This is a genomic window from Streptomyces sp. NPDC104096, assembly GCF_055584385.1.
In genome coordinates this window covers 1-114,059 of record NZ_JBVJMD010000015.1, presented here as the reverse complement: position 1 = coordinate 114,059, position 114,059 = coordinate 1, and the positions used below count along the sequence as shown (strand labels likewise).

The window sequence follows — 114,059 nt, the reverse complement described above, 5'->3', positions numbered from 1 at the left end:
CCTGGTCGTCGGTGGTCACCATCGCCTTCCAGGCCCGGCTCTTGTGGCGGTACTGGAGCATCGACATGGCGGCCTCGTGGCGCAGGAAGTCCGCGTCCCGGAAGGGCTTTCCGTTCCATGCCGCGTTGAGGGACCGTGCCAGCGAGATCGCGGAGGCCAGGCCGCTGTTGAGTCCCCGGCCCGGCCAGAAGTGGATGGCGTTGGCGGCGTCACCCAGCAGGAATCCGTACGTACCCGGAGTGTTGGCCGTGGGCGGCAGCAACTCGGCGGTGAAGCGAGGTCGTTGCACCATGTCCAGGCGGAACGAGGTGACCGCGCTCAGGTCTTCGGGCTCCACGCCGAACAGTCGCAGCCCTTCGCCCACCCGCTTCCACAGGGCCGAGCCCCTGATGAGCGCCGGGAGGAACAGGGTGCTGTGCGTGGAGCACTGGAAGTCGCCGTGCTCGTCGCGTGCCATCAGGCAGGGGCGGGAGGCGATGCACTCCTCGAAGACACGGCGGACCGGATCGATGCCGACGACCTCCGCGACCTCCGCGTCCGTCAGACGCATGTTGAGGAAGCCCTCGCCGCGCAGGGAGTTCAGCAGGAACCGGTTCTGCCCGACGGTCAGCAGTACCGCCATGGGGTCGTCCAGGCCCGACTTCACGCGCAGGCCGAGGACCACGTCCTGGAGATGCCGGCCGTCCAGCGAGTAGATGGACTCGTCGGCCTTGCCGAACTTGGCGGCGAAGTGCTCCCGGGTGTGCGACCGGCCGCCGTCGCAGATCGCCAGTACGTGCTGGCCGGCCAGCTCGTCCTGCTGTTCGTCGATGCTGAACCGGGCGGGTACGAGCCGTATGCGGCCCCGCTTCTCGTTCGCCACTTCCAGGAGCCGGTCCTCGATGTAGGCGATCCGCATGTTGCGCGGGTGGTGATCGCCGATCGAGTCGGGGCCGGACGGCCACATCTCGGTGTAGTGGTCCGGTTCGAAGAGCCGGGCCTGGGTCTCCTCGGGCAGGCTGAGGTACTGGCGGCTCTGCACGGTCACCACCTGCTGGCGCCGCACATTGCCCTGGCTCGCGTCCTTCCAGACGATCTTGCGCCCCTGCTTGCGCCACCGGCCGTCGTAGACGGTGATGCTGACCTGGGCGCCGAGGAGACGCTCCAGCAACAGCGCCAGGGACAGGCCGACGGGCCCTCCGCCCGCGATGGTGACCCGCAGCACGGGCCCGTGTTCGATCTCCTCGTCGCCGTGGGTCAAGGACCTCGGCAGGGAGAGCGCCGTGATGGTCTCCATGGCGTCGGCGACCTCGAAGCGGAACGCCTGGTCGCCGATGGTGATGTCGTCACCGGGCCTGAGCAGTCGGGAGGCGATCTCCTCGCCGTTGACCAGGGTTCCGTTGCTGCTGCCGCAGTCGCGCAGCACATAGCCCTGGGTGTCGTCGAGGATGAGTTCCGCGTGGAAGCGCGAGACGCTCAAACTGGAGATGACCACGGTGTTCTCGGAGTTGCGTCCGAAGGTGACCCGGGTGCCGATCACCGGTATGCGTTCTCCGGCCAGCAGTCCTTCGTGCCCAACAAGCACCGGCGCCACAGCACTTCCTTCCAAGGTTCGACCGCATTGCCGCTGCCGCGGTGCCACCGGAACGCACCGCCGCGCGGGCAGGACCGGGCAGCGTGTGACGGGTAGGGCGGAGGAACTTCCGCTCGACGTAATTGAATTGTGAATGGTTCGGTTCTGGCGACAGAGTAGCGCCGCCTGACCGGTACAGATGACTCATCATGCCCGATTCCGAAGCCGTTCGGGAGAGGCCTTCCGACGACCGCGGAGTGGACCTCACCTGGGGTGAGTTGGCCATCCTGCACCTCATGCGTCACTCCCGGACACGCGGTCGAGCGTGTCGCGGCGGATAATGACGAACAATGGCGGATTAATTACCTTTTCAGGCAGACCTACGGCTCGATTCCGACCGCACGACCTCCGGAGGATCGGCCAGGTCCACGCGACCGCCGGTCGACTCCGACCGCAGCGGCCGTCGACTCCGGCGAGGGCTCCGACAGCGGGGGCAGACACGGTCGAATGGATGTACGTTTGAACGTACTGGCTGCGTGACCGCCCGCGACGGCCGGGCCCGGGCGCCCGGTCCACCGTCGGCGTACCGGAAGGGGCTCCGTATGACGTCGCAGCAGGCACCTTCGCACGGCCCGCGGACCAAGCGGGCGCACTGGCCCGTCCCCCTGCTGACGCTCTCGCTGGCGGCCACGGGCCTGGGCGGCGCCGGCGTCGCGCACGCCGCGGCCGTACCGGAGGGTCCCGCCGCGGCTGCCGCGAGCGCGACCTGCGCGGACAAGGTCTTCGCCGCGATGTCGGAACCGCAACGGATCGGTCAGCTCTTCATGGGGGGCGTCAACGCGGCCAAGCCGGACCAGAAGCGGATCCAGGTGCTGCGCGAATACCACGTCGGGTCGGTGTTCCTGGCCGGGCGGAGCAGCGCCGGCACCAAGGCGGTCAAGTCCCTCACCGACAGCCTTCAGGCGAAGGCCGACACCGTCTCGGGGCACCGCGTGGGGCTGCTGGTCTCCACCGATCAGGAGGGCGGCAAGGTACAGGTGCTGTCCGGCCCCGGCTTCTCGACCATACCGAGCGCGCTGGTGCAGGGAGGCTGGTCCACAGCGGCACTGCGCAGCGCGGCCGCCGGGTGGGCGAAGCAGCTCAAGTCGGCCGGTGTCAACCAGAACCTCGCGCCCGTCGCGGACGTCGTCCCGGCCAGCCTGGGGACGGACAACGCGCCGATCGGCCGGTACGGCCGCGAGTACGGCCACACCGCCGCGACCGTGACCTCCCACAGTCTCGCCTTCGCCGCGGGCTTCACCCAGTCCAAGGTGCTGACCACCTTCAAGCACTTCCCGGGACTGGGCTACGTCCGCGGCAACACCGACACCACGGCGAACGTGGTGGACTCGGTGACGACGAGCAAGAGCGCGAGCCTCGCTCCGTTCAGCGCGGGCATCAAGGCGGGCGCGCCCTTCGTCATGGTCTCGTTGGCCAAGTACAGCAGGATCGACGCCAAGCACCAGGCCGTGTTCTCCCCCACCGTGATCAATGGGCTGCTCCGCAGGACCCTGGGCTTCAAGGGCGTGGTGATCTCGGACGACCTCGGGAACGCGGTGGCCGTGAAGTCCGTGGCCGTGGGCAACCGCGCCGTGGACTTCCTGTTCGCGGGCGGGGACATGGTCCTGACCGTCGAACCGAACCTGGTCCCGACCATGGCCAAGGCCGTGCAGACCCGGATGGCACAGAGTTCGATCTTCCGCACCCAGGTGGACCAGAGCGTCCACCGCGTCCTGGCCGCCAAGCAGCAGGCGGGCCTGCTGTACTGCGGTTGACCCCGACGGCAGGACCGTCCGCCGGGCCCGAACCCGAAACACGCCCTAGTCGATCAGCACCGCCAGTCCCGCGATCAGTCCCAGGACCAGGAGGTTGACCAGCACCGCGTACAGGATGCACAGCCAGCCCACGACGATGGCCGCCAGTGACAGCCAACGGCCTTCCAGTCCACGCCTCTTGGCGCGACGACGTCCCAAGTGCCCGGAGACGATGGCGACAAGTGCGCAGACGATCAACAGGCCCAGGATCGGCGCCGAGTACGTCACGGTGAGCCAGCCGCCCATGACGGAACCGCTCGCATAGATCACGGCGGCGACGGCGGCGTAGACGCTGACGACGGCGGGCTTGTTGCGGGTCCGGTCGGCCGACTGGGGCGGGGCGCTCATGATCGGAACGATACCGACACGGCGGAGGCGTCCGTGACGCCGCCGCCTCGCCCGTCACCCCTCGCCCCTCGCCCCTCGCCCCTCGCCCCTCGCCCCTGGGCAATTTCCGGCCGACCCGTCCGGAAGACGGCTTGCCAGTCGATCACTTCACGGGAGACACTTCTACAGGACTGTAGATCGTGCGGGGAAAGGCGGACCTGATGTTCGGCTTGAGTGAGCTGGCGGTGATTCTCGTCGTGGTCGTCGCGGTCCTGGGAATCAAGAAGCTGCCCGAGCTGACGCGGTCGGCGGGCAAGGCCGCCCGGATCTTCAAGAGCGAGGCCAAGGCGTTCAAGGAGCAGGACGCTCCGGACGGGGTGCCCGGGTCCGGCCGTGTGATCTCCGGCGACGTCGTCGACCGGGACCGAGCTCCGGGCTCCTGAAGGCACGGCCCGGTGTCCGGCAGCCGGACACCGGGGTGCGGAGTCGGGTCAGGTCGCGCCGATGAGCCCGATGGCCCGGCGCAGGCTCTCGGCGACGGCGTGCGGGATGTCGTCGACCGGGAACAGCACCTGCCGTACGACGCGTTCGGCGTCGACGACCAGGATCAGCCGCTTGTGGCACAGGCGGCCGGCGGCACGGAAGGTGGGCAGTCGTAGCGCCGCCGTCAGTTGATGGGCGGCATCCGAGTGAAGGCCGTAGGGGATGTCCTCCGTCCGGGCGAACTCCAGCTGTTCGCGCACGGGTTGGGTGCTGACCCCACGCACGTCCACCCCCGCCTTCCGGAAGTCGGCCCAGGCGTCGCGGAATTGCCTGGCCTCCTGCACACAGCCGACGGCGTCGGGAATCTCCCCGCCCCACTCCACCCCCGCGCCGGGGTAGGTGAACAGCACGGTCGCCACGGCGTCCGGGGAGACGAGCGGCAGGTCGGCACCGTGCGTGCCGGGCAGTACCGGGCCGTCGGGCAGCCGGGTGCCGACCAGGGCGTGGACACGGGCGTGTTCGGCGCCGCCCGCCCGCCCGGTCGCGGCGGGACTCCCGTCGCCCAGCACCCATCGGTCGCCCCAGTCCTGCATCGCCACGAGCAGCGGCAGCAGGGCCACGCCCGCGTCGGTGAGCAGGTACTCGTAGCGCACGGGGCGCCGTTGGTACAGGCTGCGGCGCAGGACGCCGTGGGCGACGAGACGGCCCAGACGCTCCGTCAGGACCTTGCGCGACAGGCCGATCTCGGCGGCCAGCGCGTCGAAACGGACGTGCCCGCCGGCGACTTCGCGCAGCACGAGCACGTTCCACCAGTCCCCCAGGACCAGGGCGGCCTGCGCGATGCCACAGTTCTCGTCCGCGTTGTGCATCCTCATGCGCCCATAGTAAGTTCCTTTTCGGGACTCACTTTGTTTCTGGAGAAAACTTTCCGCCCGCGTCAGGCGGGCCCAGCATGAGGAGTTGCACCGTGACCGCCATCAGCCGGGTCGTCGCACGGGAGATCATCGACAGCCGGGGCAATCCGACCGTCGAGGTCGACGTGGAACTCAAGGACGGGTCACGCGGCCGCGCGGCCGTCCCGTCGGGCGCCTCCACCGGCGCCCGCGAGGCGGTCGAACTGCGGGACGGGGATCCTGCGCGGTTCCACGGCAAGGGCGTACAGCGCGCGGTGGACGCCGTGACCGAGAGCATCGCGGACGCCGTGATCGGACTCGACGCCGACGATCAGGCGACCGTCGACCGCACCATGATCGAACTGGACGGCACCGACACCAAGGCGCGGCTCGGCGCCAACGCCCTGCTCGGCGTCTCCCTGGCCACCGCCAAGGCCGCCGCGGCCTCGCACCACCTGCCGCTGTACCGCTACGTCGGCGGGGTCGACGCCCGCCTGCTGCCGGTGCCGATGATGAACATCGTCAACGGCGGTGCCCACGCGGACAATCCGCTGGACTTCCAGGAGTTCATGATCGCCCCCATCGGCGCGGCGACCTTCGCCGAGGCCGTCCGGATGGGCTCGGAGGTCTTCCACACCCTGCGCGGCAACCTCGTCGCCGCCGGCCACAGCGTGAACGTCGGCGACGAGGGCGGCTTCGCCCCCGACCTGCGCACGGCCGAGGAGGCCCTGGACTTCGTCGTACGGGCCATCGAACAGACCGGCTACAAGCCCGGCACCGACATCACCCTCGTCATGGACCCGGCCACCTCGGAGTTCTTCCGCGACGGCGTCTACGACTACCAGGGCGAAGGCGTCCGCCGTACGCCCGCCGAGCACGCCGACTACCTCGCCGGTCTCGTGGACCGCTATCCCGTGGCGTCCATCGAGGACCCGATGGCCGAGGACGACCACGACGGCTGGCGCGACCTGACCACCCGGCTCGGCGGCCGTTGCCAGCTCACCGGCGACGACGTCTTCTGCACCAACGAGACCCTGCTGCGCGCCGGGATCCGGGACGGTGTCGCCAACTCCGTCCTGGTGAAGGTCAATCAGATCGGCACCCTCACCGAGACGCTGGCCACCGTCTCCACCGCCCACCGCGCCGGGTACACGGTCGTGATGTCCCACCGCTCCGGCGAGACCGAGGACACCACCATCGCCGACCTCGCCGTGGCCACGGGCTGCGGTCAGATCAAGACCGGCTCGCTGTCCCGCTCCGACCGCACCGCCAAGTACAACCGACTCCTGCGTATCGAGGAGGAGTTGGGGACCAAGGCGCGTTACGCCGGCCGGGAGTTCCTGGGCCTGCGCCGATAGCCGCCCCCTACCGCCGCACACCTCGGCCCGCCGGACACCCGGCGGGCCGAACTGTTGCCGCGGCGGGCTGCGGACCCGACGCGACGCGTGGACGGCGGCGTCGACGCCGACACCGACAATTTTTCTTTTCTTGACAACTGATCCTGTCGGACGCATGCTGGAACGGCAGCCGGACAACACCGTGAACCGGACATCACCGGGAAACCGAGGGACTCTCATGCGCACCTTGATCAGCACGGCCTTCGTCTCGCTCGACGGCGTGGTGGAGGCACCCGGCGGCGAAGCCGGGTACCGGAACTCCGGCTGGACCTTCAAAGACATCGAGTTCCTCCCCGAGGCGTTCGACATCAAGGGCCGCGAGCAGAAGGACGCCACGGCGATGCTGATGGGCCGGACCAGCTACGAGGCGTTCAGCCCGGTGTGGCCGGACATGGCGGACTTCGCCGACTACAACGCGATGCCGAAGTACGTCGTCTCCACTACCCTCACCGAGGACAGGCTCGTCTCCGGCTGGGGCGAGACCACCGTCCTGCGCTCACTCGACGAGGTCGCCGCCCTCAAGGAGACCCACGGCGGCCCGATCATCGTCCACGGCAGCGCCTCCCTGAACCACGGCCTCTCGGACGCGGGCCTGATCGACCGCTACCACCTGCTGGTCTTCCCGCTGCTGCTCGGTGCGGGCAAGCGCCTGTTCAGCACGACGGACAAGGACACCCAGAAGCTGAAGCTGGTCGAGCACGAGGTCTACGCCAACGGTCTGCAGAAGCAGGTCTTCGACGTGGTCCGCTGACGGCACCGCGTGGCCGTCACCACGCGCCCGTCAGTCCGTCGCGGCGGGAAGGTGCCGGGCCGCCACGAGCCTGGCCAGCGCCGCGAGTCCGGTGAAGTAGGAGGCACAGTAATCCTCGTCGATCAGCGGAACGACCTTGTCGAGGTCGGCGATGCACGCCCAGAGCACGGCGATCCAGTGGCCGTCGAGTGCGCCGTCCAGTTCCCCCATGACGAGACCTGCGACGTCCGCGTCCAGCAGGACCAGGTCCACGCCGTCGATGTCCACGCCGCGGAAGCCGTCGGGGAAAGGCGCACGAAGGTGCGCCTCCCAGAGCACGGCGAGCCGGTCCTCGTGCAGCGCCCCGCCCAGGTCGCCGGTCGTCGGCCCCTCCGTGGCACCGGCGACCAGGCCGTGCATGTCCGAGCCGTCGGGCACGACGTCGCGGGAGCGCGGGTCCGGCCGCGGTGAAGGCAAGGGGCCGGACGTCGGCGGAGGGGTGTTCACGTGCGCGATCTTGCCGTCAACGCGGGCTGTTGTCACCGGAATTGGTGCGCGACGCGACGTGGGCCGGCTGGAGGCCGGCCGGCTGCCTGCCGCCCCGGACGTTCCGCGATGCCGTGCTCGCCTTCGATCCGCGGCAGGCCGCCGCCACCTCGTACCCCTGGATCAGCTTTCCCCGGATTCCCGACGGCGCAGAACTCCACGACGCCGGAGTCGGGTGACGGCGGCTGCGTGTGGGGTGCCGTGCCGCTACCTCACCCGGAGGGTGTACGGGCCGGTCGCCTGGGCGGTCAGGCGCCAGCCACCGGGCTGCGCCGAGAGCTGGACGCCGGTGAGACCGCGGACCGTGGTCGTCGGGCGGCTCGCGCCGGGGAGCCACACGTCCAGGACGCCCTTCCCGGTACCCGACAGCCGCAGGTCCCGGTCGGTGGCGGAGGACTCGAGGGAGGTCAGACGGCCGGGAGCGCTGCGCGGGTACGCCTGGGACAGCGCCGTGGTCTCGAAGGCCGGGCTCGGCAGCGGCTTGCCGTCGGGGCAGGTGTACAGCACGACGCCGCCGCCCGAGGTGGTGGCCGCGGGGTCGTTCTGCGGATCACCGCAGGCCTTCTTCCAGACCCAGATCGCCGAGCCGAGCATGTCGGCGTTCTGCCGTTCCAGGAACCGGTTGAAACGCGAGCGGAAGTCCTCGGGTTCCCCGAACCATCCCCACTCGCCCGACCACAGCGGCGCCCCGTACGCCCGGGCGGTGCGCTCGGCGGTGGTGTAGCCCTGCTCGATCGAGGTCAGGGTGACGCCCAGTCCCTGGTCCATGGTGATCGACTCGCTGTAGAGGTGCGGCGAGAAGACGAGCAGCGGGTCGTCGGCGAACCCGGCCGGCGGGGTGGTGTCGAAGCCCAGGCCCGACCAGAGGATCGAGGGTTCGAAGAACACCAGGTGGTGGAAGCCGCCGCGGGTGTTCGCCTCCGCGGCCCGGATCGAGGTGATCGCCTGCTGGTACAGGCGGCCGAGCAGGAGCGAGGAGGTGACGCCCGGGGCGTTGCCGGGGCCGGGCTCGTTGAGGAGGTCGTAGCCGGCGACGGCGGGCTCGTCGGCGAAGGTCTCGGCGAGGCGGCCCCAGGCGCGGGCGAACTCGGTGCCGATGCCGTCGGTGTCGTCGTAGAGGTTGGTGAACGCCTGCTGCACATTGGGCGCGAGGTCGCGGCCGAGGAAGCCACAGGCCTGGGCGCCGTCGGTGCGGGTCGCCCACTCGGGTGCGCCGTCGTTGCCGAACTCCGGTGACGCGTTGGCGCGGCACCGCGTGCCCGGCGCGGCGGTGACGTACTTCGAGAAGGTGTCCTGGTGGATGTCGAGGACGGTGTGGATCCCGTGGGCGGCGGCCTGGTCGACCGCGCTGCGCACCCGCGCGAGGTACGCCTCGTCGAAGACGCCTCGCTTCGGCTCCAGGGCCGACCAGGACAGGGCCAGCCGCTGGACGTCGAACCCGTACCGGGCCATCAGCGCGTAGTCGGAGTCCTCCAGGGGCCACACCGTGGGCTTGGCCGGGTCGGGCTGTCCGTAGTCGATGAGCTGGTTGACGTTCACGCCGCGGAGCAGCACCTGCCGGCCCGCGCTGTCGCCGATCACCGGGGGCTGTCCGTCCCGGCGCAGCACGGTCAGCGGAAGCAGTCTGTTCGGGTCGCGGCCCGCGGCCTGTGTCCGCGCGTCGACGAGGGCCACCGGTGCGTCCGGCGTGCCCGACGGCAGGGAGCCGGTGGCGAGCGCCAGCACGGCGGCGACCGCGACGGGCGGCGCCCACCGGGCCGCATGGCCGAGACGGCCGCGCTCGGCCGAGGGCTGCGTCCGGCGCCGCCAGGCCAGCTCCGCGACCCAGGGGACGCACACGACGCCGGCGCACGCGCCCGCGGTCACCCCCTCCGCGACCCGCACGAGCACGGACGCGACCGGGAACAGCGCCCCGCCGAAACCGTTCAGACCCCCGTCGAGGACCCACAGGGGCACGAACCCGAGAACGCCCGCCGCGGTGAGCGTCGTCGCGAGCGACCACAGCGTCACCCCGGTACGGGCCTGGGGCAGCCCGGGCGACACCACCCGGCGCCAGAGCACGACACCGGCGAGCACCGCCACGCCCCCGGCGACCAGCGTCGCCACCGCCACGCCACCGGGTACCGGGCCGGCGGCCCAGGCGAACACACCGGTACCCGCCTGGAGCGCCACGGCGACACCGGCGGGCAGCCAGGCGCACCCGGCGATCTGGTTGATGTCGACGCCGCCCGCATGCCCTGCGGCGCGCTCACCGCCCTCGACGCCCTGGTCGTCGCCCCCGACGGCCTTGCGGCGCAGGCGCCACACGCCGATCCGGTACGCCGACGCCGCCGGGCCCGCGACCAGCGGCCCGAACGCGGCGTACTTCGCCCCGGTCAGACCGCACTCGGCCAGCAGCGACCCGACCGTCGGAAACAGGTGCAGCCCGTCCGTGCCGGCGATCGCGAGCAGCAGCACGCTGTAGACCAGCTTGGCCAGGAACGCCACCAGGATCAGACTCGACCAGACCGCGCCGAAGACCCAGCGCGCCCTCGCGCGGGGAGCGACGGCGCGCACCACCCGGTGGACGGCCACCGCGCCGCCACCGATCAGCAGGGGCAGGAACACCACCGTGGCCCAGGCGGGGCTGGTGGCGTTGCCGGGTACGAATCCCGCGTCCGGCCAGTTCTCCGGGGCGAACAGTCCGGTGCCGTCGACATGGCCGAGGGCAGCACAGAGCACCGCGAGTACGACCGCGGTGGTGAGGGACGCGATGCGGGCAAGCCGACGGCCGCCGCGCTGATCATCGAGCATGGATGGAGAAGATAGAGCAGCCCGAAGGCCTGCGGAAGGCCTGTGAGCAGGGAATTCCTCCCGGCACACGCGTCCCGGCAGGTCTGGACGACATGGTAGCCGCGGACCGCTTCCGGCTTCGGCGGGAGGCCCGTCCGGCGCAGGCTCAGTGGGCCGCGTGTAGCGTCCGGGCCATGTCGGACACCTTCGATGTGGCGGTGGCGCTGAGCGGCGGGGTGCGCGGCCCCTCGGGTGCGTGGGACTTCGTACGCCGGTTCGCGACGGAGTGGACAGGCGTCCCGCTGCGGCCGCAGGACGGCTTCTCCAGCGAGGAACTGGACGCTGTTGAAGCCGAGTTGGGCTTCGCGCTGCCCCAGGTGCTGCGCCAGGGCTACCGGTTGTTCGGGCGCCGGACCGATCTGACCGCCGAGCAGGACCCGTTGGTGGCGCCGGGCGGCCTCTTCGTGGCCGACGGCCCCGAGGGGATCCTGGTCTTCCGTCGTGAGAACCAGGACTGTGCCGCGTGGGGGATCCCCCTCGACCTGATCGAACAGGAGGACCCTCCGGTCCTGGTGGAGTCCCACGACGGGTGGATCCCGTTCCTGGACCGCATGTCGACGGCCTGGGTGGAGCTGGTGCTCAGCGAGTCCTTGCTGGGGGCCGGAACGTTCTACGACGCCTGCGAACTGCCCGAGGCGCTCCTGGCGAACCTGTACGACCGTTACACCAGGGTGCCGCTGCCCGACCATCCGATGTGGGTGGGCCCGCAGGAATCGCCCCTGCGCTGGTACTCCGCGCCCGGCCGTCTGATCCGCCGCGACGGGGACCTCGACCTGTGCTGGGTCCACGCGCGCGGTCGTACGGCCGACGACCTGGAGACGCTGCGCGGGGACCTGCCGGCCTCGTGGGTGTGCTGACGTACCCACCGCTGTCCGGCCTGGTGATCTACGGGGCGAGCAAATCCGTTGGAGGCGTCGTACGGGACCGTGGCAGCATGGCCCGTATGACGACGACCCGAAAGGTCCATGCCGCGTAGCCGGCCAGGACAGCTCCGGACCGCCCTTCCGCCGCGGAGCCGGACAGCAGGTGCGAGACCGGTCATCGACGGTCTGTCCCGGCGGGCGCTCTCCGAGATCGCCTGCCTCGAGCGCACGAGGAACTATCTGGACCCCGGAGGCGTCGGCGCGGCCATGCGCCTGTGGAAGGAGTATGTCCAGCGCCCCGAGCGTCAGTTGTGGCATGACGTCGAGTGGGACGACACGCATTGGTACTGCTGCGGCGATCCGCTGGAGGCCCGCGCACTCCTCGACGTCGTGCTCCAGGCCATGTCCGCGCGAAGCGCCCGCGAACTGCGGGCGGTCGTCGCCAGGTACGACGCCGTCTGGAACACGCCCGTCACGCCGTACGGCGCCGACTGATCAACCGGGTCAGCGCAGTACGGCCGCCGGCAGGTCGGCGCCCAGGGCCGTCAGATCGGGCAGCTTGAGGGCGTAGCGTACGTAGCGGCCGTGCCGTCGGGTCCTGAGCAGGCCCGCGCGGCGCAGGACGGCGAGGTGGCGGGAGACCTCGGGCGGCGAAAGCTCCCAGGTGTGGGCCAACTCGCCGGTGGTGTGCGGGCCGCGGGCCAGGGTGCGCAGCAGCCGTACCGGACGGGCGAGTGCCTCCAGCCACAGGGTGACCGTCTCCGGCGACACCGGCTCCGCCGGACCCGGATCGGCCACCGGGTACTGCACCACCGGCTGCCGGCCGGGCGCGTGGACCACGGCCAGGTGCGGGCGGCCAAAAACTCCGGGGATGAGGGTGACCCCGGCGCCTCGGGCGGTGGTCGCCTTGTCCTGGGGTTTGTCCACGCGGCCGCCTCCCTGGGAGCCGGCTGGGGTGCGCCCGCCGTCGCGGCGGTGTCCGTGGTCTGCACCCTCGGTGAGATCATCTACGCCGGCAGTGCCACCGCGCTGGTCACGGCGCTCGCCCCGGCCCGGGCGGCGGGGCGCGCCCCGGCCCGCTTCGAGCTCTCCACGGGCTTCGGTCCCGCCGTCTCCCCCACGGTCATCACCGCTCTCGCGCCGCGCGGTCCGGCCGTCCTGTGGGGCGGCCCGGCCGCCGCGACGCTGCTGTCCGCCTCCGCCGTCGCCACCGGTACGGATGTCGCCGACGACGGTTCGAAGCGGCCGCGGATCCCGTAAGTGCTCCGGACAGGAGTGGGTCCGCCGTCGCCGACCGGCCGGTGCGCCTCGGACCGGTCGGTGACGGGAGCTCCGACTCACAGGACCCGGCGCCGACGCCCCAGCCAGGTCTGCGCGACGACCACCACGGCCAGGAAGGCCCCGCTGACGACCTGCTGGTAGGCCGAGTCCAGCGAGCCGATCTGGTTGATGACGTTCTGGATGACCTTCAGCAGCAGCACACCCACGAGGGAGCCGCTGATGAAGCCGAAGCCGCCGCTGAGCAGGGTGCCGCCGATGACCACGGCGGAGATCGCCTCCAGTTCCATCCCGGTGCCGAGGATGGTCACGCCCGACACCAGCCAGGCCGCGTTGAGCGCGCCCGCGAGTCCGGCGCACAGCCCGGAGAGGGTGTAGACCGCGACCTTCGTACCGGCCACCGGCACGCCCATCAGGGCTCCGGCGTCCTCGTTGCCGCCGACCGCGTACACGTACTGCCCGAATCTGCTGCGCCGCAGCACCACCGCGCCGAGCACGAACAGGGCCACGGTGATCCACACGGGTACGCCGATGCCGAGCAGCGAGCCCTGGCCGAGGGAGGCGAAGAAGGAGTGCTTGTCGACCAGATACGTCGTCGAGCCCTCGTCGGTGATCGCCAGGAGCAGGCCGCGGGCGCCCAGCATCGCGGCCAGGGTGACGATGAACGGGGCGAGCCGGACCCGTGCGATGAGCAGCCCGTTCACGAGCCCGATCAGCCCGCACACGGCGAGCGGGAGCAGCAGGGCCACCGCGCTCCCGTACCGCGAACCCCAGGCCGCGAGCACACCGCCCAGGGCGAACAGCGAGCCCACCGACAGGTCGATCCCGCCCGTGACGATCACGAAGGTCATACCGAGGGCGACCACGGCGAGGAACGCCGAGGACAGCGCCATGTTCTCCAGGTTGTCGCCGGTCAGGAACGTGTCGAAGCTCAGGGACGCCACGACCATGGCGATCACCAGGGTCACCAGCGCGCCGTGCTGCTGGGCGAAGGCGCCGAGCCGGTCGGAGCGGCTCGCGCGCGGGGGTCCGTCCCCGGCGGGGTCGTCGGTCGTGACCGGCACGCCGGCCTCCTCGGTGTGGGCGGTCATCGCCTGCCTCGTTCCCGGGCCGCGTAGACGGCGAGGACGATCACCACGGCCTGGGCGATCTGGGTCCACGACGGCGGAAGGTCGTGCTTGATGAGGGTGGTGGTGAGGAGCTGGATGAGTACGGCGCCCGCGACGGTACCGCCGATGCGTACCCGTCCGCCGCTGAGCGGGGTGCCGCCGACGACCACGGCGGTGATGGCGGACAGCTCCATCAGGGTGCCGAGGGAGGTGGGGTCGCTCGCGGTCAGGCGGGCGGTGGCGAGGATGCCCGCGACGGCGGCGAGGGCTCCGGAGCAGACGTAGACCACCACGAGCACCCTGTTGACCGGCAGTCCGGCGAGCCGGGCCGCGGGGCGGCTGTCGCCGATGGCCAGGACCTGGCGTCCGAAGGTGGTGCGGCGCACCACGAACGCGACCAGGAACGCCAGCGCCGCGGCGATCAGGACCAGGTAGGGCACGCCCAGCACGTCCCCGGAGCCGAGCGCCGCCATGCCGGGATCGCGTACGTCCTTGAGCTGCGGGAGCAGCACCAGGGCCAGTCCGCGTCCGGCGACCATGAGGGCGAGGGTGGCGACGATGGGCTGGACGCCGACGAAGGCGACGAGCGCGCCGTTGGCCATGCCCACCACGATGCCGCCGAGCACCGCGATCAGTGCGGCGATCCAGGGCCCGTAGCCGAGGTAGAGGGAGAGCAGCGAGGTGGACAGGGCCATCACCGAGCCCACCGACAGGTCGACGCCCTCGGTGCCGATCGCCAGCGCCATGCCGAGCGCGACGACGAGGACGGGGGCGACCTGGACGGCCTGGGTGCGGAAGTTCTCCGTGGACAGGAAGTACGGGGTGAAGGCGAAGTTGAACAGCAGCAGCACCGCGACGCCCGCGTAGACGCCGTACTCCTGGAGCAGGTGCAGCAGCCGGGCGCGGTCCAGGGTGCCGCGCGCGAGTGCGAGGTCAGCCATCCTGTCCTCCCGCGGGTGCGGATGCGAGGGCGCGCATCAGGCCGTCCTCGGTGACGTCGTCGCCGGTCAGTTCGCGCACCACCACGCCTTCCTTGAGGACGATCACGCGGTCGCTGCCCTCGATGAGTTCCTCGGTGTCGGAGGAGATCAGCAGGACGGCCAGTCCGTCGTCGGCGAGTTCGTCGATGAGTGCCTGCACTTCGGCCTTGGCGCCGACGTCGATGCCGCGGGTGGGCTCGTCGAGCAGCAGCACCTTGGGGTGCAGGGCGAGCCAGCGGGCCAGCAGTACCTTCTGCTGGTTGCCGCCGGAGAGTTCGCCGACCTTCTGGTGCGGACCCGCCGCCTTGATGCGCAGCCGTTCCATGAAGGTCTCGACGATCCGGTCGATGCGGGAGTCGTCGACGAGGCCGAAACGGGAGAGCGCGGGCAGCGCGGCGAGCGCGATGTTCTCGCGTACGGAGAGTCCCGGCACGATGCCCTCGGCCTTGCGGTCCTCCGGCAGGAGGCTGATGCCGGCGCGGATCGCGGCGGCGGTGGAGCCGGTGCGTACCGGGGTTCCGGCGACGCTCACCCGGCCCGCGTCGGTGGGCAGCGCTCCGGCGATGGCCTTGGCGGTCTCGCTGCGGCCGGAGCCGAGCAGCCCGCCGAGTCCCACCACCTCGCCCGGCCGCAGCGCGAGCGACACGTCACGCACACGATGACGTACCGTCAAATTCTCCGCGCGCAGGACGGGTTCGGCGGTGGCGGTGTGCGAGCCGGAGAACTTGGTCAGGCCCTCCGTGCGTACCTCGCCGATCTCCCGGCCGAGCATCATGGACACCAGCCGCAGCCGGTCGAGGCCGGCCAGCGGGCCGGTGTGCACCACGCGTCCGTCGCGCAGGACGGTGACCGCGTCGCAGATCTCGTACAGCTCGTCCATGCGGTGGCTGACGTAGATCACCGCGACGCCGCGCTCGCGCAGCATGCGGATCACCCCGAACAGGGTCGCCACCTCGCGTGGTTCGAGCGACGAGGTCGGCTCGTCCATGATGACGACGCGGGCGTCGACGGCCACGGCCCGCGCGAGGGCGACCATCTGCTGGGCGCCGACGCCGAGTTCGCGCAGCGGGCGGCGTACGTCGACCCGGATGCCGAGCCTGCGCAGGGCCTCGTCGGCCTCGCGGTGCAGGCGTCCGAAGTCGATCAGGCCGAGTCGGCCGCGCGGTTCGCGGCCGAGGAAGAGGTTGCGGGCCACGCTCATCAGCGGGACGAGGTTGACCTCCTGGTAGATGGTGGAGATGCCCGCCTGCTGGGCCTGCAGGGGGGTGGCGAAGCGCACCGGGGCGCCGTCGTACGACACCTCGCCCGCGTCGGGCCGGTACACCCCGGTGAGCACCTTGATGAGCGTCGACTTGCCCGCGCCGTTCTCGCCGACGAGCGCGTGCACCTGCCCGGCGTGCGCGGTGAAGTCCACGTCGGACAGCGCGCGCACGCCGGGGAAGGTCTTGGACAGGTTGGTGACCGAGAGCACGTCAGTAGGCCTTGCCGAGGTCCGTCTGGGCGTTGCCCTTGGCGTAGGAGCTGTCCTGGATGACGATGTCCTGGCCGACCTTCTGGCCCTGGGTGAAGGTGTCGAGGGTCTGGAAGGCCAGCGGGCCGAAGCGCGGGTTGGACTCGATGACGCCGTAGATCCAGCCGTCCACGATGGCCTGGACGGCGTTGCGGGTGCCGTCGATGGTGACGATCTTGACGTCGCCCGGCTTCTTCCCCGCGCCCTTGAGGGCGTTGACGGCGCCGAGGCCCATCTCGTCGTTCTCGGCGTAGACACCGGTGATGCCGGGCTTGGACTGGATGAGGTTCTCGGTGACCGACTGGCCCTTCTCACGGGCGAATTCACCGGTCTGCCGGAACACGATCTTCAGGCCGGGGGCCTTCTCCTTGATGCGGTCCTCGAAGCCCTTGGTGCGTTCGGTGGTGACGTTGTTGCCGGCCGCGCCGAGCAGGATGGCGATCTCGCCCTTGCCGCCGGTCGCCTCGATCATCTGGTCGGCGGCCCGCTGCCCCTGCTGGACGAAGTCGGAGCCGATGAAGCTCACGTAGTCCTTGCAGGCGGTGGCGTTGATCTTGCGGTCGATGGTCACGATCGGGATGTGCTTGGCGGCCGCGGCGCGCAGCACCGGCTCCCAGCCGTCGGAGTTCAGCGGTGCGATGACCAGCAGGTTCGCACCCTTGGCGATGAGGTCCTGGACGTCGCTGATCTGCTTGGAGAACTGCGACTGCGCGTTGGCGGTGAGCAGTTTGATGCCGCGCTTCTGCGCCTCGGCCTTGATGGAGGCGGTCTCCGCGATCCGGAAGGGATTGGCCTCCTTCTCGGACTGGGAGAAGCCGACGGTGGCGCCCTTGAGGTCGAGCTTGCTGCCGCCGTAGGCGTCGATGGCGCAGGTGGGTCCGGAGTCGGTGCTCGGTGAGGCGACCTGCTGCCCGGCGTCGTCCTGCGTGGCGCTGGAGGTGTTCTTGCCCGAGTCGTCCTCGGACTTGGTGCATGCGGTCACGAGCGCCAGGCTCGTCACGAGGCCTGCTGCGAGGAGGTGGCGTGCGAAGGCGGGACGGGCAACTGCGGTGGTCTTCATGGGAGTCCCCCAAACGGCGCGGCCCCGGGGCGTGAGAGCGCTCTCGGGGAGGCTGGCTCTTGCGGTCAACTCGGCGTGCTCGTCGTTCCGGTGAGGTTTTTACATCGTTGGAAGGAGGCTGTAAACCCCCTCCGTTCGAAATCCCGTCAGCGTCGCCCCAGCGTGCTCTCCCGCTCAACCAGCCTGAATTCCGCGGTCAGTTCACGCCCACCGGGCACTTCCCGCCCGGACAGGCTGCGCAGCAGCGAGGCGACGGCCATCCGGGCGATGGCCTGCTTGTCCGGTGAGACCGTGGTCAGGGTGACCGCCCCGAAACGGCCCTCGGCGAGGTCGTCGAAGCCCACCACCGCCACGTCCCACGGCACCCGCAGCCCCCGCTCGTGCAGCACCCGCATCGCCCCGATCGCGATCAGATCGTTGTACGCGAAGACGGCGTCCGGACGCACGCCCGAGTCGAGCAGCTGGGCCATCGCCCGCGCCCCGTCGTCCCGGTCCCAGCCGCCGACCGGCACCACCAGGCTGTCCGGGGCCGGTACCCCGGCGGCGCCCAGCTCCTCGCGCCAGCCGGCCAGCCGCAGGTGGGCGGGCCGGTTCGCGGAGTCGGTGCGCGCGCCCAGGTAGGCGATCCGGGTCCGGCCGCGGCCCAGCAGATGACGGACCGCGCACCGGGCGGCGGCCACGTTGTCGATCGCGATGTGGTCGTAGGGCAGGTCGTACACGCGCTCGCCGAGCAGCACCAGCGGCACGTCGTCGGACCGGCCCTGGAGGTCCTCGGCCTCCAGCTCCAGCGGGCTGAGGATGAGCCCGTCGATCACCCGGGCCGGAAGGCCCTGGCTGACCAGGATCTCCTGCTCACGGTCGCCGCGCGTGTGGTCGAGCAGGACGGTGAACTCGTGCTCGGCGGCCGCGTCGATCACGGCCCCGGCCAGCTCCGCGAAGTACGGGTTGCCGAGCTCGGGAACGGCCAGCGCGATGATCCCCGTACGCCCCTTGCGCAAGTGCCGCGCGGTCAGGTTGGGCCGGTAGCCGAGCTCGTCGATGGCCGACTGCACCCGGGCCCGCATCGCCGGGGTGACGTGCGGATAGTTGTTCACCACGTTGGACACCGTCTTGATCGAAACGCCCGCGCGTTCCGCCACGTCCTTCAGGCTGACCCGCAAGGGATCTCCTCAGCGTCGATGGGCGCCGCGTCCTCGGAGCCTGTGCTCTGCCCCTGGACAGCGGCCGGGAGCCGTGCTCTCATGCCAACTGCCGTTCCTTCCAACGTTGTACAGACTGAAGCAACGAGCCGCCACCCTTCCTCAGCCAAGGAGGATCAGTGCGCACCAAACCCCTCAGGCAACGCCTCGCCCTGCTGCTCGCCGCAGCGCTGGGCGCCGCGGGACTCGCCGCGACACCCGTCGCGCACGCGGCCGACGACCCCGTCGAGGTCCATGGCCTCAAGGGCGAGTACTACACCCAGTCGGCCCCCGGCGCCTTCGACTTCCACCAGCTCAAGGCCACCGGACTGGACCCGAACCTCGACTTCGACACCCTGGAGCCGCGCCTGTCCTTCGCCACCGGGCAGTCGGACGACGTCAGCGTCCGCTGGACCGGCCGGATCGTGCCGGAGAAGACCGGCCCCACCACCTTCTCGATCATCGGCGACAACGGCTTCCGCCTCTGGGTCGGCGACACCCTGGTCATCGACCACTGGGTCGACGACTGGGACCGCGAACAGACCGGCGCACCAGTCGAGTTGACCGCGGGCAAGGCCTACGACATCAAGGTCGAGTACTTCGAGCACTACGGAGGCTCCAACCTCCATCTGCGCTGGACCCCGCCCGGCGGCACCAAGACCGCCGTCCCGTCGTCCGCGCTCCGGCTGCCCGCCGGCTACGACTACGACGGCGCCACCGCCACGGCCGTCCGCGCGGACGGCCGCACGCTGCGGCTCGACTTCGCGCAGCCCCTCGCCACTCCCCCGGCGGACCTCACCGACCACATCGACGCCGTGATCGGCGGCGCGACCTGGCCGCTCGGCGCGGCCCGGCTCGACCCCGCCGACCCCAGATCGCTCCTGGTCACGCTGGAACAGCCCGTCGTCGGCAACAAGGACGGCACCGCCTCCGGCCTCGCCGACGTCCGCTACGACGGCGCGGGCGGCCTGACCGGGAAGGACGGCAACGTTGTCAAGTCCTTCTGGAGCAGCGGCGCCAACCGGTCCACGTACGAACTGCGCACGAAGTGGGCCGACGAGGTCTCCTCGCGCAACGCCCACCCCGAGTACCCGCGGCCGCAGTTGACCCGCGGCGCCTGGCAGAACCTCAACGGCTCCTGGCAGTTCGCCGCCGCCCGGGCCGGCGAGCAGCCGCCGGTCGGCAGGAACCTCGGCGAGAAGATCCTCGTCCCCTACCCCGTCGAGTCACAGCTGTCCGGCCTCGAACGGCACGAGGACCGCATGTGGTACCGGCGCACCTTCACCGTCCCGGCCGGCTGGAAGATCGGCTCCGGCAAGCGTCTCCAGCTGAACTTCGGCGCGGTCGACTGGCAGGCCGAGGTGTACGTCAACGGCCACAAGGTCGCCGAACACCAGGGCGGCTACGACAAGTTCAGCGCCGACATCACCGACGCACTCAAGCCCGGCCGCACCCAGGAGCTGATCGTCGGCGTCTACGACCCGACGGACGCGGCCGGCGGCGAGAACCCGCCGGTGGGCAAGCAGCGCCTGGACCCGAGCGGCATCTGGTACACCCCGTCCTCCGGCATCTGGCAGACCGTGTGGCTGGAGCCGGTCGCCGCCGACCACGTCGACACGCTCAAGCTCACCCCGGACGTGGCCGCGGGCACCCTGACGATCGAACCGCAGGGCGTGCGCGCCGGACTGCCGGTCACCGCCACCGCGTACGCCGGGAAGCGCCGCGTCGCCAGCGTCACCGGCCGCAGCGGCAAGGCGCTCACCCTGCGGATCCCGAAGGCCCACCTGTGGTCACCGGACGACCCCTTCCTGTACGACCTGGAGGTGACCGTCGGGCACGACCGCGTCGGCAGCTACTTCGGGATGCGCTCGATCACGGTGGAGAAGGTGAACGGCGTACCGCGCACCGTGCTCAACGGCCAGCCGGTCTTCATGATGGCCACGCTCGACCAGGGCTTCTGGCCGGACGGTCTGTACACCGCGCCGACCGACAGCGCGCTCGCCTACGACCTGAAGATGCACAAGAAGATGGGCTTCAACTCCGTACGCAAGCACATCAAGGTGGAACCCGACCGCTGGTTCTACTGGGCCGACCGGCTGGGCCTGATGGTGTGGCAGGACATGCCCGCGATGACGGCCGGGGTGAACCCGTCGACCGCCGCCCGTGCCGAGTACGAGCGTGAGATGAAGCAGATGATCGACGAGCACATCAGCAGCCCGTCGGTCGTCATGTGGGTCACCTTCAACGAGGGATGGGGCCAGTACGACATGGCCCGCATCGCCGACCAGGCCAAGGCCTGGGACCCGACGCGGCTGGTCAACAGCATGTCGGGCATCAACCTCGGGGCGGACGGAGGAACCGGCGACATCATCGACGAGCACGGCTATCCCAGTCCCGCGCTGCCGCCCCACCCGGACGGGCGACGCGCCCTGGTCAGCGGCGAGTACGGCGGTCTGGGGCTCGCGGTCCCCGGTCACGCCTGGTCGGTCCAGCAGTCGTACGTCGACGTCGACCCCTCGACCTACACGGACGACTACCTCCAGAAGCTGGCCGAGGTGCACGCGCTGGCCTGCCGGGGCGGCAACGGCGCCGTCTACACGCAGATCTCGGACGTCGAGGGCGAGCTCAACGGCCTGCTGACGTACGACCGCAAGGTGGTCAAGCCCGATGTCGAGCGGCTCGGCGCGGCCCAGCGGGCGCTGATCGCCGACGCCTCGCGGGCGACGCCCGCCGGCTGCGCCTGACCCGGTGACGGCTCTCGGCGGACGCCTCCCCGCGCCCCGCCGAGAGCCGTGCCGATCCCCGCACGGGTGCGGTCCGCCCGCCGCTCACGGGCGGTGGGCGGGCCGCGCCACCGCCTGGGCCGACGGTCAGGCGGTCTCGCGGCCCGGCAGGCCGGCGGTCCGGGAGGCGGCCTCAGCCGACTCCCCCGTTCACCCCTCACCCCCTCACCCCCTCACCCCCCACCCCCCAAACCCCCCACTCCCGACTGGAGAAGCCGTATGGCCATCGCCCGGCGACAGTTATTGCAGACCGGAGGCCTCACCGTCGGCGCCCTGGCCGTCGGCGCCCTGCTCCCGGCGGCGCCCGCGGCCGCGGCGGCCGGCCTCGCCCCCGACGCCTTCACCCGGCTGCCGCCCGGCAGCATCACCGCCCGCGGCTGGCTCGCCGGCCAACTGCGGATGCAACTGGCCGGACTGTGCGGCCGCTACGCCGAACGCTCCCACTTCCTCGACCTGTCGACCAGCGGCTGGGCCCACCCCGAACGCGACGGCTGGGAGGAACTCCCCTACTGGCTGCGCGGATACGTCCCCCTCGCCATCGCCACCCGCGACTCCACCGCCCTCGCCACGGCCCGCCGTTGGATCGACGCCGTCCTCGTCACCCAGCAGAGCGACGGGTTCTTCGGCCCGCGCGCCCTGCGCACCGCGTTGAACGGCGGCCCGGACTTCTGGCCCTTCCTTCCCCTGCTCCAGGCGCTGCGCACCTACGAGGAGTACGCGCACGACACCCGGATCGTGCCCTTCGTCGGCCGGTTCCTGCGCTTCATGAACGCCCAGGGATCCGGCGCGTTCGACTCGAGCTGGGTGTCCCTGCGCTGGGGCGACGGGATGGACATCGCGCTGTGGCTGTACCGCCGCACCGGCGAGTCCTATCTCCTCGACCTCGTCGACAAGATGCACGCCTGGGGCGCCGACTGGACCGGCCCCCTGCCCAGCGCGCACAACGTCAACATCGCCCAGGGTTTCCGGGAGCCGGCCCAGTACGCCCAGCGCTCCGGCTCCACCGACCTGACCCGGGCCGCGTACCGCACGTACGACCAAGTCCTGGGTGGCTACGGGCAGTTCCCCGGCGGCGGGATCGCGGGCGACGAGAACATCAGGCCGGGCTTCGGCGACCCGCGGCAGGGCTTCGAGACCTGCGGCATCGTCGAGTTCATGGCCAGCCACGAGCTGCTGACGCGGATCACCGGCGACCCGGTGTGGGCGGACCGCTGCGAGGAGCTGGCGTTCAACCTGCTGCCCGCCTCCCTCGACCCCGACGGCAAGGCGGTGCACTACATCACCAGCGCCAACTGCGTGGACCTGGACGACGTCCGCAAGACCGAGGGCCAGTTCCAGAACGGCTTCGCCATGCAGTCGTACCAGCCGGGCGTCGACCAGTACCGCTGCTGTCCGCACAACTACGGCATGGGCTGGCCCTACTTCGGCGAGGAACTGTGGCTGGCGACCCCGGACGGCGGGCTGGCGGCCGCGATGTACGCGCCCAGCAGCGTGACGGCGACCGTCGCGGGCACGACGGTCACCGTCACCGAGGACACGGACTACCCGTTCGACGAGACCGTCACCCTGACCCTGTCCACCCCGCGCGCGGTCGCGTTCCCGCTGCTGCTGCGGGTGCCGGGCTGGTGCACGACACCCGTGCTGAGGGTCAACGGCACGGCCGTCGCCGCCCAGGCCGGGCCCGCGTTCGTACGCGTCCGGCGCACCTGGCGCAACGGCGACCGCGTCACCCTGACCCTGCCGCAGCGCACCACGATCCGTACCTGGTCCGCCGACCGCGGCGCGGTGAGCGTCGCGCACGGCCCGCTGGCCTACGCGCTGAGGATCGGGGAGCGGTACGACCGGTACGCCGGCGACGACACCTTCCCCGAGTACGCGGTCCACGCCACGACGCCCTGGAACTACGGTCTGGTGCCCGGCACTTCACCGGTGCTGCACCGGGCGTCCGGCCCGCTCGCGGCCAACCCGTTCACCCAGGGCACCACTCCGCTCACGCTCACCGCCGAGGCCCGCCGGGTTCCCGAGTGGGTCGCCGACGACGAGCACGTGGTCGCCCCGCTGCAACAGAGTCCGGCCCGGGCCACGGGAGCCGTGGAACAGGTGACGCTCGTCCCGATGGGCGCGGCCAGGCTGCGGATCTCCTCGTTCCCGACGGCCGCCCCGGACGGCACGCCCTGGGTGCCGGAGCCGCCGTACCGGCGCATCCTCAACAAGCACAGCGGGAAGGTGCTCGGGGTCGACGGGATGTCCACGGCGAACAGCGCGCGGGTCGTGCAGTTCGACGACAACGGCACCGGGGACCACGCCTGGCAGTTGATCGACAAGGGCGAGGGCTGGTTCCTGGTGCGCAACGGCCAGAGCGGCAAGGTGCTCGGCGTCGACGGCATGTCGACCCAGAACAGCGCCCAGGTCGTGCAGTACGAGGACAACGGCACCGACGACCACCTGTGGACCCTGGTGGACCGCGGCGACGGCTGGTTCCTGGTGCGCAACCGGCACAGCGGCAAGGTCCTGGGCGTCGACGGCATGTCGACCCAGAACAGCGCCCAGGTCGTGCAGTTCGACGACAACGGCACCGACGACCACCTGTGGCGCCTGCTCTGAGCGGGACACGGCACAACGGACGGCGCCCCCTCTTCCTCCGGCCGGAGGAAGAGGGGGCGCCGTCGCCCGGTGGAGCTCAGCCGGCCAGGAACACCCGGCAGGTGCTCGAGCGTTCGAAGACCGCCCCGGTGACCTTGGGGAGTTTCGATCCCTTCGCCCGGACGTAGGCCGGACCGGAATCCGGCGTGAAGCCAGCGTCGATGACGTCCGTCAGCACCTCGTCGGGGGTCATCTTCCCGGCGGAGGCGAGCCGGTTGTCCCGGACGAACGCCGGAACAGCGTCGCACGGCACCGAGAACTGGACGTTGAACGGGTACCCGTCCAAGGCCTTGAGGGCACCGTAGGCGATGTCCTCGGCCCCCTTGGGCAGGCGGACGCCGTAATCGGACAGGGCCTGGTCGAGGCTGACGTCGGCGGCGTCCGACGGGGACTCGTGCGGGAACGGCCCCGCGTGCTCGGCGGAGTGCAGGCCGTCAGGATCACAGGCGGCCAGCCCTCCGACGAGCAACACACCCACGAACAACGCCGGCATCCGGGTCAGGCGGTCGAACACGATGTCTCCTAGCCGATGTTGAACGTCTGGTGACCGACGACATCGAAGTCGCGAGCCAGCCCGACCGAGTTCAGGTGGGCCATGTCGTTCTGCCGCAGCGGCTTGAAGGGGCCCACACCGAGATCGCCTCGGAGCTTGCCGCCGCCGATGTTCCCCCAGTTGTACCTCTTGTACACGTCGACGGTGACCGTACCCGTGACCTGGCCGCGCTTCATGACCGTGTCTCCCCGCACCCGGTACTGGTACCCGTTGAGCGCGAAGTAGTAGTCGTCGGCGTCGGCACCCTTGTTCATGCCGTGCTCACGCCCTCGGGCGACGCTGCTGCCACGCCAGCCGCTGTCGAAATGACCCAGCTTGATCTGCTGACCGACCTGCTTGCGCATGAAGGAGAGGCTGTTCATCATGTCCGCGACGTTGAGCTCGACCGTCGCGCCGTCGTTCTCCATCCAGTGCTCCATGAGGTTGAAGCCGCGCTGCCAGCCTCTCATCGCTACGTATGACAGGGCCATGGAGCCGGCCATGAAGAAGACGGTCTTGTCGTGCGGGGTCGTCTTCAGCGTGCCCCACCCGGGACGGTTGGCGTCCTCCGCCTGGACCGGGGGGTATTCGTAGGCCGGGCCGCCGGCCGGCATCTTCCTCGGGTCGAAGCCGGAGCAGTTGTTCGGGTTGCACAGGGAGCCGAAGCCCTGCTCGTTGGCGAGGTCCTGGCTGATGGGCGTCCCGCCCTTCTCCACCGGCTTGTTCATGGTGGGGTCGGCCCACCAGTTGTCCTTGCCGTCCGGGTCCCAGCCCATCAGCGGGCTGTTGTCGGCGTAGGCGTACCCGTTGAGCGACTGGGCGTCGGAGGTGTCCAGCAGCGGGTCGACGCTGATGAACTGGCCGAGCAGCGGGTCGTACTCGCGGGCGCCGACGTGGGTGAGGCCGGTGGCGGCGTCGGCCGCCTTGCCGAGGAACTTCTTGTCGTCGGGCCAGGTGGTCACCGCGGTGCCGCGGTCGGCGCCGAAGGGGGTGGTGTAGCGCCTGGTGATGGCCTGGTCGGTGGCAGCCAGGGCGAGGCCCGCGGTGTTGTGCCGGTCGGCGGCGAGCCAGGTGAGGGTGGAGGTGCCGCTCTGGTTGGAGCGCACCGCGACGGTGGTGCCGCCGAGGCTGTAGGTGCGCTGGGCCCACTTCTTGCCGGTGGTGGCGTTGTAGTGGACCTCGGTGGCACCGAGGTAGAGCACGCTCTCTCCACCGGTGTTGCGGCGGACGAGGAGGTTGCCGTCGGCGTCGTAGATGTATCCGGTGGTGCTGGTGGCGGAGCCGGCAATCTCCTTGAGGCTGCCGAGCTTGCCTTCGGCGTCCCAGACCAGGGACTGGGTGGCGGTGCCGTCGGGGCGGGCGGTGGTGTCACCGGCGGCGTCGTAGCCGTAGGCCGCGGTGACTCCGGTGCACACGCCCGAGGCGGTCCCGGCGGGAGTGGCGGTCAGGGTGTGCGGCTGGGTGGTGCTGTTGTAGCAGTAGGTGCGTGCGGTCGTGGTGCCGGTGGTGCTGTGGCTGGTCTCGGTGGTGCGCTGGCCGGCGGGGTTGTAGGCGTAGCTGGTCCAGTAGGGAGCGGGACCGCCGAGGTTGGCGCTGGTGCGGCCGGTGGCGGAGCAGTCGGCCGTCTTGGGCGTCCAGGCCTCGGTCAGGCGCTGGTAGCCGTCGTAGGCGAAGCACTGGTTGTCGGCACTGCTCGTGCCACCGAGGGTGGTGGGGTCGGTGAGCGAGGTGACGTTGCCGGCCTGGTCGTAGTCGTAGTTGAGCTGCTGGAGCTGCCAGGCGTGGGTGTCGTCGGTGACCACCGACTGGGTCAGCCGATCCGTGCCCTCGTCCCAGGTGTTGGACAGGTACGCCTTCTTGACGCCCGCGGCCGCGGAGACTCCGAGGGTGAGCTGCTGGACCTTGTCGGTGGCGGTGAAGTCGCTCGCCAGGACGTAGCTCTGGGCGCCGCTGAGGGTGGCGGGCAGGCCGTACTCGTTGTACCCGGTGTCGATGATCTCCTTGGGCAGGCCGCCGGCGTCCGGCTGGACGTCCTGGTTCTGGGCGCCGGTGATGTCGTAGTGGGCGCTGAAGGACAGGGTCGCCGAGGGCACGGCGCCGGAGGTCACCATCGGGTCGTCGCCGGGCAGCGTCAGCGTGGAGTCCAGCGGGTTGTAGAGGCTGTCGTAGCTGGTGACCTTGCGGGTGTAGGCGTGGGCGGTGTCGGCGGCGCCGTTGGTGTACCGGGTCGACGACGACAGCTGGCCCTTGTAGCCGGCGGGGTCGTAGGCCAGGGCGGTGAGCTGGTTGGCCGGGGTCTGCTCCTCGGTGGTGGAGGTCAGATCGGCGTCCGCCGGCGCCTTGTAGGTGGCGGTGGGGCGGCGCAGCTTGTCGTAGGCGGTGATGACCACCCGGCCCGCGCCGTCCTTGGTCCAGGCCGGCAGGTCCCGGTTGTCGTAGCCGGTGGTCTCGGTGCCCTTGTCCGGGTCGGTGGACTTCACCTGGCGGCCGAACAGGTCGTACGTCCAGCTCCAGGCGCTGTTGTCCGGGCCGGTGACGGTCGCCTGCTTGTCGTCCAGGGTGTAGGCGAACTTCGTGGCGCTGTACGCGGTGGCGGTGCCGCCATAGGCCGCGTCGTCCGGTGAGGTGGACGGGTACTGGCGGGTCTCCACCGTGCGCCCGAGGGCGTCGGTGATGGTGCGCTTCGCCGTGCCGCCCTGCACGGCCGTGGTGGCCGTGGAGTCACCGGTGTAGCTGGTGGTGGTGGACCAGCGCTGGACGCCGTAGGTGAAGAAGGTGCTCGTCACCGGGCGCTCGGCGCCGTCGAAGGTGGTCGCGGTCTGCTTGGCGGTGCCGCCGTACTCGGCGCGGGCGTAGGTGCCCGAGGGCGCGTTCTTGCTGTCGTAGACGTCCGCGTAGGTCTCGTAGGCCAGGCCGCGGCTGTCGTAGCGGGTGTCGGTCAGGATCCGGCCGCCCTCGGGGCTGCGCTTCTGCGTCTGGATGGGCCGCAGTTGGGCGTCGAAGATCGAGTAGACCGTCTCGTAGGTGTCGCCGTCCGCCTTGACGGCGCCGGTCGAGGTCCAGGACGGGGCGGTGTTGCTCATGCCGTAGTCGTAGACGTAGCTGGCGGGCTGGTCGCTGGTGCGGTTCGGCAGCCAGATGGCGGTGACCCGGCCGAGGGCGTCGTAGGTGGACTGGGTCTGCTTGTTGTTGATGTCGAAGGAGCGGATGACGTTGCCGCGGGCCGGCTCGTAGTAGGTGAAGGTCTTCTGCGTGGCCGCGTTGGTCTTGATGACCATGGTCAGCGGACCGGCGGCGGCGGGCGTGTAGGCCGTGGTGGTGGTGTAGTTCGCCGCGTCGGTGACGCTGGTCGGACGGCCGAGGGTGTCGTAGCCGGTCTTGGCCGTGGTCTGCCAGGCGGTCGGGGCGCGCTCCCCGCCGCTGACCGTCGCCGGGTAGGCGCCCGCCCGTCCGGTCCACGAGGCGTCGCCCAGGGTCGGTGTCTGGCTCGCGCTCCAGGCGGTGGCGGAGGTGTTGTCGTACACGGTGGCGGTGTCGGAGAGCACGTCGCCGCGGTCGGCGACCTTCGTGGGCAGGCCGAGCTGGTCCTCGCCGGTGGCACAGGTGCGGGCGACGGTGCGGGAGCGGGAGACGAGGCTGTTGATGCCCTTGGTGGTGTTGCGGGCGTACCAGATGCGGGTGCAGGTCTCGTCACCGCTCTTGGCGGTGTCGCCGGCGTCGTCCTCGGTGGCCTTCATGCCGTAGGCGTCGAAGGTGGTGGAGGTGGTGTGGGTGCGCCAGGAGTCCTTGACCGTCAGATAGGCCGACGTGGCGGTCCTGCCGGTGCGGACGAAGTAGGCCTCGGTGTCGGCGTAGGAAGCGTGCTGGGTGGCCGTCACCTTGGACCAGGGGTCGTTGACGGTCACTTCGACGGCGCGGCTGCCGTCGTAGGTGACCTGCTGCCGGGTGAAGCCGGCGTACTGCTCGCTGTCGGTCTGGTCCGCGACGGTCAGGCCGGGGACGGCGACTCCCTTCACGCTCGCCGACTTGCGGGCGGTGGGGTCGAGCTTGCCGTCCGAGCCCTGCACCCGGTCGCCGTTCATGCCCTGCATGAAGACGGTCACCGTCCTGGACTTCACGGCGTCCGTGCCCTTGACGGCGGTGACCCTGCCGTAGCCGCGCCACTGCGACCAGGTCCGCTCGTCCTGCGGGGTGAGCGGGTTCTCGTCGTAGTGCCAGGCGGGGTCGGAGTAGGTGTAGTCGGTCTCCGTGGTGGCGTTCTTGCCGGTGGGGTCGGTGGTGGTCACCGCGAGGACCCGGTACTTGTGGAACCAGTCCAGGCCTGCTTCCGCGGCGCCGTTGATGTGCCAGTACACCGGGTAGCAGGAGGCGTGGTCGTCGTCCTCGTCCGGGGTCTGGCCGCGCACGCACTCCGGGTCGGAGAGGGTCACGGTGGTCACCGCGCCGGTCTCGGAGACGATCGTGCGGATACGGGGCCGGTAGAGCGGCACGATGTCGTCGGTGCCGTCGACGCGGTTGGGCCGCTTGTCGTAGGTGAACGTCACCGGCGGCAGGGCGATGTCGCTGCCCGCCTTGCCGGTGCGCGTGATGGAGTCGAGGACCAGCACCTGGTCGGAGGTGTCGCCGAGGTCGCCGCCGTCGTAGAAGTGCTGGGTGAACGCCCAGGAGTCCACGGCGGTGTACGTGCTGTTCGCCGCGTCCCAGGCGAAGGAGTTCACCCCGGTCAGCCGCTTGCGGGTGAAGAAGGAGGGACTCTTGGAGTCGCAGTCGTCACCGTTCTTGCAGATGGAGTCGAACGGCACGTCGGGCCAGTGGTCGGCGGTGGAGTCCTTCAGGTCCGAGCAGTCCGCGGCGGTGCAGCGCTCGGCGTAGTCGAAGGTCACCTTGTGCGAGGCGGTGCCGGTGAACAGGGCGTCCTTGCGCTGGCCGTAGAGGATCTTGGTGAGGTAGCCGCCGCGGGTGTAGTCGGCGGTGGCCGTGGTCGCCTTGTTCTTGGCGTAGGAATTGGTCTCGGCGGTGTACCAGTACGACATCGCGTTGCCGTGCACGTCCTCGACGTAGTCGAGGTTCCACCGCCACGCCTGGGTCAGCGCGCGGTCGGCGAACGTGGTGCCCTTGCTGTAGCCCGGCTCCCCGGAGTCGTCGCCGAAGACCGGGACGGTCCAGGTGGAGTCGGTGCGCTCGGTGCCGGCGCCGTCCAGCTTGTTCTGGCCGAAGACGTACTTGGTGCCGTTGCCGGTGGTGACCGTCCAGTACTCGCCGTCGTCGTCGCCGTTGTCGGCACCGGTGCCGTGGGTGACGGTCGAGGCGTCGTCGTCCTTCAGCCGCCAGGTGCCTGTGGTGTCGTCCTTGACCAGGGTCGTGGACCTGCCGTTCAGGACGAGGGAAGCGTTGTCGTACTTCCAGCACATGTCGAACTTCTCGTCCTGGCCGTCGTCGTCGCAGGAGCCGTAGGAGCGCTCCACGTACGAGGCGGACGACAGGTCGAATCCCTCACCGACGACACTGCCCTGGTTGTTGCTGTTGGCGGTCCGGCCGTCGATGGCGCCGGAGTCGTAGGAGAGGGTCACCGAGGGGGCGGGCCCGGCCGCCGGGGCCGGGGTGGCCATGGGGTAGGACCAGGAGAAGGAGCCCGAGGAGCCGCCGGCCTGCCAGGACGACGAGGGGCTGAGCGGGGTGGCGGTGTACGCGCCCGAACCGGACGCCGACTCACCGGCGGCCGCGGCGAGCGCCACGACGGCGGTGGCCGACGCCGTGGTGGCGGCGGTGGCCGACGCCGTGGTGGCTGCCAGCCGGACCTGGGCGGAGACGGTCCGGTCGCCGATGTCGTTGTGCGATCCGGCCAGCGGCGTCTCGGTGCGGCAGGACGCCTTCTGCGGCGTGGTCAGCGCACACGCGGGCAGCTGCACCAGACGCAGCCGGCCGGCCCAGTCACCGCCGTAGGCCGAGGCGAACGACGAGTAGTCCACGTCCAGTCCGGTGGTGCCGGCCCGGTCGGCGGTCACCGACAGCAGTACGCCCTTGATCCCGGCGGCGGCGGCCTCCTTCCGGCCGAGCACCTGCACGCTCGCCGCGGTCGGGGCCGGGGTCGTGGCCTTGGCCTTCGCCCTGTCCTTCGCCCTGTCCTCGGCCGAAGGCGGGGTCGACGCGGTGAGGGTGACCGGCAGCCCGCCGACCTCGGCGCGCCTGCCGCGGACGAGGTCGGCGCGGGCGGGGCTGGGCCAGGTGGCGTGCTGGGCGGCCAGCGCCTTGGCGCCCTCCGCCCGGTTGTGGGCCTGCGCCCGGGCCAGCCGCTCCCGGGCCGCCTTCGCCGTGGCGGGGCCGGCCGGGACCATCTTGGCGCTGCGTGTCTTCGGTGTGTGGGGCCGGCCGAGCGCGTCGGCCGCCTGGGCCATCGGGGCCAGCCCGATCGGCACGCTCAGGGCCAGCACGAGTGACCCGACGGTCAGTCGAAGTGTGCGACTGACGGTGGCCGCAGGGCCGTTCCGTCGTCTGCGTGGACGCAAGAACATGTGTGGGTTCCACTCCAAGGCATACGGAGGTGCACGGATGGTGCGGGAAGACGCCGAACCGCACGTGACGGCGGCCGGCGGCTGACGGCGGTGAAGGAGCCCGGCGACCCGGCGGACCGGGTCTGCGGGGCGTGGCGCCAAGACCCGTCGGGGCGGCGCGGACACTGCTCGGGGCCCGGTCCTCACGGCCGGGCCCCGAGCAGGCGGCTAGCCGCCGATCATGTTCTCCACCTGCATGTCGTTGGCGGGCGCCCCGACCCAGATCCGCAGATCGCTGATCTTCTCGGGCAGGTAGTTGCCCCACGCCTTGTTCACGTAGGCCCGGCCCGCGCTGAAGTCACCGCTGCCGGCGACCGCGGTGAAGGCGGTCGGTACGTCGTTGGGCGTGGCGTCCAGGTACAGGCTGATCGTCCCGTCCTGGGCGTTGTAGGCGCCGGTCAGCCGGACGCGTTCGTCGGTCAGTGCGGTGCTGTCGGAGCTGACGGCGGTGTAGGTCTTGCCGTCCGCCGCGAGGCGTCCGAAGCGCCAGTACCCGACGGGCACGTCCTTGAGGGTGCCGTCGTCCTGCGGGACCTGCTCGGTACCGGTCTGGTTGAACCACAGGCCCCAGGCGGACCCGTCGGCGGTGCGCTGGCCGACGACCTGTCCGCTGTAGCCGGCGCTCTTCGCCGCCAGGGCCGCGCTGTCGAGTTCCACCTCGGTGGTGACGGTGAAGGAGCCGGTGTCGTCGACGACCGGGCCGGACACGGTGGCCGCGTCGTCGACGCCGTCCAGCGGGATGGTCTCGCCGTCCAGCGTGGCGCCGCCGGTGAGGGTGGCGGTCCGGCCGCCGTAGCCGCTGACCGTGTCGGACAGGGTGGTGCCGGTGGCGCCCTCCGGGTTCCAGGCGCCGACCAGTTCCACGGCGGTGCTCCCGGTGTCCGGGTCGATCAGTCCGGCTTCCTGGGCCATCTCACCGTCGCTCAGGGCCCGCTGGAAGACGGCGACCTCGTCGACGCGGCCGCGCCAGTAGCGCTCGAACCCGCCGCTGTAGCCTGCGCGTCCGACCTCCAGGACGCCGTCGCTGGTGGTGGGCTTGCCGGACGTACCCAGCGCCATCGGGGAGCCCTGCGGACGGCCGTTGACATAGAGGGTGATGGTGCGGTCGGTGGCGTTGTAGACCCCGCCGACGTGGGTCCACGTCTTCAGGGGCACGCCCGCGGCCGAGGCGTTGGCGCCGACGTACTTGCGCACCCCGTTCTCGTACCAGGACCACAGGAACACCCAGCGCTGGACGCCCGAGGAGTAGTACAGCGACCAGCCGGTGTTGTCGGAGTTCAGCTGGGAGGCGATCGTGCGGAAGTCGGAGCTGTCCGTCAGGAAGGCCCAGGTGGAGACCGAGAAGGAACCCTGCATGTTGATCACGGGAGCCGAAGTGTCGGCCCACGCGGTCTGGTTGGCGGCGACGGTGGAGTCCAGCCAGAAGGAGCGGTCCCCCTCGCCCCGGCGCGCCAGCGAGGACCAGCCGGCGCCTGCCGTGTGGAAGGTCAGGGCGTGCCGGGTGCCGGTCGTGGTCGCGGAGTCGGCGGCCGTGGTCACCCCGGAACTGGGGGCCGCGTCGTCGAAGTGCCAGCGTCCGGTGGCACCTTCGCCCTCCGCCACCTTGAACAGGAAGCTGGTGGTGGCGCCGGGCCGTCCGGAGCCGACGTTGTCCTTGGCCCGGACCTGGAGGATCTGGGTGCCGGGCAGCTCGGGCGTGATCAGCTTGGTCGGTGCGGAGCCCGTGACGGAGTGCCAGGTGGGCCAGGTCGGCAGCCGGTACTCGTATCCCGCGATGTTGGTGTCGCCCGAGGCGGGCTTGAAGTAGAAGTCGCCGCCCAGGCCGGGTCCGCCGCCCGCGGCGCAGGCGTTGGCGGTGCACAGGCTGTAGGTGCCGTCGGTGGTGACGGTGGGCGCCTTGGGCGCGGTGGTGTCGACCTTGAAGTAACACCAGCCCTTGGACGCCACCGAGCTGTGCGTCGACTCGATCATGTGGTCGTCGCCGCTCCAGTAGGACCGGGTCCACGACTGCATCCGGGCCAGGGTTCCGTCGGCGAAGCTCACCGGCGAGGTCACCTGGACCTTGGCGTTGTCGGTGACGAACCCGCTGGAGGGGCGCACCGGTTCGGTGGCGACGCTCCAGCTGCCGTCGGTGTTCTTCTTCTGCACCACGAAGTGGGCGCGCAGGCTCGCGCCGCTCTCTCCGCCGGACTCCGTCTGGACGTTGGAGACGAAGTCGGGGGTCGGGTCGGAGATGATCGCCGGGTCCGACTCGGTGGTCTCGCAGGTGGTGCCGCTGCCGGACAGGACGGCGGGGCCGGTGGGCGGCCCCGGCACACCGACGTAGTTGACGTCCAGGACCGCGTCGTCGTCGAAGCGCTTCCAGCCGTTGGGGTCGCCCTCGTCGCCCGCCTTGAGCATCAGCGTCAGACGGGACATGGCACCGGCCGCGAAGGACTGCACGGTCTTGGTCAGGTTCTCGTACGACTGGCTGGGGTCGTCGTTGAACTCGATCGGCTTCGCCGGCTGGCTCGGGTCGCAGGCGGAGCCGCGGCCCGCGGACACCGTACGGTCGCCCATGACGTCCCAGTTGGCGGTGGGGCCGGGCCAGCGGGTGGAGGAGGAGATGTCACCGGTGCGCACCAGCTGCACCACGGTCGCCGTGCAGGACATCGACCAGCGCTCGGTCACCCGGAAGGTGGCGTCCAGCACCTTCTTGCCCTTCAGCGCGGACGGCGAGAACTCGAAGTACATGCGCTGCTTGTACGGGGTTCCGGTGGTGCAGGGGTAGCCGTAGCCGCCGGTGTAGTAGATGGAGCACAGGCCGACCCCCTTGCCCTCGTCGCCGCCGGTGAAGTTGTAGAAGGCGTCGCCGTCGGAGGAGAGCACCGTGCGCTCGGACTCCGACCAGGAGACGTCCGGGTCGATGTAGAGCGGGTAGACGGTCCTGCCGTCCTTGAGCCGGTCGGCGTCGGGGACGACGGTGATGGCGGTCTGGGTGGCCGACACCTCCAGCGGAACGGCGCCTGCGGCACCGCTCGGGCCCTCGGCCGGGTCGCTGACCCCGGACTCGTCGCCGTTGCCCGCGGAGCCCACCGTCGGGGTGCCCTCGGCCGTCACGGCGGCCGCGGACGATACGGCGGCGGTGCGCACGGTGGAGGACTCCTGCACGGCAGCGAACTTCGCGGCGGGTGGTCCGGCGGGTGCGGGGGTGCCCGTCCCGCCGTCCCGGCCGGCGGAGTCCCACTGCCGGGCCGTCGGTGCGCGGAAGACGGTGGCTCCGTTCGCGTCCACCGCCTGGAGCGACTGGCCCGCGCCTTCCCTGAGCACCAGACCGTCGGCCCGTACCGGCAGCCGGAGCTCGGCCAGCGCCGGGTTCGCGGCGGCCCGGGCCGTCTTCACGACGAGGACCTCGCGGTAGCCCTCGGTGGTCGCCGTCATCCGCAGGTCCACGTCCGGCAGCACGTCCGCGTAGACGGCCGAGTCGCCCTCCAGCGTGGGAGTGGGCAGCGAACCGGTCCAGCCGACCGTCAGGGCGTGGCCGCCCTCGGCCATGGTCACCAGGTCCTTGCCGTCGCCCCCTCCGGAGAAGGACACCCCGGCCACCGCGGCCCTCGGCGCGACCCGGCCGTCGTCACGGCGGACCAGCGTGGCGTCCGGCATCGCCCAGGCGCCGCCGGGCCGGGCCACCCGGACCGGGGTCACCGACTGCTTGAGGTTGAACGTGGTGCCGTCGGGATTGGCGTAGGTGGTCGAGTACTCGGTGCGCTCGGACACCACCTCGACCGGCTTGCCGGACTCCGCCGCCAGCGCGGCCGCCTGCGCCGCCGGCGACGTGGCGGAGGCGGCAGCCTGCGCGGAGGCGGCGCCCTGCGCGGGGGCTGCGTCGGCGGGCGTGGGCGACAGGACGGGAAGTCCCGCCAGCACCAGTCCCGACAGCGCGCCCACGACCGCGACCCGTGTTCTGCGTCTGCACCGCGCACGCACGTACGCCGTCGTTCCCCACTGCGTCATTCCCCACCGACCCCCTGATCCATCGGCGCACGCTTCGCAGAGGCCCCCGGACGGGCCCCTGCGAAAGCTGCGCCATAGAAAACTCAGCAGAGGAAAGCGCGAAGCGGACGGAGCGTCAAATGACTTTGTCCGTAGAGGGGTTGACCGGAATCAAACCGGCCGGACAGATGCAGACACCACCTTTCGTTCCATGCACACTGAAACGGACGAAGCATTCCGTCACCCCGCATCCGGAGAGGAACCGACGCCTCCACGTGGCCGCCGGACACGCCGGACCGATCAAGATCAATACCTGCCGGGTAAAAACCGGGAACGCAGCCATCGGACTCTCACCATAAAAAGGTAATGAGATTCCACATTCGACCTTCGTGTGACCGCCGCACCGCCATGTGTTCATGTGGAGTGCGATCAGATTTCATCCTCGACTCGTTCGCCGGGCGACGCGGATGTACGTCCGGCCGACGGAATCCAAGGCGAATTCCCCTCGATTGCGGACCGTCGTCGAAGGGCCGCGATCGCCCCGGTCGCGCGAATCCCGCCGCGCACGTCACGGTCGCAGGCCCGCATGCCTCAACGTGACCTCCGACAACGCGGTGATGACCTCCTGGTCGCCGCGGCGCCAGGCGTCCGCGAGGCCGCCGGGCGGTGTGGGAATCGCGGCGAGGGCCCGCTGCGGCCCGGTGAGGGCCCGCAGGGCGAGCAGGTCGGCACCGCCCGGCGCGTCGAGCAGCCGGCGGGTGGTGGCGCTGCGCCTGATCCAGTGCAGCCGCGGCGGGAGCCACAGCACCAGGACGAAGGCCACCGGGAGAACGATCAGGGCGACCGCGGTCAGAGTGGCGACCTGGCCCACGGTGTCCTGCAACGACCGGCCGGCGTCGGAGAGGCCGTTGCCGGCGTCGGCGGCGGCCAGCAGCGGCTGTTTCAGGGAGTCCCCGACGAACGGCACTTTCGCGGCCGCGTCACCGGCGTCGTCAAGACCGCCCGCCAGCGCGTCGCCCGCGTCCTGTGCCTTCTGGCCGGGCTCCGCCAGCAACATGATCACGTGACGGACGGCCAGGGCGAACCACACCGCGGCCGCGATCAGGACCAGGGCGACGAGGTCCGCGAGCACCTGGCGGCTCCGACGCACTGGGGTCTGGGCATAAAGACGCATGCGTATGCTCCTGTTCCGGCGGTGGCAGCGGGACGGGCCTGCTCCGGCGGGGCGGGCCGGGCGGCCTCGGGCGGTCGCGGTCGCGGTGACGGGATCGGGCCGGTGGCCCGGTCGCGCGTGAGCCGAGCGGTGGATTCGGGGCACGGGTGCCCGCGTCCGCGAGCCGGGGCGGTCGAGCGGTCTTGCGTCGGATACCGATGGATGGTCCCGGGGTGGTCGGAAAGACTCCTCGGACCATGGTGGCATTCCGTCTCAGCGGCCGGAAGTACGGCGCCCGGCCGCGCCGGCCGGTCCGCCCGTCACAGGCCGTCCGGACGGGCGAGGGCGCGGGAGCGGAACGTACGGCGATAGGTGTCCGGCGGCACGCCGACCGTACGGTTGAAGTGCCGGCGCAGCGTGGTGGCGGTGCCCATGCCGGTGGCGGCCGCGATGCTGTCCACGCTGTCGTCGCTGGTCTCCAGCAACTCCTGGGCGTGACGGATCCGCTGGGTCAGCAGCCACTGCAAAGGGGTGGTGCCGGTCACCGACCTGAAATGGCGGCCGAGGTTGCGTGAGCTCATCCGGGCCTGGCGCGCCAGGTCCTCCACGGTCAGCGGACGGTCCAGCCGTTCGGCCACCCAGGGGAACAGCGCGGCCAGCGGGTGATTGTCCGGAGCGGGCACCGGCGTGGTGACGAACTGGGCCTGGCCGCCCGCCCGGTGCGGAGGCACCACCAGGCGGCGGGCGACCACGTTGGCGGTCGCCGAACCGTGGTCGAGGCGGACGAGATGCAGGCACAGGTCCATGGCGGCGGCCTTCCCGGCCGAGGTGAGCACGCTGCCGTTGTCGACGTAGAGCACGTCCGGGTCGACCTCCACCCGGGGATAGCGGGCGGCCAGTGCCTCGGTGTGGGCCCAGTGCGTGGTCGCGCGCCGCCCGTCCAGCAGACCGGCCGCGGCCAGCACGAACGCGCCCGTGCACAGGGAGGCCACCCGGGCGCCCGCCTCATGGGCCGCGCGCACCGCGCCGACCAGGTCGGCGGGCGGGTCCTCGTCGACATCGGCCCAGCCGGGAACGATCACGGTGTCGGCCCGCGCGATCCGGTCGAGGCCGTGGTCGGGCTCCATCCGGAAGCGGCCGAACCGTACGGGGGCGGGCCCGCAGACGGCGAGGTCGTACCAGGGGCGCGTCACCGCGGCCGGTGCCGGGCCGAAGACCTCGTACGCCACGGACAGTTCGAAGTGCAGCATCCCGTCGGTGACGGCCAGCGCGACAGTTCCCATGTCCGGAATTGTATGGGGCATGTCGTTCCGGACACTCGTGCGCGTGACTCCGTCCGGGCCAGGATTTCGGAGACGGATCACGGCGGATCAGACGGAGTTCGGGGGAAGAGCCATGGGTTCAGGGCGTACGGTGACGGTGTTCGGCGCGTACGGGCACACCGGGCGGTTCGTGGTGGCGCACCTGCTCGAGCGCGGATTCGTCCCGGTCCTCTCGGGGCGCGACGGGGAGAAGCTGAAGGCGCTGGCGGCGTCCCTGCCCGGACCGGAGGTACGGCCGGCCTCGGTCGAGGATCCGGCCGCGCTCGACGAGGCGCTGGCCGGAGCGGCGGCCGTGATCAATTGCGCCGGGCCGTTCGCCACGACGGCCGCGCCTGTCATCGAGGCGGCGCTGCGTGCCGGCATCCCGTACGTGGACGTGGCGGCCGAGATCGAGGCCAACGCGGACACGTTCACGCGGTTCGCGGATCGCGCCCGCGCCGCCGGAGCGGTGATCGTCCCGGCGATGGCCTTCTACGGCGGCCTCGGGGACCTGCTCGCCACCGCCGCGATGGGCGACTGGACGGCGGCCGACGAGGCGCACGTCGCGTACGGGCTGAGCGGCTGGCATCCCACCGCCGGGACGCGTGCCGCGGGCGCGGTCTCCCGGGAGCGGCGGGCCGGCCGCCGCGTCCGCCACACGAAGGGACGGCTGGAGTACCACATGGACACCCCGCCGACCCTGGAGTGGCCGTTCCCCGGTCCGATGGGCCGACGGACCGTCATCGGCGAGTTCTCGATGGCCGACGTGGTCACCCTGCCCAGCCACCTCGCCGTCCCCGAGGTGCGCAACTACATGACGGTCGAGGCGGCCGAGGACCTGTCGGCCCCGGACACCCCGGCGCCGGCCGCGACCGACGAGCAGGGGCGGTCCGCGCAGACCTTCCTCGTCGACGTCGTCGTGCGCTCCGGCGGCGATGAACGGCGCGCCGTGGCGACGGGACGGGACATCTACGCCGTCACCGCACCGCTCGTGGTGGAGGCGGTCGACCGCATTCTCACCGGACGGACCAGGACGGTCGGGGTCGCCTCCGCCGGTGGGATCTTCGACGCGCCCGACTTCCTGCGCGCGCTGTCCCCGCATGTGTCCGTGGAGCTGTGCCGGTGACGACCGGGTGAGCCGGGTGGCTGTCCCGGACCGGCCTCGCTGTCCTCGGTTCACGCGGAGCCGGCTGCCGGACGGCCGGGGTCCGGGGCCGATCCGCAGCACGCGGGGTGGATGCCCGGCCGGCCGCGGCCCTGCACCCCGTCCGCGTCGTGGGCGTGGGCGCCGCCGGTGAAGTGCCGTACGGCCGCGTCCAGGAGCGCGTCGGCGGGGCCGGTGTCGAAGACCAGCGGGTCGGTGCCGGGCGCGAGAACGGTGATGTCGGCGATGCCTGCCAGGTTGAGCGCGGCGGGTGTGCCGGGCAGGCCGCGCAGCAGGAGGGTGTCGGTCATGCCCACCAGCGGGACCGTCGGCCCGGCAGATCGTGCCCCATGGCCCATGACGTGCGGCTGCGGCGGGACGACAATGGAGGTGCGACGCCGGGAGGACGGGCGCGTGGCCCGGGTCCGGCAGCCGCCTGGAAGTGGGTGACGTGATGTTCTGGTACGGCCATGATCCCGGCGGCTGGGGCTGGTTCGGCATGTCGGTCGGCATGGTCCTCTTCTGGGCCGCCCTCATCATCGTCGGCGTTCTGCTGTTCCGGGCCCGGGCCCGGCCGTCCGGCTCCGGGGCGACGGGTCACGCCCCCTCGTACCGGCCCGGTCCCGAGCAGCTGCTCGCCGAACGGTTCGCGCGCGGGGAGATCGACGAGGACGAGTACCACCGCCGTCTGGACGTCCTGCGCGGCAGCGGCGGTACCCGGCTCGACAAGGCCTGATCCGGCGTCCGCGAGGGTGCCCGCGAGGCGCCGGGCGACGCCGTCCGACGGTCGCGCGTGGCCCGGTCCCCGGTGCCATAGTGGGAAGAGCGCACAGGCGGAGGCGGCGGGAGTCGCCTCCTCGTGGACGAACGGTCGGCCCTTGAGGGAGGCGGGTCCGTTGTCGGTACGCACACTCGACGCGAAGGCCGTGACGGCCCTGGTCGCGGACGCGACGGCCGCGCCCTCCATGCACAACGCCCAGCCGTGGAGGTTCCGCTTCCGGCCCGAGGACAGCGCCTTCGAGGTGTACGCGGACCTCGACCGCGCCATGCCGCACACCGACCCCACCACCCGCGCCCTGCACCTGGGCTGTGCCGCCGCCGTGTTCAATCTGCGCGTGGCCGCCGCGCACGCGGGCTGGGAGCCCGTCACCCGGCTGCTGCCCGACGCGGCGGACCCCGGCCTGCTCGCCGAGGTGCGGCTGGCCGGCCCCACGGCTGCAGACAGCGACCTCGCCCCGCTGTATCCGGCGATCCGCCGCCGCCACACCAGCCGTCACCCGTTCACGGACGAGGAGATACCCCCGGCCGTCAAGGACACCCTGAGCGGCGCCGCCGTGCTGGAGGGCGCCCAGCTGGTCTTCCCCGGGGCCTGGCATGTCCGGACGCTGCTGCGGCTGGTCCAGGACGCCGAGGGACGTGACGACAGGGACTCCGCCGCCGCCGAGGAACTGAGCCACTGGACCCGCGTGGGCGCACCCGCGGCCGGACCGTCGAGCGACGGAGTGCCGGAGGAAGCCTTCGGCCCGCGAAAGCGCTTCGGCCAGGCCCCCGTGCGGGACTTCGCCGGTCGGCACCCCGTGCCCGGCCGGGAGACCGCCGTGTTCGAGGAAACCCCCCAGCTCGCCGTGCTGGGCACCCAGGACGACCGGCCGCGGGACTGGCTGGCGGCGGGCCAGGCGCTGGAGCGCGTACTGCTCCAGGCCACGCTCGACGGGCTCGCCACCTCGCTCACCTCCCATGCCCTCGAATGGCCCGAGCTCCGCTGGACCGTACGCGACCCGGAGTCGGCGATGGGCTTCGTCCAGATGGTCCTGCGGCTCGGCTACGGCCCCTCGGGGCCCAGGACGCCCCGGCGCCCCGTGGACGAGGTGCTCGACATCGAGTGCGACTGACGGCATGGCATCGGCCTCCGTCTCGTACGAAGCTGGATACGAAGGACGGGCGCGCCGGCGGACCGCCGCGACGGCGACGGCGACGGCGGGTCCGGTCCGCTCGGCGCCGGGGCCGCCCCGGACGGCTCCGGTACCCGGACAGACCCCGACAGAACCTGACAGGCCCCGTCCGGACCGCATCGGTCGGCTTCGGTCCGCATCGGTCGGTCCGTGGAGAGCCGCATCGAGCCGAGGAGGAGAGCGATGTCGCATACGTTGGAATGGAAGGTCCGTATTCATCTGTACGAGGACGACGCGGGAACGACGCAGGCAGAGCTGCTGCTGGACACCGGGTCGGGCGAGCTCACCGCTCTGGGGACCGCGCACTGCAACCCCGCGGACGAGGACGTGCCACGGATCGGCGACGAGCTCGCCGCGGGCCGGGGCCTGAGCGACCTGGCGCGGCAGTTGCTGAGAGCGGCCGAGCAGGACATCCAGGGCATGGACACGCCACGGCCGGAGGACCGGCAGGTCGCCGGGTGGCCCGACTGACCGGCGGCGCACCGGCCGCCGGGCTGCGGGTGGCCGGGGCGATCAGCTCCAGCGCACCACCGCCGCGCGTGGCACGTTGGAGAGAGCACCACTCTCAGGGAAGGGCGGCGTCATGAGGGCTCACGTCGGCGATCGGCTGGTCATCGACAACACGACGACCGAGGGCACCAGACGCGACGGCAAGATCGTGGGGCTCCGCCACGACGACGGGACGCCGCCCTACGACGTGTACTGGTCGGACACGGGCGAGGTGACCCTGGTGTTCCCCGGGCCCGACGCACACATCCGTCCGCTCGAACAAGGGCAGCCCGCGAGCGCCCAGAGCCCGTACCCGGCGGCCGGGGACGTCACGGCGACCGGGGACGCGGCCGCCGCGCTGCGGGTTCCCCGCCCCGGTGACATCGGCCGACGCGTGATCGCCGAGCGCCGGAGACAGGGGCTCAGCCGTGAGGAGACGGCCCGCCGGGCCCGGATGTCCCCCGCCTATCTGCGGTACCTGGAGGAACAGCCCGCCGACCCGGGGGTGGCCAGCCTCATCAGGCTCGCCGACGCGTTGGGCACGACGGTGACCTCCCTGCGCGGCGCCGACGCGGAGCTGCCACCCGGCCAGGGCCGCGCCCTGCTCCGTCCGCAGCTGCGGGACCTCGACGCGGAGGAGTGCCGCGCGTTGCTCTCGACCCACGGGGTGGGGCGCGTCGCGGTGTCGGCACCCGACGGCCGCCCCGCGGTCGTCCCGGTCAACTACGCGGTCGTCGACGACGCGATCGTCTTCCGGACCGCGCCGCATTCCACCCCCGCGGCGGCCGTCGGGGCGGAGGTCGCCTTCGAGGTCGACCACATGGACGAGGCCCTGAGCAAGGGCTGGAGCGTCCTCGCCGTCGGTCCCGCGAGCGCCGTGACGGCTCCCGACGCGGTGCGCCGGCTCACCGAGCTGGCCCCCAGCACGCCGTGGGCGGGTGGCGGACGCGACATGTGGGTGTCGATCCGGCCCGACCGCCTCACGGGCCGCCGCATCACCACGGCCCCCGGGTGACCGGGCGCGGGTCCGCCCCAGGTCGCCTCGAGCCGCCTCAGGCCGCCCGCACGGCGACCTCGTCGTGCGACGGCTTCCCGAGGACCACCTTGAGGGCGCCGGTGTCGGTGGCGCGGGCGAAGACGTCGTACGCCTCCTCCATCCGGTCCGGCTGGAAGGTGTGAGTCACCAGCTGTGCCGTGGGCAGCCGGCCGGCGGCCGTCATGCTCAGCAGGGTGGGCGTGGAGTGGGTGTCCACCAGACCGGTGGTGATGGTGACGTTCCTGCTCCACAGGTCTTCGAGGTGCAGCACGGCGGGTTCGCCGTGGACGCCGATATTGGCCACGCGGCCACCGGGCCGCACCATGCGCGTGCACAGCTCGAAGCTCTCCGGTACGCCGACCGCCTCGATGACCACGTCCGCGCCGAGTCCGTCGGTGAGATCGGCGACCAGCTGCTCGGGAACCTCGCCGGCCTCGGCCACGGCGTCGGCGCCCAGCCGTCTGGCGGCCTGAAGTCGCGATGCGGACAGGTCGACGGCGATGATCCGCTCGGGCCCGAACAGACGTGCCGTGGCGATCGCCGCGAGGCCGATTGGACCGGCTCCGACGATGGCGACGGTGTCGCTCGGGCGGACGTGTCCTTTGCGGACGCCCACCTCGTACGCGGTCGGGAAGATGTCCGCGAGCAGGACGGCGTCCTTGCTCTCCACCGCGCCGGGCAGGGCGTACACCGACAGGTCGGCGAAGGGGACGCGGACGTACTCGGCCTGGGTGCCGTCGATCAGACGGCCGAGGATCCAGCCCCCGCCGCCCCGGCACTGGCCGTAGGCGCTCTCGCGGCAGTAGCGGCAGCGGCCGCAGGCGCTGATGCAGGAGACCAGTACGCGGTCGCCCGGACGGACGGTCCGCACGTCGCCGCCCACCTCCACGATCTCGCCGACGGCCTCGTGCCCCAGGACCGTTCCGGGGCGTACCTCGGGCAGGTCGCCCTTGAGAATGTGCAGGTCGGTGCCGCAGATGGTGGTGGTGTCGACCCGCACGACGGCGTCGGTGGGCTCCTTGATCGCAGGGTCGGGGACATCCGACCAGGCGGACTGTCCCGGGCCGTGGAAGACGAAGCCTTTCATGGCGTCCCTCACCTTCCGTCGCTCGAATGACGAAAATGCCCTGTACTTCCATTCTCTCCGGCATTCGCCCGCTTCGTCACTCGCACGGTCACGTGCGGGCCGGAAGCCGACGGGCCACGGTCCGGCACTCCCCCGTCGGCCGTTGGACACAATGAGCGACATGCCTCTGTCACTGCATCACATCGTCGTCGACGCCCATGATCTGCCCTCGTTGGCCCGGTTCTGGGCCGGGGTGCTGAACTGGCGGATCCTGTCCGAGCGCGAGCGGGAGGTGGTGATCGGGCCGGACGAGGCCGCCCCGGTGGGCATCTGCTTCATGCCGGTCACGGATCGCAAGGTCGTCAAGAACCGGCTGCACCTGGATCTGACGTCCGCCGCCGAGGACCGGGAGGCCGAGATCGAACGCATCATCGCACTCGGCGCCCGCCGGGTGGACATCGGGCAGCGGGGCGACGAGTCGTGGACCGTGCTGGCCGATCCGGAGGGCAACGAGTTCTGCGTGGTCCGCCCGAAGTCGAGCCTGATCGCCTAGGAGTCCCGGCCCGGGTCCGACAACGACGCGTACGGCCAACGGTCTTGCGGATTCGCGATTAGGCCGGTTGCCCCGGTGCGGATGCGCCTCTCCCCCGTTGCGCCGCAGGATCCTGGACATGCGGACATCCCCTGGCACCCGGTCCCCGTTCCGGCCGAGACGGCGCGGCGGTGCGCGTCACGTCATGTCCGCGGCTCTCGCCTGCGCCGTCCTGCTCACGGGAACCGCGGCCTGCGCCGGCGCCGCCGAGCGGCCGGGCCCCGGCGGAGCACCGGGGAACAGCCTCCCGGCCGCGGGTTCGCCCCGGCCGGCCGCAGGTTCGCCCCGTCCGGCCGCGGACCTGCGCCCTGCGGGCATCGGGGAGCGGATGTGGCGGCAGGTCCCGGCCGCCACCCGGCAGCTGGTCGTCGTCTACGGCGATGACCAGGACTCGCCGGACGGCGTCGTCGCGCTCTACGAGAAACAGGGCACGACCTGGGTGCGGACGGGCAGTTGGCCCGCCCACAACGGCAGGAGGGGCTGGACGACGGACCATCGCATGGACGACGAGCGCACTCCCGTCGGGGTGTTCACGCTGACCGACGCGGGAGGCGCGCGCCGGGATCCGGGCAGTCGGCTGCGGTACTGGTACGACGACCACGCCTACGCGTCCATGACGATCCGGACCGAGGCCCACGCGCATGACTTCGACTACGTCATCGCCGTCGACTACAACCGGCGCAAGGGCGTCCAGCCCTTCGACTGGACCCGGCCCGACGGGGTGGAGCGAGGTGGCGGCATCTGGCTGCATCTCGACCACGGTGACGGCACGTCGGGGTGTGTCACCCTCCCCGAGTCGGGGATGCGGACCCTGCTGCGCACCCTCGATCCCGAGGACCGTCCGGTCGTGGTGATGGGAGACCGGGAACGCCTCGGGAGCTGACACCCGCGGGTCCGGATGGGCACGCGCCGATCCGGCGGCGGGTGGCCGGGCGGGACCGGCAGCGATCGTGACGCGGGTCCGGCGACGGGGGGGTCAGGCGGGTACGGTTCCGGCCGCGCTGTCGGCGGACGCCTGCCGGCACTCCGCGCACCGCCCCCACCAGGTGATCTCGGCCTCGTCGACGGCGAAACCCCGTTCCTGCACCGGGGCGAGGCACGGAGCCGACCCCACGGCGCAGTCGATGTCCTCGATGCGGCCGCAGCCGCGGCAGACGAGGTGATGGTGGTTGTCGCCGACCCTCAGCTCGTAGCGGGCGGGGGATCCCGCCGGTTCGATGCAGCGGACCAGCCGCGCCCCGGCCAGGTCGTCCAGGACGTTGTAGAGGCCCTGGCGCGAGAGTCCGCCGCCCGAGGAGCCGCCCACGCCGATCCTCGCCTCCAGGTCGGCCGCCGTGGAGTGCGGGTGGCCGACCAGCGCGGTCAGGACGGCTCGCCGCTGTGCCGTGCTGCGCAGTCCCTTGCTCCTGAGCAGGTCGTCCGCGGACTGCTCCATGCCCGACTCACACTCCTCGCATCCGTCGCGTCCCGTTCGTCACCGTACAACCCGTGCCGCCCCGGCCGGGCGGGGCGGTCAGCGGGCGAGCTCGGCCGTGCGGCAGGTGGCGCAGACCAGCCGCCGTGCCGCGACGGGGCTGGTCCGCGGCACCACGCCGACGGGCCGCTGGACACCGGCGCCCACGATGCGGGCGTGATCACGGCAGACGAACAGGCCGCAGCCGGTGCAGGCGCCGATGCCGGCCGTCGTACCGCTCCCTTCCTGGGTGCAGTCGAAGCAGTGCATGGTGAACTCCGTCGGTCGTCGGCCCACGTGGGGTGAGTGGTTCGGGTGACTGCCGCCGCTCGGCGGCGGACCGGGGCGGATCGCGCCGGCGCGCACAAGACATGCGGGGGAACCGGACACCGCCGCGGGACATCACCCGTCGGCCGTCCGGTGAGGACAGCCTAACCCGTCAGTTTTGACAGAGTCAAAACTAGCCACTGCACATGGTGTCCGGCGCTTCAGTCCGGGCCGCCACCGTGGTGGTCCCGCACATGTTCGGCACGGTGATCGCGCCTCTAGCCTCCCGCCTGTCCCCCACTCGACCCGGAGGAATCGGATGCCCGCAGTGCACACCGTCACCACCCCGCCCCGTGAACGGCCCGGCCGGTCCGGTCGGCGTACCGCCCTCGGCGCGCTGTCGCTCGCGGCCGTGTGCGCGCTCCTGCCCACGGCCGCACCCGCCGCCGGTGCGCAGGGGACGCCCGAGGGCCACTGCGCGGCACGCGCCCTGGTCCACGTACCGGGCGCGGCCCGTCAGCAGGCCGACTGCCTGGAGGAACTGACCACCGCCGGAACAGTGGCCTCCGGCCATACCGACCCGGCCGACTTCGCGGGTCTCACCCCCCGGGACCTGCCCACGCCCAGTGGCGTTCCGGGAATCCAGATCGACGGCTACTTCCCCGACTCCTCGACCACGAACACCAACCACGGCTGGAACCACGACGCGCAGTTCGTCATCCGGCTGCCCGACCACTGGAACGGCGGTCTGGTGGTCTCCGGGACACCGGGCAACCGCGAGCAGTACGCCAACGACCGCGCGATCTCCGACTGGGTGCTCTCCCGCGGCTACGCCTTCGCCGCCACCGACAAGGGCAACACCGGACTCGCCTTCTACCGCGACGGCCGCAGGCCCGGCGACGCCATCGCCGAGTGGAACACCCGCCTCACCCAGCTCACCCGGGCCGCCCGCGCGGTCGTCGCGCAGCGCTACCACCGGCCCCCGGCCCGCACCGTCGCCACGGGCATCTCCAACGGCGGCTATCTGGTGCGCTGGCAGCTGGAGAACCACCCCGAGCTGTACGACGGCGGGGTGGACTGGGAGGGCACCCTGTGGCGCGCCGACGGCCCCAACCTGCTCACCTTCCTGCCGGCCGCGCTGCGCGCCTACCCCGTGTACGCCGCCGGCGGCCCCGGCGCCGCGGACGCCCTGGAGGCCATGCACCGGGCCGGGTACCCGGCGGGCTCCGAGTTCCTGTGGCCGTACCACGAGCAGGTCTACTGGGACCTGACCCAGCGCATCTACCGCGAGGAACTCGACCCCGGCTTCGACGGGGCCACCGAGGCGGGCACCCCGTTCTGCGCCTCGGGCACCCCGGGCTGCGACGCCGACTACTCCTACGCCGCCCGGCCGGACGAGGTGCGCCGTGCCGTCGGCCGGATCGCCCTGACCGGCCGCATCGGCAAGCCGCTCATCACCCTCCAGGGCACCCTCGACGTGCTGCTGCCGATCGGCCAGGACTCCGACGTCTACGCCCGCATGGTGCACGGCGCCGGGCGGGGCGCGCTGCTGCGCTACTACCGGATCGAGGACGGTACGCACACGGACTCGCTCGTCGACGTCTTCCCGGACCGGCTGCGCCCGATGGTCCCCTGCCACCGCGCCGCCTTCACCGCCCTGGAAGGGTGGCTGGGCGGAGGCGGTCTGCCGCCGGCGGACCACACGGTCCGACGGCCGGCCGGAGCGGATCCCGCGACCCTGCTGACCGACTGCTCCCTGGACCGGACGGCCTCGTCGGGCTGACGGCCGACGACGGGCCGGGGGCGTCCGCCCGGATCAGACCGGCAGCCGCGGCACGCTGTCGATCAGACGGCGGGTGTACGGGTGCTCCGGGGCGCCCAGCACCTGGCGGGTGTCGCCCTGCTCGACCAGGCGGCCACGCTCCAGGACGGCCGTGCGCTCGCACAGGGAGGCGACGACCGACAGGTCGTGGGAGACCATCACGAGGGTCAGCCGTCGCTCCTCCTTGAGCTCGGCGAGCAGGTCGACGACCTTCACCCGGGTCGTGACGTCGAGGGCGCTGACGGGTTCGTCGGCGAGCAGCACGCGCGGGTCGCAGACGATGGCCCGGGCGATGGCGATGCGCTGGCGCTGACCGCCGGAGAACTCGTGCGGGTAGCGGTCGGCGGCGTCGGCGGGCAGGCCGACCCGCTCCAGCGCCGCGGCCACCTTCGGCGCGGCGCCCGCCCGGGTGTCCAGGCCGAGCGAGCGCAGCGGTTCCGCGACGATCGCGGCCACGCGCCGGCTGGGGTCGAGGGAGGAGTACGGGTCCTGGAACACGCACTGGACGCCGCGCCGGAAGCGGCGCATCTGCTTCCGGTCGCGCGGGGAGAGCGGCTCGCCGTCGAAGCGGACGGTGCCGGCGGTGGGGCGGGCGAGTCCCAGCAGCAGGCGCAGCAGGGTGGTCTTGCCGGCGCCGGACTCGCCGACGAGGGCCAGGGACTGCCCCGGCTCGACGGCGAGGGACACGTCCTGCACGACGTCGGTCGCGGCGCCCCGGTAGCGCACGGCCACGTCCGTCAGTTCCAGCACGGGTGTCATCGCGCGCTCCTCAGGTCCAGGGCGGACTCCAGCTTGCGGGCGCCCGCGACGAGCGCCTTGGTGTACGCGGCCCGCGGTGCGCCGACGACGTCCAGGACGGGTCCTTCCTCGACGGCCCGGCCGTCCTTCATGACCAGGGCGCGGTCGGTGACCGCGGCGACGACGGCGAGGTCGTGGCTGACGAACAGCACGGCCATCTCCCGTTCGCGCACGAGGGTGTCGAGGAGTTCGAGCATCTCGGCCTGCACGGACACGTCGAGCGCGGTGGTGGGCTCGTCGGCGATGAGCAGGCTCGGCTCGCAGGCGAGGGCCATGGCCAGGGCGACGCGCTGGCGCTGGCCGCCGGAGATCTCGTGCGGGAAGGCGCGGGCGATGCGCTCGGGTTCGGGCAGCCGTACCCGCAGCAGCGCCTCGGTGACGGCGGCGCGCAGGTTCTTCCCCCTGAGGCCGGTGCGACGGGCCAGCGGCTCGGCGATCTGGCGGCCCACCCGCATCAGCGGGTCGAGGGCCGTCAGGGGTTCCTGGAAGACCACGGCCGCGTCCCGGCCCCGGACCGCGGTGAGCCGCTTCTCCGGGGCGCCGACGATCTGCGTGCCGGCCAGCTCCACGCTGCCGGTCGCGGTCATGCCGTCGGGCAGCAGGCCCAGGACGGCGAGCGTGGTCAGGGACTTGCCGGAGCCGGACTCGCCGATCAGGCCGAGCCGTTCGCCGCTGTCGACGGTGAAGGAGAGGTCGTCGACCAGCGTGCGCCCGTCGTCGGTGCGCACGGTCAGGCCGCGTACGTCGAGCAGGGTCATGACCGCCTCCGGCGGGTCGCCGGGTCGAGGGTGTCGCGCAGTCCGTCGGCGACGAGGTTGACCCCGACGACGAGCACCACGAGCAGGATGCCGGGGGCGAGCGCCCCGGCGGGGGCGGTGGTGAAGGTGGCCTGGGCCTCCTGGAGCATCCGGCCCCAGGAGGCGTTGGGCGGCGGTGCGCCGAGGCCGAGGTAGGACAGACCGGCCTCGGCGAGCACGGCGAGGCCGAACTGGAGGGCCAGGTTGACCACGAGGGTGGGCCAGATGTTCGGCAGGACGTGTCCGGCGACGGTACGCGGCCAGGAGGTGCCCGAGGTGCGGGCGGCGGTGACGTAGTCCTGGGCCAGGACCCGTTTGACGAGGATCCGCACCAGCCGGGCGACGACCGCGCTCTGGGCGAGACCGATCGCGAGGACGGCCGAGCCGAGGGTGGCCGAGCGGGCGGCGACGACGAGCATCGCCAGCAGCAGGGTCGGGAACGCGATGAGGATGTCGAGGAACGCGGCGAGGGTGTCGTCCAGCCAGCCCTGCGCGAACGCGGCGAGCACGCCCAGGGTGACACCGACGAGCGCGGCGATCGTCACCGAGCCGAATCCGGCCTCGATCGCGATCCGGGAGCCCGTCATGAGCTGGGTGAACAGGTCCCGGCCGAGCTTGTCGGTGCCGAGCAGGTGCCCGTCGCCGGGGCCGGCGAGCCGGCCGCCGGAGGTGTCGTCGGCGTCGTAGGGCAGCCAGACCAGCGAGACGACGGCGAGCAGCGCGATCAGGGCGGTCAGCGTGCAGCCCGCCAGCAGGGTGGCGGAGCGCCGGCGGCGGACCGCCGCCGGCTTGCGCAGGACGTCCGTGTACGTCACCGGGCACCTCCCGAGAGACGGCCGCGCAGCCGCGGGTCGATGATCCGCTGCGCCAGGTCGGCGGCGAAGCCGATGCCGAGCACGGCGAGCGTGGACACGAACAGCACGCCCTGGATCACCGGGTAGTCGTGCTGGGCGATGCCGGTGGCGAGCAGCGAGCCGAGGCCGGGCAGCGCGTACACCGACTCCACGACGACGGCCCCGAGCAGCGTCGAGGCGAGCTCGATGCCGAGGACGGAGATCACCGGGACGGAGGCGTTGCGCAGCCCGTGCCGCCACATGGCCCCGGGGAAGGAGGCGCCCAGGGCACGGGCGGTGCGCAGGTGGTCGCTGCCCAGCACGTCGAGGGCGGCGGAGCGGACGTAGCGGATGAGCGAGGCGCTCATCACCAGGGCGATGGTGACGACCGGCAGGACGAGGGAGCGTACGGCGTCGGCGGGCGCGGACCAGCCGTCCAGCGGGAACCCGCCGGACGGCAGCCAGCCCGCGTTCAGCGCGAACACCGCGATGAGGATCATGCCGAGCCAGAACACCGGTACCGCGATGCCCAGTTGGGAGATCCCGCTGAGCAGGGCGCCGTACCAGGTGTGGCGCTTGTACGCGGCCACGAAGCCCACGGGTACGGCGATGACGACGGCCAGGACGAACGCGGCCAGGGTCAGCGGGACGGTGACGTCCATGCGGGCGCCGACCTCGGGGCCGACCGGCAGCGAGCTGACGAAGGACGTCCCGAGGTCGCCGCTCGCCAGCTGCCCGAGCCAGTGGGTGAACTGCTCGGGCAGCGGCCGGTCGGAACCGATGGAGTGGCGGGCCGCGGCGATCTGCTCCGGGCTCGCGCCCACCGAGGTGAGCGCGTTGGCCGGGTCGCCCGGGAGCAGGCGCAGCAGGACGAACAGCACCACGCTCGCCAGGGCCAGCGAGACCAGCAGGAAGGCGAAGCGGCGCAGGAGATAGCGCCCCATCAGCCCTGCTTCTTGATGTCGTACGCGTAGAACTGGGAGTTGAGGCCGTTGAGCGGGTAGCCGGAGAGCTTGCTGTTCGCGACGACGATCTGCGGGTACAGGTACAGCCAGTCGCTGGCCGCGTCCTCGGCGGTCTGCCGGTTGACCTTCTTCAGCAGTTCGGTCTGCTGCGCGGTGGTGGTGGCTTCCTCGGCCTGCGCCACCCACTGGGTGACCTGCTTGTTGTCGTAGCCCCAGTAGAAGTCGGGGTTGCCGTACCAGACGAGGTCGCGGTCGTTGACGTGCTCCTGGAGCGTGGCCGTGAAGTCGTGGTTCTTGTAGACCTTCGTGTACCACTCGTCCGGGGTGATCGTGTTGATCTCGACGGTGATGCCGACCTTCGCGAGCTGCGACTTGATGAAGGTCGCGGCGGTGGGGTGCGGGTCGTAGTTCGGGGTGTCGAGGGTGAAGGAGAAGCCCTTGGCGTAACCGGCCTCGGCCAGCAGCTTCTTGGCCTTGGTGACGTCGTGGGCGTTGACCTTGGTGAGGTCCTCGTACCAGGGGTCGGTGGGCGGCACCATGGAGCCGATGGCCTTGCCGTAGCCGCCCCAGACCGACTCCAGGAGCTTCTGGTCGTCGATGGCCGCGGAGACGGCCTGGCGGACCTTGACGTCGGTGAACGGCTTGGCCTTGTCGTTGAAGGCCAGCAGCAGCTTGGTGGTGGAGTCGCCGTCGTTGACCTTGTAGTTCTGGTTGCTCTTGAACTGCGCCAGGGCGTCGGGCGACTGCTCGCTGGTGACCACGTCGACGGCGTTGGTCAGCAGCGCGTTGTTCAGCGCGGTGGCGTCCTTGTAGTAGTGGAAGACGACCTGCTTGTTGGCGGCGGCGTCGCCCCAGTACCCGGCGAAGCGGTTCAGGCTCAGCGCGGAGCCGCGGGTCCACTTGGCGAGGGTGTAGGGGCCGGTGCCGTCCTCGCTCGTCTTCAGTTCCTTCGCCTCGGAGTTGATGATCCAGACGTAGGAGAGGTTGTAGACGAAGGAGATCGACTTCTGGGACAGCGTGACCTTGACGGTGTGCGCGTCCGGGGTGGCGATGTCCTTGACGACCTCGAGGTTGCTCTTGCGGGCGGACTGCGAGTCGTCCGCGAGGACCTTCTCCAGGCTGTACTTGACGTCGGCGCTGGTGAGTTCCTTGCCGCTGTGGAACTTCACCCCGCTGCGCAGGGTGAAGGTGTAGGTGAGGCCGTCCGCCGAGGCCTGGTAGTCCTGGGCCAGGAGCTTGTCGACCTTGCCGTCGTCGGTGAGCCGGAACAGGCCTTCGTACACGTTGCCGTTGAGGGCCTCGGTGACGCCCTGGCCGCCGCCCGCGGTGTTGTCGAGGTTCTGCGGCTCGTACAGGGAGCCGATGTTGACGGTGGCGTTCTTGTCCCAGGTGCCGGCGGAGGTGCTCTTCGCGCCGGAGGCGCCGCAGGCGGTGAGGGCGAGGGCGAGGACGGCCGTGGTGGCGGTGGCGTAGAGGGTCGGCGTGCTGAGTCGCATGGTTCGGGGCGCTTTCGTGCTGGGCGGAACGGGAGGACTGCGGACGGTCAGTGCTGTGCGAGGAAGCCGTCGCGGAAGACGGGCCGCTTCTCGCCGGCCTCGACCGGCAGGTGGAAGCGGTTCTGCCGCGGCGGCATCGGACAGTTGTACTGGTCGGAGAATCCGCAGGGCGGCACGAAGGCCCGGTTGAAGTCCAGGACGACGCGGCTGTCGTCGTCGGTGCGCCGGACGAACAGGAAGCGGCCGGCGCCGTAGGTGGTGTCCCCGTTGGTGGGGTCGCCGAAGACGAGCAGCAGGGTGCCGTCGTCGTCGAAGGCGCTGAGGGTGTACTCGCGGCCGTCGACGGTGAGCGTGATGTCGCCCGGCACCACGAGGTCCCGGGTGCCGCCGTTGTCCCGGAGGTGCTCGAAGGGGATGCGGCGGGCGCCGGGCACGGGCGTGTAGGCGGCCTCCAGGACCCAGGCCGGGTCGTACGGGAAGGCCTCGACGCCCTCGAAGTTCCGGATGGCGGGCGCGTCCGCGTCCCAGAAGCGCAGACCGTGCTCGGGCTCGCCGGTGACGAGGTCGGTGCGCCGCAGCGTGGTGACGGTCACAGTGTCCGGACGTCCGGCGCGGGCCGCCTCGACGTCGGGCTCCTCGCCGGCCGGGAGCCAGCGGGTCTCCACGAGGGCGAGGTTCCCGGTCGGCGCGGGAAGCGCCCGAAGACGCTCGGCGCGCCAGAGGTGCCACTCCTCCCCGGGGTCGACGGGGGTCGGGACGACGGAGGACAGGGACACGGCGGGACTCATTCGACTAGACGGGCACGATCATCACGAAACGTTATCTGATGGCCAAAGCATGTTCTTTATCAGCCATAAGCTGTCCTAATGTCAAACCCGCTTCTCGGCAGGTGAGACGACCGACTGCGCGATCGGCACCCACGGACCAGCTCTCCGCCATCACACTCAGTGACTGTTCTCCGGAGGCCGGAGCCCTCCCGGGAACCGGGCGGGCCGGAGTCCGTTCTCAACAGCCGCGGGTCCCGCGCCGGTTCGGACGGGGGCGGCCGTCGCGGTCGGTCACTGCCCGATCGAGTCGGGCGCGACCGGAACCTCAGGAGGGCCGACGGCGTCACCTCCAGGAGCGGACCAGGGGATGGGGGAGAACATGCGCAGACGTTTCACGTGCGGTCCGGCCGCCTTGGTGATGTCGGTCCTGACGGCCTGCTCCACCGGCGGTGACGACACCGGCGGCGGCGCTCCGAGGCCGTCGGCGACGTCGGCCCGGCCGCAGACCTCGGCCCCGTCGGTCAAGGACGGCGCCGACATCGACGCCGTCACCCGTGCCACCGCGGAACGGTGGCTGCGGTCACAGCCGGACGAGCGGGGCAAGGACGCCCCCGACGAGCAGGGCTTCGTGGAGGTGCGCACCGAGAGCGGGCTCTCCAGCTTCGTCTGGCAGACACGGGACGAGCGGTTCTGCATAGCCGACGTCGGCGGCTTCACCGTGGTGACGTGTCTGCCGCACCCCATACCGCTCCACAAGGGTCCGTACATCACCGAGCTGGGCTACGTCCCGGACCCCGGATGGACCGTGCTGTTCGCCGCGGACCACCAGGAGGTCACCTCCGCGACCTGTGCGGGCGAGCCCGTCGAGGTACGCAAGGTCGAAACGCTGAACGAGGGCGGGCGCCTCGTGTACGCCGCCCATTTCACGGAGCGCCGACTGGGCTTCATGACCCTCGGTCTGCGCCGCGGCACCGCTTCGGCCACCGCACGGGTGAACGTGAACGGAGTGGTCTCCCGAGGTCCTCGCTGCGGCTAGGACGTGCTTCGAGAGTGGCGTCGCCCGCCCGGCTCCGGTACGCGGGAAGGGTCAGCCGGAGGTCGTCCACCGGGGCGCCGTACGGGCCCACGCGGTGTCCCACCGTGCGAGGTTGCGCCGCTCCAGCCTGCGGACGGCGCAGCCGTACGCGGCGGCACCGATGACGGGAACGGTCAGGGCGGCGGCCATCGCGGCGCCCATCGTGCGGTTGCGGACCTGCTCGCCGCTCAGCGGCGGCTCGGTGATCTTCCCGTCGTCGCCGACCCAGACCCGGACCGCGCTGCCGGACCGCAGCGCGGGTTCGACGTCGGCCCTGGCGGTCCGCGTGCGTCCGTGCGGATCGGTGAAGCGGACGGTGACCGGATACCGGGTCGCCTTCGCCTCGGGCGACCCGGGTTCGGGATGGCGCGGGGCGTCGTGCAGGAGCACCGCGGGGGTGTGGTGCCGGACCGCGGCCTCGTGCCGCGCGGTCTGCCAGTGGTGGCGATAGGCCGCGTCGCCGACCAGGAACGTGGCGGCGGGGGTCGCGGCCGCCACGGCGAGGATCAGGCCGAGCGCGATCCACGCCTGCACGAGATCGGTACGGCGGCGCAGCGGGTTGCGCCGACACCGCCACAGCAGGACACCGGGCGGGTGTTCAGGGGGGCGGCGGCTGTTCCGGGGTGTTTCACGGGCCACCATGTGTCTCCTTCCGTATGGGCGCGCCCGCTCCTGGCAGTGCTACTGCGGGTGCGCGGACTCGGTGAGTCCGGTGGTCGAGGGGTGTGCGTGGGCGGCTTCCAGCAGCCGGCCGGCCCCGCGGACGGCCGCGGTGTGCGGGGCGGGCACCGGTGTGACGGGGGCGTGCAGTTGCCCGCTCAGGCGGTAGGTGATGTCGGGCCGCAGCGCGCCCCCGCCGGCCAGCAGCACTCCCCGTCGCAGCGCGTCGAGCGTCTGGGTGGTGCGGTCCTGTTCCAGCACGGCGGTGACCATCGCGACGACCGCGTCGGCGATCCCGGCCGGCGGGGTGCGACTGTCCAGGTCGCCGATGCCCAGGGCGGTGCGGCGGGCGTCGGTCACGAAGCCGTCGGTGAGCAGGACGACCTCGGTGACGTGGGCGCCGAGGTCCACCACGAGCAGGGGCCTGCCCAGGTCGGCGCCGACGGCGGTGGCCACGGCTCGCGCCGCCGGGACGGTCAGCACGCCGTGCGGCCGCAACCGCTCCACCGCGGCGCGGGCCGCCTCCCGGAAGGCGAGTCCGCTCAGCACGGGTGTCGTCAGGATGAACAGGGGACGGGTGGCGTGCGGCAGCCGGTGACCGAGGAGACGGTCGAGCATCAGGGCGGTGCCCGGGACGTCGACGATGGTGGCGCGCTGGATGGGGTGCAGGCCGCCGTCCCCCGGAAAGGTCACCGTGGGCACGTCCAGGATCACGCCCCGGCCGGACGCCCAGACCCGGGTGCGTACGCTGCCCAGGTCCAGGGCGATGCCACAGCACTGCGGACAGCGGGGCCAGGGGCGGTGCCGCGGGCTGCGGGAGCGCGGGCGGGGTGTCGCGGTCACCGGCCCGCCTCCCGCACCTGCTGGCAGCGCCCGCAGTAGCGGGCCTGCGGCACGATGACCAGGCGCTCCCGGGCGATGGGCCTGCGGCACAGGTGGCAGGTGCCGTACCGGCCCTGCTCCATGCGTACGAGGGCCGCCTCGACGTCGGCGAGGACCATCCGGGCGGAGGCGGCGAGCTTGACCCGGACCTCCGTCTGGGAGGCGGCGCGCCGGTCGGGCAGCGTCCGGGGGCGGTGCGCGGCGGCCGAGAGCTGCTGGAGCTGTTCCAGACGGAACAGGCGCTGCTCCTGCAGGTTCTCCCGCAGGGCGGCGAGGTCCTCGGTCGACAGGGTCGTGTTGCGGTGGCGCGTGCTCTGGTGGTTCACCAATTCCCCCTCGGACGGGGCAGCGGACGGAGGCTGGGCGGACGCCGGTCAGGCGGCGTCGCGCTGGCAGGGGACGCAGTACCGCGTGTGCGGCAGGATCTCCAGGCGCTCGACGGGGATGGGCTTGGCGCAGCCCTCGCAGTTCCCGTAGCTGCCGTCCTCGACGCGGGTGAACGCCGCGTCGATCTCCTTGAGGACCCGCCGCACGGTGTCCCGCTGCGCGGTCGCCATCGGGTCCCCCGTGCTCGGACCGGCCTCGGCGATGGCCTGTAGCTGCGTCAGCCGGGAGTTGCGTTCGTGTTCGAGTCGCTGACGGGCCTCGTGCGCCGTCAGACGCTCGTGACGGGGTTCGGTCCGGGGTCCGGTCCGGGGTTCGGGACCGGGTTCGGTCCGGGCTTCGGGACCGGGTTCGGTCCGGGCTTCGGGACCGGGTTCGGTCCGGGGCGTGTCGAGCGACATGGCGGGTCCTTTCCTCGACGGAACGGGGGCGTACGGAGCTGAGGTGGGGCGCGAAGCCTTGGAGCGGAGAAGTCCTGGACCGCAGAGGTGCGACCCGGACCGGGAACGGCGGGGTCACGCCGAGTGGTCCTGGCCCCACCTTGGCCGAGGCGCCGTACGAAACCCATCGGGCGCGATACCCATCTGCGGCGCCGCGCCGGGCCCGTCGCGACCTGGGCGGACCGGGCCGCGGAAATGGGCATTGGAGCCCATCGACGGGTCGGGCGGGGCGGAGGGAGGCTGGCCACAGGACGGTCGCCGAACCTGCCGCGGCCCGGGCACGGGGTGCGCGGTGACCGACAGTGGAGACAGAGCCGTATCGCACGAGGAAGGGTTGTCATCCCGGTGTCGCTGTTCTGGCGGATCTTCGCCCTCAACGCCGTGGTGCTGGGCACTGCCACCGCACTGCTGCTGTGGGCCCCGGTGACGGTGTCCGTGCCGGTCGTGCTGACCGAGGCGGTCATCCTCGTGGCCGGCCTGGCCGTCATGCTGGTCGCCAACGCCGCCCTGCTGGGGATCGGCCTGGCGCCCCTGGGCCGGCTCGCGAAGCTGATGACCACCGTCGACCTGCTGCGCCCCGGCCAGCGCCTGCCCGAGCACGGGCACAGCGAGGTCGCGGAGCTGATCCGCACCTTCAACGCCATGCTCGACCGCCTCGAACACGAGCGGGCCGCCAGCAGCGCCCGCGTCCTGCTCGCGCAGGAGGCCGAGCGGCGCCGTATCGCCCAGGAACTCCACGACGAGGTCGGCCAGAGCATGACCGCGATCCTGCTGGCGCTGAAGCGGGCGGCGGACACGGCGGCCGAGCCGCTGCGCGGTGAGCTGCACCAGGCTCAGGAGATCACCCGCGAGAGCCTGGACGAGGTCCGCCGTCTGGTGCGCCGGCTGCGGCCTGGCGTGCTGGAGGATCTCGGCCTGGTCAGCGCCCTCACCTCGCTGACCACCGAGTTCGCCACGCACGCCGGGCTGCGCGTGGTGCGCCGCTTCGACCCCGGGCTGCCCGCGCTGGACGAGCAGACGGAGCTCGTGCTCTACCGCGTCGTCCAGGAGGCCCTGACCAACGCCGCCCGGCACGCCGAGGCCGGCCGGGTGGAGGTGACCCTGCGCCACGCCGACGGCGCGGTGGTCCTGACCGTCGCGGACGACGGCCGTGGGAGCGCCGTCGTCCGCGAGGGCGCCGGGATCCGCGGGATGCGCGAGCGGGCCCTGCTGATCGGGGCGGCGCTCGACATCGTCTCCGGGCCGACGGCCGGTACCCAGGTCCGGCTGACCGTGCCCACCGGCCCCAGAAAGTCGTGACCATGACCGAAACACCGACGATCCGGATCCTGCTCGCCGACGACCACGCGCTGGTACGACGCGGGGTGCGGCTCATCCTCGACGGCGAACCCGACCTCGAGGTCGTCGCCGAGGCCGGGGACGGCGCCGAGGCCGTGGCCCTGGCCCGCACCCACCAGGTCGACCTGGCCGTCCTGGACATCGCGATGCCCCGGATGACCGGCCTCCAGGCCGCCCGCGAACTCCTCGCGGTCAAGCCCGGCGTGCGGGTCCTGATGCTGACGATGCACGACAACGAGCAGTACTTCTTCCAGGCGCTCAAGGCCGGGGCCGGCGGGTACGTGCTGAAGTCCGTGGCCGACCGCGACCTGGTCGCCGCCTGCCGGGCCGCCATGCGCGACGAGCCGTTCCTCTACCCCGGCGCGGTCACCGCCCTCGTCCGCAACTACCTCGACCGTGTGCACGACGGCGAGGAACCCCCGGACCAGGTGCTGACGCCCCGGGAGGAGGAGGTGCTCAAGCTCGTGGCCGAGGGCCACTCCTCCAAGGAGATCGCGGAGCTGCTGTTCATCAGCATCAAGACCGTCCACCGGCACCGGGAGAACCTTCTGCACAAGCTCGGGATGCGCGACCGCCTGGGGCTCACGCGCTACGCCATCCGGGCCGGCCTGATCGAACCCTGACCGCCGGCCCCTTCCGACCGCCTCAAGGCTCCGGCCGTCCACTCCCCCGCCGGAGCCTTGAGGCACACCGCCCCCTCAGGACCAGCGCCCACCGCAGCCGAAGCGAGGACGACGTATGGCACGCGCCTCGCACGCCCCCGCACGTACGCGGGTGCTCAACGCCTCGGCGATGGTCGCCGTCCTGCTCGCCGCGCTCGCCGCTCTGCTCACCGCGGCGGCACCCGGCGTCGCGTCCCCGGGCCCACCCGTCGGCGCGACGGGCACGACGGCCACCACGGCGACGACAGCGGCGCCGCAGTCCGCCACCCCATCGCCGGCCACAGCCGCGTCGGCGTCGCCGTCCGCGACCGGACCGGCTGCCGCGACCGTCCGGGCCGACCGCGGGGACCACGCGGACGACGGGCATCCGGCCCTCCGCACCGGTGCGGCACGCGTCCAGTGCCCCGCCCCCGGCGAGCGCCGCCCGCCGCCCGCCCTCGGCACCTCGAGCCGTACGAGCGGCACGCTGCCGCCCGCGGTCGACGCGCCGACCCCGGCGGTGCCCGCGGCCACCGCCACCCGACCGACGCACCACCTCCGCCTGCGGGCACCTCCTGGACGGCCGGGCACCTGACCCCGCGCTCGCTGCCTCCGTCCCTCCCCGCCGTGGACCACGCCCTGGCCGCGGCATGCCCGCCGAAGGACCGTCGTGAACCGATCCCTGCATCTCAGAGGGCTGATCGCCCTCGCCGCCGTCGCCGTGTCGCTGTACGTCGCGCTCACGGTGCCCGTCCATCTCGGCCTCGATCTGCGCGGCGGCACGCAGATCGTCCTCCAGACCCGGCCGACCACCGCGGACGGCGACGCCGTCGACGCGGACGGCGACGCGGTCGAGCGCACCGTCGAAGTGCTGCGCGAGCGCATCGACGCGCTCGGTGTCGCCGAACCCGGCATCGTCGGCTCCGGCAGCAACCGGATCATCGTCGAACTGCCCGGTGTGCAGGACCCGGCGAAGGCCGCCGAGCTCCTCGGCCGTACCGCCCAGCTCACCTTCCACCCTGTCGTCGGCACCGCCTCCGGCACCGACGACGTCCCCGAACCGCTGCCCGGTCAGCCTCGCCGGCTGGTGCTGCCCGACGAGTCCGGGCAACGTCTGCGCCTCGACGCCGCCTCGCTGACCGGCAAGGACGTCCGGAAGGCCGCCGCGCGCTTCGACCAGCAGGGCGGCGCCGGATGGCACGTCACCGTCGACTTCGAGGGCGCCGGGAAGGACGGCTGGGCCCGCCTGACCGGTGCGGCCGCCTGCCATCCGGCGGGGCACCCGTCCCGCCGGGTCGCCATCGTCCTCGACGACAGGATCGTCTCCTCGCCGCAGGTCGACCCGTCCGTCGCCTGCCGCTCCGGGATCACCGGCGGTTCCACGCAGATCACCGGTTCCTTCGACGACGGGGAAGCCAGGGAACTGGCGCTGCTCATCAACGGCGGAGCCCTGCCCGTGCCGGTGGAGATCGTCGAACAGCGCACGGTCGGCCCCACCCTCGGGGCCGCGGCCATCACGGCCAGCGCCTGGGCCGCCGTCATCGGCACGGCGCTGACCTCGCTGTTCATCATCGTCGTCTACCGGTTCCTGGGCCTGCTGGCCACCGTGTCCCTGGCCTGCTACGGCCTCGTCTCCTACGCCGCCCTGGCCGCGCTCGGCGCCACCCTCACCCTGCCCGGACTCGCCGGGTTCGTGCTGGCCATCGGCATGGCCGTCGACGCCAACGTGCTGGTCTTCGAGCGCGCCCGCGAGGAGTACGCCGCCCGGCGACGGGCCACCCCCCGCTCGTCGCTGACCGCCGGATTCCGCGGCGCCCTCAGCGCGATCGCCGACTCCAACATCACCACTCTCATCGCCGCCGGCCTGCTGTTCTTCCTCGCCTCCGGACCCGTCCGCGGCTTCGGCGTCACTCTGGGCATCGGCGTGCTCGCCTCCATGCTCAGCGCGCTGGTCGTCACCCGGGTGCTCGCGGAGTACGCGGCCGCCCGCCCCTGGGCGCGTCGCCGCCCCGGCCTGTTCGGCGTCGCGCACACCGGTACCGTCCGCGACCATCTCACCCGCAGGAACCCGCAGTTGATGCGTCACCCGCGCAGATGGCTGGCCGTCTCCGCCGCCGCGCTCGTCCTGGCCGCCTCCGGGATCGCGCTGCGCGGCCTCGACCTCGGCGTCGAGTTCACCGGTGGGCGTCTCGTCGAGTACACCACCGCCACCGCCGTCGACCCCGACCGGGCGCGCGCCTCACTCGCCGACGCGGGCCTTGCCGACGCCGTCGTGCAGACCTCGGGCGACGACCGACTCACCGTACGGACAGGCCCCTTGACGGACAATCAGACAGCGGGCGCCACGGAGGTCGTCCGCGACCTGGCCGGCGGTGCCGAGGTCCTGCGCGACGAGAGCATCGGCCCCAGTCTCGGCAAGGAGCTCCGCAATGGCGCGCTCGTCGCCCTCGCGGTCGCCCTCGGGGCCCAACTCGTCTATCTGGCGGCGCGGTTCCGCTGGCTGTTCGCCACCGCCTCGGTCGCGGCGCTGGCCCACGACGTGGTGATCCTCACCGGTGTCTTCGCCTGGCTCGGCAAACCCGTCGACGGTGTCTTCCTGGCCGCGCTGCTGACCGTCATCGGCTACTCCGTCAACGACTCGGTCGTCGTCTTCGACCGGGTCAGGGAGCTCGGCCACCACCGCAGAACGCCGTTCCTCGACATCGCCAACCGGGCACTCCTGCAAACGCTGCCCCGCACCGTCAACACCGGCATGGGCGCCGCGTTCGTCCTGACCGCGCTGGCCGTCCTCGGCGGTGACACCCTCACCGACTTCGCCCTCGCCCTGCTCATCGGCCTCGCGGTCGGCACCTACTCCTCCATGTTCACCGCCGCACCGCTGGCCGTCGCGCTGCACGACCGCGGCTGAGGCCCCTGTTCAGGGCACGTCGGCTGCCGGCCTTCCGTCAGAGCGGGGGGTTGGCAGCCAGCCGGCAGGCGCCGGTCGCGGCGCCGCCCGGCACACCGAGCGCGGTCAGGGCGTCGGTACAGCCCCGCAGGTCGGCGTGCACACCTCGGGTGCAGGCCGTGGTCACGGCGTCCGTGACTTCGACGCCGGTCTGCCGGACCATGTTCGTACAGGCCGGGATGTCCGCCCGGGCGGCGGGTGCGACGAAGACGGCGCCGCCGAGCACGAGGGTCAGACCGGTGAGGACACCGGCGACGCGGGCCGATGTAGGCATGGCAGATACCTGCTCTCCAGGATCGCTGGGACGCGCGGATCCGGCACCGGGCGGCGGACACGGCGGGTGTACGACTCCTCACCCCGGGCCCGCACCCGGGCGGCCCCACGCCCGCCCGTCGGCCGGACGGAACCGCCCCTCCCCACCTCCGACGCTAGAACAGCCCGACCCCATGCGCACCTTGACCCGGCCCTGTCGTCCCCGGGCGCCCGGGCACCGACACCGGCACCGGCACCGGCACCGGCACCGGCGGACGTCTCACTCGCGCTGCGTGGCGAACAGTTCCAGGTGCGCGCAGGCGGGGCAGCGGTAGGCCTCGATCGTCCAGCGCGGCCGGCCCAGCCTCTTGACACCGCCCAGCGGCCCTCGCTGAAGGGCGCCTTCGATCCACCGCGCGTTGCCGCGGGCGCCCTGCCCCGCGTCCTCGATGAAGCCCGGTTCCAGCCCTACCGTGCCGCAGCGGGTGCACTGTATGTCGTTCATCGGGCGAGTGTATGGACCGGTTGTCCGCGGCGGCCATGAGGGTGGCGCGCCGCGCGTCCGCGCGCTTCGGACCGCCCCGTGGTCGCGCAGTCACCGTTACTCAGGCGGGGTTGAGTATGTGGGCTCATGTCCGACAGGACCGCCCACGGCGAGGATCGGTGCAGAGGCGCGGTCGAGGAAACGGCAGCGCGATACAGCTGACACAGTTACGGAGAATCTCATGTCCCGACGTCTGGCTCTGTCCGTGGCCACCGGTGTTGTCGTCCTCGGCGGCGTGGGCGCCGGTGCGTTGGCTCTCGCCTACGCCGGGGATCAGCCTCCGGCGGTCACCGACAGCAGCGCCCGTTACACCGCTCCCGTCGGCGACCGCGACGGCGCGCTGACCTTCGTCACGGACGTCTCGGCGTCCTCCGGGGTCAAGAACGTGAAGGTGCTGGCCTGGCCGGAGCACTCATCCCTCGCCGAGAAGCGGCCGACGGCGAAGGACATGGCCGCCGTGGAGTCGGCGATCTGCAAGCCCTCCGGAGAGGACACCGTGCGCTGCACCTACACGGCCGTGGTCACCCGGTCGGACGCGCAGTCGTCGCCGCGCGGTGTCTGGCACGTCGCCGTCCTGGCCACCGCCGAGGACGGCACGACCACCCTGGACGACAAGGCGGCCGACTTCACCGTCGGGTGAACCGGCCGCGGTCGGGAGCAAAGATCCCGCGGCCGCTGCCACGTCCGGCCTGCCCCATGGGTGGGCAATTGCATAATTCCGGGGCCATAGACGCGCATTTTCCAGCTACCGCTGCGAGATGTCACCGGCGGACGGGGCAGAGCAATGAGCACGGACGACCCGTTGACGACCGATCTCACCACGCGGTCCCGGGCCGGGATCCGTGGCTTCCGTGTCGGCGACGGTCCGCGGGTGGTGGAGGGGGCGCCGGAGCCTGCCGGCCGACCGGTGACCCAGGACCGCTTCCGCGAAGCGGCCGGGCTCCTGTCCTCCCTGGGCTTTCGCACCTGGTACGAGGCGGCGGCGCTGGACCGCGCTCTGGTCGGCCATCGCCTCCCCCACGGAGGTCGCCCGGCGCCGGGACGAACCCACCGCGCAGGGCTACCGGTTCGCCACCCCGTCCGACGACGACCTGGTGGACCTGGTCGCCCTCGCCGGGAGCCGCTTCGACCCGGACTGGGCGCGCGCGATCCGGGAGTGCCTGCTCGCGGTCGATCCGGCCTGCACCTCCCGATGGGGCGCCCAGCACTGGCAAAAACCCCTGACCGGCAGTACCCGTAAGGTTTCCCGGCACGATGCCGCGAGCATCGCGATCGGGCGACGCGCCCTCGGACACTCCGTCCGGCGTCGGACGGCACCGCCCCCGCACGACCGGAGCGATCGCGCGGGGCATCGGACCGCCCAGGCCGGACCCGGCACCCGAGAGCGTGAGGGACCCCGCCCCCGCGTCCCCGGACCACGGACAAGATCCGTGCCGCCCGGCCGCGGAGCGAAAGCAGGCGACCGGAACACCCGACACCGTCCGGGGCGTTCGGCCGAGCAACCGCAGTCCTGGCAGCAGGTCCCACTCCCGCTCAGTCCTCAGGAACGGTTCGGGCTGTCGACGTACGACGACTCCGCCACCGTCGGCCAGACCCTCGCGCTGCTCAACGCGGCCGGCGGCTCGTTCGTCCCGGCGGACGGTCACGGCACCGCCATCGACTCGCCCGCCGGCCGTGCCCTGTTCGAGCTGGAGCACCGTCTCGTCGCCCGCGACGCGAGCAGCCCCGGCACCAACGTCTACCGGGCGTTCGGGTTGGGGCAGGTGGCCGTGATGATCAGCGCCGGCCGGTGGACGGCGAGTCTGCGGGCCGCGATGGGCCGGGACTACGGCGAGGTCGGCGTCGCGCCCGTACCCGTCCCGCACGATGCCGATCGTGATGGCCGGTCTGGTCCTGAGCGTCCTGCCGGTGCTGGTCCTCTTCCTGTTGCCGCAGAAGTACTACATCCGCGGCGTCATGCTCAGCGGCCTCAGGTGAGACCGGCGGATCCGCGGGCGGGCCGCGCGCCCTGAAGCGTCCGGGGCCCCCGCGCACACTGGTGATTTAGCCGATGGCGCCCGCGTCCCGCCCCACGACTCTGGTCGGGTCAAGTACCCGCATCCTCGTCTGGAGGGTTCCATGCGTCGTTCCCCGCGCCGGCTTCTCGGCGTTCTCGCGGCCTCCGCGGTCGCGTTCACCCTGTTCTCCTCGGCGTCGACGGCAGGCGCGGCGCCGGCCGCTTCCACGACCGTCTCCGCCGCGCGGGCGGCCGACGCGGCCGTGCAGCCGCTGTCGACCAGCACCCCGGTCGTGTTCGTCCACGGGTACACCGGCAGTGCCTCCAACTGGGTCACCGCCATGGCCGTCTTCCAGGCCAACGGCTGGTCCAGCTCCAACCTGTTCGCCTACGAGTACAACTCCTACGGCAACAACGTCACCAACGCGCAGGGCCTGGCCACCTTCGTCAACAACGTGAAGGCGCGCACCGGCGCGAGCAAGGTCGCCATCGTCAACCACTCGATGGGCGGCCTGGTCAGCCAGTACTACCTGAAGGTGCTGGGCGGCAACACCAGCGTCAGCCACCTCGCCTCGATCGCCGGCGCCAACCACGGGACCACGTACGCGAGCGCCTGTCTGATCTACACGACCTGCCAGCAGATGTACCCGGGCTCCTCGTTCATCGCCCAGATCACCGCGGGCGACGAGACGCCGGGCGACACCAAGTACGCCACCTGGTACTCGGCGTGCGACGGCGTCATCATCCCGTACACCAGCACGAAGCTGGACGGCGCGACGAACAACAACGTGGCCTGCCAGACCCACATCGGCTATCTCACCGACACGACCGTGCTCGGCCAGATCGCCCGCTTCGTCGCCTCCTGACCCGCCTCGCCGCGAAGCGCCCGGGACCGGCCGCCCGACCGGTCCCCGCCCCGCCCCTCGCCCGTCCCCTTCCCCGGCACCGCCGCTGCCGGGTCGGGGGACGGGCCGGTGTCGGCGGCCGTGACCGACAGGCGGAGGCGCTGGAGGTGCTCGCCCGCTGCTGCCCCGGCACGGCCGGCCCCTCTTCGGACCGTCGGTCTTCGGACCGTCGGTCTTCGGACCGTCGGATTTCGGACCGTCGGATTTCGGGCCGTCAGTACTCGGACCGTCGGACGTCAGCCCGTCGGGCTCAGCCCGTCGTTCCTCGGTCCGTGGGCCAGGAGCCGAAGCGGCCTCCGGACCATTCGCGCACGGCCGGTACGACGGCCTCCGCGCCGCCCGGCAGCCGGTCCACGCGGATGACCGCGTACACCTCCTGCCCCTCGACCAGCTCCGAGCGGTCACGGGCGAACCGGCGGCCCGGTTCGGCCCACACCAGCAGCCAGGGCGCCCGCTGTCCCGAGCACGGGCCCACGGTCACCGCGGCGACGCTCGGCCAGTCGAACACCGTGTCGGTGCCACCGGCCTCCCGGGCGGTCAGGCCCTCCGGGCCCACCCGCAGCCGTCGCGGACGGACCCAGCGCCTGAAGGCCCGGCCGGTGTACCACCAGGCGGCCATGGCACCGATGGGCCCGATCGCCACGAACGGCTCCGGCACCAGCAGGCCGCCCCCGTCGAAGGAGTCCACCGCCAGCAGGCTGAGCGCCACCGCGGCGGCCAGGCAGGCCGTCAGCCGGGCGGTGTTCCCGGCCCGCGCGGTGAAGTCGCGGGGCCGGGCGGACGGGCCGGGCGCGGTGGACCGTACGGAGGCGGCCGGTGAGCCGGGTACGCCCGGGGCCACGGGCCCTTGCGACGCTGTCGGAACGGGCGGTCCGTCGAGGACCAGTCCGGTGGGCAGCCGCTTGATCCGGTCGCCGCCGAACTGCCGTAGACAGTCGGTCAGTTGGTGCAGCGGCTGGTCCAGGTCGTCGGTGTCCAGCAGGGTGTACCGCAGTCGGCCGTCGGGGGTGCGGTCCGGCTTGCGCGGCAGGTCCGCCCCGGACACCGGCCACAACACCAGGTGCGGCGCCGGGATCGAGGCCTCGCCCGGTCCGCCGTCCGGGCTTCCCGCCGGCGGGTACACCAGGCCGATCGACTCGACCTGCGCCCAGCTCAGTTCACCGTCGTGCAGCCGCACCCCCCAGGCGTCCACCTCAAGACGGAACGGCTTGCGCAGTTCCCCGAGGGTCAGCAGTCCCACGAGCCCGATGAACGCGAAGACCCCCATGAACCACACCAGCGCCCGCCACCCGGCGCCGCCGCTCGCGACCAGCCAGGCGCCGCAGACCGCCTCCAGTGCCAGCGCCCAGCCGACCATCCGCACGCCTCTGCGCCGCACCCGCCACCGCTTCGTGAATTCCATCCCCACCCCTCCCACCGGCGTTCGGTGCGTGGAGCGTGCTCCTTCTCGGCGTCGGACCGGTGAACTCCGCGGCACGGAAAGGCGTCACCCGCCCGGGTGAATCCGGCGGCGTCCACTCCCCATGACCGCATGGCTGTCGCCCCCCGGGGGATGAATCCGGCATCCGATGCGGTTCCCGGCGCCACAAGGAGCCCCTGCGTGCGCTCAGTCGTCTTCACCGCCGATTTCGGCTCCGCGCGCCAGTGGGTCGCGGGGCGTTCCTGGGCCTATCCCGACGGCGGCCCCACCAACACCGGCGACAACAAACTGGATCACCTCACCGCCGACCCCGCCCACTCCCGCACGGGCACGTTCCGCGCCGCCCGCCGTGCCGACGGACTGTGGGACACGGGGCTGCTCACCACGGAGGAGAGCGCCCAGGGTTTCATGGTCCGCAGCGGAGACCACCTGGACACCACGGTGCGGCTGCCCACCGAGTCGGGGGCGTGGCCGGCGATCTGGACCTGGCGGGACGGGGGGAACGAGGTGGACGTGTTCGAGTACCACCCGGACAACCCCGACCTGCTGGAGCTCAGCAACCACGTACGCCACAGCTACAGGTACGTACGGGACGCGGCCGTCCGCCCCGGCGGTGTCGTCGACCTCGGCGTGACGTTCGGCGCGCGCAGCGTGAGCTGGACGCTGAACGGCAGGCAGGTCTTCGCCGACGGACGCGGCGTCGGCTCCGGCTGGCGCGCCCACCTCATCGTCAACCTCTCTGTCTGCGCCGGGCGTTACCACCCCGCCCCGGACCCCGAGGTCACCGAGATGTCGTACGAGGTCAGGAGCCTGGTGGTCCATCGCGGCCCGGGAGCCCTCCAGGAACCGGCGGACGAGGAGCCCGGACCGGCCCGTTGAGACCCGCACTCCCCCGGGCGCACCGGGAGCACCGGGCGCCGAGCCGCTCACGCGCCGGTGGCCGAAATGCTCTCGCTGCACATGCTTCGTTCTTGATGTCACCATCACCCCGCATCCCTGCGTTCACGAAGGCTTCTCAGACTCTGCACGTCCCCAGCGTGTACGCCATGGTTCCCAGCGGGAGTTGAGCATGAGTCACGGCCACAGCCATGACCACGGTCACGGTCACCACCACCATCACCACGACAGCGGCGAGGCCACGTCGCTGCCGCCGGCCCTCGACCTGTCGGTCCCGGACGAGGAACTGACCCCCGGCCAGCTCTCCCGGCGCTCCATGCTGCGCCGCACGGGTCTGCTCGGTGCCGGTCTGGCGGCGGGCAGCGTGCTGGGCGGGGCGGGCCAGGCCGCCGCGGCGACGTCCGAGTCGTTCGCGGCGCACCACGACTCGCACTCCGGCGGCTACCTGTGGCTCGCCGGTGACCACCACATCCACACCCAGTACAGCTCCGACGCCAAGTACCGGGTCGTCGACCACGTCCGCCAGGCGAACGCGCACGGCCTGGACTGGATGGTCATCACCGACCACGGCAGCGTCGCGCACGCCAAGATCGGTGTGGAGAAGGTCAACCCGGACATCGTCGCGGCCCGTGACCAGATCGACGACACGCTCGTCTTCCAGGGGCTGGAGTGGAACATCCCGGCCGCCGAGCACGGCACCGTCTTCGTGCACCCGGGCAAGAACGAGGTCGCGGTGCTGAAGGAGTTCGAGAACTCCTTCGACGGCAGCGTCAAGGGTGCCTCCGCCAGCAGCCCGGCCAATGAGGCGCTCGCCATCGCGGGCATCAACTTCCTCGCCGAGCAGGTGCAGCGCCGCAAGGTGAAGGACGTGCTGTTCCTCGCCAACCACCCGGCGCGCAAGGGCATCGACTCCCCGCACGAGATCCGCGGCTGGCGCGACGCGCAGCCGACGATCGCCGTCGGCATGGAGGGCGCCCCCGGCCACCAGGCGGCAGGCATACCCGCCCCGCTGGGCGCGGGCTCCGGTCGTGGCATCTACGACAACAGCCCGAGCGCCGACTCCTTCGGCGCGTACCCGCTGGAGAGCTACCGCACCTGGGGCGGCTTCGACTGGATGACCGCCACCGTCGGCGGTCTGTGGGACAGCCTGCTGGCCGAGGGCAAGCCGTGGTGGGTCACGGCGAACTCCGACTCCCACAACGTGTACGCCGACACCGCGGTTCGCGGCCCCAACAGCGACTTCAACGCCAACGGCCGTTACGAGGACCCGGTCTACGGCGGCACCCTCAACGTCACCGACACCGACTTCTGGCCGGGCCAGTACTCCCGCACGCACGTCGGCGCCGCCTCCTTCTCGTACAAGGCGGTCATGGACGGCATCCGGGCCGGCCGGGTCTGGGTGGACCACGGCGGGCTCATCAGCGGCCTCAACGCCCGGCTCCGTTCCGGGAACCGCGCGGTCACCCTGGGCGGTGCGCTCACCGTGCGCCGCGGCAGCCAGGTCGACCTGGTCGTCGAGATCAGTCTCGCCAACGGCCCCAACTGGGCGCAGTTCGTGCCGAAGCTGGCCCGGGTCGACGTCGTCCAGGGCGACGTGACCGGTCCGGTCGCCGACAAGGACACGTTCGTCACCCCGGCCACCAAGGTCGTGAAGTCCTTCGAGGTGAACAAGTCCACCGGCGCGGTGCGTCTCACCTACTCCCTCGGCCGGGTGGACAAGCCGGTGTACGTGCGACTGCGCGGCACCGACGGCAACCGCTCGGCGGTCGGCCTGCGCGGCGCGGCCGTCGACCCGGCCGGTCCGGCGATGGACGTCATCGGGGACGCCGACCCGTGGAAGGACCTGTGGTTCTACTCCAACCCCATGTGGGTCCTGCCCTCATGACACCCCCGCACGACGCCGTCGGCGTCCACACCGTCATCGGGGTGGACGCCGGCTCGGCGAACCTGCGGGAGGCCGACCACCTGATCCACCACCTGGTGGACGAGTTCGGCCTCCCGCCGGGCACGATCGCCTGCACCCATCTGATCCGCACCGACGAGCGCCGCAGCACGGCCGTGTCGCTGGCCCTGCCCGACGCCGGGGCGGCGCGGGCCGCGTGGGCGCGGGTCGTCGACTGGGCGGGTCCGGACACGGGCGCCGCCTTCGGGGAGCGCACGCACGGCGCACCGCGGGCCGCCCTCGCGGCGCGGCTGGCCGCCGGGGAACACGCCGGGCGCCGGGCCGGGCGGGCCGTGTCGTACCCGGGCGTGGACGCTCTCACCGGCACCGTCACGGTGGGTGATCTGCTCGGCCTGAGCGCCGTCGACCAGGTCGTCGTGGTCGGCGCGCCGTCGGTGGACGGCGGCGGACCCGACCCGGTCACCGCGGTGCGCACCCGTGACCATGTGCGCCCCGAGTGGCGCGACGGCCGGCTCACCCTGGCCCTGGTCCCGGCGGTCGGCGGCGCGCTCGCCCCGTTCGAGGTGCCCAACCCCACCCCCTGCTGCGCCGATCACGCGTGAGGGAGGCTCCCCGCCGGGTGCCCCGCACGGCACCCGGCGGGCCCGCCGGTCCGAACCGAGGCCGCGCCTCGGGGCGGGGCGCCGGGCGCGCTCGGGTCAGGCCGTGTTCCCGGCGTTGCGCAGTCGGGCGAACGACGTGTCCAGTCCCCTCTTCATCAGTCGCGCGAGCGGTCGCTCGACCAGACGGTGCACCAGCCAGCTCAGCACCAGGAATCCGGCGACGACGGTCACGACCAGCAGCCGGGCGTCCATGGTGTCCCGCAGCCGGTTGATCAGCGTCGTACCGGCCGCGTAGTGCATCAGGTAGAAGGGGTAGGTCAGAGCGCCCGCGGTGATTAGCCACTTGCCGTGCACGCGATCGGTCGCACCGAGCGCGATCGCCACCATGACCAGCAGGAACACGCTGAAGATCAGTACGCTGCCCCGCCAGCCGGAGACGTGCTCGACCTGGTCGATCCGGTTGCCCAGCTCCAGTTGGCCCATCAGCCACGCCATGCCGAGGATGCCCCACAGGAGCAGGTCCTGGCCGAAGCGGTGCATGAGATAGAGCGCCAGCCCGGCGATGAAGTACCAGGCGCCCTGCGGGTTGGCCACCAGCACCAGCAGACGGAAACCGGAGGCCGGGGCGATCATCGCGGCGGCTCCCCACACACAGCAGAACACCACGACCTTGCGGTAGGTCAGGCCGGTGGCGACGACCGCCAGGAACAGCAGATAGAAACGCAGTTCGGACCAGAGGGTCCAGTACACGCCGTCGATGTTCGACACGCCCGAACCGGACTGCAACATGGTCAAGTTGAGCAGGATCTCCCGCGTCCGCTGCTGTTCCCACACTCCTGGCAGGGCCACCAGGACGGCCGTGGTGACCCCGATGGCGACCCAGTAGGCGGGATACAGCCGGATGACCCGTGAGACGAAGAACTGCCGCGGGGTGCGGCCCCAGCACGACATGCAGATCACGAAGCCGCTGATCACGAAGAAGATCTCGACGCCGATCCAGCCGTAGGCGCCGAAACGGAACACCGTGGGCATGATGTCGGACACCGGCCTGTCCCAGATCAGGTTGGCCGGCTGGTCGACCCGCCAGGTGCCCGCGTAGTGATGCACCGCCACCATCAGGGCGGCCAGCAGGCGCAGCCCGTCGATGGCGTACAGCCGTCCGCTCCCCCGACCGCCCACGGTGGCGCGCTTCGCTTCCGCCCCGGCGGTACCCGACCGCTGTCCGGCGGGGGCGAGCGAGGAGAGCGGCCTGCGCAGCCCGACGACGAACCGTCTCTCTGCCGACGACGATCTGCGGGCGGCGACGGGCGTCGCCCCCACACCCGTCACAACACGTTCAGACATGCGAATCCTCATCAGGTATATGACTCAGAAATGGCGCACGACATCCCATCCGAACGGCATGGGCTCAAAACTCACACCCTGAGACACCCGTCACTCCCGGATGGTTGTACGCCCAATCACTTTTCGATCCGGCCAGATCCGGACCAGATCGTTCCGGGTGAGATCCGGCCGAGGGAATCGCCAATTCACCTGTTCTGGCGGCCTTCCGGAGCTGCGATGCACCTACCGGACGGGCTCGGTCTCCCGCACTCCACGAGAGGGCGCGGACCCTCCCGGTATACCGACAACCCGCCGACGGCACATAACCGGACGCGGGCGAGCCGCTTTCCGACACCCGACGGACCAGGTCCAGTTCATGTCCTGTACACCTCATATAGATTCATGGACGTGATCGTCGCCATGCGGGCTACCGCGTGCCCACCGCATGGGGAACCATGAAGCATGCGCCCGGACGGCTGGCATCTCACCGAAGACCTCGACGAATTCCTCGCCCGGAGCCGGGACTTCCTGCACACGCGCCCCGCTCTGCACACGGTCGCGCTCACGGTGACCGAGACGCTGCGCGTCCGCGGGATGCACGTGTACGGCGCCGAAGCCCCCGTCTTCGGCCGGCTGGAGCAGTCGGGCGAGGTCCGGGCCGCGTTCTTCCGCACCCCGCCCCAGAACCTGAGTTTGACCTCGCTCGCCCCGGAGCACGCAGACACCCTCGCCGCCCGTCTGGCCGGCCTCGGCCACCGCCTTCCCGGCGTCGACGCGGACCACGACACGGCCACCGCCTTCGCCGAGGCCTGGCAGCGCCACACCGGCGCGACACCGACGCTCCGCAGGCGCCACCGCCTGTACCGGCTCGGCGAGTTCACCCCGGCACAGCCGCTCCCGGCCGGCCGGGGACGCATCGCGGGCGCCCAGGACCGCGAGCAACTCGTTCAGTGGCACGACGAGTTCGTCGCCGCCGCAGGAAACGTCGGGTCCATGGACGCCGGCTCCTGGGCCGACGCGCGCATCGCCCACGCGGGCGTCACGTTCTGGGAGACCCCGGACGGCACACCCGTGTCGATGGCGGGCACCACCCCTATGGTCGCCGGCCAGATCCGGGTGGCCCCCGTCTACACCCCGGCCCCACTGCGAGGGCGCGGCTACGCGCGAGCGGTGACGGTCGAGGTGAGCCGGGCCGCCCTGGCCGCGGGCGCGCAGGAGGTCGTACTCTTCGCGGACCTCGCCAATCCCACCAGCAACGGCCTCTACCTGCGGGTCGGGTATCGACCGGTCGCCGACTTCGTCGTGTACGAGTTCTCGCAGACCTCGGCGGGAGAAGTTCCGGGCCGGGCCGACTGACCTGGGGAAAGCCGCTGGATTGACGGAACCGTCAACCTCCGTACGCGCACGCCGGGTGAAAGCCCCCGCAGGCGCGGTGACGGCTCTCGCCCAGGCATCGGCGCATCAAGCGGCGGTCGGCTCCCGTTCCGCGAGCGTTCAACTCGTGGTGCCTGCCCGCGCTGTGTGGTGTCTCTATGTTTCCTGAGGGTTTTGACGGAGGGGGCTATGGACACTCGTCTTGCGGTCCGGGCTCGTGGGATCACCCGATACTTCGGTGACGTCGTCGCACTCGACGGCGTCGATCTGGATGTGGCGCAGGGGCAGATCCACGGCCTGGTCGGACCGAACGGCGCCGGGAAGACGACTCTGCTCGGCCTCCTGCTGGGCCTGGCCGTCGCCGACAGCGGCCGCCTGGAGATCCTGGGGACGCCGGTCGGCCGGGCGCTCGCCGTGCCCGACGGGGTCGCCGGATTCGTGGACGGCCCCGGTCTCTACCCCGCGCTCACCGCCCGGCAGAACCTCGCGGCGCTGGCCGCCCTGCGCGGTCGTACGGCGCGGACGGCGGGGATCGACGACGTGCTCGACCAGGTCGGGCTCACCGACGTCGCCGACGACCGGACCCGCGGCTTCTCCCTCGGCATGCGGCAACGGCTCGGGCTCGCCGCCGCCCTGCTCACCAGGCCCAGGCTGCTCGTGCTCGACGAACCCTCCAACGGCCTGGATCCGGCCGGGAAACGGCATGTGCACCGAGTCCTCACCCGGCTCGCCGCGGCCGGGACCGGCATCGTGCTGTCGAGTCACCGTATGGACGACGTCGAGGCGTTGTGCTCGGACGTCACCCTGCTGGCCACCGGGCGGGTCGTCTTCTCCGGTCCGCTGGGCAAGCTGGCCGCCGAGAGCCGTGAACTCGACTACCGGCTGCTCACCTCCGACCCGCGGGCCGCCCGCGCGCTGGCCCTGGACACGCCCGGTATCGCGGTCGTCGACGACGCGCGAACACCGCCCGCCACAGCGACACAGCACGGCGCCGCCGCACCGCACACCGTGCCCGCGCAGAGCACCGACGCACCACAGCACACCGTGCCCGCACAGCGCGGCGCCACGGCGCGGTACGGGGCCGACGCGTTCGTCGTCAGCGCCCTGGTGCCCGCGCTCGACGTCCTGGTGGCGCGGATCGTGCGGGCGGGCATCGCGGTGCGCGAGCTGGCCCCCGTGGTGTCTCCGCTGGAGGCCGCGTTCCTGGCCCTGACCGAACAGCAGGAGGCCGACCGATGACCACCGACGCCGCCGCGGACGCCGCCGGTACCACGGCCGACCACCGGGTCGGCGAGGGCGACGACCCGGGCGGGATCCGCGGTGTGCCGGTGGCCCGCGGCTTCCGCTTCGAACTGGTCAAGCTGGTCGCCCAGTGGCGGGTCCGGCTGCTGGTGCTGGCCTGCTGGATCGCGCCGGCGCTGTTCGTCGCGGCGGTGAGTCGGCAGAGCACGCTCCCCTCCGACACCCTCTTCGGCCGCTGGATGCACGCCACGGGGTGGGCCGGGCCGCTGGTGGTGCTCGGGTTCGCGGGCACCTGGGCGCTGCCGTTGCTGACGTCGGTGGTCGCGGGTGACGTGTTCGCCTCGGAGGACCGGCTCGGCACCTGGCGTCATCTGCTGGTGGCGGTCCGCTCGCCCCGGCGGATCTTCGCGGCGAAGGCGCTGGCCAGTCTCACCGTCATCGTGCTGCTGGTGGCGGGGATGGCCTGCTCCAGCACGGTCGGCGGGCTCCTGGCGGTCGGCGACCAGCCGCTGATCGGCCTCGACGGGCATGTGCTGGCCCCCTCGGACGCCGCCGGTGAGGTGCTCCTCGCCTGGGTGTGCGCGCTCGCGCCGACGCTGGCGCTCGCCGCGATCGGACTGCTCGGATCGGTCGCGCTGGGGCGCTCGCCGATGGGGCTGCTGCTGCCCGCGCTGGTCGCGCTCACGATGCAGCTCGCCCAGATGCTGCCGCTGCCCGTGGCCGTGCGCCTCGCCCTGCCCGGCTATGCCTTCATCGCCTGGAGCGGCCTGTTCACCAGCCCGGCGCAGTTCGGCCCGCTCCTCGTCGGCGTCACGGTCAGCCTGGTGTGGGCGGTGACCGCGACCGGGCTGGCGTACCTCCTCTTCCTGCGGCGGGACTTCACCAATCCGTCCTACGACGGCCCGGGGCGCCGCGCGCTGGCCCTCGGCGTGCTCCCGCCGGTCTGCCTGCTGGCCCTCACCGTCGTGGCCGTCGCCGTGACCGGGCCGTCCATGGGTTCCGGCATCGAGCAGGACAAGGTCCAGCGGTCGGTCGCCACGGTGTTCGCGCATCTGTACCGCCTCCAGACGGAGCAGCTGAACCGACCCGCCGTCACCGAAGCGCAGTTGCGGGTCACGGCCGCGTGCGACAAGGGCGCCGGCCAGAGCGCCGCCGAGGGGCCGGGCAACGACTGGCGCTGTGTCGTCACCTGGCACCTCCCGGGCGTCCAGGCCCCGGGGACGGCGATCTACCAGCTCGATCTGACCTCCGACGGGCGGTTCATGGCCGACGGTGACGGACCGAAGGAAGTGAACGGCTACTTCCTGGTGCGCACCCCGACCGGGGACGCGCCGAACCCGCTGTGGCAGTTCGACGGCAATGTCGAGCTGCTCTCCACCACGCCGAAGGGATGAGCCCATGCAGGTAACGCGCCGGCGGCGGCACGACGAGAAGAGACGCTCCTTCGTCGTTCTCGGCAGACCCATCGGCCGCCGCGTCACGCTCGTGACCGCGGGCCTCACCGCGGTCGCCGTGGTGGCCGCGGGCACCGCCTTCGCCCAGACCCGCCGGTTCGGCACCGACCAGGTCGGCCAGGTCACCGCTCGGGGCCAGGTCGTCTCCAGCGACCAGTACATCGCTCCGTACGGTGACCGTCTGGTCGTGAACAACGGCAAGATCATGTCGTCCGCGGTCAGTCCGGACGGCACCCACCTCGCGGCCTCGGTCGCCGACGGCGGGATGGCGCTGGCCCTCGTGGACCTCAAGAGCTGGAAGGTGCGGCAGCTCGTCGGCACCTCCGCCTCGGCCGACCTGCGCATCGGCAGCAACGCCGTGGGACAGGAGGCCCCGGCGTACTCCCCCGACGGCACCCAGCTCTGGCTCGGCCAGACCGACGGCTACACGCGCTTCACCGTGAACGCGGACGGCACCCTGGCGAGCCCGACGAGCGTGCGGATCCCGGCGGACGGGGCCCGGCACGCCCTGGCGGCCCAGGCCGTGTTCTCGCCCGACGGGTCCACCGTGTACTCCGCGGTCAACGGGCAGAACCGGGTGGTCGCGATCGACACGGCGACGGGGACCGTCCGGCAGAGCTGGGCGGTGGGCAACGCCCCGCGCGGCATCGCCGAGGTCGGTGGCAAGCTCTACGTGAGCAACGAGGGCGGGCGCCCGGCACGGCCCGGCGACACCACCATCAACTCGTACAACACCCAGGTGCCGGCCGACCCGGTCACCGCGGCCACCACCACCGGCACGGTCAGCGTCATCGACCTGGCGGACCCGGCCGCCGCGGTCGGGAGCATCGACGTCGGGCTGCACCCGACCGCGGTGTACGCGGCGAAGGGCGCGGTGTTCGTCACCGACACCGCCACCAACGACGTCTCGGTCATCGACACCGCCCGCGACAAGGTCGTACAGACCATCGCCACCCGGCCGTGGCCGGAGGCGTCGGTGGGCTACGAGCCCGACGCGGTGACGCTCACCGGCGACGGCCGTCTGCTGGTGACGCTCGGCCGCGCCAACGCGGTCGCCGTCTACCGCTACACCACCCCGCAGGAGCCGGTCGGTTACGTCGGTCTGCTCCCGACGGACTACTTCCCCGCCGAGATCGCCACCGTCGGGGACAAGGTCGTGGTCTCCAACACCCGGGGGATCGACGCCCGTCGGCCCACCGGCGGCGCCGGACACGGCACGCACGACACGACGTCCAGCCTGACCCGGTTCACCCTGCCGAGCGACCGGGTCATCAGGTCCGAGACCGCCAAGGTCTTCCGGCAGAACGGCTGGACCGGCCGCGCGGTCACCCTCGCCGAGGGCCACGACAAGGCGAAGCCGGTGCCGGTCCCGGCGCGGCTCGGCGACCCGTCGACGATCAAGCACGTCTTCCTGATCGTCAAGGAGAACCGGACCTACGACCAGCTCTTCGGTGATCTGCCGCAGGGCGATGGCGCCCCGGCGCTGGCGGAGTTCGGCGAGAACGTGACGCCGAACCAGCACGCGCTGGCCGAGCGGTTCGGCCTCTACGACAACACCTACGACATCGGCACGAACTCCGCCGAGGGTCACAACTGGCTGATGCAGGCGGACAATCCGGAGTACACCGAGTCCTCGGCCGGTGAGTACCTGCGCAGTTACGACACCGAGGACGACGCCCTCGGCCATCAGCGGACCGGGTTCCTGTGGACCGGGGCGCAGGCGGCCGGCAAGTCCGTACGGGACTTCGGCGAGTTCCAGCAGTTCCTGACCAAACCGTCGGGCGCGAGCTGGCAGAACCTGTACTGCGACGCGAAGAACATGGGCGCGACCGGTCAGGGCACCGCCTACCCGCTGAACTCGTCCTCGCCGATCCCGTCGCTCAACAGCGTGTCGGTGCCCGGGTTCCCGAAGTTCGACACCAGCGTCCCGGACATCTACCGCGCCGAGATCTGGAAGCAGGACTTCGAGAAGAACGGTCCGGCGAACCTGAACATGTTCTGGCTCTCCAGCGACCACACCGGCGGTCCGGCGAACGCGGCGGCCCAGGTCGCCGACAACGACCTCGCCACCGGCCGGATCGTCGACGAGATCTCGCACAGCAAGTACTGGAAGGACTCGGCGATCTTCGTCGTCGAGGACGACTCCCAGGCCGGCCTCGACCATGTCGACGGCCACCGCGCCCCGATCCAGATCATCAGCCCCTGGGCCCGGCACGGTGTCGTCGACAGCCACTACTACACCCAGATCATGATGATCCGGACCATCGAGCAGATCCTCGGGATCCACCCGATGAACCAGAAGGACAGCGCGGCCGACCCGATGCGTGCGGCGTTCGGCCGGAAGCCGGACTACACGCCGTTCGAGGCGCTGCCCAACCGGACCTCGCTGACCGCGGGTCTGAGCACGCCGCCCGCCTGCGGTGCGGACACCCCGGCACCGCAGGACCCGACCGCTGCGGCCGCGCCGAAGGCGACCGTGCCGACGGCCCAGCGGGCGGTCGCGAAGGCGTGGGACACCTGGAAGTCGCACCAGCGGCTGACGGGGTCGCGTGCCGTGCCCGACTTCGCCAACCCCGCGCAGATGAACCACTTCACGTGGTACCAGTCGCACGACTGGGCGAAGCCGTACCCCGGAGAGGCACGGATCCTCCTGCCCGAGGACGTGCCGGGTGCCTACATCCCGTCGTCGGAGTCCGACGGCTGAGCCGAACCGGGTCGCCGGTCTGACGGGTCGGCAGGCCGAGGACCGCGGCATCCCCGAGCACGGGATGCCGCGGTCCTCTGCCGCCCGGGCCATGAAGATCATCTGTCGGCCGCTGTTCGTCTCCCCGCCCCGTTGCCGCGGTCCGGCGTTGGGCGGCGCGCTGAACTCTGCTCGACGGCGCCGGCCGATCGTGGCCGGCCGCACCGAGCCGTGTTGCCGAAGGGAACCGACCGTGCAGTCGATATCCGCCGTCTCCCCGCAGTCCGTCCGCAGGGTGGCGCTCGCCGCCGCCACCGTGCTGCTGGCGGGCGCCGCGAGCGCCCTGCCCGTGCACGCCGCGAGCTACGGCACGCCGACGATCAAGCTGTCCACGGCCTACCTGTCCGGCGCCGTCGGAGCCACCGGCGACCCGACCGTCACGGCGACCGTCGCCCAGAGCGGCGCCGACGCCTCCGCGCTCACCGTGACCGCGACGAAGACCACCAAGTCCGCCGTCGCCGCGACCACCGGCGTCACGGTCACCGGGACCGCCGGTACCCGCACGGTCGCCGTGACCGCCCTGGGCCGGGGTTACACGGACCTCACGCTGACCGTCACGGGCCTGGGCGGCAAGACGGCGACCACCACCCTGCACTACGCCGCTTCGCCGGCCGTGCAGCACTCCGCCGACGCCCGCTACCTGACCGGCGCCAGCGACGCCTCCGCCGCGGTCTCCGTGGGCGGCGGCTACGTCCTCGTCGGCAACGACGAGGACAACACCCTGCGGCTGTACGACGGCAGCGCCTCCGGGGCGCCCGTGAAGACCTGGGACCTCGACAGCGCGCTCGGCGCCGACAAGGAGGTGGACATCGAGGGCGCCACCGTCGTCGGCACCACCGTCTACTGGACCGGCTCGCTCGGCAACAACAAGGACGGCGAGTACAAGAAGGACCGCAACACGGTCTTCACGACCAAGCTGACCGGCTCCGGCGCCACCACCGCGCTGACCTTCGGCACGGCCGGCCACACCCTGCGCGACGACCTCGTGGCGTGGGACAAGACCAACGGCAACCGCTTCGGCTTCGCCGACGGCACCGCGGACGGCTCGATCCCCAAGTCGATCGACGGCTTCAACGTCGAGGGCCTGGAGTTCGCCACCGGCAGCACCACCACCGCCTACGTCGGCTTCCGCGCCCCGCTGGTGCCGCCGCAGACCGGCGGCAAGGCGCTCGTCGTACCGGTGACCGACATGGACAAGGTCGCCTCCGGCACCCACGCGACCTTCGGCACGCCGCTCCAGTGGAACCTCGGCGGCCTGGCCGTCCGCGACATCCGCCGCAACTCCCTGGGCCAGTTCCTGATCCTGGCCGGCTCCTGGGCGGCCGACGACAACAGCGACCCCTACGCGCTGTACTCCTGGGACGGCGTCGCCGCCGACCAGCCGGTGAAGGTGCTCGACCTGCCGACGACGGACGCGGGCGGCTGGGAGTCGATCGTGGCGGTCCCCGACCTCACCCGGTCCGGCGCCCGGGTGCAGCTGATCACCGACGACGGTGCCGCCGACCTGTACGGCGACGGCCTGGAGGCCAAGGACCTCACGCACCCCGAGTGGCAGAAGTCGCGCAGCACCTGGTTCACGATCGGCTGAGCGTACGGCGTCGGTCCCGGTGCCGGTCCCGCCATGGGGCCGGCACCTTTCGCGTGCCCCCACTTCTGCGCAGTCGAACTTTAAATGACTAAAAAGTGAACTGTAGGTGACACGCTAGGTACTCTTCGGAGTAGGTAGGGTGACACCAGGTTCTGTGCGAGTGTTTGCGCCACGAAAGGCGCACTCTCTTCCCGTACGGCACGGTTCGATCGGCAGGGAAAGGCGAGGCGGTGCGATGCGCCAGGCAGGAGTGCTCGACGTCGGCTGTCACAGTGCGCTGCTCACGGTGGCCCGGCACCGACCCACGACCCACATGGACTCCGTTCTCTCCCGCAAGGTGCGGCTGACCCTGCACCAGTGCCTGGAGCAGGACGGACGGCTGAGCGAACTCGGCGTGCGCGGCGTGCAGCGGGCGGTGACGGAGACGCTCTCCGGGGATCTGTGCCTGCCCCGCTCCGAGATCTTCGCGTTCGCCACGTCCGTCATCCGCGACGCGCCCAACCGGCACGAGGTCATCGCCCGGGTCGCTCGCGCCACCGGCGTACGACTGCGGGTGCTCTCCGGCGAGGAGGAGGCGAGGCTCGCCTATGTGGCGGCCCGCCGGTGGTCCGGTCCCTCGGTGGGCCGGCTCCTGGTCCTGGACATCGGCGGCGGCACCGTGGAGGTCGCCGCCGGCAGCGGGCACGCCCCCGACCGGGCGCTCTCCCTGCCCTCGGGCGCCCGCGCCGTCACCCGGTCCCTGCTGCCCGGCGGAACCGTCTCCTCCGAACGGCACCTGACGAAGGTACGACGACAGCTTCGCGAGCGCCTGCACGACGTCCCCGGACTGCCCCGGGCCGAACCCGGGGGACGGGTCCTGGCCTCCTCCAAGACCTTCGCCCAGCTCGCCCGGCTCGCCGCCGGCCGCGGTGGACCGCGCCACGCGGCGCACCGGCTGACCCTGTCCGACGTGCGCGGCGCGGTCGGCGTGCTGGCCGCCACGAGCCCGGACCGCCGCGGTCGGCTGCCCGGCATCTCCCGGCACCGCGGGGAACAGTCCCTCGCCGGAGCCCTGGTCGCCGAGGCGCTCCTGGAGGCGTGCGGAGCCGACAGCGTGGTGATCTGCCCCTGGTCCACCAGGGAGGGCCTCCTCCTGGAGCACCTGGCCAAGCCCCGCCCGACGCACGCCGCCGAGCCGAGCGCCGCACTGGCCGGCTGACCGGTCGCTCGTCACGGGTGCGGCGGATCAGTGCGTCACCCGCTCCCCCGTGATGAGCGAGCCACCGTCCGGCGGGCCGCCGCCATGCGCCAGGATGGGGGCATGAGCGTAGTCAAGATCAACGTACTGACCGTCCCGGCCGAGCAGCGGGAGACGCTGGAGAAGCGGTTCGCCTCGCGGGCCCACTCGGTGGAGAACTCCGACGGGTTCGAGTGGTTCGAACTGCTGCGTCCCGTCGAGGGCACCGACACCTACCTCGTCTACACGCGCTGGCGCGACGACGCCTCGTTCCAGGCCTGGATGGAGGGTCCCATGAAGGCCGCCCACCAGGGCGGCGGCGGAGCGGAGGGCGGGGAGCGTCCCAAGCCCGCGGCGAGCGGGTCGACCCTGTGGTCGTTCGAGGTGGTGCAGCAGGCCGCGCCGAAGGGCGCGTAGCGCGGCGGCACCGGCAGCCGTTGCGGATGGCCGCCGTTCCCGGTGGTGTGCCGCGCCCGGCCGATCGGGCGGGCGCGGCACACCACCGGGTTCAGGGTGCGGTCACTTGACGTCGACGTAGTCGCCCGCGGCCGAGACGGCCGGGGTGGTGGACGTGCCCGCGAAGGAGTAGCGCCAGTAGCCGTCGGCCGTGGCCTTGTACGTGGTCTTCAGGTTGCCGTGGCTGTCGGTGGTGACGGTCTTGAGGGTGGTGTAGGTGCTGCTGCCCTTCTTGCGGAACTGCAGCTTGACCTTCTGGCCCGTGTACCCGGCGTACTTGCCGGTGTCCCAGTTGGCGCGGGTGAGGCTGCCGGTGATGGTGAGCGTCTTGTTCTTCTTGACCGGCTCGGGCGCGGCGTTCACGGTGAGCCTGGACAGGCGCTGGACGGCCGGGGCGTAGAGCCCGGTCCTCGCCGCGGTGCCGATCTTGGTGATGTCCGCCGGGTTGTCCGGGTTCTGGCCGTTGAAGGCGACGGCCCAGGCCACCGAGTGCCAGCCCGTACCGGCGTCGGTGATCGAGAGGTCGTACTTGGGGTAGATGTCGATGGTTCCCTTGCAGGCCTCGACCGTGACGACCCCGTCGGACGAGGACGTGGAGGAGGTCACGGTGCACGTCGCCGCGCTGTCGCCGTACAGGTCGGCGGAGGGAGCCGAGGCGGAACCGCGGTAGAAGTCCATGCCGATGTAGAGGTCGTCGGCGGAGACGTCCACGTTGGTCGCGGTCAGGGTGAAGCTGTAGGGCACGTGCACGATGGCGCTGGTGCCCACGCTCACGGCCGCCTTGCCGCTCGCGACCTTGATGTTCGAGAAGGTCACCGGCAGTGCGTAGGGCTGGGGGGCCGCGACGGCGGACGTGCGGGCCGTGGCGGCCGCGTGGCCGCCGAGCTGCCAGGGGCGCACGACCCCGGTGGTGTCGGCCGCCTGTGCGGCGGGCAGGGCCACACCGCTCAGCGCGGCGGCACCGCAGACGACGGCGACGGCGGCTCTTGTGCGAATAGGCATGCGTTCTCCGTTGGAGGAACGCCGGGCGGGAGCGGGCGGGCCGCCCCCTTCCGGCGAGCAGAACCGAAGCCGACCGGTCGGATCGGCACTTGACACAGACTCAGACAGGCCAGACAGGGCTATGGTTGTACGCATCCGTGGCCCTGTCGTCCTGTGTCTTTTCCCTGGTCCTGGCCCTGGTCGTGCCGGGTGCGCGGCACCCTGCCCCGGCCGGTGCGGCTACCCCTGCCACACCCGTTGGGCGTAGTCGACGAAGTTGCGGCCCATGATCTTCTCGATCCGGGTGGAGGAGTAGCCGCGCCGTTCCAGCAGACGTATCAGTTCGCGGAACTGGTCCACGCCGCGCAGGTCGACCACGAAGGGGAAGGTGTCGGCCCGTTCGCCCGCGGCCGACACCCCGGCCTCCTGGCGCTGGGCCACGTGCTCGGCGAGCCGGGCCCGGTAGGCGTCGAGGTCGTCGATGGCGGTGACCGGCCCATCGGTGCCGATGCCGACGTGGTCCTCCCCGCAGACGTTCACGGCGTGCGCGATGTGCTCGACGACGTCGGCGGCACGCGCGTGACCGGTGGGGCTGAGGAACGGCATGAAGTAGATGCCGACGAACCCGCCGCGCGAGGCGACCAGGCGCAGTTCCTCGTCGGTCTTGTTGCGGGGCAGGTCGGTCAGCGCGCGGCAGCCGGTGTGGTTGACGGACACGGGGACGCGGGAGTGGGCGATCGCGTCCAGGCAGGTCCGCTCGCCGCTGTGCGACAGGTCGACCATGAGGTGGTGGTCGTTCAGCGCGTCGACGACCTCGCGTCCGAAGGCGGTCAGTCCGGTCTCGGCGGGCGCCGAGGATCCGCCGCCGAGGTGGTTGGCCTGGTTGTACGTCAACTGCACGACCCGTACGCCGCGTTCGGCGAAGGTGGCGACCCGGCCGGCGTCCTCGCCCACGGCCACCGCGTTCTGGAAGCCGTAGACGACGCCGACGCGTCCGTCGCGCGCCGCCGTGTGGATGTCGGCCGCGGTGGTGACCTTCAGCAGGTCGTCGGGGTGACGGTCGATGACGCCGTCCCATACGTCGATCTCGTGCAGGGTGTGCTCGTAGGGGGGCAGGTCGCCCATCACGTAGCCGAGGGTGATGTTCACGGCCGTGAGGCCGGAGGCGCGCGCCTCCGCCAGGGTGCGGGCGTCGACGGTGAACTGCTCGCTGCTCGGGTTCAGTTCGCCCGCCGCCGCCAGGGACCGGGGGGCGTTGGGGTTGTCGAGCTGGCCGAGGGCGTTGACGATCAGGGGTGTGCCGGTCAACGGTTCTCCTGGGATCGGTCCGCGGTGTAGGCGGCGCGCGGGAAGCGGTGGCCCCGCTTGACGGTCAGGGTGATGGTGCGCAGGTGGTCGATGTCGGCCAACGGGTCCTGTGCGAAGACCGCGAAGTCGGCCTGCTTGCCCGGTTCCAGGGTGCCCGTGAGGTGGTCCGTGCCCGCGCTGCGGGCGCCGACGAGGGTCGCGGAGCGCAGCACGTCCGGGGCGGGGAGGCCGCAGTCGCGGACGAGGAAGGCGAGTTCCTCGTACAGGGCGGGGAAGGGCTCGCCGGGGGCGGTCTCGTAGTCGGTGCCGGTGGCCAGTTGGACGCCGGCCCGGTGCGCCTGTGCGGTGAGGGCGATCGCCAGGTCGGTGTTGCGGGCGGCCCGTTCGGAGGTCTCCGGGGTGTCGCCCGCGAGTTCGGCGCTGGCCCACATCCCGGCGGTCGCGTCCAGGACGACGTCCTGCTCGCGCATCCGGGCGAAGAGCGCGTCGAGGCGTTCGTCCCGGCCGGTGACCAGGCTCGCGTGGTCGACGGGCGGCTTGTCCTTGTAGGTGGTCAGGGGCCCGGTGGCCGCCTCGTGGGCCAGCAGGGTCACATGGGAGACGGCGTCGACGCCGGCCGCGACGACCTCGCCGGGCGTGGCGGGGAACACGGCGGCGTGCGCCCAGACGAGGATGCCCTGCCGGTGCGCCTCGGCGGTGACGGCGGCGACGAGGTCCGCGTCGAGGTCGGCGTAGACCTTGATGGCCGTCGCGTGGGTCCCGCGGGCCAGGGCCACCGCGAGGGGCAGGTCGGTGGTGTCGGTGACGGCCTGCATCCAGGGCACCTCGCCCGGCACGGCGCCCTGGGTCACCTGGTGGGTGCGGGGGTCGTCGAAGAACCCCGGGCCGGCCATGAGCGCGGCGTAGTGGATGTCGGGGGCGGGGATCTCCCCGACCCGGGCGGCCCGGGCGAGGTCGCCGACCTGCCGCAGGTCGTCGGCCATGTCCCGTACGGCGGTGACTCCGCTGTGCACGAGGCGGCGCAGGACGGCCTCGGCGGCGGGGCGGTCGGGCGGGGTGGCGAGGTGCTGGTGCGCGTCGACCAGGCCGGGGGTGACGAAGTGGCCGGTGAGGTCGACGACCTCGGCGGCCGCGCCGCCGTCGGCCCCGGCGCCCGCGGCGCGTCCGGTGTCGTCGGCCTCGGTGCCCGGGGCCCGTTCGGCGCCGTCCGTGAGCGCGGCGAGCACGTCCGGCACGTCCGCGTCGGGCACGACGGCGTGGATCACGGAGCCGTCCACGACGATCGACATCCCTGGGCGCGGCGGGCCGCCGGTCCCGTCGAACAGCGTGACGCCGCGGTAGACCACCACCGTTCCGGCCGCGGGAGGTGCGAAGGGGGCCGCCGCCCCGGCGCTCTCGCTCGTCAAGGTCACCACACTCCCGATCTGTTACGCTCTACGTAACAACTCTCTCGTCATACGAAACAGGCGCTACCCTACCTCCGCGACCGGGCGGTGGACACGCCCCGCCGGGACGGTCCGCCTCCACATCCGGAAGGGTTTCGATGCCAGAAGTGCCGCAGGTGCCGTCCGGGCCGGAGGCCGCACAGACGCCGAAGGCGACGCGTACGGCCGTGGACAAGGCGCTGGATCTGATCGAGGCCGTCTCGCGCGCCGACACGCCCCCTCGGCTCACCGATCTCGCGGACGAGGTCGGGCTGCACCGGGCCACCGCCCACCGGATCCTCGTGGACCTGGTCCGCCGCGGCTGGGTGCTGCGCGCCGACGACCGCTACCTGCCCGGCACCGCGGTGCTGCGCCTGTCGTCCCGGGCGGCGCACAACTCGCTCACCACGCTGGCCCGGCCCGTGCTGGAGGAGTTGTCCGCGCGCACCGGCCTGATGGTCAACCTCCAGGTGCTGGAGAACGACGGCTCCCGGGTGGTGGACGTGATCCGCCCGGACCGGCTGGCGATGATCAGCACTCTGCACGGCGAGGCCCTGCCCGTGCACCGGTTCGCCGGTCCGCTCGCCCTGGTGGCCGCGCTCCCCCAGGAGGCGCGCCGCCCCTACCTGGAGGCGGCCCGCGCGCAGGGGCACCCGCTGACGGGCCCGGCGGGGCTGCTCGCCGACATCGAGCGGGCCGAGGCGTCCGGGTTCGCCGTCGAGCACGGCCGCAACGAACAGTTCGTCGCGTCCCTGAGCCGGGCCGTCGTGCCCGTCCCCGGATCACCGGTCTGCGCCGTCACCGTCGTCGGGCCGAGCGCCGAGATCGACGAACCCCGGATGCGGCGGCTGCGCGACCACCTCGCCTCGGCGGTGGACACCCTCTGCGGCCTGCTGTCCGGCACGAACACGGGAGCCGACGCGTGAACGACCTGCTCGTCCTCGACCGGGCCGCCACGGAGGCGGCTCTCGACCCGCACCGGCTGATGGCCGCCGTGTCCGAGGCCCTGGTAGCCGTGGCCCGCGGCCGGGCGTCCGCGCCGCCCCGGATCGCCGCGTTCGCGCCGAGCGGGCTGCTCGGCGCCATGCCCGGGTACGTGCCGGGGCTGGGCCTCGCGGCGAAGCTCGTGTCGGTGTTCGCCGACCCGGAGCACCCGGGCCGCAGCAGCCACCAGGGCATCGTGGCCCTCTTCGACGCCGACGACGGCCGGCCGCTGGCCGTCATGGACGCGGAGCCGGTCACGGCCTGGCGGACCGCGGCGGCCGCCACGCACAGCGCCCTGGCCCTGGCCCGGCCGGGTCCCGTCGTGGTCGTCGGCACCGGCGCGCAGGCCCGCGCCCAGGTGGCGCTGCTGGCCGCGCTGCGGCCGGCCGAGCCCGTCACCGTCGCGGGCCGCGACCCCGCGGCGGCCCGCACCGTGGCCGGTCTGCACCCCGCGGGCCGTGCGGCCGACGGCATCGAGGCGGCCGTACGCACGGCGGCGACGGTGTACTGCTGCACCGGCGCGACCCGTCCGGTGCTGCGCCGCGACTGGCTGGCCCCGGGCACGCACGTGAGCTCCGTCGGCGGCTCCCACGGACCCGAACTCGACGCCGCGACGGTCGCCGACGCGGCCCTCTTCGCCGAGTGGCCCGGTGCCGCCGCGACGGCCCCGCCCTCCGGCGCCCACGAGTTGCAGGACCTGCCGCCGGGCCGCGCCGTCACCCTCCTCGGTTCCGTCCTGGCCGGTGAGGCCCCCGGCCGCCGCTCCCCCGACCTCCTCACGGTCTTCAAGTCCACCGGCCACGCGGCCCTGGACGTGGCCGCCGCGCACGTGGTGCACGGTGTGGCGACGGGCCGGTTCGTCGGCTAGGGCGTGCTTCGAAAGTCCCGTCTGCCCGGCGGCGTCCGTCCAGGACCGACCGCGGTCAGATCCTGCTGCCGGTCGCCGTGTCGGCGGACAGCCGCTGGGCGACGTAGATCGGGATGACGGAGAGCAGCACCAGGACGGCCGCCACCACGTTCACCACGGGCGCCTGCTGCGGGCGGGTCATGTTGTCGAAGATCCAGATGGGCAGGGTCTCGATGCCCGGACCGGCGGTGAAGGTGGTCACCACGATCTCGTCGAAGGAGAGCGCGAAGGCGAGCAGTCCGCCCGCCACCAGCGCCGAGCGCACCATCGGGAAGGTCACGTCGACGAAGGCGCGGAAGGTGTCGGCGCCCAGGTCCATCGCCGCCTCCTCGTACGAGCCGGAGGTGCGGCGCAGCCGGGCGACGACGTTGTTGAAGACGACGACGATGCAGAAGGTGGCGTGGCCGACGATCACGGTGAACATGCCGAGGCCGACCCCGAGCGGCTCCAGGACCGTGCTGAACGCCGAGTTGAGGGCGATGCCCGTGACGATGCCGGGCAGCGCGATGGGCAGCACGACGACGAACGAGACGGTGTCGCGGCCGAAGAAGCGGTGCCGGCTGACGGCGAAGGCGATCAGCGTGCCGAGCAGCAGCGCGATGCCGGTGGCGCCGAGTCCCGCCTTGACGGAGACCCAGAGTGCCGCGCGGGCACCGTCGTTCGCCCAGGCGACGGACCACCAGCGCAAGGTGAGGCCGGGCGGCGGCCAGCTCGAACTGCGCTCGGGGTTGAGGGAGTTGACGAGGACGAGCAGCAACGGCAGGTAGATCACGGCGAAGCCGAACCCGGCTGCGACGCGCAGCGCGACGCGCGCGGTACGGGAGAGTTGCACGACGGGCTCCTCTAGAGGCTGCTCAGCGCGCCGGTGCGGCGCATGGCGAGCAGGTACACCACGATGACGACGACGGGGACCGTGCTGAGGGCTGCGGCCATGGGCAGGTTGAGCTCGATGTTGGAGTAGACGAGGTTGCCGATCAGCTGCGTCTTGCCGCCGACGATCTGCACGGTGATGTAGTCGCCGAGGCTGAGCGAGAAGGTGAAGACCGAGCCGGCGGCGACCGAGGGCAGCACCATCGGCAGCACGACCGACCGGAAGGTGCGCCCCGCCCTGGCGCCCAGGTCCGCCGAGGCGTCCAGGAGGTTCGCTGGCAGCTGCTCCAGGGCCGTGTGGATCGGCAGGATCATGTACGGCAGCCACAGGTAGGTCAACGTCAGTACGGCCGCCGGGAGTCCGAAGCCGGGGCCCGCGAGACCGAACGGCTTCAGGATCCAGTCCGCGAGGCCGCCCTCGGAGAGGATCAGCCGCCAGGCGTAGACCTTGACGAGGTAACTGGCCCACAGCGGGGTGAGGATGGCCACCACCAGCAGCGGGCGCCACCTCGGCGCGGCGATGCGGGCCGTGTAGAAGGCGAGCGGGAAGGCGATCAGGGCGCACAGGACGGTGACCGCGAGCGCGACGCCGATGCTGCGCAGGATCACCTGGCGGAACACGGGCGTGGTGAACAGCGTGTGGAAGTTGTCGGTCGACCAGACCTTCACGACCTGCGAGGTGAAGGAGTCCGTGGTCCAGAACGCGGAGACGAACAGCACGGCCAGGGAGCCGAGATAGAGCACGGCCAGCCACAGCAGCGGCGCGGTCAGCAGCAGCGACAGCCGGAGCCGGGGACGTCGGTGCAGGGCCCCGGCGAGCCGCCGGACGGGGGAGCGTCCGGCGGCCTGCACAGCAGAGGTCATCTCGATCAGCCCTTGATCTCGGTCCAGGCCTGGACCCACTTGGCGTAGGGCACGCAGGTGACGTCGGTGCGTCCGTCCAGGCACTGCTGGATGGGCGTGTTCCAGAAGGCGATGTTCTTCCAGTACGTCTCGTCACTGGCGTGGTAGGTGGCGCACCAGTTCTTGTCGCCGGTCTCGGCGCAGGCCTTGGAGTTGGCCGGCGCCTCGCCGAAGTACTCGGCGACCTGGGCGTTGACCTTCGGGGAGACGATCCAGTCGAGCCACTTGTAGGCGCAGTTGGGGTGCTTGGCCTTGGCGGACACCATCCAGGTGTCGGACCAGCCGGTCGAACCCTCGGTGGGGACGAAGGCCTTGACCTTGGCGCCCTCGTCGGCGGCGAGGTTGGCGATGACCTGCCAGGTGGTGCCGACGACGGAGTCGCCGCTCTTGAAGGCGGAGATCTCCTTGAGGTAGTCGCTCCAGTACTCGCCGACGTCGGCGTTCTGCTTCTTGAGCAGGTCCACGGCGGCGTCGAACTGCTTCTGGTCCAGCGCGTACGGGTCCTTGATCTTCAGCTCCGGGCGGGTGGCCTTGAGGTACAGGGCCGCGTCGGCTATGTAGATCGGCGAGTCGTACGCGGTGACGTGGCCCTTGTAGCGGGAGGCGCCGTCGAAGACGGCGGACCAGGAGGTGGGCGCGGGCTTCACCTTGTCGGTGTTGTACATCAGCAGGTTGGCGCCCCGGCCGTGCGGGATGCCGTAGGCCTTGCCCTTGACGGAGTTCCAGGCCTGTTGCTTCAGGCCGCCGAAGACGTCCTTGTAGTTGGGGACGAGGTCGGTGTTGACGGGTGCCGCGTCGCCGGACGCGATCAGGCGCAGGGAGGCGTCGCCCGAGGCGGACACGGCGTCGTACTCGCCGGTCTTCATCAGCTTGACCATCTCGTCGGAGCTGGCGGCGACCTTGGAGTTGACCTGGCAGCCGGTCTGCTTCTCGAAGTCGCTGACCCAGTCGGTCTTGGGGTCGTTGGAGCCGTCCTCGACGTACCCGGCCCAGGCGACCAGGTTGACCTGGCCCTCGGTGGTGCCGAGCTTCGAAGGTGCCTCGAGGTCGGGCGGGTTGAGTCCGGTGGCGGCGGAGCCCGCGCCGGATCCGGAGGAGCCGCAGGCGGCGGCGGCGAGGAGGACCACGGCCGCGGCGGCGGCCCGGAAGGTGCGGTTGAGACGCATGAGGTTCTCCGTGCTGGGAGGGCTGGAAGGGCTGGGAAGCGGGAGCCGGGTGGTGCCGGAGGTCGGTGCCGGGCGACCGGGGTCAGTGGGGGTCTCTGTCGGAGGTCAGGACCGGTCGGGGAGCTGGAAGGCGTGGCCGCGGCGCCACTGGAGGCGGACGCGGGTGCCGCGGTAGGCGGCGACGTCCTCGGAGGAGGTGTCGAGGTTCTGCTGGACGGCGGTGAGGCGCCCGCCGGCGTCGAGGTCGACGAGGATGCGGGTCGCGTCGCCCAGGTAGACGGCCTCGGCGACGGTTCCGACGGCCGAGGAGAACTCGGCCCGGTCGGTCCCGTCGGGGTCGCCGGCCGGGTCGGTCCCGGCCGCGCCGGCGGCGAGGACCCGTATCTTCTCGGGGCGGATGCTGTAGGTGCCGGGGGCGCCGACGATCTGCCGGGCCGCGTCCCCCTCCAGCAGGTTCGAGGTGCCGACGAACGACGCGACGAAGGGGGTCGCGGGCCGTTCGTAGATCTCGGCCGGGGTGCCGACCTGTTCGATGCGGCCCTGGTGGAAGACGGCGATGCGGTCGCTCATCGTCAGGGCCTCCTCCTGGTCGTGGGTGACGAACACGAAGGTGATGCCGACCTCCCGCTGGATCGCCTTCAGTTCGGTCTGCATCTGCTCGCGCAGCTTGAGATCGAGGGCGCCGAGGGGTTCGTCGAGCAGCAGCACCCGGGGGCGGCCGACGAGGGCGCGGGCCAGGGCGACGCGCTGGCGCTGGCCGCCGGAGAGCTGGGCGGGGCGCCGCTCGCCGAAGCCGTCGAGGCGGACCTCGGCGAGGGCCTTGCGCGCCCGGACCAGGCGCTCGGCCTTGGCGACCTTGCGGACCTTCAGGCCGTAGGCGACGTTCTGCACCACGGTCATGTGCGGGAACAGCGCGTAGTCCTGGAAGACGGTGTGGACGTCCCGCTCGAACGGGGCGCGGCGGGTGACGTCCTGCCCGGCGAGCTCGATGACGCCGTCGGTGGGCTCCTCGAATCCGGCGATCATGCGCAGGACCGTGGTCTTGCCCGAACCGGAGGGGCCGAGGAGGGAGAAGAACTCCCCGTCCGCGATCCGGAGGTCGACCCCGGAGACGACCTCCGTCTGACCGAAGGACTTGCGTACGCCCCGGAGCCGGATGGCGTTGCTTCCCATACGGGAACCTTTCTGCGTGGTCGAGCGTTGGAGCGAAAGATATGAAGTCATAGTTCAAAACTCAAGAGCTCGTTAGGGTAAAGAGTGATCCAAGTGGTTAGGGGTGGTGGCTGTGCAGCAGGAGACACATGGAGCGCGCAGGGCTGTCTTCGTGCCCGTGGACTCGCAGGCGCGGGTCGACGTCGTCGTCCGGCGGCTGGGCAACGCCATCGAGCTCGGCCTGCTGGAGGACGGCGAGCAGCTCCCCGGGGAGCTGGAGCTGGCCTCGCTGCTCGGCGTCTCGACCGTGACCCTGCGCGAGGCACTCGTCACCCTCAGGACCCGCGGCCTGCTCACCACGCGGCGGGGCCGCGGCGGCGGCAGCTTCGTGACGCTGCCCGCCGCGCCGCCCGCCGAGCGGCTGCACGAGCAGCTCGCCGACTGGAGCACCGAGGAACTGCGCGACCTGGGTGACCACTGGGCGGCCGTCTCGGGGGCCGCGGCCCACCTGGCGGCGCAGCGCACCGAGCCCGGCGACCTCGTACCGATGCAGCGCTCGCTCCAGGCCCTGCGGCAGGCCCGCGAACCGGCGGAACGGGCGAGGATCTACGGCCGGTTCCATGTCGAGGCGGCCGCGGCGGCCCAGTCGGCGCGGCTGACCCGGGCGGCCATCTCGCTCCAGGCCGAGGCCGGTGCCCTGATGTGCCTGGTCCTCGCCGACAACTCCTACGCGGAACATGTCACGCGTCGTCACCATGACGTAATCTGCGCCCTACAGAATGGGGTGGGCGACCAGGCGCGTGCCCTGATGGAGGAGTGCGTCCGGACCTCCGTGGCACGCCTGGTGGAGCTGCGCCTGCGGACACTGTGACGGCGACGAGGCTGCGGCCGGAGGAGGACTCATATGGTCAGCGGCCTCCGCGCCACGACCCCGGCCGGGACCGGGATCGACCGGGCGGTCCTCGACGACCTCTCCGACGCCGTCCGTGACGTGGTGGAGCGGGTCTTCGACACGGTCGCGCAGACCCGGGCGGTCTGTACGGCACGGCTGGCGGCGGTGGCCGCCGAGGGCCGTCGCCCCCTCTCGGCCGATCTCGCCGCGCTCCGGCCTCATCTGACCGGCCGTCTGCGCCAGGGCGGTCTGGTCTCCGGGCTCGGGTTCGTCGCCGCCCCCGGTCTGCTGGCGGACACCGACACCCTGCTGGAGTGGTGGCAGGCCGACGCCGCCGGACAGGTCGCACCGCTGCTGCTCGACCTGGAGGGCTCCGACTCGCCCTACGCCGACTACACGCACTGGGACTGGTACGCGCACCCGCGCGACACCGGCCGTCGTATCGTCGCCGGTCCTTACGTCGACTACCTGTGCTCGGACGAGTACAGCCTCACGTTCTCCCTGCCGGTCGTCTCCGAAGGCCGCTTCGCGGGAGTCGCCGCCGCGGACGTGTACCTGCGCCACTTCGAGGGGACCGTCGCCCCGCTGCTGCGGCGCCTGCCCGCACCGGCCCGGCTGGTCAACGCGCGCGGACGGGTGGCGGCCTCGACCGACCCGCACCATCTCGTCGGCTCGCTCACCAAGGGGTTCGACTTCGCCGCGCTGCACGCCGGTCCGGCCCTGCCCACGGAGCACAACGGTCTCGCCCTGTTCCCCTGCGGGGAGACCTCCCTCCTGCTGGTCACCCCCACCGCCTGACCGAGCGCCCCCGGCCGTCTACCGCCCCAGGTCCCGGGCCACCTCGCGGGCCGCGCGCGCCCCCGAGGCCAGGGCGCCCTGGACGGACCCGGTGGCCCGGTGGTCCCCGCACACGTACCGCCCGGGAGCGACCCGGGCCGTGCGGCCGAGCGGCCACGGGGGTGTCATGACCGGCAGCGCGTCGCGCACGGTGCGCGTCGTCAGCAGGTCCCAGCCGTCGCTGTCCGCGCCGTACGCGTCGCCGATCGCCTCGCGGACCGCGCGCTCGCGGCCCGCGGCGTCCTCGCCGAGCACCGAGGTGGCGATCAGGGCGGCGCCGACGGGCGCGTACCCGGGTACGACCTCGGTGAGGACGCAGGTGTTCAGGAACCGTCCGCGGGTGTCGGTGAGCAGCGTCGGTTCGGCGAGCGGGGAGCGCGCGCCGACGTGGTAGTACGTCGTCACCACGCGGTAAGCCGGCACGTCGAGCCCCGGCAGCAGCACGGCGGCCGGGCCGGGCCCGGTGGCCACCACCACGGCGCGGGCCGGGAGTTCGGCCCCCGTGGCCAGTTCGACCCCGTCGTCCGTCAGCGCGGCCACCGCCGTCTCCAGGCGTACGGTCCCCGCGGGCAGCGCGTCCGCGAGCAGGCGCGGCACCGCGCCGATCCCCTCCCCCGGAAGACAGAGGGTGCCGCGCAGCATGCTGCGCCAGACGAGGTGGAAGAAGCGTGCGGAGGTCTCCAGTTCGTCCTCCAGGAAGACGCCGGAGAGGAAGGGGCGGAAGAACCGCTCGACGAACTCCTCGGAGAAGCCGGCCGCCGCCAGCGCGGTCCGCGTGGTGCGGTCCTCACCGCGCTTCAGCAGTCGCACGGGGGCGAGCAGGTCGCGGGCCGAGAGCGCGCCGAGGGCGAGCAGGTCGCGCGGTCCGGCGAGGCGTCCGGGACGCAGGTCGCCCAGGTCGCGGGGGCGGCGGGTCGGGTCGCTGAAGCGCAGCGGTCCGTCGTCCGTGTGCACCAGGACGCCCGGGGTGAAGGGCCTCAGCCGCAGTGCGCGCAGCGCGAGCCTGCGGCGCACCTGCGGGTAGGAGGTGTTGAAGACCTGGAAGCCGCGATCGACGACGAAGCCCTCGTGCCGGTCGGAGCGCATCCGGCCGCCGACCTCGTCGGACGCCTCCAGGAGCGTGACGTCGAGCCCGCTCGCCAGCAGGTCGCGGGCGCAGGCGAGACCGGCCGGGCCCGCGCCGACCACCAGCACATCCGGTACGCCGTGGGTGGTGGCCATGGGCACTCTCCTCGCTCGACGGGCCGTGGGATCCGGCGCCGCGGCCGTCCGGGCCCGCGCCGGCCGCCGCGCACGCCCGTGCGCGGCCTCCTCGACCGATCTTCCCGCCGGGCCGCCCCGCCGGATGCGGGCCACGCTGACCGGGTACGTCCGTCCGGGCGACGGAGCGGGTCGCCACCGCGGCGGGGCACCGGAGCGCCGCTGCCCCGCGCCCGGGGTCTCCGGGTGCGGGGCAGCGGCGTGGGCGGGCCGTCCTACTTGGTGAGAGGGGACAGCTTGGGGTCGTTGGCGTAGGCCTCGGCCGCGTTCTCCTTGGTCACGATGACCGGCGGGAGGAGGTACGACGGGATGACCTTGGAGCCGTTGTTGTACGACTTGGTGTCGTTGATCTGCGGCTTGTCGCCCTTCTGGAGGGACTTGACCATGTTGATGGTCTCGGCGACGAGCTTGCGGGTGTCCTTGTTGATGGTCGAGTACTGCTCACCGGCCATGATGGACTTGACCGACTCGACCTCGGAGTCCTGACCGGTGACGACCGGGACCGGCTTGCCGGCGCCCTTGACCGAGGTGATGATCGCGCGGGCGAGGGTGTCGTTCGGCGACAGGACGCCGTCCAGCTTCTTCGAGCCGTACGTCGAGGTCAGCAGGCCGTCCATGCGCGACTGGGCGTTCTCCGCCTTCCAGCCCTGGATCGCGGTCTGCTTGATGTCCTTCTGACCCGAGCCGACAACGATGTCGCCCTTGTCGATCAGGGGCTGCAGCACCTGCATCGCGCCGTCGAAGAACACCTTGGAGTTGTTGTCGTCCGGCGAGCCGGAGAACAGCTCGATCGTCCAGGGGCCCTTCGGCTTCTTCGCCTTCATGCCGTCGATCAGGGCCTGGCCCTGGAGCTGGCCGACCTTGAAGTTGTCGAACGCGATGTAGTAGTCGAGGTCGGGCGTGTTGGTGATGAGGCGGTCGTAGGCGATGACGGTCGCGCCCGCCTGCTTGGCGGCGGCCACCTGGGTGGAGAGCTGCGAGGCGTCGGTCGCGCCGATCACGATGACCTTCGCGCCCTTGGTCACCATCGAGGAGATCTGCGCCTGCTGGTCGGCGACCGTGGTCGAGGCGCCCGCGTACTGCACGTCGGCCTTGAAGCCGGCGTCCTTGAGGCCGTTGGTGAACAGGTCACCGGCGAGCACCCAGTTCTCCGAGGTCTTCGCGGGCAGCGCGACCCCGACGAGGGAGTCCTTCGCGAATCCCTTGGCGGCGGCGCCCTTGTCCGAGGTGGAGCCCTCGCGCTCGTTGGAGCACGCGGTGCCCAGGCCGAGCAGTGCGACGGCGCCGATGGCGGCGATGCCTCTGATGATGCCTCTGCGCATGGTGGGATGAGCCTTTCTTGCGGTGGTACGGGGTGAGTGGAACGCCGTGGGAGACGGCGTACGGGGTGCGGACTCGGCGTTCAGCCTGCGACCTGCGCCTTGTCGGTGTCGGTGTCGGTGGCCGGCTTCGGCGGATCGGCGGGGGTGTCCGCCTGGTCGCGCTGGAAGGGGCGGGACAGGGCTCCGATGATCGAGAAGCGTCCCTGCTTCTTGCTGTAGACGTCGAACGCGACGGCGAGCAGCAGGACCAGGCCCTTGATGATCTGGACCATGTCGGAGCCGACGCCCTCGAGCTGCAGTCCGTTGTTGAGCAGGGCCATGACGAGACCACCGACGATGGAGCCGCTGATGGTGCCGAGGCCGCCGGAGACCGCCGCGCCGCCGATGAAGACGGCCGCGATGGCGTCGAGCTCCCAGCTCAGTCCGTCCTGCGGTCCTGAGGCGGCGGACCGCGCCACGAAGATCATGCCTGCCAGTGCGGCGAGCACGGACATGTTCATCATGACGAGGAAGTTGACCCGCTTGAGCTTCACACCGGACAGCTCGGCCGCGCGGGCGTTGCCGCCGACGGCGTAGATGTGCCGGCCGCCGATGGTGTTGCGCGTGTAGTACGAGTAGGCGAGCACCAGGACGATCAGGATGATGCCGGAGATCGGCACGCTGGTGCCGATGCGGCCGCCGGCGAAGCGCAGCGTCGCGAAGACGATGACCCCCACCATGACCGCCAGCCGGATCCCGGTCACCCACAGCGGAGCGGCGTCGGCGTTCATCTCGCGCCGGGTCTGCCGTGCCTTGAACTCCCGCGCCACCACACCCAGGCAGGCGAGGAGGCCGAGCAGCAGGGTCAGGTTGTTGTAGCCGGTGTCCGGGCCGACCTCGGGCAGGAACCCGGCGCCGATGTCACGGAAGCCGAGCGGCACGGGCACCGTGTCGGCGTTGCCGATGTACTGGTTGCCGCCGCGGAACAGCAGCATGCCGGCCAGGGTGACGATGAACGCGGGCACCCCCACGTAGGCGACCCAGAATCCCTGCCAGGCGCCGATCACCGCGCCGACGAGCAGGCCGAGCACGATGCCCAGGGGCCACGGTATCGAGTACTCCTGCATCGCCTTGGCGACCACGATGCCGGTGAACGCGGCGACCGAGCCCACGGAGAGGTCGATATGGCCGGCCACGATCACCATCAGCATGCCGATGGCCAGGATCAGGATGTAGGAGTACTGGCTGACCACGGCGATGAGGTTGCCGGAGGTCAGGGTCAGCCCACCGGTCCAGATCTGGAACAGCAGGACGATCGCCACGAGCGTGGAGATCATGCCGAACTGCCGGGCGTTGGAGGTCGTACCTCCGAAGAGGTTCTTCTGCAGGTCTGTGATGCGGCTCATGGGGTCGCTGTCTTCGTGAGAGAGGTCATCTTCTTCATCAGGAGTTCCGGGTTCGCGTCCTGCCGGGTCACCTCACCGGTGATGGCGCCTTCGAACACCGTGTAGATGCGGTCGCACAGTCCGATGAGCTCGGGCAGCTCGGAGGAGATGACGATGACGCCCTTGCCCTGGTCGACCAGGCGCTGGATGATCCCGTAGATCTCGTACTTGGCGCCCACGTCGATCCCGCGGGTCGGCTCGTCGAGGATCAGCAGGTCGGGATCGGTGAACATCCACTTCGCGAGGACCACCTTCTGCTGGTTGCCGCCGGAGAGCTTCACCACGCCCTCGTCCACGCTCGGGGTCTTGATCCGCAGGCTCTGGCGGTACTCCTCGGCGACGCGGTGCTCGCGCACCGGATCGACGACCAGGCGGCGGGCGATCTTCGACAGCTTGGCGGCCACCATCGAGGTCTTGATGTCGTCCAGCAGGTTCAGGCCGATCGACTTGCGGTCCTCGCTGACGTACGCGAGCCCGTTCCTGATGGCGTCCGGCACCGACTTCAGCTGGATCTCCCGGCCGTCCTTGAAGACCTGCCCGGAGACGTAGTGGCCGTAGGAGCGGCCGAACAGGCTCATCGCGAGTTCGGTGCGGCCCGCGCCCATCAGTCCGGCGAAGCCGACGATCTCACCGCGCCGTACGGTGAAACCGGACCCCTTGCACACGAGCCGGTCCTCCGAACTCGGGTGCTTCACCGTCCAGTCGCGGACCTCGAAGAACACCTCGCCGATGTCGGGCGTGTGGTCGGGGAACCGGCTGTTGAGCTCCCGGCCCACCATGCCGCGCACGATGCGGTCCTCGTTGACGCCGTCGGCCCGGACGTCCAGGCTCTCGATCGTCCGGCCGTCCCGCAGGATGGTGATGGTGTCGGCGACCGCCTCGATCTCGTTGAGCTTGTGCGAGATGATGATCGAGGTGATGCCCCGCTCCCGGAAGCCGCGCAGCAGGTCCAGCAGATGCTGCGAGTCCGCCTCGTTGAGGGCCGCGGTCGGCTCGTCGAGGATGAGCAGCTTCACGTCCTTGGCGAACGCCTTGGCTATCTCCACGAGTTGCTGCTTGCCGACGCCGATGTCCTTGATCAGCGTGTCCGGGTCCTCCTGCAGCCCGACCTGCTCCATCAGCTCCAGGGCCCGACGCTGCGCGGTCTTCCAGTCGATCGAGCCGCGCCTGCGCGGTTCGTTGCCGAGAAACAGGTTCTCGGTGATCGACATGTTGGGGACCAGCGCCAGTTCCTGGTGGATGATGACGATGCCGGCCTGCTCGCTGGCGCGGATGTCGTGGAACTGGACGTTCTCGCCCCGGTAGACGATGTCGCCGGTGTAGCTGCCGTGCGGGTGCACGCCGCTGAGGACCTTCATGAGGGTGGACTTGCCGGCGCCGTTCTCGCCGCAGATCGCGTGGATCTCCCCCTCGGCGACCACCAGGCTGACGTCCGCGAGAGCCCTCACGCCCGGGAACGTCTTGGTGATCGACCGCATCTCGAGAAGGGTCGGGGGCCGGGTCATGAGCCGGGCCCCGCGCCGCGGAGACCGCGCCGAGCACGCGGGTCCCGGCGTAGCGGGATGCGACATTTCGTGGACATCAACTTGCCTCCGATGGCACTGCCTCGTGCCTCCAGGTCCTGCGTGTTTCGTCTGCGGGACCGGACTTTAAATCCATTTGTTTTACTAAGTCAACGCCCCGGCGGCGGTATCGTCGACGAGCTGGAACATGAGAGGACGATGCGTGCGGCAAGCAGGAACAAACCTCCCCAAGGTCGGGCGATACAACAGAGCGGTGGTCCTCGACCAGATCCAGCTCGCGGACGGCATCAGCCGGGTCGAGATCGCCCAGCAGACCGGCCTCACCCCGCAGACGGTCTCCGGCATCGTGCGCCGACTGCTCGACGAGGGGATCGTCCGGGAGGACGGAGCCAGCCGGGTCGCCAGCGGCGGCAAACCCCGCACCACCCTGCGGGTCAACGCCGACGCGGGCAGCGCCGTCGGACTCGCCTTCGACCCGGTCGAACTCACCTGTGCCGTGGTCGACCTGCTGGGCCGCCCGCTGGTCGTCCAGCGGCGCCCCACGCCCGCCCGCACCGACCCGGCGCACGTCGTGTCGGCCATGGCCGAACTGGTCGCCGACGTGCTCGACGAGGCGAAGGTGCCCCGCGAGAAGGTGCTCGGGCTGGGCCTGGCCACACCGGGGCCGATCGACCAGGAGCTCGGCGTGATCGTCACGCCCCCGCAGCTCGTGCACTGGACCCGAGTGCCCTTGCAAAGCATGCTGAGCGAGGCCACCGGTCTGCCGGTGACGCTGGACAACGACGCCACCGCCGCGGCGATCGGCGAACGCTGGTCCGGCCTCGGCAAGGGGGTGGCGAACTTCGCCTACCTCTACCTCGGCACCGGCATCGGCGGCGGCCTGATCCTCAATCACCAGGTGTACAGAGGTGGCTCGTTCAACGCGGGCGAGTTCGGCCACTCCTCCGTGCTCACCGACGGGCCGGAGTGCTACTGCGGCAACCGGGGCTGCCTGGAGCGCCTGGTCAACCCCTCCGCGATCGTCGCCGAGGTACACCGCAGGCTCGCCGCCGGGCCCCGCGCCGACAGTACGCTCTCGCAATCGTTCGAACGGGATCCGGCATCCGTCGACCATGCCGCGATCCAGCTCGCGGCCGGGGCCGGCGACCCCGTGGCGACGGCGGTCGTCGACGAGGCCGCGGGACACGTCGCCACGGTCGCGGTCACCATCGCCAACTTCATCGACGTGGATCTGATCATCCTGGGCGGTCACGGCATCCAGCACGTGGAGTCGCGCTACCTGGACATCGTCGCCTCGGCGCTGGCGAGCAGACCGCTGGCCCGGCACATCCGCACGGTGGAGGTCGCCGCCTCCCCGCTCGGGACGGACGCCGCGGTCGTGGGCAGCGCCGCGCTGGTCCTGCACGCGACGTACTCCCCCCAGCTGTCGGCACTGCTGTCGAACTGAGCGCGGCGGGGACGGGCCCGGCCGGAACCGGGGCGGTCGGGACGGGCACGGCCGAGGCGGGGACGAGCGCGGCCGGAACCGGGGCGGCCGAGGCGGGCACGATCGAGGCGGGTGCCGGGACTCCGGGCGCCCGCCTCGCCGTCCCCCGGCCCGGTCGCACCGCGGATACGTGCGCGACACACGCAGCTTCGCCGCAACCGCGGCGGCCGCAGGGGTGTCTGTCATCCCGTGGCCGGAGGCATCCGAAGCGGTGATGCGCCGGGACCACGAAGGGTCCTGGGGGGATACGGATGAGCGCATGGACGGTTCCCGGATACACCGAGTCGCTGGAGCTCGGCTCCGGTGCCAGCGGACGGGTCGTGCTGGCCGTGCACCGGGACACCGGCATCGCGGTCGCGGTGAAGTACCTCAGCGAGTCGCTGTACACCCGCCCCGGCTTCGTCAGCGGCTTCCGGGCGGAGGCCCGGCTGCTGGCCGGCCTGGACAGCCCGTACGTCACCGGGCTGTACGAGTACGTCGAGAGCCCCGACGGTGCCGCCATCGTGATGGAACTGGTGGACGGGGTCTCCCTGCGGTCCCTGCTCAAGCGGGAGGGACCGCTCACTCCCGAGGCCGCGCTCGTCGTCCTCAAGGGCTCGCTGCTCGGCCTGGCCGACGCGCACCGGATCGGCGTGGTCCATCGCGACTACAAGCCGGAGAACGTCCTGGTCCTGCCGGACGGCACGTCGAAACTGGTCGACTTCGGCATCGCGGTGAGCACGGGCGAGAGCGCGGGCGTGGCCGGGACGCCCTCCTACATGGCTCCGGAACAGTGGACCGGCGCCCCCGCCTCCCCCGCCGGTGACGTGTACGCGGCCACGGCGACCTTCTTCGAATGCCTGACGGGCCACAAGCCGTACGCGGGCGAGAACCTCGCCGAACTCGCGCTGCGCCACCTCGACGCGCCCGTCCCCTTCGACGAGGTCCCCGAGTCCGTACGGCCACTGGTCCGCCAGGGCCTGGCCAAGTCGGCCGCGCAGCGGCCCGCCGACGCCGAGGCCTTCGTCGGTGAACTGGAGGCGGCCGCCGTCCACGCCTACGGCCCGGACTGGGAGGAGCGCGGCCGCAGCCGGCTCGCCGCGCTGGTGGCCCTGCTGGCGCTGCTGCGCCCGTCGGCCCGTACCGCCCGGCTGTCCACCACGGACACCGCCCGCACCGTCCTGCGGCGAAGCCGGCTGCGGGCACCGGGCCACCGCACCGGGCGGGGACAGGCGTGGCGGCCCACGCTCCCCGGCGTCCTCGTGTCCGTCGTCGTCGCGCTCCTGCTCGTCCTGCTGGCCCGCGGCGTACCGTTCGGCGGCGCTCCGGCGGGCGCGCGGGCCGGCGAGGCCCGGGCCACGACCAGCGCGGGGCCCGGAGCGACACCCGCCGCCGACGCGTCGGCCGCTCCCTCCGGGTCGCCCGACCCCTCCGGGTCGCCCGGCCCCTCACCGTCGGGGAGCGGGACCACCGCGCCCGGCGGTCCGTCGGCGCCGCCCACTTCGAGTCCGGCCCCGGTGGATCCGCCGACCGGCCCGGCGACGACCACGGCCACGCCGACGGCCGCACCGCCCACGGTGTCCGCCACGCCCAGCGCGCCCGCCTCGCCCACGGCGCCCGCCGCACCGGCCGTGAAGGCCGTCACCCTCTCCGGATTCCGGCAGACGGGTCCCACCACGGGCACCGCCACGGTCACCGTCACCACGGACGGCACCGGGCCCCTGACCCTCGTCGTCTCCTGGTACACCGGCGCCACGAGCGGTCAACTCGGCACCCCGGACGGGGCGTCCCAGGCCTTCGAGCGCAGCGGTGCGACGCAGTACACGATCGCCGTCGACCACTCGTTCCAGGGCGGCGGCTGCTACTGGGGCGTACAGGCCACCACCAAGCCCGCGTCCGCCGACGGCGGCGCTTCGCAGCAGCTTCTGACGAGAGGGTGCACCCTGCGATGACTCCGGACGACGACCGCACTCGACCCGCGTACTCCGGGACCCCGTCCACCGCCGACGCTCACGGCACGGACGGCGGGCCGGACGCACCGAACCCGCAGGACACGCCTGGCGGACCGGGCGGCCCGGCCGAGTACAGCGCGACCGTGCTGGGCAGCCACTGGTTCCAGGGGCCCGCGGGGAACGGCACGCTTCTCGACAGCGCGACCGTCCCGACCGCTCCCCCGCCGGAGACGCCGCCCGATCGCGTGGAGGGCACGGTCCTGCGCTTCGGCCCCGGCGTGACCCACGTCCTGGCCCAGCGTTCCGGCGGTTCCTCCGTGACCCTGCCGGTCGTCGAGCCGGGCCCCGCCCGCGCGCGCCGGGACCCGCGCCGCCATGCCCTGCCCGCGCTGGTGCTGATCGCGGCGATCGCGTTCCTGGCCTGGCAGCGTTCGGGCCCGGAGGTGACGCCGGAACGGGTGAGCGTCACCACCCGCACGTCGACCGTCGGGTGCGACGGGACGATGGACGTCGTGGGTGTGATCACCACCGACGGGCGGCCGGGCACCCTGTCCTACCGCTGGGTCCGCAACGACGGCACGAGCTCGGAGGTCCTGCACGAGGCGGTGTCCTCGGGGCAGGACCGCGCCCGGGTGCGTCTGCGCTGGTCGTTCCAGGGGCCCGGGGCCTACCGGGCGGTGGCGGAACTCCGGGTCCTCTCCCCCGGCGGCGGGTCGGGCCAGGGCCCGTCGGCCACCACCCACTTCACGTACGAGTGCGCCTGACGGCCCGAGAACCGGACGGCCGCGCTCCGGCGGGGGCGGTCCCCGGTGCCGGGACGCGGCCGGGCGTCTCACAGCCCGCTGTCGATGCCCGTCACGATCGCCTCGCCCAGCGGCGCGTCCTCCTCGGCCAGGCCGCTGTCCCGCAGGGCCCGCTCGACCACCTGTACCGCCTCGGCCTCGGCGCCCGCGCTGTCGGCGGCGTCGACCTCGACCCGGGCGGCGAACATGCCGCCCTCGTCCACCGTCAGCAGGCTCAGCTCCTCGTTCTCCCCCAGATCCGTGTTCCTCGGGTCGCGGGGACGGAGCCTGCGCTCGATGCCCGAGCGCACGCCGTCGGGGACCGTTCGCAGGAACGTGCCGGGGACGGTGATGACGTACGTGGTCACTGTGACTCCCTCTTCGATGGTTCCGCCGGCCTTCGGCGGCTGCGCCCGCGTCGAGCCCGCGTCCCGCGTCTTCCCCGAACCGGGCCGTGAATGCACCCGCGGACCACGCGCCGGCCTCCGCCCGCCACCTTCCACCCTCCGGTCTCCGCTCTCCGTCAGCCACCCATCGCCGGACGCAACCCTCCGGTTGCACCTCCGGAATCGATGTGCAACCCTGGAGTTGCACACATGGACGGTGACGACAGAGGAGTCCCTCATGAGCGAGGACCGGATCGAACGCGAGACCCTGATCTCCGCGCCCCTGGAGCGCGTCTGGTCGCTGGTGGCCCAGCCCGGCTTCTGGGTGGCCGACAAGGCGAGCCTGCCCGGCACCGTGGCCAAGGAGGGTGAGTCGATGGTGGCGAAGAACCCCGAGCACGGCGACTTCCCGGTGCGGGTGGAGAAGGTGGAGCCGCCGACGTACCTGGCGTACCGCTGGACCAGCGCCTTCCCCGGCGAGGAGCTGCGCGACGACAACAGCACCCTGGTGGAGTTCACCCTCACCCCGGAGGGCGACGGGACGCGGCTGCGCGTCGTCGAGAGCGGGTTCGCGTCCCTGGCCGGGTCCGAGGAGCTGCGCGCCCAGAACCTCAAGGACCACACCGCGGGCTGGCCGGTGGAGCTCGACGCGCTGAAGGCGCGCGCCGAACAGCCCTCCGCGTGACGTCGGAGCGTCCCGGCGCCGACGGCACCGAAGACACCCCCGGCACCGTCGACGGCGTGCTCGCCGCACTGGCCGACCCGACCCGGCGCCGACTGCTCGAACTGCTCGCCGCCCGGGGCCAGGCCACCGCCACGTCGCTCGCCGAGCACCTTCCCGTCTCGCGCCAGGCCGTGGTCAAGCACCTCGCCGTGCTGGACGCCGCCGGGCTGGTGCGCGGCGGCCGGGTCGGACGCGAGGTGCGCTACGCGGTACGACCCGACGCACTGGACACGACGGCACGGTGGATGGCCTCGCTGGCGGCCGACTGGGACCGGCGGCTGGCCGCCATCAAGGACGCCGCCGAGGCGGCCGACCAGGAGACAGGGCCGCCCGGCCCGACCGAAGGGAACTGATCCCGTGGACACGACAGCACTGCGCGACGCCTACGACCGGCTGCTCGACGTGGCGGCCGGGCCCGGCCTCGGCGAGGCGGCGGACGGCGGCTGGAACGCCGACCGGATCCTGGCCCATCTCCTCAGCGTCGACGCCTCGGTCGCGGCGGTCGCCCTGGGTGTCGTCGCGGGCGCGCGGCCCGCCTTCGACAACCGGGTCTGCCTCGACACCTGGGACCTCGACCGGATCGTCGCCGGACACGCCGGCCGCGAGGAACTGATCGACCACGTCCGCAGCCAGGCGGGACTGCTGTGCGACCTCGCCGACCGGCTCGACGCCGAGGCCGCCTCGGTCCTGGTGCCCGCCTTCCTCATGTCCGGCGACTCCCTCGTGCTGGACCGGCCGGTCCCGCTGGCGGGCCTGGTCGACGGCCTCGCCGAGAACCACGTGCCCGGCCACACCCGCCAGCTCCTCGCCCTTCACGCGAGCGTCGACCCCAGCAGGGCGAGCAACGGGGTCGCGGGCAACGGGTGACGGGTGTCCCCGTACGGGCCCGTGGTCGTGGTGGCGGTCAGCAGCGAGTCGAGGACGGCTTCCTCCACGGCGTCCAGGACGGCGGTGAAGAGGGGGTCGAGATCGGCGTCGGACAGCACGGCGGGCCCGGCGGGCGCGCCCAGGGGACGGGTGCCGAAGGCGAGACCGTAGTCGCCGCTGCCATGACCGTACGAGGCTCCGGCCCTGGCGAGTCCGAAGACGGCGCGGCGGGCCAGCCGGGTCAACTGCCGGGCGTCCAGGGGCGCGTCGGTGGCGACCACGACCATGCAGGAACCGTCCTGGGTGCCGGGGTCCGCGGTGGGGATCCCGACGTCGGCGGGGGTGACGGTGCGTCCCAGGACCCGCAGCGTGCCACCGAAGTTGGCCTGCACGAGGACCCCGAGGGCCGCCTCGGCTCCGGCTGCCCGCACCCGCCGTGACGAGGTGCCGATACCCGCCTTGAAGCCGAGGGCGGTCAACCCGGTACCCGCCCCCACGCACCCCTCGGCGACCGGTCCGCCCGACGCGCCGTCCAGCGCGGCCCGGACGTGCTCCTCGCGCACCGGGCGCGACCGGATGTCGGACAGGAGTCCGTCGTTGCACTCGCCCACCACCGGGTTCAGGCTCCGTACGCCCGCGCCCTCGGGCCGCTCCAGCATCCAGCCGACCAGGGCGTCCGCGGCCCGGAAGGCGGACAGCGTCGAGGTGAGCAGCACCGGCGTCTCGATCGCGCCGAGTTCGGCGATCTGTGTCGTGCCCAGCAGCTTGCCGTAACCGTTGCCCGCGAACACCCCGGCGGGCAGGGGACGTCGGGGCCCCACTCCCTCGGGCACGATCGCCGTGACACCGCTGTGCACCCGGGGCGGCTCCACCAGCGTGGTGTGTCCGACGCGGACACCGGGCACGTCCGTCAGCGCGTTGTACCGCCCGGTGGGCAGATCGCCCACGACGATGCCGAGTTCACGGGCTCTGCGGGGAGTGGCGGCCGGGGGCGGGGCGGGGACTTGTGCGGACATGACCGGCACGTTATCCGCGGCACGGGCCCGGTGTCCGCCCGCGCTCGCGACCCGCCCCACGAACCGCCCGGCAAGCCGTCTGACGACCCGTCCGGCGACCGGTCCGGTGGCACCCTCCCCCGGCGCCCGCGCGCATCCGATCGTTGCCGATCTCTTGACCTTCGACGAAGCACAGGCTTAGCGTTCCCGCGTCGACCTGAATTGAAACGATTCAGTCATTTGGCTCCCCATTCCTCCTTCTACTTTGAGGCGCACCATGATTGAAGAGACGCCGCGGCCCGGCGGAATTTCCCGGCGTGCGGCCCTCGCGGCAGGCATCGGAGCGACGGTCCTGAGCGCGCTGCCGGGTGTGGCGGCCGCCGTTCCGGCCGCCGTGGCGGCGGCGGCGGCCGCCGGACCGGCCCCGGACGCCGACTGGTTCGCGAATCCGGCGCGTTCCGTGCGCCCCAGGTTCCGCTGGTGGTGGCCGGACGGGCTGGTGGACCCGGACGAGGTCGCCCGCGAGATCGACCAGATCGCCGACGCCGGCTTCGGCGGCATGGAGATCGCGGGCGTCCACCACAGCATCAAGGACAAGTCGGTGCTGGACACCGCCTACCACGGCTGGGGCAGCAAGCCCTGGCAGGAGGGCGTGGCCGCGGCCCTGGGCAGAGCCGCCCGGCGCGGGGTGACCGTCGACCTGACGCTCGGCCCGAGTTGGCCCGTCGCGGTCCCCGGTGTCGTCCCCGACGACGAGGTGGCCGCGCAGGAACTCGCCTACGGACGCGTCTCGTTGACCTCCGGTGAAACGTATCAAGGCCCGGTGCCCGCGTCCGTGCGCGCGGCCGAGAACGGTGTCACCCGGCAGCGGCTCGTGGCCGTCCAGGCCGCCCGGGTGAACACCGCGAACTCCACCCGCAAGGAGACCGGCCTCGACCTGGACAGCGTCCGGGACCTGACCGCGCTGGTCACCGACGGCACACTGTCCTGGACCGCGCCGGCGGACGGCGCCTGGGAGCTGATCTCGTACTGGCAGCGCGGTTCGGCCCAGCAGCCCGAGTCGGGACCGCACACCTCCCCGGCCGCCTACGTCGTCGACCACTTCAGCGCCGCGGGCACCAGGGCCGTCACGGACCACTGGGACCGGAAGATCCTCACGCCCGAACTGCGCCGGCTGCTGCGGGCCGCGGGCAGGACCTTCTTCGAGGACTCCGTGGAGATGGAGACCGACGGACTGGTCTGGACGACCCGGCTCCCGGAGGCCTTCGAGGAGCGGACCGGGCGGCCGCTGCTGCCCTGCCTGCCCGCGCTCGTGCTGGACAAGAGCAACCAGGTCTTCGCGTTCGAGGCCCAGGTGACCCGGCAGATCCGGCACGACTTCTGGGGAACCGTCTCCGAACTGTTCAACCGTCACCACATCACCGCCCTGCGGGACTGGGCGCACTCGCTCGGCATGGGGCTGCGCTCCCAGCCGTACGGCCTCCAGACGGACGCGATCGCCTCGGCGGCCCTGCTCGACATCCCCGAGGGGGAGTCCCTCGGCTTCAAGAACCTCGACGACTACCGCTGCCTGGCGGGCGGCCGGGACATGGCCGGCCACACCGAGCTGTCCTGCGAGGCGGGCGCGTACACCGGCTCCGCGTACAGCACCACCTGGGACCGGTTCCTGCGCACCATGGGCGGCGCGTACGCGGCCGGCGTCAACCAGACGAACCTGCACGGCTTCTCCTACGCCATCGCGCCCGGGGTGGCCTGGCCCGGCTTCGCCGCCTTCAGCCCGTACAACGGCGCGGCCGGCTACAGCGAGTCGTGGGGCCCCCGCCAGCCCACCTGGACGCACATCGCGGACATCTCCGGCTACCTCGGCCGTGTGCACCGCGTCATGCAGACCGGCACCGCCGGCGCCGACGTGGCCATCTTCCGGCAGACGGGGTACACCGCCACCGGGATCGGCGCGTCCTGGTTCACCGCGACCGGCATCACGCTCGGCTGGACGCACCAGTTCCTCAGCAGCCCGCTGCTCGACCTGCCCAGCGCCACCGTCAGGAAGGGCCGGCTGGCACCCGACGGCCCCGCCTACAAGGCCCTGTTCGTCGAGGGCGACTTCTTCTACAGCTCCACGCCCACCCTGTCCGTCGACGACGCGGGCAAGATCCTCGCGCTGGCCCGGGCCGGACTGCCGGTCGTCCTGCTCGGCGCGTTCGACCAGGGCCTGACCCCGGGCGTCCCGGCCGACGGCGAGACGGACCGGCTGCGTGACACGCTCGCCCGGCTGCTCGCCCTGCCGAACGTCGTACGCGTCACCGACAAGGCGGCCGTCGGAGACGCCCTGGCGCAGCTCGGCGTCACCCGCGACGCCCGCTACGCCACCGCCTCCACCCTGCTGAACGGCCGTCGCTCGACGGCGGAGGCGGACTACTACTACTTCTGCAACGGCAAGCACGCCGAGACGGTCAAGCCGGCCGTCGCCGCCATCGACCACGAGGTCACCCTGCGCCGCGACGGCCAGGGGGAGACCGTCCCCTACCTCCTCGACCCCTGGACGGGGGACGCCGTCCGGCTCGCCCGGTACACGCGCGACGGCGACGACTTCACCGTACGGATCAAGCTCCAGCCGGGTGAGTCGACGATCATCGCGCTGGGCCGTCCGGGCCTCTTCGGCGACCGGCACGGCGCCCGGCCGCACGTCGTCGCCACCGACGCCGACAGCGTCCTGTTCACCGAGAAGGGTCTGGCCGTACGGGCGACCGCGGCCGGCACCTACACCACCCGGCCGGACCGGGGCCGGACCTTCACCACGACGGTCCCGGCCCTGCCGGACGTCGTCGTCCCCGCCCGGTGGCGGCTGGACGTCGAGGACTGGCGTCCCGGCTCCACCGCGACCCGCACCGAGGTCGTCGACGTCTCGGTCACCCTGGACGCGCTCCTGCCGTGGTCGAAGATCCCCGAACTCGCCGACAGCGCGGGTGTCGGCCACTACAGCACCACGGTCGACCTGCCCGCCGGCTGGACCTCCGCGCACGGTGCCCGACTGGAGCTGGGGCAGGTCAGCGACACCTGCCGGGTCACCGTCAACGGCACCCGGTTGCCGGCCGTCAACCGGCTCGACCCGGTCGTCGACCTCGGCCCCGGCCTGCTGCGCGCGGGCGTCAACCACATCGAGGTGGAGGTCGCGACACCGCTGATCAACCGTCTCCGGGTGGCCCAGCCCGCGGTGTTCGGCGCCGTGGCCCGCCAGGACCACGGCCTGAGCGGCCCGGTCCGGCTGGTCCCCTACCTCCAGACGGACCTGTCCTGACCGCACCGGCCGGGGCGCGCGCCCGCCACGCGCGCCGCCCCGGCCGGACTCCCGGTGCGCCCTCTCACCGGGGCGGCGACGCCCGTCCGGCTCCGCTCACGCGCCCGCGGGCACGCTCGGCTCGGGCACGGGCGTCCGGCCGACCACCGCCAGCAGTTCGAGCGGCAGTTCCGTGTCCCCCTGCCCGACGGTGAGTCCGAGCCAGCGGCCGCGGTCCGCGAGCGACCAGACCCGCATGCTGACGGCGAGCTGGCTGAGCAGGTCGAGCGGATCGGGCACCTCCGCCCCCTCGTACCCGGCTATCAGATACGACCAGAGGTCGACGTCGAACGGTTCGCCCCAGCGGGTGGTGAACTCCGCGCCCAACGCGTCGAGGCAGGCCCGCAGCTCCGCGTCCGCCCGGTGCCAGGCCTCGCCTCCGATGTCTTCCCAGAAGTCGTGGCTGGCCCGCAGCACGCGCACGTGATGGCCGGGACCGCCGCTCTCGGTGGCGTCGTCGTGGCACGTCGGGGAAAACGGCCGGGCGAGCAGCTCGTCGATCGACGCGAGGCACTCCGCGAGAACCTCGTCCGCACAGCCTCCGGACTCCATGGTGGTCATGAACGCAGACTAGAAGGCACCACTGACAACGCCCCACCGGTGGATCCGCCCTCGTCACGCGGCGCCGCGGGCGGTCAGGGCCTTCGTGAGCAGGACGCCCGCCACGATCAGCGCCACGCCCAGCCACCACGTGTCGTCGAAGACCAGGACCGCGATCCCGATCGGCACCAGCAGCCCTGCCAGGGGCAGGAACATCCCGCTCAGCCTCGGCGGCTCCGGCCCCGGAAGGCCCGCCGCGCGCCGGGCGCGGGCCCGTGCGACGTCCGGGTACCAGGCGGTGAAGCGCAGGGCCGCCACGATGGCCAGGATCTGGATGATCCATCCGGTCCAGAGGTCGTTCGGATCGTGCAGCACCAGGTCGCCGTAGGCGCCCGAGACCGCGGCGACCAGGAACGCCAGTCCCCACGCCCCGGTGATGAGGTAGTTGGTGCGCACGAACGCGGGCGTGTGCCAGTACTCCTGGTCCACCTGCTCCCGCGCGTACTGGAGGGTGAACGGCGTCCCGCACGCCATGGACCCGAAGGCGATCAGGCAGAGGGCGATGTTGGAGACCTCACCGGCGTACGTCTCCAGCCAGCGCCGGGTGCCGTCGCTCGCGAGGGCGCCGACGACGGCCAGGGCGGTGAAGAAGGCGATGTCGGCGAGCTCCAGCAGCTTCCAGGAGCTGCCCCGGTTCACGATCCGGCCGGCCGCGACCAGGACGACCGTCGCCGCCAGGGCGAGCAGGACCGCGATCTCGAACCTGCCGGGTCCGACCAGCAGGGAGAAGATGATCCACGGCGCCATGCCGACGACGGGATTCCCGAGGAATCCGGCGACCGCACCCCCTGCCGTGGCGGGTGCCTCGGGCTTCATCTCTCCAGGGTGCCCGCGCGGGACCGATCGGGCCATTCGGAACCCGACGTGGGCGGCGGCGGAGCGGACGGAACACGCGATGCCGGTCGCCGGAGCCGACGGAACACGCGATGCCGGTGGCCGGAGCCGTCCGGTCCCGTCCGCCGCGCGCTCAGGCCCGGGCCGGGACCGGTCGTCTGAGCAGATAGACACCCGCCGTCGACACCAGTACGGCCATGCACACGATGAACACCAGGCCGGCGCCCTCCAGGCCGATCGGACCCGACAGCACCCCCACACCGATCACCGGCACCGAGATGCCCGCGTACGCCACCACGAACAGGGTCGAGACCACGGCCGCGCGCCGGTCCGCGGGAGACGCCTCGGCCACCGCCGACAGCGCCCCGCGGAACGCCAGGCCCTGCCCGAATCCGCCGACGACCGCGCTCAGCACCACCAGCGCCAGCAGCTCCCAGCGCAGCGCGCCCGCCAGCAGCGCGAGGCCGATGAGAAGACCCGCGCAGCCCAGGGGCAGCGACCGGCCCACCCCGACCCGGCCGGCGGCGAGTTGTCCGGCCGTCGAGGCGAAGAAGGCGAGCGCCACGACCAGCCCGCTCACCGCGTGGTCGCGTACGTCCAGGGACTCGGCGAGGAACGCCGGACTGACCGAGGTGAACACCCCGAACAGGGCGAATCCCACGAAGGAGGCGGTGGCCGCCGGGCCGAACACCGGCCGTACCTGCGCGGGCACGCCGGGCCGTTGCGGTCGTACCGTGCGCAGCGGCCGGCGCTCCCCGACGGTCTCCGGGAGCCGGAGCAGGGCCGCGGCGGAGCAGGCGACCAGGGCGAGGTGCACGACGAACGGCAGGTAGAGCGGCCAGGCCGCGTATTGTGCGAGGACTCCGGCGAGCAGGGGACCACAGCCCAGTCCGCCCATGTTGGCGGCCGTCGCCACGAACGTCGCCCGGGAGGCTCCGCCGTCCGGGGCCAGTTCCATCACGTAGACCGTGGCGGCCCCGGTGAACAGACCCGCGGACAGCCCGGACAGCAGCCGTCCCGCGTAGAGGTAGCCGAGTCCGGTGGCGGCGAGGAAGCAGACGGCGCTCGCCGCCGCGAGTCCCAGGCCCCACAGCAGCACGGGGCGCCGGCCCACGGCGTCGGAGGCGTTGCCCGCCAGCAGCAGCACACCGATGACCCCGAAGGCGTAGACGGCGTACACGACGGTGACCGTCAGCTCGGAGAACCCGAACTTCTCCTGGTAGAGGCCGTACAGCGGAGTCGGCAGCGTGGTGCCGGCCATGCACACGGCGAACACCGTCCCGCCGAGCACACACGCGCGCCACCCTCGGCGATCACCGCCCATGCCGTCGACAGTAACGGCGTCGAGCGGGCGGCGCTGGCCGAATCAAGGCTGCCCGCGGCCGTCGTGCGGGGGCGGCGGCACACGCCGCACACGAAGAACCCCGCCCCGGATCATCCGGGACGGGGTCTGTTCGAGCGCCGGGCAGGCCTTGCACCTGCATCTCCCCACAGGAAGCGGGGCGTCTTTCCTTGGACCACCAACGCATGGCGCGGTCACGGCGATCTCGGGTGATCTCGCGGTGCGCTCAAGATCGAGTATAGCGTGTCCGCGCCCCGGTGCTGTCCGGTCAGCCGGCGGCGAGGAGTTCGAGCGTGTCGATCACCCGGTTCGAGAAGCCCCACTCGTTGTCGTACCAGGCGACCACCTTCACATGGCGGCCCTCGACGCGGGTCAGGGCCGAGTCGAAGATGGAGGAGGCCGGGTTGCCGACGATGTCGGAGGACACGAGCGGGAAGTCCGAGTACTCGAGTACGCCGGCGAGCGGTCCCTCCGCGGCGGTGCGGTACGCCGCCAGCACGTCGTCACGGGTGACGTCACGCGCGACGGTCGTGTTCAGCTCGACGATCGAGCCGACCGGGATCGGCACGCGGATCGAGTCGCCCGACAGCTTGCCGTCCAGGTTGGGCAGCACGAGGCCGATCGCCTTGGCCGCTCCCGTCGTGGTCGGCACGATGTTGACGCCGGCCGCCCGGGCGCGGCGGGCGTCGCGGTGCGGGCCGTCCTGGAGGTTCTGCTCCTGCGTGTAGGCGTGCACCGTCGTCATGAAGCCGTGCTCGATCCCGGCGAGGTCGTCGAGCACCGCGGCCAGCGGCGCGAGCGCGTTCGTCGTGCAGGAGGCGTTCGAGACGATCGTGTGGACGGCCGGGTCGTACGCGTCGGTGTTGACCCCGTACGCCAGGGTGACGTCGGCGCCGTCCGACGGGGCGCTGACGAGCACCTTCTTCGCACCCGCGTCGAGGTGGGCGCGGGCGTCCTTGGCCGAGGTGAAGCGGCCGGTCGCCTCGAGGACGATGTCCACGTCGAGTTCGGCCCACGGAAGCTGCGCGGGCTCGCGCTCGGCGAGCACCTTGATGCGTCGGCCGTCGACGACGAGGACGTCCCCCTCGACGGTGACCGGGCGGCCCAGCCGGCCGGCCGTCGAGTCGTAGGCGAGCAGTCGCGCAAGGGTGTCGGGCTCCGTGAGGTCGTTGACGGCGACGATCTCCAGGGCGCTGTCGCGTTCGAGCAGTGCGCGCAGCACATTGCGTCCGATGCGGCCGAATCCGTTGATGGCGATGCGAGTCATGAGTGATGTCCCTTCGGTTCACCACCAGCGTCGCGTGCCGCCGTGGCAGCGGACAGTGGCGGGATCGCCATGGTTCAAAAGGATCGCGCCATGATCCCCCCATGGCTCGCGTCATGGCGTGCCAGGGGTGGATCGCCGCAGGTCGCGGGGCTATTCGCCCTGGGCGAAGGTACGGCGGTACTCGGTGGGTGTGGTGCCGAGGATGCGATGGAAGTGCAGCCGGAGATTGGCTCCGGTGCCGAGGCCGACCTCGGCGGCGATCTGCTCGACCCCGCGCTGTGAACGTTCGAGCAGTTCGCGGGCCATGTCGATACGGGCCCGCATGACCCACTGCATCGGCGTGTAGCCGGTCTCCTCCACGAAGCGCCGCGAGAACGTGCGCGGCGAGACCGCCGCCTGCCGCGCCAGGATCTCCAGGGTGAGGGGCTCGTGGAGCCGGTGCAGCGCCCAGGCGCGGGTGTCGGCGAACCGCTCGCCGTGCGGCTCGGGCACGCTGCGCGGCACGTACTGCGCCTGGCCGCCGCTGCGGTAGGGGGCCGCGACCAGGCGCCGGGCCGCGTGGTTCGACGCGGCCACCCCGAGATCGTCGCGCAGGACGTGCAGGCACAGGTCGATGCCGGAGGCGGCGCCCGCCGACGTCAGCACGCTGCCCTCGTCGACGAAGAGGACGTTCTCGTCGACCTGGACCCGCGGATGCCGGGCCATCAGGGCCCGCGTGTAGTGCCAGTGGGTGGTGGCCCGCCTGCCGTCCAGCAGACCCGTCGCGGCGAGCGCGAAGGCGCCGGTCGAGATGGCGGCCAGCCGCGCCCCGCGGCGGTGGGCGGCGATCAGCGCGTCGACGACGGCCCGCGGCGGGTCGTCACGGTCGGGGTGGCGGTAGCCGGGGATGAACACGATGTCGGCCCAGGCGAGCGCGTCGAGGCCGTGCGCGACATGGTACGAGAGGCCGTCGCCGCCGGTCACGAGTCCGGGTGCCGCGCCGCACAGCCGCACCTCGTACGGCATGCTCGCCCGCGTGGAGAAGACCTGCGCGGGAATGCCGACGTCGAGCGGCTTGGCCCCCTCCAGGACGAGGACGGCTACACGACGCAGACGAGAGGCTGACACGGGGACAGGGTACGCACGGGCCGCGTGGGCGAGGGCCGCGGTCGCGGAACGGCCGTGGGGGGGGGGGGGGGGGGGGGGGGGGGGGGGCGCCGGCCCGGGGGGGGGGCGGGGGGGGGGGGGGGGGGGGGCGGGGGGCGGGGGGGGCGGGGGGGGCGCCCCGCCC

95 protein-coding genes and 3 pseudogenes (1 of these 98 running past the window's edge) are annotated in these 114,059 nt (G+C 72.0%); 46 read left to right on the top strand and 52 right to left on the bottom strand.

Annotation, left to right across the window (positions count from 1 at the left end):
- On the bottom strand, nt 1–1,564 hold the 5' portion of the coding sequence (locus ACZ60B_RS18195; protein WP_469388058.1) for an FHA domain-containing protein. Its footprint begins 335 nt before the window's first position; only the first 1,564 of its 1,899 coding nucleotides appear in the window; its start codon is at nt 1,562–1,564; its stop codon lies off the left edge, out of view.
- A 590-nt stretch (nt 1,565–2,154) separates the two neighbouring features.
- Here ACZ60B_RS18195 and ACZ60B_RS18190 point away from each other — a divergent pair.
- Nucleotides 2,155–3,366 (top strand): glycoside hydrolase family 3 N-terminal domain-containing protein, encoded by a 1,212-nt coding sequence (locus tag ACZ60B_RS18190; protein WP_469388056.1) that lies wholly within the window; start codon nt 2,155–2,157, stop codon nt 3,364–3,366.
- A gap of 45 nt (nt 3,367–3,411) precedes the next feature.
- On the opposite strand, the gene ACZ60B_RS18185 is transcribed toward ACZ60B_RS18190, so the two are convergent.
- Entirely contained in the window at nt 3,412–3,753 is a 342-nt protein-coding gene (locus ACZ60B_RS18185) for a DUF4190 domain-containing protein (protein ID WP_469388054.1), read from the bottom strand.
- Between the two features lie 200 nt (nt 3,754–3,953).
- On the opposite strand from ACZ60B_RS18185, the gene ACZ60B_RS18180 reads away from it, so the two are divergent.
- Nucleotides 3,954–4,175: a twin-arginine translocase TatA/TatE family subunit gene (locus ACZ60B_RS18180; protein WP_469388052.1), complete on the top strand. Its 222-nt coding sequence runs from the start codon at nt 3,954–3,956 to the stop codon at nt 4,173–4,175.
- A 48-nt stretch (nt 4,176–4,223) separates the two neighbouring features.
- On the opposite strand, the gene ACZ60B_RS18175 is transcribed toward ACZ60B_RS18180, so the two are convergent.
- Entirely contained in the window at nt 4,224–5,090 is an 867-nt protein-coding gene (locus ACZ60B_RS18175) for a winged helix-turn-helix transcriptional regulator (RefSeq protein ID WP_469388051.1), read from the bottom strand.
- Between the two features lie 92 nt (nt 5,091–5,182).
- On the opposite strand from ACZ60B_RS18175, the gene eno reads away from it, so the two are divergent.
- Together eno and ACZ60B_RS18165 are read left to right on the top strand one after the other, a co-directional pair.
- Nucleotides 5,183–6,466, top strand: a complete 1,284-nt coding sequence (eno, locus tag ACZ60B_RS18170) for a phosphopyruvate hydratase (protein WP_469388049.1) — start codon at nt 5,183–5,185, stop codon at nt 6,464–6,466.
- A 217-nt stretch (nt 6,467–6,683) separates the two neighbouring features.
- Nucleotides 6,684–7,256, top strand: a complete 573-nt coding sequence (locus ACZ60B_RS18165; protein ID WP_469388047.1) for a dihydrofolate reductase family protein — start codon at nt 6,684–6,686, stop codon at nt 7,254–7,256.
- Nucleotides 7,257–7,286: 30 nt separating this feature from the next.
- Here the strand turns inward: ACZ60B_RS18165 and ACZ60B_RS18160 are convergent, their stop codons facing one another.
- Nucleotides 7,287–7,742 carry a hypothetical protein gene (locus ACZ60B_RS18160; RefSeq protein WP_469388045.1) on the bottom strand — a complete coding sequence of 152 codons (456 nt, stop codon included), beginning with the start codon at nt 7,740–7,742 and terminating at the stop codon, nt 7,287–7,289.
- 246 nt (nt 7,743–7,988) lie between these two features.
- Entirely contained in the window at nt 7,989–10,574 is a 2,586-nt protein-coding gene (locus ACZ60B_RS18155) for a glycoside hydrolase family 5 protein (protein WP_469388043.1), read from the bottom strand.
- Nucleotides 10,575–10,747: 173 nt separating this feature from the next.
- Here ACZ60B_RS18155 and ACZ60B_RS18150 point away from each other — a divergent pair, with 173 nt between their 5' ends.
- Both ACZ60B_RS18150 and ACZ60B_RS18145 read left to right on the top strand, forming a co-directional pair.
- The gene (locus ACZ60B_RS18150; protein WP_469388041.1) at nt 10,748–11,470 is read left to right on the top strand and encodes an SMI1/KNR4 family protein; all 723 of its coding nucleotides are present in this window, start codon (nt 10,748–10,750) and stop codon (nt 11,468–11,470) included.
- A gap of 273 nt (nt 11,471–11,743) precedes the next feature.
- Nucleotides 11,744–11,971, top strand: coding sequence for a hypothetical protein (locus tag ACZ60B_RS18145; protein WP_469388039.1), 228 nt, complete (start codon nt 11,744–11,746; stop codon nt 11,969–11,971).
- Between the two features lie 9 nt (nt 11,972–11,980).
- Here the strand turns inward: ACZ60B_RS18145 and ACZ60B_RS18140 are convergent.
- A pseudogene (locus tag ACZ60B_RS18140) lies at nt 11,981–12,403 on the bottom strand (ArsR/SmtB family transcription factor); the annotation flags it as partial.
- Between ACZ60B_RS18140 and ACZ60B_RS18135 the strand changes: the two are divergent.
- Nucleotides 12,389–12,736 (top strand): annotated as a pseudogene (locus ACZ60B_RS18135) (MFS transporter); the annotation flags it as partial. The pseudogenes ACZ60B_RS18140 and ACZ60B_RS18135 overlap by 15 nt on opposite strands.
- 77 nt (nt 12,737–12,813) lie before the next feature.
- Here ACZ60B_RS18135 and ACZ60B_RS18130 read toward each other — a convergent pair.
- The 5 genes from ACZ60B_RS18130 to ACZ60B_RS18110 all read right to left on the bottom strand — a co-directional run bounded on the left by ACZ60B_RS18130 (nt 12,814) and on the right by ACZ60B_RS18110 (nt 18,573).
- Nucleotides 12,814–13,845, bottom strand: a complete 1,032-nt coding sequence (locus tag ACZ60B_RS18130) for an ABC transporter permease (RefSeq protein ID WP_469388038.1) — start codon at nt 13,843–13,845, stop codon at nt 12,814–12,816.
- Nucleotides 13,842–14,804: an ABC transporter permease gene (locus ACZ60B_RS18125; RefSeq protein WP_469388036.1), complete on the bottom strand. Its 963-nt coding sequence runs from the start codon at nt 14,802–14,804 to the stop codon at nt 13,842–13,844. The genes ACZ60B_RS18130 and ACZ60B_RS18125 overlap by 4 nt, the downstream gene beginning before the upstream one ends.
- Nucleotides 14,797–16,314: a sugar ABC transporter ATP-binding protein gene (locus ACZ60B_RS18120; protein WP_469388035.1), complete on the bottom strand. Its 1,518-nt coding sequence runs from the start codon at nt 16,312–16,314 to the stop codon at nt 14,797–14,799. Before ACZ60B_RS18120 ends, ACZ60B_RS18125 begins: the two co-directional genes overlap by 8 nt.
- Before the next feature lies 1 nt (nt 16,315).
- The gene (locus ACZ60B_RS18115; RefSeq protein WP_469388033.1) at nt 16,316–17,413 is read right to left on the bottom strand and encodes an ABC transporter substrate-binding protein; all 1,098 of its coding nucleotides are present in this window, start codon (nt 17,411–17,413) and stop codon (nt 16,316–16,318) included.
- A 146-nt stretch (nt 17,414–17,559) separates the two neighbouring features.
- The gene (locus ACZ60B_RS18110; protein WP_469388031.1) at nt 17,560–18,573 is read right to left on the bottom strand and encodes a LacI family DNA-binding transcriptional regulator; all 1,014 of its coding nucleotides are present in this window, start codon (nt 18,571–18,573) and stop codon (nt 17,560–17,562) included.
- Nucleotides 18,574–18,731: 158 nt separating this feature from the next.
- On the opposite strand from ACZ60B_RS18110, the gene ACZ60B_RS18105 reads away from it, so the two are divergent.
- Entirely contained in the window at nt 18,732–21,335 is a 2,604-nt protein-coding gene (locus ACZ60B_RS18105) for a PA14 domain-containing protein (protein ID WP_469388029.1), read from the top strand.
- A gap of 258 nt (nt 21,336–21,593) precedes the next feature.
- The gene (locus ACZ60B_RS18100; RefSeq protein WP_469388027.1) at nt 21,594–23,978 is read left to right on the top strand and encodes an RICIN domain-containing protein; all 2,385 of its coding nucleotides are present in this window, start codon (nt 21,594–21,596) and stop codon (nt 23,976–23,978) included.
- Between the two features lie 76 nt (nt 23,979–24,054).
- On the opposite strand, the gene ACZ60B_RS18095 is transcribed toward ACZ60B_RS18100, so the two are convergent.
- From ACZ60B_RS18095 to ACZ60B_RS18075, 5 genes are all read right to left on the bottom strand, one after another.
- Nucleotides 24,055–24,531, bottom strand: coding sequence for a hypothetical protein (locus tag ACZ60B_RS18095; protein ID WP_469388025.1), 477 nt, complete (start codon nt 24,529–24,531; stop codon nt 24,055–24,057).
- Between the two features lie 8 nt (nt 24,532–24,539).
- Complete coding sequence (locus tag ACZ60B_RS18090) at nt 24,540–30,980, bottom strand: RHS repeat-associated core domain-containing protein (protein ID WP_469388023.1); 6,441 nt, start codon at nt 30,978–30,980, stop codon at nt 24,540–24,542.
- 288 nt (nt 30,981–31,268) lie between these two features.
- Nucleotides 31,269–35,093 (bottom strand): LamG domain-containing protein, encoded by a 3,825-nt coding sequence (locus tag ACZ60B_RS18085; protein ID WP_469388021.1) that lies wholly within the window; start codon nt 35,091–35,093, stop codon nt 31,269–31,271.
- A gap of 547 nt (nt 35,094–35,640) precedes the next feature.
- Complete coding sequence (locus ACZ60B_RS18080) at nt 35,641–36,246, bottom strand: hypothetical protein (RefSeq protein ID WP_469388019.1); 606 nt, start codon at nt 36,244–36,246, stop codon at nt 35,641–35,643.
- Nucleotides 36,247–36,545: 299 nt separating this feature from the next.
- On the bottom strand, nt 36,546–37,508 hold the full coding sequence (locus ACZ60B_RS18075; protein WP_469388018.1) for a helix-turn-helix domain-containing protein: 963 nt from the start codon (nt 37,506–37,508) through the stop codon (nt 36,546–36,548).
- A 112-nt stretch (nt 37,509–37,620) separates the two neighbouring features.
- Between ACZ60B_RS18075 and ACZ60B_RS18070 the strand changes: the two genes are divergently transcribed.
- Nucleotides 37,621–38,652, top strand: a complete 1,032-nt coding sequence (locus ACZ60B_RS18070) for a saccharopine dehydrogenase family protein (RefSeq protein WP_469388016.1) — start codon at nt 37,621–37,623, stop codon at nt 38,650–38,652.
- 50 nt (nt 38,653–38,702) lie between these two features.
- Here the strand turns inward: ACZ60B_RS18070 and ACZ60B_RS18065 are convergent, their stop codons facing one another.
- Entirely contained in the window at nt 38,703–38,981 is a 279-nt protein-coding gene (locus ACZ60B_RS18065; RefSeq protein ID WP_469388014.1) for an anhydro-N-acetylmuramic acid kinase, read from the bottom strand.
- A gap of 140 nt (nt 38,982–39,121) precedes the next feature.
- Between ACZ60B_RS18065 and ACZ60B_RS18060 the strand changes: the two genes are divergently transcribed.
- The 4 genes from ACZ60B_RS18060 to ACZ60B_RS18045 all read left to right on the top strand — a co-directional run bounded on the left by ACZ60B_RS18060 (nt 39,122) and on the right by ACZ60B_RS18045 (nt 42,126).
- On the top strand, nt 39,122–39,406 hold the full coding sequence (locus ACZ60B_RS18060) for an SHOCT domain-containing protein (RefSeq protein WP_469388143.1): 285 nt from the start codon (nt 39,122–39,124) through the stop codon (nt 39,404–39,406).
- A gap of 160 nt (nt 39,407–39,566) precedes the next feature.
- The gene (locus ACZ60B_RS18055) at nt 39,567–40,562 is read left to right on the top strand and encodes an Acg family FMN-binding oxidoreductase (protein WP_469388012.1); all 996 of its coding nucleotides are present in this window, start codon (nt 39,567–39,569) and stop codon (nt 40,560–40,562) included.
- A 243-nt stretch (nt 40,563–40,805) separates the two neighbouring features.
- Nucleotides 40,806–41,093, top strand: coding sequence for a DUF1876 domain-containing protein (locus tag ACZ60B_RS18050; protein ID WP_469388011.1), 288 nt, complete (start codon nt 40,806–40,808; stop codon nt 41,091–41,093).
- 112 nt (nt 41,094–41,205) lie between these two features.
- The gene (locus tag ACZ60B_RS18045; protein ID WP_469388009.1) at nt 41,206–42,126 is read left to right on the top strand and encodes a pyridoxamine 5'-phosphate oxidase family protein; all 921 of its coding nucleotides are present in this window, start codon (nt 41,206–41,208) and stop codon (nt 42,124–42,126) included.
- Between the two features lie 37 nt (nt 42,127–42,163).
- Here the strand turns inward: ACZ60B_RS18045 and ACZ60B_RS18040 are convergent, their stop codons facing one another.
- Entirely contained in the window at nt 42,164–43,234 is a 1,071-nt protein-coding gene (locus ACZ60B_RS18040; protein ID WP_469388008.1) for a zinc-dependent alcohol dehydrogenase family protein, read from the bottom strand.
- A gap of 160 nt (nt 43,235–43,394) precedes the next feature.
- On the opposite strand from ACZ60B_RS18040, the gene ACZ60B_RS18035 reads away from it, so the two are divergent.
- Together ACZ60B_RS18035 and ACZ60B_RS18030 are read left to right on the top strand one after the other, a co-directional pair.
- Complete coding sequence (locus tag ACZ60B_RS18035; RefSeq protein ID WP_469388006.1) at nt 43,395–43,766, top strand: VOC family protein; 372 nt, start codon at nt 43,395–43,397, stop codon at nt 43,764–43,766.
- A gap of 184 nt (nt 43,767–43,950) precedes the next feature.
- Nucleotides 43,951–44,688, top strand: coding sequence for a L,D-transpeptidase family protein (locus ACZ60B_RS18030; RefSeq protein ID WP_469388004.1), 738 nt, complete (start codon nt 43,951–43,953; stop codon nt 44,686–44,688).
- 93 nt (nt 44,689–44,781) lie between these two features.
- Here ACZ60B_RS18030 and ACZ60B_RS18025 read toward each other — a convergent pair whose 3' ends face one another.
- The gene (locus tag ACZ60B_RS18025) at nt 44,782–45,240 is read right to left on the bottom strand and encodes a Fur family transcriptional regulator (RefSeq protein WP_469388002.1); all 459 of its coding nucleotides are present in this window, start codon (nt 45,238–45,240) and stop codon (nt 44,782–44,784) included.
- A 78-nt stretch (nt 45,241–45,318) separates the two neighbouring features.
- Nucleotides 45,319–45,555 (bottom strand): DUF2180 family protein, encoded by a 237-nt coding sequence (locus tag ACZ60B_RS18020; RefSeq protein ID WP_469388001.1) that lies wholly within the window; start codon nt 45,553–45,555, stop codon nt 45,319–45,321.
- A 289-nt stretch (nt 45,556–45,844) separates the two neighbouring features.
- Here ACZ60B_RS18020 and ACZ60B_RS18015 point away from each other — a divergent pair, with 289 nt between their 5' ends.
- The gene (locus ACZ60B_RS18015) at nt 45,845–47,308 is read left to right on the top strand and encodes a 3-hydroxybutyrate oligomer hydrolase family protein (RefSeq protein WP_469387999.1); all 1,464 of its coding nucleotides are present in this window, start codon (nt 45,845–45,847) and stop codon (nt 47,306–47,308) included.
- 33 nt (nt 47,309–47,341) lie between these two features.
- Here the strand turns inward: ACZ60B_RS18015 and ACZ60B_RS18010 are convergent, their stop codons facing one another.
- The 6 genes from ACZ60B_RS18010 to ACZ60B_RS17985 are packed head-to-tail and all read right to left on the bottom strand — an operon-like array spanning nt 47,342 to nt 53,024.
- Complete coding sequence (locus ACZ60B_RS18010) at nt 47,342–48,106, bottom strand: ABC transporter ATP-binding protein (RefSeq protein ID WP_469387998.1); 765 nt, start codon at nt 48,104–48,106, stop codon at nt 47,342–47,344.
- Nucleotides 48,103–48,903 (bottom strand): ATP-binding cassette domain-containing protein, encoded by an 801-nt coding sequence (locus ACZ60B_RS18005; protein WP_469387996.1) that lies wholly within the window; start codon nt 48,901–48,903, stop codon nt 48,103–48,105. The genes ACZ60B_RS18010 and ACZ60B_RS18005 overlap by 4 nt, the downstream gene beginning before the upstream one ends.
- Nucleotides 48,900–49,757: an ABC transporter permease gene (locus tag ACZ60B_RS18000; RefSeq protein ID WP_469387994.1), complete on the bottom strand. Its 858-nt coding sequence runs from the start codon at nt 49,755–49,757 to the stop codon at nt 48,900–48,902. The genes ACZ60B_RS18005 and ACZ60B_RS18000 overlap by 4 nt, the downstream gene beginning before the upstream one ends.
- On the bottom strand, nt 49,754–50,719 hold the full coding sequence (locus tag ACZ60B_RS17995) for an ABC transporter permease (protein ID WP_469387992.1): 966 nt from the start codon (nt 50,717–50,719) through the stop codon (nt 49,754–49,756). The genes ACZ60B_RS18000 and ACZ60B_RS17995 overlap by 4 nt, the downstream gene beginning before the upstream one ends.
- The gene (locus ACZ60B_RS17990; RefSeq protein ID WP_469387991.1) at nt 50,719–52,236 is read right to left on the bottom strand and encodes an ABC transporter substrate-binding protein; all 1,518 of its coding nucleotides are present in this window, start codon (nt 52,234–52,236) and stop codon (nt 50,719–50,721) included. The genes ACZ60B_RS17995 and ACZ60B_RS17990 overlap by 1 nt, the downstream gene beginning before the upstream one ends.
- 47 nt (nt 52,237–52,283) lie before the next feature.
- Nucleotides 52,284–53,024, bottom strand: a complete 741-nt coding sequence (locus ACZ60B_RS17985; RefSeq protein WP_469387989.1) for a DUF1684 domain-containing protein — start codon at nt 53,022–53,024, stop codon at nt 52,284–52,286.
- A gap of 358 nt (nt 53,025–53,382) precedes the next feature.
- Between ACZ60B_RS17985 and ACZ60B_RS17980 the strand changes: the two genes are divergently transcribed.
- A complete protein-coding gene (locus ACZ60B_RS17980; protein WP_469387987.1) occupies nt 53,383–54,039 on the top strand; it encodes a hypothetical protein in 657 nt (218 codons plus the stop codon).
- A gap of 51 nt (nt 54,040–54,090) precedes the next feature.
- Here the strand turns inward: ACZ60B_RS17980 and ACZ60B_RS17975 are convergent, their stop codons facing one another.
- From ACZ60B_RS17975 to ACZ60B_RS17960, 4 genes are read right to left on the bottom strand one after another with little or no spacing between them, the layout of a single operon-like run.
- Entirely contained in the window at nt 54,091–54,717 is a 627-nt protein-coding gene (locus ACZ60B_RS17975) for an Rv1733c family protein (RefSeq protein ID WP_469388141.1), read from the bottom strand.
- 42 nt (nt 54,718–54,759) lie between these two features.
- Nucleotides 54,760–55,581 carry a rod shape-determining protein gene (locus ACZ60B_RS17970; RefSeq protein WP_469387985.1) on the bottom strand — a complete coding sequence of 274 codons (822 nt, stop codon included), beginning with the start codon at nt 55,579–55,581 and terminating at the stop codon, nt 54,760–54,762.
- Nucleotides 55,578–55,949 carry a TraR/DksA family transcriptional regulator gene (locus tag ACZ60B_RS17965; protein WP_469387984.1) on the bottom strand — a complete coding sequence of 124 codons (372 nt, stop codon included), beginning with the start codon at nt 55,947–55,949 and terminating at the stop codon, nt 55,578–55,580. The genes ACZ60B_RS17970 and ACZ60B_RS17965 overlap by 4 nt, the downstream gene beginning before the upstream one ends.
- A 45-nt stretch (nt 55,950–55,994) precedes the next feature.
- Complete coding sequence (locus ACZ60B_RS17960; RefSeq protein WP_469388139.1) at nt 55,995–56,279, bottom strand: TraR/DksA family transcriptional regulator; 285 nt, start codon at nt 56,277–56,279, stop codon at nt 55,995–55,997.
- 510 nt (nt 56,280–56,789) lie between these two features.
- Here ACZ60B_RS17960 and ACZ60B_RS17955 point away from each other — a divergent pair.
- The 4 genes from ACZ60B_RS17955 to secD all read left to right on the top strand — a co-directional run bounded on the left by ACZ60B_RS17955 (nt 56,790) and on the right by secD (nt 61,331).
- A complete protein-coding gene (locus tag ACZ60B_RS17955; protein ID WP_469387982.1) occupies nt 56,790–57,743 on the top strand; it encodes a HAMP domain-containing sensor histidine kinase in 954 nt (317 codons plus the stop codon).
- Between the two features lie 2 nt (nt 57,744–57,745).
- Nucleotides 57,746–58,405, top strand: coding sequence for a response regulator (locus ACZ60B_RS17950; RefSeq protein WP_450662864.1), 660 nt, complete (start codon nt 57,746–57,748; stop codon nt 58,403–58,405).
- Between the two features lie 115 nt (nt 58,406–58,520).
- A complete protein-coding gene (locus tag ACZ60B_RS17945) occupies nt 58,521–59,018 on the top strand; it encodes a hypothetical protein (protein ID WP_469387980.1) in 498 nt (165 codons plus the stop codon).
- A 75-nt stretch (nt 59,019–59,093) separates the two neighbouring features.
- A complete protein-coding gene (gene secD, locus ACZ60B_RS17940; RefSeq protein ID WP_469387979.1) occupies nt 59,094–61,331 on the top strand; it encodes a protein translocase subunit SecD in 2,238 nt (745 codons plus the stop codon).
- A 37-nt stretch (nt 61,332–61,368) separates the two neighbouring features.
- Here the strand turns inward: secD and ACZ60B_RS17935 are convergent, their stop codons facing one another.
- Both ACZ60B_RS17935 and ACZ60B_RS17930 read right to left on the bottom strand, forming a co-directional pair.
- Nucleotides 61,369–61,644, bottom strand: coding sequence for a hypothetical protein (locus tag ACZ60B_RS17935; RefSeq protein WP_469387978.1), 276 nt, complete (start codon nt 61,642–61,644; stop codon nt 61,369–61,371).
- A gap of 258 nt (nt 61,645–61,902) precedes the next feature.
- The gene (locus ACZ60B_RS17930; RefSeq protein ID WP_469387976.1) at nt 61,903–62,127 is read right to left on the bottom strand and encodes a hypothetical protein; all 225 of its coding nucleotides are present in this window, start codon (nt 62,125–62,127) and stop codon (nt 61,903–61,905) included.
- A gap of 220 nt (nt 62,128–62,347) precedes the next feature.
- Here ACZ60B_RS17930 and ACZ60B_RS17925 point away from each other — a divergent pair, with 220 nt between their 5' ends.
- The 3 genes and pseudogenes from ACZ60B_RS17925 to ACZ60B_RS17915 all read left to right on the top strand — a co-directional run bounded on the left by ACZ60B_RS17925 (nt 62,348) and on the right by ACZ60B_RS17915 (nt 65,028).
- Complete coding sequence (locus ACZ60B_RS17925; RefSeq protein WP_469387975.1) at nt 62,348–62,806, top strand: DUF5707 domain-containing protein; 459 nt, start codon at nt 62,348–62,350, stop codon at nt 62,804–62,806.
- Nucleotides 62,807–63,326: 520 nt separating this feature from the next.
- Nucleotides 63,327–63,713: pseudogene (locus ACZ60B_RS17920) on the top strand (IS200/IS605 family accessory protein TnpB-related protein); the annotation flags it as partial.
- A 571-nt stretch (nt 63,714–64,284) separates the two neighbouring features.
- Nucleotides 64,285–65,028: an esterase/lipase family protein gene (locus tag ACZ60B_RS17915; RefSeq protein ID WP_469387973.1), complete on the top strand. Its 744-nt coding sequence runs from the start codon at nt 64,285–64,287 to the stop codon at nt 65,026–65,028.
- 289 nt (nt 65,029–65,317) lie between these two features.
- On the opposite strand, the gene ACZ60B_RS17910 is transcribed toward ACZ60B_RS17915, so the two are convergent.
- Nucleotides 65,318–66,469 (bottom strand): hypothetical protein, encoded by a 1,152-nt coding sequence (locus ACZ60B_RS17910; protein ID WP_469387971.1) that lies wholly within the window; start codon nt 66,467–66,469, stop codon nt 65,318–65,320.
- 198 nt (nt 66,470–66,667) lie between these two features.
- On the opposite strand from ACZ60B_RS17910, the gene ACZ60B_RS17905 reads away from it, so the two are divergent.
- From ACZ60B_RS17905 to ACZ60B_RS17895, 3 genes are all read left to right on the top strand, one after another.
- Nucleotides 66,668–67,366 carry a beta-glucanase gene (locus tag ACZ60B_RS17905; protein WP_469387969.1) on the top strand — a complete coding sequence of 233 codons (699 nt, stop codon included), beginning with the start codon at nt 66,668–66,670 and terminating at the stop codon, nt 67,364–67,366.
- A gap of 190 nt (nt 67,367–67,556) precedes the next feature.
- On the top strand, nt 67,557–69,269 hold the full coding sequence (locus ACZ60B_RS17900) for a PHP domain-containing protein (protein WP_469387968.1): 1,713 nt from the start codon (nt 67,557–67,559) through the stop codon (nt 69,267–69,269).
- On the top strand, nt 69,266–69,889 hold the full coding sequence (locus ACZ60B_RS17895; RefSeq protein ID WP_469387967.1) for a hypothetical protein: 624 nt from the start codon (nt 69,266–69,268) through the stop codon (nt 69,887–69,889). Before ACZ60B_RS17900 ends, ACZ60B_RS17895 begins: the two co-directional genes overlap by 4 nt.
- A 96-nt stretch (nt 69,890–69,985) precedes the next feature.
- Here the strand turns inward: ACZ60B_RS17895 and ACZ60B_RS17890 are convergent, their stop codons facing one another.
- Nucleotides 69,986–71,233: an acyltransferase family protein gene (locus tag ACZ60B_RS17890; protein ID WP_469387965.1), complete on the bottom strand. Its 1,248-nt coding sequence runs from the start codon at nt 71,231–71,233 to the stop codon at nt 69,986–69,988.
- A 441-nt stretch (nt 71,234–71,674) separates the two neighbouring features.
- On the opposite strand from ACZ60B_RS17890, the gene ACZ60B_RS17885 reads away from it, so the two are divergent.
- The 7 genes from ACZ60B_RS17885 to ACZ60B_RS17855 all read left to right on the top strand — a co-directional run bounded on the left by ACZ60B_RS17885 (nt 71,675) and on the right by ACZ60B_RS17855 (nt 81,246).
- Nucleotides 71,675–72,568: a GNAT family N-acetyltransferase gene (locus tag ACZ60B_RS17885; protein WP_469387963.1), complete on the top strand. Its 894-nt coding sequence runs from the start codon at nt 71,675–71,677 to the stop codon at nt 72,566–72,568.
- A gap of 207 nt (nt 72,569–72,775) precedes the next feature.
- Nucleotides 72,776–73,825, top strand: a complete 1,050-nt coding sequence (locus ACZ60B_RS17880) for an ABC transporter ATP-binding protein (RefSeq protein WP_469387961.1) — start codon at nt 72,776–72,778, stop codon at nt 73,823–73,825.
- Nucleotides 73,822–75,222, top strand: coding sequence for an ABC transporter permease (locus tag ACZ60B_RS17875; protein ID WP_469387959.1), 1,401 nt, complete (start codon nt 73,822–73,824; stop codon nt 75,220–75,222). The genes ACZ60B_RS17880 and ACZ60B_RS17875 overlap by 4 nt, the downstream gene beginning before the upstream one ends.
- A 4-nt stretch (nt 75,223–75,226) precedes the next feature.
- Complete coding sequence (locus tag ACZ60B_RS17870; protein ID WP_469387957.1) at nt 75,227–77,986, top strand: bifunctional YncE family protein/alkaline phosphatase family protein; 2,760 nt, start codon at nt 75,227–75,229, stop codon at nt 77,984–77,986.
- A 232-nt stretch (nt 77,987–78,218) separates the two neighbouring features.
- On the top strand, nt 78,219–79,613 hold the full coding sequence (locus tag ACZ60B_RS17865; protein ID WP_469387955.1) for a hypothetical protein: 1,395 nt from the start codon (nt 78,219–78,221) through the stop codon (nt 79,611–79,613).
- A 235-nt stretch (nt 79,614–79,848) separates the two neighbouring features.
- Entirely contained in the window at nt 79,849–80,811 is a 963-nt protein-coding gene (locus tag ACZ60B_RS17860; RefSeq protein WP_469387954.1) for a Ppx/GppA phosphatase family protein, read from the top strand.
- 102 nt (nt 80,812–80,913) lie between these two features.
- Entirely contained in the window at nt 80,914–81,246 is a 333-nt protein-coding gene (locus ACZ60B_RS17855; protein WP_469387952.1) for an antibiotic biosynthesis monooxygenase family protein, read from the top strand.
- A gap of 102 nt (nt 81,247–81,348) precedes the next feature.
- Here the strand turns inward: ACZ60B_RS17855 and ACZ60B_RS17850 are convergent, their stop codons facing one another.
- The 3 genes from ACZ60B_RS17850 to ACZ60B_RS17840 form a co-directional block, all read right to left on the bottom strand.
- Nucleotides 81,349–82,287 carry a hypothetical protein gene (locus ACZ60B_RS17850; protein ID WP_469387951.1) on the bottom strand — a complete coding sequence of 313 codons (939 nt, stop codon included), beginning with the start codon at nt 82,285–82,287 and terminating at the stop codon, nt 81,349–81,351.
- Nucleotides 82,288–82,506: 219 nt separating this feature from the next.
- The gene (locus ACZ60B_RS17845; protein ID WP_469387950.1) at nt 82,507–83,574 is read right to left on the bottom strand and encodes a dipeptidase; all 1,068 of its coding nucleotides are present in this window, start codon (nt 83,572–83,574) and stop codon (nt 82,507–82,509) included.
- Nucleotides 83,571–84,986, bottom strand: coding sequence for an amidohydrolase family protein (locus tag ACZ60B_RS17840; protein WP_469387948.1), 1,416 nt, complete (start codon nt 84,984–84,986; stop codon nt 83,571–83,573). The genes ACZ60B_RS17845 and ACZ60B_RS17840 overlap by 4 nt, the downstream gene beginning before the upstream one ends.
- Before the next feature lie 131 nt (nt 84,987–85,117).
- Here ACZ60B_RS17840 and ACZ60B_RS17835 point away from each other — a divergent pair, with 131 nt between their 5' ends.
- Nucleotides 85,118–85,924: an IclR family transcriptional regulator gene (locus ACZ60B_RS17835; RefSeq protein WP_469387947.1), complete on the top strand. Its 807-nt coding sequence runs from the start codon at nt 85,118–85,120 to the stop codon at nt 85,922–85,924.
- The gene (locus tag ACZ60B_RS17830; protein ID WP_469387945.1) at nt 85,921–86,850 is read left to right on the top strand and encodes an ornithine cyclodeaminase family protein; all 930 of its coding nucleotides are present in this window, start codon (nt 85,921–85,923) and stop codon (nt 86,848–86,850) included. Before ACZ60B_RS17835 ends, ACZ60B_RS17830 begins: the two co-directional genes overlap by 4 nt.
- 55 nt (nt 86,851–86,905) lie before the next feature.
- Here the strand turns inward: ACZ60B_RS17830 and ACZ60B_RS17825 are convergent, their stop codons facing one another.
- The 4 genes from ACZ60B_RS17825 to ACZ60B_RS17810 form a co-directional block, all read right to left on the bottom strand.
- Complete coding sequence (locus ACZ60B_RS17825) at nt 86,906–87,721, bottom strand: ABC transporter permease (RefSeq protein ID WP_469387944.1); 816 nt, start codon at nt 87,719–87,721, stop codon at nt 86,906–86,908.
- A gap of 11 nt (nt 87,722–87,732) precedes the next feature.
- Entirely contained in the window at nt 87,733–88,623 is an 891-nt protein-coding gene (locus ACZ60B_RS17820; protein ID WP_450662840.1) for an ABC transporter permease, read from the bottom strand.
- Nucleotides 88,624–88,628: 5 nt separating this feature from the next.
- Complete coding sequence (locus ACZ60B_RS17815) at nt 88,629–89,828, bottom strand: ABC transporter substrate-binding protein (protein ID WP_469387942.1); 1,200 nt, start codon at nt 89,826–89,828, stop codon at nt 88,629–88,631.
- Nucleotides 89,829–89,933: 105 nt separating this feature from the next.
- Nucleotides 89,934–91,001 (bottom strand): ABC transporter ATP-binding protein, encoded by a 1,068-nt coding sequence (locus ACZ60B_RS17810; RefSeq protein ID WP_469387940.1) that lies wholly within the window; start codon nt 90,999–91,001, stop codon nt 89,934–89,936.
- A gap of 112 nt (nt 91,002–91,113) precedes the next feature.
- Between ACZ60B_RS17810 and ACZ60B_RS17805 the strand changes: the two genes are divergently transcribed.
- A complete protein-coding gene (locus ACZ60B_RS17805) occupies nt 91,114–91,851 on the top strand; it encodes a FadR/GntR family transcriptional regulator (RefSeq protein WP_469387938.1) in 738 nt (245 codons plus the stop codon).
- Nucleotides 91,852–91,884: 33 nt separating this feature from the next.
- Nucleotides 91,885–92,670, top strand: coding sequence for a cache domain-containing protein (locus ACZ60B_RS17800; protein WP_469387937.1), 786 nt, complete (start codon nt 91,885–91,887; stop codon nt 92,668–92,670).
- Nucleotides 92,671–92,688: 18 nt separating this feature from the next.
- Here ACZ60B_RS17800 and ACZ60B_RS17795 read toward each other — a convergent pair whose 3' ends face one another.
- The 4 genes from ACZ60B_RS17795 to mmsA all read right to left on the bottom strand — a co-directional run bounded on the left by ACZ60B_RS17795 (nt 92,689) and on the right by mmsA (nt 98,220).
- Nucleotides 92,689–93,930 (bottom strand): NAD(P)/FAD-dependent oxidoreductase, encoded by a 1,242-nt coding sequence (locus ACZ60B_RS17795; protein WP_469387935.1) that lies wholly within the window; start codon nt 93,928–93,930, stop codon nt 92,689–92,691.
- Between the two features lie 254 nt (nt 93,931–94,184).
- On the bottom strand, nt 94,185–95,291 hold the full coding sequence (locus tag ACZ60B_RS17790) for a substrate-binding domain-containing protein (RefSeq protein ID WP_469387933.1): 1,107 nt from the start codon (nt 95,289–95,291) through the stop codon (nt 94,185–94,187).
- A gap of 80 nt (nt 95,292–95,371) precedes the next feature.
- Nucleotides 95,372–96,676: a multiple monosaccharide ABC transporter permease gene (gene mmsB / locus ACZ60B_RS17785; protein ID WP_469387932.1), complete on the bottom strand. Its 1,305-nt coding sequence runs from the start codon at nt 96,674–96,676 to the stop codon at nt 95,372–95,374.
- The gene (mmsA, locus tag ACZ60B_RS17780; RefSeq protein WP_469387930.1) at nt 96,673–98,220 is read right to left on the bottom strand and encodes a multiple monosaccharide ABC transporter ATP-binding protein; all 1,548 of its coding nucleotides are present in this window, start codon (nt 98,218–98,220) and stop codon (nt 96,673–96,675) included. Before mmsA ends, mmsB begins: the two co-directional genes overlap by 4 nt.
- Before the next feature lie 271 nt (nt 98,221–98,491).
- Between mmsA and ACZ60B_RS17775 the strand changes: the two genes are divergently transcribed.
- From ACZ60B_RS17775 to ACZ60B_RS17765, 3 genes are all read left to right on the top strand, one after another.
- Nucleotides 98,492–99,685, top strand: coding sequence for an ROK family transcriptional regulator (locus ACZ60B_RS17775; protein WP_454400485.1), 1,194 nt, complete (start codon nt 98,492–98,494; stop codon nt 99,683–99,685).
- Between the two features lie 290 nt (nt 99,686–99,975).
- A complete protein-coding gene (locus ACZ60B_RS17770; protein ID WP_469387928.1) occupies nt 99,976–101,655 on the top strand; it encodes a serine/threonine-protein kinase in 1,680 nt (559 codons plus the stop codon).
- Nucleotides 101,652–102,419 carry a hypothetical protein gene (locus ACZ60B_RS17765; RefSeq protein WP_469387926.1) on the top strand — a complete coding sequence of 256 codons (768 nt, stop codon included), beginning with the start codon at nt 101,652–101,654 and terminating at the stop codon, nt 102,417–102,419. Before ACZ60B_RS17770 ends, ACZ60B_RS17765 begins: the two co-directional genes overlap by 4 nt.
- A gap of 68 nt (nt 102,420–102,487) precedes the next feature.
- On the opposite strand, the gene ACZ60B_RS17760 is transcribed toward ACZ60B_RS17765, so the two are convergent.
- On the bottom strand, nt 102,488–102,805 hold the full coding sequence (locus ACZ60B_RS17760; protein ID WP_469387924.1) for a hypothetical protein: 318 nt from the start codon (nt 102,803–102,805) through the stop codon (nt 102,488–102,490).
- A gap of 256 nt (nt 102,806–103,061) precedes the next feature.
- Here ACZ60B_RS17760 and ACZ60B_RS17755 point away from each other — a divergent pair, with 256 nt between their 5' ends.
- Genes ACZ60B_RS17755 through ACZ60B_RS17745 form a run of 3 tightly spaced genes read left to right on the top strand, consistent with a single transcriptional unit; the run spans nt 103,062 to nt 104,414 of the window.
- Nucleotides 103,062–103,508 carry an SRPBCC domain-containing protein gene (locus ACZ60B_RS17755; protein WP_392617853.1) on the top strand — a complete coding sequence of 149 codons (447 nt, stop codon included), beginning with the start codon at nt 103,062–103,064 and terminating at the stop codon, nt 103,506–103,508.
- Nucleotides 103,505–103,900, top strand: coding sequence for an ArsR/SmtB family transcription factor (locus tag ACZ60B_RS17750; protein ID WP_469387922.1), 396 nt, complete (start codon nt 103,505–103,507; stop codon nt 103,898–103,900). The genes ACZ60B_RS17755 and ACZ60B_RS17750 overlap by 4 nt, the downstream gene beginning before the upstream one ends.
- Nucleotides 103,901–103,904: 4 nt before the next feature.
- Nucleotides 103,905–104,414, top strand: a complete 510-nt coding sequence (locus ACZ60B_RS17745; protein ID WP_469387920.1) for a hypothetical protein — start codon at nt 103,905–103,907, stop codon at nt 104,412–104,414.
- Here the strand turns inward: ACZ60B_RS17745 and ACZ60B_RS17740 are convergent.
- Complete coding sequence (locus tag ACZ60B_RS17740) at nt 104,360–105,430, bottom strand: P1 family peptidase (protein WP_469387918.1); 1,071 nt, start codon at nt 105,428–105,430, stop codon at nt 104,360–104,362. The two genes, ACZ60B_RS17745 and ACZ60B_RS17740, sit on opposite strands and share 55 nt — an antisense overlap.
- A 256-nt stretch (nt 105,431–105,686) precedes the next feature.
- Between ACZ60B_RS17740 and ACZ60B_RS17735 the strand changes: the two genes are divergently transcribed.
- Nucleotides 105,687–108,707 (top strand): glycosyl hydrolase, encoded by a 3,021-nt coding sequence (locus ACZ60B_RS17735; RefSeq protein WP_469387916.1) that lies wholly within the window; start codon nt 105,687–105,689, stop codon nt 108,705–108,707.
- A 96-nt stretch (nt 108,708–108,803) separates the two neighbouring features.
- Here the strand turns inward: ACZ60B_RS17735 and ACZ60B_RS17730 are convergent, their stop codons facing one another.
- The 5 genes from ACZ60B_RS17730 to ACZ60B_RS17710 all read right to left on the bottom strand — a co-directional run bounded on the left by ACZ60B_RS17730 (nt 108,804) and on the right by ACZ60B_RS17710 (nt 113,896).
- Nucleotides 108,804–109,307 (bottom strand): hypothetical protein, encoded by a 504-nt coding sequence (locus ACZ60B_RS17730; RefSeq protein WP_469387914.1) that lies wholly within the window; start codon nt 109,305–109,307, stop codon nt 108,804–108,806.
- A gap of 54 nt (nt 109,308–109,361) precedes the next feature.
- Nucleotides 109,362–110,162 carry a hypothetical protein gene (locus ACZ60B_RS17725; RefSeq protein WP_469387912.1) on the bottom strand — a complete coding sequence of 267 codons (801 nt, stop codon included), beginning with the start codon at nt 110,160–110,162 and terminating at the stop codon, nt 109,362–109,364.
- Nucleotides 110,163–110,313: 151 nt separating this feature from the next.
- Nucleotides 110,314–111,504 carry an MFS transporter gene (locus ACZ60B_RS17720; protein ID WP_469387909.1) on the bottom strand — a complete coding sequence of 397 codons (1,191 nt, stop codon included), beginning with the start codon at nt 111,502–111,504 and terminating at the stop codon, nt 110,314–110,316.
- Nucleotides 111,505–111,790: 286 nt separating this feature from the next.
- Nucleotides 111,791–112,789, bottom strand: coding sequence for a type I glyceraldehyde-3-phosphate dehydrogenase (gene gap, locus ACZ60B_RS17715; protein ID WP_469387908.1), 999 nt, complete (start codon nt 112,787–112,789; stop codon nt 111,791–111,793).
- Between the two features lie 150 nt (nt 112,790–112,939).
- Nucleotides 112,940–113,896: a GlxA family transcriptional regulator gene (locus ACZ60B_RS17710; protein WP_469387906.1), complete on the bottom strand. Its 957-nt coding sequence runs from the start codon at nt 113,894–113,896 to the stop codon at nt 112,940–112,942.
- Nucleotides 113,897–114,059: the final 163 nt, after the last annotated feature.

What these genes read in the sequence shown, in the direction of transcription:
- ACZ60B_RS17880 (WP_469387961.1), top strand. Translation starts at nt 72,776, where the DNA reads ATGGACACTCGTCTTGCGGTCCGGGCTCGTGGGATCACCCGATACTTC.
- ACZ60B_RS17850 (WP_469387951.1), bottom strand. Translation starts at nt 82,287, where the DNA reads ATGCCTATTCGCACAAGAGCCGCCGTCGCCGTCGTCTGCGGTGCCGCC.
- ACZ60B_RS18010 (WP_469387998.1), bottom strand. Translation starts at nt 48,106, where the DNA reads ATGACACCCGTGCTGGAACTGACGGACGTGGCCGTGCGCTACCGGGGC.
- ACZ60B_RS17820 (WP_450662840.1), bottom strand. Translation starts at nt 88,623, where the DNA reads ATGACCTCTGCTGTGCAGGCCGCCGGACGCTCCCCCGTCCGGCGGCTC.
- ACZ60B_RS17855 (WP_469387952.1), top strand. Translation starts at nt 80,914, where the DNA reads ATGAGCGTAGTCAAGATCAACGTACTGACCGTCCCGGCCGAGCAGCGG.
- ACZ60B_RS18100 (WP_469388027.1), top strand. Translation starts at nt 21,594, where the DNA reads ATGGCCATCGCCCGGCGACAGTTATTGCAGACCGGAGGCCTCACCGTC.
- mmsA (WP_469387930.1), bottom strand. Translation starts at nt 98,220, where the DNA reads ATGACCCGGCCCCCGACCCTTCTCGAGATGCGGTCGATCACCAAGACG.
- ACZ60B_RS18085 (WP_469388021.1), bottom strand. Translation starts at nt 35,093, where the DNA reads ATGACGCAGTGGGGAACGACGGCGTACGTGCGTGCGCGGTGCAGACGC.
- ACZ60B_RS18165 (WP_469388047.1), top strand. Translation starts at nt 6,684, where the DNA reads ATGCGCACCTTGATCAGCACGGCCTTCGTCTCGCTCGACGGCGTGGTG.
- ACZ60B_RS17930 (WP_469387976.1), bottom strand. Translation starts at nt 62,127, where the DNA reads ATGAACGACATACAGTGCACCCGCTGCGGCACGGTAGGGCTGGAACCG.
- ACZ60B_RS18150 (WP_469388041.1), top strand. Translation starts at nt 10,748, where the DNA reads ATGTCGGACACCTTCGATGTGGCGGTGGCGCTGAGCGGCGGGGTGCGC.
- ACZ60B_RS18145 (WP_469388039.1), top strand. Translation starts at nt 11,744, where the DNA reads ATGCGCCTGTGGAAGGAGTATGTCCAGCGCCCCGAGCGTCAGTTGTGG.
- ACZ60B_RS18155 (WP_469388043.1), bottom strand. Translation starts at nt 10,574, where the DNA reads ATGCTCGATGATCAGCGCGGCGGCCGTCGGCTTGCCCGCATCGCGTCC.
- ACZ60B_RS17740 (WP_469387918.1), bottom strand. Translation starts at nt 105,430, where the DNA reads ATGTCCGCACAAGTCCCCGCCCCGCCCCCGGCCGCCACTCCCCGCAGA.
- ACZ60B_RS17735 (WP_469387916.1), top strand. Translation starts at nt 105,687, where the DNA reads ATGATTGAAGAGACGCCGCGGCCCGGCGGAATTTCCCGGCGTGCGGCC.
- ACZ60B_RS17755 (WP_392617853.1), top strand. Translation starts at nt 103,062, where the DNA reads ATGAGCGAGGACCGGATCGAACGCGAGACCCTGATCTCCGCGCCCCTG.
- ACZ60B_RS17925 (WP_469387975.1), top strand. Translation starts at nt 62,348, where the DNA reads ATGTCCCGACGTCTGGCTCTGTCCGTGGCCACCGGTGTTGTCGTCCTC.
- ACZ60B_RS18175 (WP_469388051.1), bottom strand. Translation starts at nt 5,090, where the DNA reads ATGAGGATGCACAACGCGGACGAGAACTGTGGCATCGCGCAGGCCGCC.
- ACZ60B_RS17945 (WP_469387980.1), top strand. Translation starts at nt 58,521, where the DNA reads ATGGCACGCGCCTCGCACGCCCCCGCACGTACGCGGGTGCTCAACGCC.
- ACZ60B_RS18035 (WP_469388006.1), top strand. Translation starts at nt 43,395, where the DNA reads ATGCCTCTGTCACTGCATCACATCGTCGTCGACGCCCATGATCTGCCC.
- ACZ60B_RS17990 (WP_469387991.1), bottom strand. Translation starts at nt 52,236, where the DNA reads ATGCGACTCAGCACGCCGACCCTCTACGCCACCGCCACCACGGCCGTC.
- ACZ60B_RS17720 (WP_469387909.1), bottom strand. Translation starts at nt 111,504, where the DNA reads ATGGGCGGTGATCGCCGAGGGTGGCGCGCGTGTGTGCTCGGCGGGACG.
- ACZ60B_RS18075 (WP_469388018.1), bottom strand. Translation starts at nt 37,508, where the DNA reads ATGGGAACTGTCGCGCTGGCCGTCACCGACGGGATGCTGCACTTCGAA.
- gap (WP_469387908.1), bottom strand. Translation starts at nt 112,789, where the DNA reads ATGACTCGCATCGCCATCAACGGATTCGGCCGCATCGGACGCAATGTG.
- ACZ60B_RS17875 (WP_469387959.1), top strand. Translation starts at nt 73,822, where the DNA reads ATGACCACCGACGCCGCCGCGGACGCCGCCGGTACCACGGCCGACCAC.
- ACZ60B_RS17860 (WP_469387954.1), top strand. Translation starts at nt 79,849, where the DNA reads ATGCGCCAGGCAGGAGTGCTCGACGTCGGCTGTCACAGTGCGCTGCTC.
- ACZ60B_RS18130 (WP_469388038.1), bottom strand. Translation starts at nt 13,845, where the DNA reads ATGACCGCCCACACCGAGGAGGCCGGCGTGCCGGTCACGACCGACGAC.
- ACZ60B_RS17985 (WP_469387989.1), bottom strand. Translation starts at nt 53,024, where the DNA reads ATGAGTCCCGCCGTGTCCCTGTCCTCCGTCGTCCCGACCCCCGTCGAC.
- ACZ60B_RS17800 (WP_469387937.1), top strand. Translation starts at nt 91,885, where the DNA reads ATGGTCAGCGGCCTCCGCGCCACGACCCCGGCCGGGACCGGGATCGAC.
- ACZ60B_RS18190 (WP_469388056.1), top strand. Translation starts at nt 2,155, where the DNA reads ATGACGTCGCAGCAGGCACCTTCGCACGGCCCGCGGACCAAGCGGGCG.
- ACZ60B_RS17895 (WP_469387967.1), top strand. Translation starts at nt 69,266, where the DNA reads ATGACACCCCCGCACGACGCCGTCGGCGTCCACACCGTCATCGGGGTG.
- ACZ60B_RS17915 (WP_469387973.1), top strand. Translation starts at nt 64,285, where the DNA reads ATGCGTCGTTCCCCGCGCCGGCTTCTCGGCGTTCTCGCGGCCTCCGCG.
- ACZ60B_RS18005 (WP_469387996.1), bottom strand. Translation starts at nt 48,903, where the DNA reads ATGACCCTGCTCGACGTACGCGGCCTGACCGTGCGCACCGACGACGGG.
- ACZ60B_RS18080 (WP_469388019.1), bottom strand. Translation starts at nt 36,246, where the DNA reads ATGCGTCTTTATGCCCAGACCCCAGTGCGTCGGAGCCGCCAGGTGCTC.
- ACZ60B_RS18030 (WP_469388004.1), top strand. Translation starts at nt 43,951, where the DNA reads ATGTCCGCGGCTCTCGCCTGCGCCGTCCTGCTCACGGGAACCGCGGCC.
- mmsB (WP_469387932.1), bottom strand. Translation starts at nt 96,676, where the DNA reads ATGAGCCGCATCACAGACCTGCAGAAGAACCTCTTCGGAGGTACGACC.
- ACZ60B_RS18115 (WP_469388033.1), bottom strand. Translation starts at nt 17,413, where the DNA reads ATGAAGACCACCGCAGTTGCCCGTCCCGCCTTCGCACGCCACCTCCTC.
- ACZ60B_RS18125 (WP_469388036.1), bottom strand. Translation starts at nt 14,804, where the DNA reads ATGGCTGACCTCGCACTCGCGCGCGGCACCCTGGACCGCGCCCGGCTG.
- ACZ60B_RS18025 (WP_469388002.1), bottom strand. Translation starts at nt 45,240, where the DNA reads ATGGAGCAGTCCGCGGACGACCTGCTCAGGAGCAAGGGACTGCGCAGC.
- ACZ60B_RS18065 (WP_469388014.1), bottom strand. Translation starts at nt 38,981, where the DNA reads ATGACCGACACCCTCCTGCTGCGCGGCCTGCCCGGCACACCCGCCGCG.
- ACZ60B_RS17890 (WP_469387965.1), bottom strand. Translation starts at nt 71,233, where the DNA reads ATGTCTGAACGTGTTGTGACGGGTGTGGGGGCGACGCCCGTCGCCGCC.
- ACZ60B_RS17810 (WP_469387940.1), bottom strand. Translation starts at nt 91,001, where the DNA reads ATGGGAAGCAACGCCATCCGGCTCCGGGGCGTACGCAAGTCCTTCGGT.
- ACZ60B_RS18180 (WP_469388052.1), top strand. Translation starts at nt 3,954, where the DNA reads ATGTTCGGCTTGAGTGAGCTGGCGGTGATTCTCGTCGTGGTCGTCGCG.
- ACZ60B_RS18045 (WP_469388009.1), top strand. Translation starts at nt 41,206, where the DNA reads ATGAGGGCTCACGTCGGCGATCGGCTGGTCATCGACAACACGACGACC.
- ACZ60B_RS17980 (WP_469387987.1), top strand. Translation starts at nt 53,383, where the DNA reads ATGCGCAGACGTTTCACGTGCGGTCCGGCCGCCTTGGTGATGTCGGTC.
- ACZ60B_RS17870 (WP_469387957.1), top strand. Translation starts at nt 75,227, where the DNA reads ATGCAGGTAACGCGCCGGCGGCGGCACGACGAGAAGAGACGCTCCTTC.
- ACZ60B_RS17795 (WP_469387935.1), bottom strand. Translation starts at nt 93,930, where the DNA reads ATGGCCACCACCCACGGCGTACCGGATGTGCTGGTGGTCGGCGCGGGC.
- ACZ60B_RS17995 (WP_469387992.1), bottom strand. Translation starts at nt 50,719, where the DNA reads ATGGGGCGCTATCTCCTGCGCCGCTTCGCCTTCCTGCTGGTCTCGCTG.
- ACZ60B_RS17935 (WP_469387978.1), bottom strand. Translation starts at nt 61,644, where the DNA reads ATGCCTACATCGGCCCGCGTCGCCGGTGTCCTCACCGGTCTGACCCTC.
- ACZ60B_RS17910 (WP_469387971.1), bottom strand. Translation starts at nt 66,469, where the DNA reads ATGGAATTCACGAAGCGGTGGCGGGTGCGGCGCAGAGGCGTGCGGATG.
- ACZ60B_RS18185 (WP_469388054.1), bottom strand. Translation starts at nt 3,753, where the DNA reads ATGAGCGCCCCGCCCCAGTCGGCCGACCGGACCCGCAACAAGCCCGCC.
- ACZ60B_RS18040 (WP_469388008.1), bottom strand. Translation starts at nt 43,234, where the DNA reads ATGAAAGGCTTCGTCTTCCACGGCCCGGGACAGTCCGCCTGGTCGGAT.
- ACZ60B_RS17790 (WP_469387933.1), bottom strand. Translation starts at nt 95,291, where the DNA reads ATGCGCAGAGGCATCATCAGAGGCATCGCCGCCATCGGCGCCGTCGCA.
- ACZ60B_RS18070 (WP_469388016.1), top strand. Translation starts at nt 37,621, where the DNA reads ATGGGTTCAGGGCGTACGGTGACGGTGTTCGGCGCGTACGGGCACACC.
- ACZ60B_RS17770 (WP_469387928.1), top strand. Translation starts at nt 99,976, where the DNA reads ATGAGCGCATGGACGGTTCCCGGATACACCGAGTCGCTGGAGCTCGGC.
- ACZ60B_RS17950 (WP_450662864.1), top strand. Translation starts at nt 57,746, where the DNA reads ATGACCGAAACACCGACGATCCGGATCCTGCTCGCCGACGACCACGCG.
- ACZ60B_RS17885 (WP_469387963.1), top strand. Translation starts at nt 71,675, where the DNA reads ATGCGCCCGGACGGCTGGCATCTCACCGAAGACCTCGACGAATTCCTC.
- ACZ60B_RS17835 (WP_469387947.1), top strand. Translation starts at nt 85,118, where the DNA reads ATGCCAGAAGTGCCGCAGGTGCCGTCCGGGCCGGAGGCCGCACAGACG.
- ACZ60B_RS17730 (WP_469387914.1), bottom strand. Translation starts at nt 109,307, where the DNA reads ATGACCACCATGGAGTCCGGAGGCTGTGCGGACGAGGTTCTCGCGGAG.
- ACZ60B_RS17900 (WP_469387968.1), top strand. Translation starts at nt 67,557, where the DNA reads ATGAGTCACGGCCACAGCCATGACCACGGTCACGGTCACCACCACCAT.
- ACZ60B_RS18015 (WP_469387999.1), top strand. Translation starts at nt 45,845, where the DNA reads ATGCCCGCAGTGCACACCGTCACCACCCCGCCCCGTGAACGGCCCGGC.
- ACZ60B_RS18050 (WP_469388011.1), top strand. Translation starts at nt 40,806, where the DNA reads ATGTCGCATACGTTGGAATGGAAGGTCCGTATTCATCTGTACGAGGAC.
- ACZ60B_RS17765 (WP_469387926.1), top strand. Translation starts at nt 101,652, where the DNA reads ATGACTCCGGACGACGACCGCACTCGACCCGCGTACTCCGGGACCCCG.
- ACZ60B_RS17815 (WP_469387942.1), bottom strand. Translation starts at nt 89,828, where the DNA reads ATGCGTCTCAACCGCACCTTCCGGGCCGCCGCCGCGGCCGTGGTCCTC.
- ACZ60B_RS17725 (WP_469387912.1), bottom strand. Translation starts at nt 110,162, where the DNA reads ATGAAGCCCGAGGCACCCGCCACGGCAGGGGGTGCGGTCGCCGGATTC.